This is a genomic window from Streptomyces sp. NPDC090088 (genome assembly GCF_044747345.1).
In the GTDB taxonomy this organism is placed as follows: Bacteria; Actinomycetota; Actinomycetes; order Streptomycetales; family Streptomycetaceae; genus Streptomyces.
On the sequence record NZ_JBIVDZ010000008.1, the window covers coordinates 156274 to 270639 of the forward strand.

The 114366-nt window shown below is 71.6% G+C and carries 91 protein-coding genes and 4 pseudogenes (1 of these 95 only partly in view); 42 read left to right on the plus strand and 53 right to left on the minus strand.

Annotation, left to right across the window (positions count from 1 at the left end; translation table 11 throughout):
- Positions 1-288 precede the first annotated feature (288 nt).
- Positions 289-1272: a sporulation protein gene (locus ACIPSJ_RS34765; protein WP_401351747.1), complete on the plus strand. Its 984-nt coding sequence runs from the start codon at positions 289-291 to the stop codon at positions 1270-1272.
- A gap of 25 nt (positions 1273-1297) precedes the next feature.
- On the opposite strand, the gene tatA is transcribed toward ACIPSJ_RS34765, so the two are convergent.
- The 3 genes from tatA to ACIPSJ_RS34780 form a co-directional block, all read right to left on the minus strand.
- Entirely contained in the window at positions 1298-1561 is a 264-nt protein-coding gene (tatA, locus tag ACIPSJ_RS34770) for a Sec-independent protein translocase subunit TatA (RefSeq protein ID WP_355707744.1), read from the minus strand.
- 153 nt (positions 1562-1714) lie between these two features.
- A complete protein-coding gene (gene mgtA / locus ACIPSJ_RS34775; protein WP_401351749.1) occupies positions 1715-4213 on the minus strand; it encodes a magnesium-translocating P-type ATPase in 2499 nt (832 codons plus the stop codon).
- Entirely contained in the window at positions 4203-4565 is a 363-nt protein-coding gene (locus ACIPSJ_RS34780; RefSeq protein WP_359216975.1) for a metalloregulator ArsR/SmtB family transcription factor, read from the minus strand. Before ACIPSJ_RS34780 ends, mgtA begins: the two co-directional genes overlap by 11 nt.
- Positions 4566-4716: 151 nt before the next feature.
- On the opposite strand from ACIPSJ_RS34780, the gene ACIPSJ_RS34785 reads away from it, so the two are divergent.
- Positions 4717-5172 (plus strand): tellurite resistance TerB family protein, encoded by a 456-nt coding sequence (locus ACIPSJ_RS34785; RefSeq protein WP_132890095.1) that lies wholly within the window; start codon positions 4717-4719, stop codon positions 5170-5172.
- 24 nt (positions 5173-5196) lie between these two features.
- Here ACIPSJ_RS34785 and ACIPSJ_RS34790 read toward each other — a convergent pair whose 3' ends face one another.
- The 5 genes and pseudogenes from ACIPSJ_RS34790 to ACIPSJ_RS34810 all read right to left on the minus strand — a co-directional run bounded on the left by ACIPSJ_RS34790 (position 5197) and on the right by ACIPSJ_RS34810 (position 10433).
- Positions 5197-6558 carry an MFS transporter gene (locus tag ACIPSJ_RS34790; RefSeq protein WP_401351753.1) on the minus strand — a complete coding sequence of 454 codons (1362 nt, stop codon included), beginning with the start codon at positions 6556-6558 and terminating at the stop codon, positions 5197-5199.
- Between the two features lie 165 nt (positions 6559-6723).
- On the minus strand, positions 6724-7671 hold the full coding sequence (locus ACIPSJ_RS34795) for an ABC transporter ATP-binding protein (RefSeq protein ID WP_401351756.1): 948 nt from the start codon (positions 7669-7671) through the stop codon (positions 6724-6726).
- A pseudogene (locus ACIPSJ_RS34800) lies at positions 7668-7865 on the minus strand (branched-chain amino acid ABC transporter permease); the annotation flags it as partial. The pseudogene ACIPSJ_RS34800 and the gene ACIPSJ_RS34795, both read right to left, overlap by 4 nt.
- 103 nt (positions 7866-7968) lie before the next feature.
- On the minus strand, positions 7969-9456 hold the full coding sequence (locus ACIPSJ_RS34805; protein ID WP_401351759.1) for an aromatic amino acid ammonia-lyase: 1488 nt from the start codon (positions 9454-9456) through the stop codon (positions 7969-7971).
- 17 nt (positions 9457-9473) lie between these two features.
- Positions 9474-10433, minus strand: a complete 960-nt coding sequence (locus tag ACIPSJ_RS34810; protein WP_359216986.1) for an ABC transporter substrate-binding protein — start codon at positions 10431-10433, stop codon at positions 9474-9476.
- Between the two features lie 319 nt (positions 10434-10752).
- Between ACIPSJ_RS34810 and ACIPSJ_RS34815 the strand changes: the two genes are divergently transcribed.
- From ACIPSJ_RS34815 to ACIPSJ_RS34830, 4 genes are read left to right on the plus strand one after another with little or no spacing between them, the layout of a single operon-like run.
- Positions 10753-13263, plus strand: a complete 2511-nt coding sequence (locus ACIPSJ_RS34815) for an ATP-binding protein (protein WP_401351762.1) — start codon at positions 10753-10755, stop codon at positions 13261-13263.
- Entirely contained in the window at positions 13260-13736 is a 477-nt protein-coding gene (locus tag ACIPSJ_RS34820; protein ID WP_355707758.1) for a roadblock/LC7 domain-containing protein, read from the plus strand. Before ACIPSJ_RS34815 ends, ACIPSJ_RS34820 begins: the two co-directional genes overlap by 4 nt.
- A 34-nt stretch (positions 13737-13770) precedes the next feature.
- Positions 13771-14187, plus strand: a complete 417-nt coding sequence (locus ACIPSJ_RS34825) for a DUF742 domain-containing protein (protein ID WP_355707760.1) — start codon at positions 13771-13773, stop codon at positions 14185-14187.
- Complete coding sequence (locus ACIPSJ_RS34830) at positions 14174-14770, plus strand: ATP/GTP-binding protein (RefSeq protein ID WP_355707762.1); 597 nt, start codon at positions 14174-14176, stop codon at positions 14768-14770. Before ACIPSJ_RS34825 ends, ACIPSJ_RS34830 begins: the two co-directional genes overlap by 14 nt.
- A gap of 62 nt (positions 14771-14832) precedes the next feature.
- Here ACIPSJ_RS34830 and ACIPSJ_RS34835 read toward each other — a convergent pair whose 3' ends face one another.
- Genes ACIPSJ_RS34835 through ACIPSJ_RS34845 form a run of 3 tightly spaced genes read right to left on the minus strand, consistent with a single transcriptional unit; the run spans position 14833 to position 17275 of the window.
- Complete coding sequence (locus tag ACIPSJ_RS34835; protein ID WP_401351766.1) at positions 14833-15501, minus strand: ABC transporter permease; 669 nt, start codon at positions 15499-15501, stop codon at positions 14833-14835.
- Positions 15498-16148: an ABC transporter permease subunit gene (locus ACIPSJ_RS34840; protein ID WP_355707765.1), complete on the minus strand. Its 651-nt coding sequence runs from the start codon at positions 16146-16148 to the stop codon at positions 15498-15500. Before ACIPSJ_RS34840 ends, ACIPSJ_RS34835 begins: the two co-directional genes overlap by 4 nt.
- Complete coding sequence (locus ACIPSJ_RS34845; protein ID WP_401351769.1) at positions 16145-17275, minus strand: ABC transporter ATP-binding protein; 1131 nt, start codon at positions 17273-17275, stop codon at positions 16145-16147. The genes ACIPSJ_RS34840 and ACIPSJ_RS34845 overlap by 4 nt, the downstream gene beginning before the upstream one ends.
- A gap of 242 nt (positions 17276-17517) precedes the next feature.
- Here ACIPSJ_RS34845 and ACIPSJ_RS34850 point away from each other — a divergent pair, with 242 nt between their 5' ends.
- Complete coding sequence (locus tag ACIPSJ_RS34850) at positions 17518-18363, plus strand: dolichyl-phosphate beta-glucosyltransferase (protein ID WP_401351772.1); 846 nt, start codon at positions 17518-17520, stop codon at positions 18361-18363.
- Complete coding sequence (locus ACIPSJ_RS34855; RefSeq protein ID WP_401351774.1) at positions 18360-20444, plus strand: ArnT family glycosyltransferase; 2085 nt, start codon at positions 18360-18362, stop codon at positions 20442-20444. The genes ACIPSJ_RS34850 and ACIPSJ_RS34855 overlap by 4 nt, the downstream gene beginning before the upstream one ends.
- 64 nt (positions 20445-20508) lie before the next feature.
- Here ACIPSJ_RS34855 and ACIPSJ_RS34860 read toward each other — a convergent pair whose 3' ends face one another.
- From ACIPSJ_RS34860 to ACIPSJ_RS34870, 3 genes are read right to left on the minus strand one after another with little or no spacing between them, the layout of a single operon-like run.
- Complete coding sequence (locus ACIPSJ_RS34860; protein ID WP_401351777.1) at positions 20509-21231, minus strand: FAD:protein FMN transferase; 723 nt, start codon at positions 21229-21231, stop codon at positions 20509-20511.
- Positions 21232-21233: 2 nt separating this feature from the next.
- Positions 21234-21629, minus strand: a complete 396-nt coding sequence (locus ACIPSJ_RS34865) for an FMN-binding protein (protein WP_401351780.1) — start codon at positions 21627-21629, stop codon at positions 21234-21236.
- A gap of 10 nt (positions 21630-21639) precedes the next feature.
- On the minus strand, positions 21640-22977 hold the full coding sequence (locus ACIPSJ_RS34870; RefSeq protein WP_401351783.1) for a ferric reductase-like transmembrane domain-containing protein: 1338 nt from the start codon (positions 22975-22977) through the stop codon (positions 21640-21642).
- 151 nt (positions 22978-23128) lie between these two features.
- Here ACIPSJ_RS34870 and ACIPSJ_RS34875 point away from each other — a divergent pair, with 151 nt between their 5' ends.
- On the plus strand, positions 23129-23824 hold the full coding sequence (locus ACIPSJ_RS34875; protein ID WP_359217014.1) for a response regulator transcription factor: 696 nt from the start codon (positions 23129-23131) through the stop codon (positions 23822-23824).
- The gene (locus tag ACIPSJ_RS34880) at positions 23821-25269 is read left to right on the plus strand and encodes a sensor histidine kinase (RefSeq protein ID WP_401351786.1); all 1449 of its coding nucleotides are present in this window, start codon (positions 23821-23823) and stop codon (positions 25267-25269) included. The genes ACIPSJ_RS34875 and ACIPSJ_RS34880 overlap by 4 nt, the downstream gene beginning before the upstream one ends.
- A gap of 190 nt (positions 25270-25459) precedes the next feature.
- Here the strand turns inward: ACIPSJ_RS34880 and ACIPSJ_RS34885 are convergent, their stop codons facing one another.
- Together ACIPSJ_RS34885 and ACIPSJ_RS34890 are read right to left on the minus strand one after the other, a co-directional pair.
- Positions 25460-26788 (minus strand): PP2C family protein-serine/threonine phosphatase, encoded by a 1329-nt coding sequence (locus tag ACIPSJ_RS34885; protein WP_401351789.1) that lies wholly within the window; start codon positions 26786-26788, stop codon positions 25460-25462.
- Between the two features lie 146 nt (positions 26789-26934).
- A pseudogene (locus tag ACIPSJ_RS34890) lies at positions 26935-27075 on the minus strand (ArsR family transcriptional regulator); the annotation flags it as partial.
- Here ACIPSJ_RS34890 and ACIPSJ_RS34895 point away from each other — a divergent pair.
- Positions 27072-27209: pseudogene (locus tag ACIPSJ_RS34895) on the plus strand (MFS transporter); the annotation flags it as partial. The pseudogenes ACIPSJ_RS34890 and ACIPSJ_RS34895 overlap by 4 nt on opposite strands.
- A 207-nt stretch (positions 27210-27416) precedes the next feature.
- Here ACIPSJ_RS34895 and msrB read toward each other — a convergent pair.
- The 4 genes from msrB to ACIPSJ_RS34915 form a co-directional block, all read right to left on the minus strand.
- Positions 27417-27824: a peptide-methionine (R)-S-oxide reductase MsrB gene (msrB, locus tag ACIPSJ_RS34900; RefSeq protein WP_365684104.1), complete on the minus strand. Its 408-nt coding sequence runs from the start codon at positions 27822-27824 to the stop codon at positions 27417-27419.
- Between the two features lie 13 nt (positions 27825-27837).
- Positions 27838-29226, minus strand: a complete 1389-nt coding sequence (gene murC, locus ACIPSJ_RS34905; protein WP_359217033.1) for a UDP-N-acetylmuramate--L-alanine ligase — start codon at positions 29224-29226, stop codon at positions 27838-27840.
- Between the two features lie 171 nt (positions 29227-29397).
- A complete protein-coding gene (locus tag ACIPSJ_RS34910) occupies positions 29398-29871 on the minus strand; it encodes an indole-3-glycerol phosphate synthase (protein WP_355707801.1) in 474 nt (157 codons plus the stop codon).
- A 154-nt stretch (positions 29872-30025) separates the two neighbouring features.
- The gene (locus tag ACIPSJ_RS34915; protein ID WP_401352506.1) at positions 30026-30790 is read right to left on the minus strand and encodes a pyrimidine reductase family protein; all 765 of its coding nucleotides are present in this window, start codon (positions 30788-30790) and stop codon (positions 30026-30028) included.
- 334 nt (positions 30791-31124) lie between these two features.
- Here ACIPSJ_RS34915 and zapE point away from each other — a divergent pair, with 334 nt between their 5' ends.
- From zapE to ACIPSJ_RS34945, 6 genes are all read left to right on the plus strand, one after another.
- The gene (zapE, locus tag ACIPSJ_RS34920) at positions 31125-32234 is read left to right on the plus strand and encodes a cell division protein ZapE (protein ID WP_359217037.1); all 1110 of its coding nucleotides are present in this window, start codon (positions 31125-31127) and stop codon (positions 32232-32234) included.
- Positions 32235-32437: 203 nt separating this feature from the next.
- Positions 32438-32833, plus strand: coding sequence for a hypothetical protein (locus tag ACIPSJ_RS34925; RefSeq protein ID WP_401351792.1), 396 nt, complete (start codon positions 32438-32440; stop codon positions 32831-32833).
- Between the two features lie 91 nt (positions 32834-32924).
- The gene (locus ACIPSJ_RS34930) at positions 32925-33503 is read left to right on the plus strand and encodes a carbonic anhydrase (RefSeq protein WP_359217043.1); all 579 of its coding nucleotides are present in this window, start codon (positions 32925-32927) and stop codon (positions 33501-33503) included.
- An 8-nt stretch (positions 33504-33511) separates the two neighbouring features.
- The gene (locus ACIPSJ_RS34935) at positions 33512-35011 is read left to right on the plus strand and encodes a SulP family inorganic anion transporter (RefSeq protein ID WP_359217046.1); all 1500 of its coding nucleotides are present in this window, start codon (positions 33512-33514) and stop codon (positions 35009-35011) included.
- Positions 35012-35171: 160 nt separating this feature from the next.
- Positions 35172-36002 carry a slipin family protein gene (locus ACIPSJ_RS34940; protein WP_401352509.1) on the plus strand — a complete coding sequence of 277 codons (831 nt, stop codon included), beginning with the start codon at positions 35172-35174 and terminating at the stop codon, positions 36000-36002.
- Between the two features lie 52 nt (positions 36003-36054).
- Positions 36055-36906 (plus strand): polysaccharide deacetylase family protein, encoded by an 852-nt coding sequence (locus tag ACIPSJ_RS34945; RefSeq protein ID WP_359217049.1) that lies wholly within the window; start codon positions 36055-36057, stop codon positions 36904-36906.
- Positions 36907-36922: 16 nt separating this feature from the next.
- On the opposite strand, the gene ACIPSJ_RS34950 is transcribed toward ACIPSJ_RS34945, so the two are convergent.
- Positions 36923-37906 carry an ester cyclase gene (locus ACIPSJ_RS34950; protein WP_401351796.1) on the minus strand — a complete coding sequence of 328 codons (984 nt, stop codon included), beginning with the start codon at positions 37904-37906 and terminating at the stop codon, positions 36923-36925.
- A gap of 90 nt (positions 37907-37996) precedes the next feature.
- Here ACIPSJ_RS34950 and ACIPSJ_RS34955 point away from each other — a divergent pair, with 90 nt between their 5' ends.
- On the plus strand, positions 37997-39517 hold the full coding sequence (locus ACIPSJ_RS34955) for a DUF488 family protein (protein ID WP_401351798.1): 1521 nt from the start codon (positions 37997-37999) through the stop codon (positions 39515-39517).
- A gap of 39 nt (positions 39518-39556) precedes the next feature.
- On the opposite strand, the gene ACIPSJ_RS34960 is transcribed toward ACIPSJ_RS34955, so the two are convergent.
- A complete protein-coding gene (locus ACIPSJ_RS34960) occupies positions 39557-40684 on the minus strand; it encodes a TDT family transporter (protein ID WP_401351800.1) in 1128 nt (375 codons plus the stop codon).
- A 269-nt stretch (positions 40685-40953) separates the two neighbouring features.
- On the opposite strand from ACIPSJ_RS34960, the gene ACIPSJ_RS34965 reads away from it, so the two are divergent.
- Entirely contained in the window at positions 40954-41955 is a 1002-nt protein-coding gene (locus ACIPSJ_RS34965) for a GlxA family transcriptional regulator (protein WP_401351802.1), read from the plus strand.
- A gap of 56 nt (positions 41956-42011) precedes the next feature.
- Positions 42012-42230, plus strand: a pseudogene (locus tag ACIPSJ_RS34970) (hypothetical protein).
- On the opposite strand, the gene ACIPSJ_RS34975 reads toward ACIPSJ_RS34970, so the two are convergent.
- Positions 42222-42893: an ABC transporter gene (locus ACIPSJ_RS34975; RefSeq protein ID WP_359217067.1), complete on the minus strand. Its 672-nt coding sequence runs from the start codon at positions 42891-42893 to the stop codon at positions 42222-42224. The pseudogene ACIPSJ_RS34970 and the gene ACIPSJ_RS34975 overlap by 9 nt on opposite strands.
- On the minus strand, positions 42890-43780 hold the full coding sequence (locus ACIPSJ_RS34980; protein ID WP_401351806.1) for an ATP-binding cassette domain-containing protein: 891 nt from the start codon (positions 43778-43780) through the stop codon (positions 42890-42892). Before ACIPSJ_RS34980 ends, ACIPSJ_RS34975 begins: the two co-directional genes overlap by 4 nt.
- Before the next feature lie 132 nt (positions 43781-43912).
- On the opposite strand from ACIPSJ_RS34980, the gene ACIPSJ_RS34985 reads away from it, so the two are divergent.
- The 6 genes from ACIPSJ_RS34985 (at position 43913) to ACIPSJ_RS35010 (ending at position 50622) form a co-directional block, all read left to right on the plus strand.
- Positions 43913-44605: a peptidyl-tRNA hydrolase gene (locus ACIPSJ_RS34985; RefSeq protein WP_401351808.1), complete on the plus strand. Its 693-nt coding sequence runs from the start codon at positions 43913-43915 to the stop codon at positions 44603-44605.
- A 106-nt stretch (positions 44606-44711) separates the two neighbouring features.
- Entirely contained in the window at positions 44712-45506 is a 795-nt protein-coding gene (locus tag ACIPSJ_RS34990; RefSeq protein ID WP_359217076.1) for a DUF4142 domain-containing protein, read from the plus strand.
- 146 nt (positions 45507-45652) lie between these two features.
- Positions 45653-46942, plus strand: coding sequence for a DUF692 domain-containing protein (locus ACIPSJ_RS34995; RefSeq protein ID WP_401351810.1), 1290 nt, complete (start codon positions 45653-45655; stop codon positions 46940-46942).
- A gap of 198 nt (positions 46943-47140) precedes the next feature.
- A complete protein-coding gene (locus tag ACIPSJ_RS35000; protein WP_359217082.1) occupies positions 47141-47944 on the plus strand; it encodes a DUF4142 domain-containing protein in 804 nt (267 codons plus the stop codon).
- A gap of 96 nt (positions 47945-48040) precedes the next feature.
- The gene (locus ACIPSJ_RS35005) at positions 48041-48820 is read left to right on the plus strand and encodes a TIGR04222 domain-containing membrane protein (RefSeq protein WP_401351813.1); all 780 of its coding nucleotides are present in this window, start codon (positions 48041-48043) and stop codon (positions 48818-48820) included.
- Positions 48821-48975: 155 nt separating this feature from the next.
- Positions 48976-50622, plus strand: a complete 1647-nt coding sequence (locus ACIPSJ_RS35010) for an alpha/beta hydrolase (protein WP_359217088.1) — start codon at positions 48976-48978, stop codon at positions 50620-50622.
- A 7-nt stretch (positions 50623-50629) separates the two neighbouring features.
- Here ACIPSJ_RS35010 and hemQ read toward each other — a convergent pair whose 3' ends face one another.
- Both hemQ and hemG read right to left on the minus strand, forming a co-directional pair.
- The gene (hemQ, locus tag ACIPSJ_RS35015) at positions 50630-51361 is read right to left on the minus strand and encodes a hydrogen peroxide-dependent heme synthase (RefSeq protein WP_355727558.1); all 732 of its coding nucleotides are present in this window, start codon (positions 51359-51361) and stop codon (positions 50630-50632) included.
- A 5-nt stretch (positions 51362-51366) separates the two neighbouring features.
- Positions 51367-52818: a protoporphyrinogen oxidase gene (gene hemG / locus ACIPSJ_RS35020; protein ID WP_359217094.1), complete on the minus strand. Its 1452-nt coding sequence runs from the start codon at positions 52816-52818 to the stop codon at positions 51367-51369.
- 156 nt (positions 52819-52974) lie between these two features.
- Here hemG and ACIPSJ_RS35025 point away from each other — a divergent pair, with 156 nt between their 5' ends.
- The gene (locus tag ACIPSJ_RS35025; RefSeq protein WP_401351817.1) at positions 52975-53868 is read left to right on the plus strand and encodes a DUF4349 domain-containing protein; all 894 of its coding nucleotides are present in this window, start codon (positions 52975-52977) and stop codon (positions 53866-53868) included.
- Between the two features lie 79 nt (positions 53869-53947).
- Positions 53948-55336, plus strand: a complete 1389-nt coding sequence (locus ACIPSJ_RS35030) for an FAD-dependent oxidoreductase (protein ID WP_401351820.1) — start codon at positions 53948-53950, stop codon at positions 55334-55336.
- 94 nt (positions 55337-55430) lie between these two features.
- Here the strand turns inward: ACIPSJ_RS35030 and ACIPSJ_RS35035 are convergent, their stop codons facing one another.
- A complete protein-coding gene (locus tag ACIPSJ_RS35035; RefSeq protein WP_355727551.1) occupies positions 55431-55733 on the minus strand; it encodes a hypothetical protein in 303 nt (100 codons plus the stop codon).
- Positions 55734-55853: 120 nt separating this feature from the next.
- Here ACIPSJ_RS35035 and ACIPSJ_RS35040 point away from each other — a divergent pair, with 120 nt between their 5' ends.
- Complete coding sequence (locus tag ACIPSJ_RS35040) at positions 55854-56678, plus strand: rhomboid family intramembrane serine protease (protein ID WP_359217104.1); 825 nt, start codon at positions 55854-55856, stop codon at positions 56676-56678.
- Between the two features lie 30 nt (positions 56679-56708).
- On the opposite strand, the gene hemE is transcribed toward ACIPSJ_RS35040, so the two are convergent.
- Positions 56709-57776, minus strand: coding sequence for a uroporphyrinogen decarboxylase (gene hemE / locus ACIPSJ_RS35045; RefSeq protein WP_401351823.1), 1068 nt, complete (start codon positions 57774-57776; stop codon positions 56709-56711).
- Between the two features lie 120 nt (positions 57777-57896).
- On the opposite strand from hemE, the gene ACIPSJ_RS35050 reads away from it, so the two are divergent.
- The 3 genes from ACIPSJ_RS35050 to ACIPSJ_RS35060 all read left to right on the plus strand — a co-directional run bounded on the left by ACIPSJ_RS35050 (position 57897) and on the right by ACIPSJ_RS35060 (position 61053).
- Entirely contained in the window at positions 57897-58574 is a 678-nt protein-coding gene (locus tag ACIPSJ_RS35050) for a DUF3000 domain-containing protein (RefSeq protein WP_355727547.1), read from the plus strand.
- A gap of 296 nt (positions 58575-58870) precedes the next feature.
- On the plus strand, positions 58871-59533 hold the full coding sequence (locus ACIPSJ_RS35055; protein ID WP_123973178.1) for a response regulator transcription factor: 663 nt from the start codon (positions 58871-58873) through the stop codon (positions 59531-59533).
- Positions 59534-59772: 239 nt separating this feature from the next.
- Positions 59773-61053, plus strand: coding sequence for an HRDC domain-containing protein (locus ACIPSJ_RS35060; protein WP_401351826.1), 1281 nt, complete (start codon positions 59773-59775; stop codon positions 61051-61053).
- 13 nt (positions 61054-61066) lie between these two features.
- Here ACIPSJ_RS35060 and ACIPSJ_RS35065 read toward each other — a convergent pair whose 3' ends face one another.
- Positions 61067-61753 (minus strand): TetR family transcriptional regulator, encoded by a 687-nt coding sequence (locus tag ACIPSJ_RS35065; protein ID WP_401351829.1) that lies wholly within the window; start codon positions 61751-61753, stop codon positions 61067-61069.
- Positions 61754-62061: 308 nt separating this feature from the next.
- Here ACIPSJ_RS35065 and ACIPSJ_RS35070 point away from each other — a divergent pair, with 308 nt between their 5' ends.
- Positions 62062-63303: a hypothetical protein gene (locus ACIPSJ_RS35070; protein WP_401351831.1), complete on the plus strand. Its 1242-nt coding sequence runs from the start codon at positions 62062-62064 to the stop codon at positions 63301-63303.
- On the opposite strand, the gene ACIPSJ_RS35075 is transcribed toward ACIPSJ_RS35070, so the two are convergent.
- From ACIPSJ_RS35075 to ACIPSJ_RS35085, 3 genes are read right to left on the minus strand one after another with little or no spacing between them, the layout of a single operon-like run.
- Positions 63281-64111 carry a carbohydrate ABC transporter permease gene (locus ACIPSJ_RS35075; protein WP_359217120.1) on the minus strand — a complete coding sequence of 277 codons (831 nt, stop codon included), beginning with the start codon at positions 64109-64111 and terminating at the stop codon, positions 63281-63283. The two genes, ACIPSJ_RS35070 and ACIPSJ_RS35075, sit on opposite strands and share 23 nt — an antisense overlap.
- On the minus strand, positions 64108-64974 hold the full coding sequence (locus ACIPSJ_RS35080) for a carbohydrate ABC transporter permease (protein ID WP_401351834.1): 867 nt from the start codon (positions 64972-64974) through the stop codon (positions 64108-64110). The genes ACIPSJ_RS35075 and ACIPSJ_RS35080 overlap by 4 nt, the downstream gene beginning before the upstream one ends.
- Positions 64971-66287: an ABC transporter substrate-binding protein gene (locus ACIPSJ_RS35085; protein ID WP_401351837.1), complete on the minus strand. Its 1317-nt coding sequence runs from the start codon at positions 66285-66287 to the stop codon at positions 64971-64973. The genes ACIPSJ_RS35080 and ACIPSJ_RS35085 overlap by 4 nt, the downstream gene beginning before the upstream one ends.
- Before the next feature lie 155 nt (positions 66288-66442).
- Between ACIPSJ_RS35085 and ACIPSJ_RS35090 the strand changes: the two genes are divergently transcribed.
- The 4 genes from ACIPSJ_RS35090 to ACIPSJ_RS35105 all read left to right on the plus strand — a co-directional run bounded on the left by ACIPSJ_RS35090 (position 66443) and on the right by ACIPSJ_RS35105 (position 73362).
- Complete coding sequence (locus ACIPSJ_RS35090) at positions 66443-68812, plus strand: glycoside hydrolase family 2 protein (protein ID WP_401351840.1); 2370 nt, start codon at positions 66443-66445, stop codon at positions 68810-68812.
- Entirely contained in the window at positions 68809-69819 is a 1011-nt protein-coding gene (locus tag ACIPSJ_RS35095) for a LacI family DNA-binding transcriptional regulator (RefSeq protein ID WP_401351843.1), read from the plus strand. The genes ACIPSJ_RS35090 and ACIPSJ_RS35095 overlap by 4 nt, the downstream gene beginning before the upstream one ends.
- Positions 69820-70018: 199 nt before the next feature.
- Positions 70019-71236 carry a thiolase family protein gene (locus ACIPSJ_RS35100; RefSeq protein ID WP_401351846.1) on the plus strand — a complete coding sequence of 406 codons (1218 nt, stop codon included), beginning with the start codon at positions 70019-70021 and terminating at the stop codon, positions 71234-71236.
- Positions 71233-73362: a 3-hydroxyacyl-CoA dehydrogenase NAD-binding domain-containing protein gene (locus ACIPSJ_RS35105; protein ID WP_401351849.1), complete on the plus strand. Its 2130-nt coding sequence runs from the start codon at positions 71233-71235 to the stop codon at positions 73360-73362. Before ACIPSJ_RS35100 ends, ACIPSJ_RS35105 begins: the two co-directional genes overlap by 4 nt.
- Positions 73363-73457: 95 nt before the next feature.
- On the opposite strand, the gene ACIPSJ_RS35110 is transcribed toward ACIPSJ_RS35105, so the two are convergent.
- The 6 genes from ACIPSJ_RS35110 to galE form a co-directional block, all read right to left on the minus strand.
- Positions 73458-75167 carry an FG-GAP-like repeat-containing protein gene (locus ACIPSJ_RS35110; protein ID WP_401351852.1) on the minus strand — a complete coding sequence of 570 codons (1710 nt, stop codon included), beginning with the start codon at positions 75165-75167 and terminating at the stop codon, positions 73458-73460.
- A 52-nt stretch (positions 75168-75219) separates the two neighbouring features.
- Complete coding sequence (locus tag ACIPSJ_RS35115) at positions 75220-79707, minus strand: glycosyltransferase (protein WP_401351855.1); 4488 nt, start codon at positions 79705-79707, stop codon at positions 75220-75222.
- Entirely contained in the window at positions 79707-80876 is a 1170-nt protein-coding gene (locus tag ACIPSJ_RS35120; RefSeq protein WP_401351858.1) for a CDP-alcohol phosphatidyltransferase family protein, read from the minus strand. The genes ACIPSJ_RS35115 and ACIPSJ_RS35120 overlap by 1 nt, the downstream gene beginning before the upstream one ends.
- A gap of 287 nt (positions 80877-81163) precedes the next feature.
- Complete coding sequence (locus ACIPSJ_RS35125; protein ID WP_401351860.1) at positions 81164-82690, minus strand: hypothetical protein; 1527 nt, start codon at positions 82688-82690, stop codon at positions 81164-81166.
- Positions 82691-83051: 361 nt separating this feature from the next.
- Positions 83052-84152 carry a hypothetical protein gene (locus tag ACIPSJ_RS35130; protein WP_401351863.1) on the minus strand — a complete coding sequence of 367 codons (1101 nt, stop codon included), beginning with the start codon at positions 84150-84152 and terminating at the stop codon, positions 83052-83054.
- The gene (galE, locus tag ACIPSJ_RS35135) at positions 84152-85138 is read right to left on the minus strand and encodes a UDP-glucose 4-epimerase GalE (RefSeq protein ID WP_401351866.1); all 987 of its coding nucleotides are present in this window, start codon (positions 85136-85138) and stop codon (positions 84152-84154) included. The genes ACIPSJ_RS35130 and galE overlap by 1 nt, the downstream gene beginning before the upstream one ends.
- Before the next feature lie 197 nt (positions 85139-85335).
- On the opposite strand from galE, the gene ACIPSJ_RS35140 reads away from it, so the two are divergent.
- Entirely contained in the window at positions 85336-86388 is a 1053-nt protein-coding gene (locus ACIPSJ_RS35140; protein WP_401351868.1) for an LCP family protein, read from the plus strand.
- A 58-nt stretch (positions 86389-86446) separates the two neighbouring features.
- Here the strand turns inward: ACIPSJ_RS35140 and ACIPSJ_RS35145 are convergent, their stop codons facing one another.
- Complete coding sequence (locus ACIPSJ_RS35145; protein ID WP_359217160.1) at positions 86447-87463, minus strand: hypothetical protein; 1017 nt, start codon at positions 87461-87463, stop codon at positions 86447-86449.
- 64 nt (positions 87464-87527) lie between these two features.
- On the opposite strand from ACIPSJ_RS35145, the gene ACIPSJ_RS35150 reads away from it, so the two are divergent.
- Positions 87528-87899, plus strand: a complete 372-nt coding sequence (locus ACIPSJ_RS35150; RefSeq protein ID WP_355724014.1) for an NTP pyrophosphohydrolase — start codon at positions 87528-87530, stop codon at positions 87897-87899.
- Positions 87900-87926: 27 nt separating this feature from the next.
- Here ACIPSJ_RS35150 and ACIPSJ_RS35155 read toward each other — a convergent pair whose 3' ends face one another.
- The 10 genes from ACIPSJ_RS35155 to ngcE all read right to left on the minus strand — a co-directional run bounded on the left by ACIPSJ_RS35155 (position 87927) and on the right by ngcE (position 101757).
- On the minus strand, positions 87927-89369 hold the full coding sequence (locus tag ACIPSJ_RS35155; RefSeq protein WP_359217166.1) for a glycosyltransferase family 39 protein: 1443 nt from the start codon (positions 89367-89369) through the stop codon (positions 87927-87929).
- Positions 89370-89441: 72 nt separating this feature from the next.
- Positions 89442-90938 carry an amino acid permease gene (locus ACIPSJ_RS35160; protein ID WP_401351872.1) on the minus strand — a complete coding sequence of 499 codons (1497 nt, stop codon included), beginning with the start codon at positions 90936-90938 and terminating at the stop codon, positions 89442-89444.
- A 203-nt stretch (positions 90939-91141) separates the two neighbouring features.
- The gene (gene dxs, locus ACIPSJ_RS35165) at positions 91142-93058 is read right to left on the minus strand and encodes a 1-deoxy-D-xylulose-5-phosphate synthase (RefSeq protein WP_401351875.1); all 1917 of its coding nucleotides are present in this window, start codon (positions 93056-93058) and stop codon (positions 91142-91144) included.
- A gap of 195 nt (positions 93059-93253) precedes the next feature.
- Entirely contained in the window at positions 93254-94603 is a 1350-nt protein-coding gene (locus ACIPSJ_RS35170; protein WP_401351878.1) for a sugar ABC transporter permease, read from the minus strand.
- Positions 94600-95391 (minus strand): ATP-binding cassette domain-containing protein, encoded by a 792-nt coding sequence (locus ACIPSJ_RS35175; RefSeq protein WP_355724003.1) that lies wholly within the window; start codon positions 95389-95391, stop codon positions 94600-94602. Before ACIPSJ_RS35175 ends, ACIPSJ_RS35170 begins: the two co-directional genes overlap by 4 nt.
- Positions 95392-95716: 325 nt before the next feature.
- Positions 95717-96808 carry a substrate-binding domain-containing protein gene (locus ACIPSJ_RS35180; protein ID WP_359217176.1) on the minus strand — a complete coding sequence of 364 codons (1092 nt, stop codon included), beginning with the start codon at positions 96806-96808 and terminating at the stop codon, positions 95717-95719.
- Positions 96809-96941: 133 nt separating this feature from the next.
- Positions 96942-98141, minus strand: coding sequence for an ROK family transcriptional regulator (locus ACIPSJ_RS35185; protein WP_401351882.1), 1200 nt, complete (start codon positions 98139-98141; stop codon positions 96942-96944).
- Between the two features lie 305 nt (positions 98142-98446).
- Positions 98447-99346: a carbohydrate ABC transporter permease gene (locus ACIPSJ_RS35190; protein ID WP_359217182.1), complete on the minus strand. Its 900-nt coding sequence runs from the start codon at positions 99344-99346 to the stop codon at positions 98447-98449.
- A 4-nt stretch (positions 99347-99350) separates the two neighbouring features.
- Positions 99351-100277, minus strand: a complete 927-nt coding sequence (locus tag ACIPSJ_RS35195) for a sugar ABC transporter permease (RefSeq protein ID WP_359217185.1) — start codon at positions 100275-100277, stop codon at positions 99351-99353.
- 28 nt (positions 100278-100305) lie between these two features.
- Entirely contained in the window at positions 100306-101757 is a 1452-nt protein-coding gene (ngcE, locus tag ACIPSJ_RS35200) for an N-acetylglucosamine/diacetylchitobiose ABC transporter substrate-binding protein (RefSeq protein WP_401351886.1), read from the minus strand.
- A gap of 424 nt (positions 101758-102181) precedes the next feature.
- On the opposite strand from ngcE, the gene ACIPSJ_RS35205 reads away from it, so the two are divergent.
- A complete protein-coding gene (locus ACIPSJ_RS35205) occupies positions 102182-105925 on the plus strand; it encodes a GH92 family glycosyl hydrolase (protein ID WP_401351889.1) in 3744 nt (1247 codons plus the stop codon).
- Positions 105926-106187: 262 nt separating this feature from the next.
- On the opposite strand, the gene ACIPSJ_RS35210 is transcribed toward ACIPSJ_RS35205, so the two are convergent.
- Together ACIPSJ_RS35210 and ACIPSJ_RS35215 are read right to left on the minus strand one after the other, a co-directional pair.
- Positions 106188-109460, minus strand: coding sequence for a GH92 family glycosyl hydrolase (locus tag ACIPSJ_RS35210; RefSeq protein ID WP_401351892.1), 3273 nt, complete (start codon positions 109458-109460; stop codon positions 106188-106190).
- 344 nt (positions 109461-109804) lie between these two features.
- Positions 109805-110872: a lytic polysaccharide monooxygenase gene (locus ACIPSJ_RS35215; RefSeq protein WP_401352511.1), complete on the minus strand. Its 1068-nt coding sequence runs from the start codon at positions 110870-110872 to the stop codon at positions 109805-109807.
- 259 nt (positions 110873-111131) lie between these two features.
- Here ACIPSJ_RS35215 and ACIPSJ_RS35220 point away from each other — a divergent pair, with 259 nt between their 5' ends.
- Entirely contained in the window at positions 111132-111746 is a 615-nt protein-coding gene (locus tag ACIPSJ_RS35220; protein ID WP_401351894.1) for a Uma2 family endonuclease, read from the plus strand.
- A 26-nt stretch (positions 111747-111772) separates the two neighbouring features.
- On the opposite strand, the gene ACIPSJ_RS35225 is transcribed toward ACIPSJ_RS35220, so the two are convergent.
- Together ACIPSJ_RS35225 and ACIPSJ_RS35230 are read right to left on the minus strand one after the other, a co-directional pair.
- A complete protein-coding gene (locus ACIPSJ_RS35225) occupies positions 111773-113284 on the minus strand; it encodes an ATP-binding protein (protein ID WP_401351897.1) in 1512 nt (503 codons plus the stop codon).
- On the minus strand, positions 113281-114006 hold the full coding sequence (locus tag ACIPSJ_RS35230; protein ID WP_359217202.1) for a response regulator transcription factor: 726 nt from the start codon (positions 114004-114006) through the stop codon (positions 113281-113283). The genes ACIPSJ_RS35225 and ACIPSJ_RS35230 overlap by 4 nt, the downstream gene beginning before the upstream one ends.
- 289 nt (positions 114007-114295) lie before the next feature.
- On the opposite strand from ACIPSJ_RS35230, the gene ACIPSJ_RS35235 reads away from it, so the two are divergent.
- Positions 114296-114366, plus strand: partial view of a S8 family serine peptidase gene (locus ACIPSJ_RS35235; RefSeq protein WP_401351900.1) — the beginning only. The gene runs 3616 nt beyond the window's last position; only the first 71 of its 3687 coding nucleotides appear in the window; the start codon lies at positions 114296-114298; the stop codon falls past the right edge of the window.

Sequence of the window (114366 nt, forward strand, 5' to 3'; positions counted from 1 at the left end):
TTGACCCCATCTCTGCCCTGTCTCGCAAGGTTTGTGGTGTGGTGGTCTTCGGTGCTCATGATTGTTAGTATCAGCTGTAGGGCTCGTCTGCGCCCCCCCCCCCCCCCCCCCCCCCCCCCCCCCCCCCCTTCCTCTCTGTACGGATCCGTACGGAGCCCTGGCACGCGCTTCCCTCGAACGGGTGACTTGGGAACTTCTTTGCCGTTCTGGCGAGTTCATCGGGCAGTCGGGTGGCGTGTGGTCCGCCCGGGTGTGCGTGACGAGTGCGGCGAAGGAGCGGCGGGCTTCATGGTGTTCAAACGGCTGCTGGGAGCGATCGGGGTCGGTGGGCCCTCGGTGGACACGGTTCTCGACAGCGGAGTGGTGGTGCCCGGCGGAGCGGTGTCGGGGCGGGTGTGGCTGAAGGGCGGCTCGGCGGCGGTGGAGATCGAGCACATCGGGCTCGAACTGCTCGCCCGGGTGGAGGCGGAGCACGAGGACGGGGAGAGCGAGGGCGCCGTCGTCTTCGAGCGGTTCACCGTGGGCGGCGGGTTCCGGCTCTGCGAGGAGGAGGAGCGGGAGGTGCCGTTCAGTGTGCCGGTGCCGTGGGAGACCCCGGTCACCGAACTGTACGGCCAGCCGCTGGGCATCGTGCTCGGGGTGCGCACCGAGGTCGGGGTGGCCGGCGCCCGGGACAAGGGCGATCTGGACCCGCTCACCGTCGGGCCGCTGCCCGTCCAAGAAGCGGTGCTGGAGGCCCTGGGACAGCTGGGGTTCGGCTTCCGCTCGGCGGATCTGGAGTACGGCCGGATCGGCGGCACGGGCCAGCGGCTGCCGTTCTACCAGGAGATCGAGCTGACCCCGGCACCGCGGTACGCGCACGCGGTGAACGAGATCGAGCTGACCTTCCTGGCCTCCCCCGCGGGTCTGGAGGTCGTCCTGGAGGCGGACAAGCGCGGCGGCCCGTTCTCCTCCGGGCACGACGCGCTGACCCGGTTCACAGTGCGCCACGAGGACGTGCCCGCGCTCGACTGGAACGGCGAGGTCGACGGCTGGATCCGCCGGCTGATCGCGCACCGCGAGTCCTACGCCGCCCATGCGACGTACGGCCACGTCGAGCACCACGGCCACAGCGAGCACCACGGCCACGACGACCGCCACCACTCCGGACCGGGCCTGGGCACGGCGGTCGCCGCGGGTGCGGCGGGCCTCGCGGTGGGCGTGGTCGGCGGAATGGTGGCGGCCGAGGTGGTCGACGAGATCGGCGACTTCTTCGAGGGGGACGAGGACTAGGACCCGTCCGGGCGCCGGGGAGGCGTCAGCTCGGGGAGACGGTCGGTTCGCCGGCCGTCCTGGGCTCCGGCTGGGCGGCGGCCGGGGCCGGCTCCGCCGCCATCTGCACCGACGTCGGTTCCACCGGGGGCGCGTCGTCCGCCTTCATCGCCTTCGCCTCGCTCTTGAGGATGCGCATCGACTTGCCCAGGGCCCGGGCGGTGTCGGGCAGCTTCCGGGAGCCGAAGAGCACGATGAAGACGATCGCGACGATCAGCAGATGCCAGGGTTCGAGTCCGTTGCGGAGCATGGCCGCCCCCTCCCTTTCTCACGTTTTCTCGTGCCGACGGAGAGGGCTTCACGCACCTCGGCCGGGCAGCGACGGTTGCTACATTGCGCAACTGTACAACCCGGCCGGGAAACGGTGGACAAACGTGGCCCCACGACTGTCACCGCTCGCGGGTCATCGCCCACGCCGGTCGTGACGTGCCCGCACGGCCCGCAGCGCCAGGGCGTACAGCCCGAGGACGGCGGCGAGCAGCAGGTGGTAGGCGGGCGGCAGGCCGGTCATGCCCAGGGCCGCACCCAGCGGGCTCGGCGGAAGCAGCAGGCCGACGGCGGCCAGGGCGGCGGCGGCCCGGCCGACCGGCCCCGGGCGGACACCGCCGCGCAGCAGGAACATCACCAGGGCCTGGGTGAGCAGGTTCTCTGTGAACCAGGCCGAGTGGAAGACGGCCTGGTCGTCGAGGGCGTCGGGGCCGCGCAGGGCGAGCGCGAGGACGCCGAAGGTGGCGAGGTCGGCGATCGCGTTGAGCACGCCGAAGCCGGTGATGAACCGCAGGAAGGCCCGTGACCGCAGCACGGTCGGGCGGCGCAGTGCCGCCGGGCCGGGGCGGTCGTGGGCGAAGGCGAGCTGGGCGGCGTCGAAGCAGAGGTTCTGGGCGAGCACCTGGGCCGGGAGCATCGGCAGGAAGGGGAGGAGCAGGCCCGCGGAGAGCATGGCGATGACGTTGCCGAGGTTGGAGGAGAGCGTGACGCGCAGATAGGCGGCGATGTTGGCGCTGCTGTGCCGGCCCGCGGTGACGGCGTGCCCGATGGCGCCGAGGTCCTTCTCGGCGAGCACGACGTCGGCGGTCTCGCGGGCGAGGTCCACGGCGGTGCGGGGCGCGACACCGACGTCGGCCGCGCGCAGGGCGGGGATGTCGTTGACCCCGTCCCCGAGGAACCCGACGGTGTGCCCGGCGGCCCGCAGTCCGGCCACGATCCGGGCCTTGTCCTCGGGGGTGCAGCGGGCGACGACGGTGGCGTCGAGGTCGCGGGGGTCGCCGGCCACGGCCGTCCGCGCGGTGTCGAGGCCGAGGTCCCGGCAGGCGCGGGCCGCCGTCGCCGGGTGGTCGCCGGTCAGGATCCGGACCGTGATGCCCAGGTCGGTCAGGCCGCGCAGCGCCTCGGCGGCGCCGGGGGCGAGGGCGTCGCGGAAGGTGACCAGGCCCCGGAAGGTGAGTCCGCGTTCGTCGGCGGAGGTGTAGGCGCGGGTGCGGGCGGGGACCTCGGCGGTGGCGACGGCGAGTACGCGCAGCCCGCTACCGGCCTCGCGGGCGGCGAGGGCGAGCAGGCGCTCGCGTTCGGCGGGGTCCAGGGCGCAGCGGTCCAGGACGTCCTCGGCGGCGCCCTTGGTGACCAGGAGACGGGAGCCGAGGGCGGCACCGGCGACGATCGCGGTCGCCGTGCGCCGCTCGGGGTCGAAGGGGACGGCGCCCAGGCCGTCGTACTCCTCCCCCACCGGTCCGGCCGCCGTGAGCAGGGCCTCGTCGAGGGCGTCGGGGGCGGGGAGTTCGGCGAGCTGGAGGGTCCACCAGGTGCCGACGGCGGCCCAGCGCAGCACCTCGGGGTCGTCGTCCCCGTCCGGTCCCAGCGCGCGTTCGACCACCGGCCGGTCCTGGGTGAGGGTGCCGGTCTTGTCGAGGCAGAGCACGTCGACCGCGCCCAGGTCGTGCAGGGCGGGCAGCCGTCGTACGACGACCCGGTGGGCGCGGGCGAGCAGGGCGGCGCCCCGGGCCAGGCAGGTGGTGACGATCACCGGCAGCATCTCGGGGGTGAGCCCGACGGCGACCGCGACCGCGAAGGGCAGCGTCTCCAGGCCCCGGCCGCGCAGGGCGGCGTTGGCCATGAGGACCAGCGGCGGGGTCAGCAGCATGAACCGGATGAGCACCCAGGAGATGCCGTGCACGGAACGGTCGAAGGCGCTGGGCTCCCGGCGGCCGCCCGCCGCGCTCTGCGCCACGGCGAACCGGGTCCGCTCCCCCGTCTCCACGACCACCGCCGTGGCGCTGCCCGAGGCGACCCCGCTGCCCTGGAAACAGAGAGAGGGATCCTGGAAGGGGCCTTCGGCCGCCGGGTCGGGGACGTCGACGGCGGCCTTGGCGACGGGCGCCGACTCCCCGGTGAGCACGGCCTGGTGCACGGTCAGTCCGCGGGCGCGCAGCAGTCGTACGTCGGCCGGGACCAGGTCGCCGGGGCCGAGCCGGACGACGTCGCCCGGGACCAGTTCCGCGACCGGGACCTCCCGGGCCCGCGGTCCGGTGTCCTCCCCGGTGCGGCGGAGCACGGTGGCGGTGCCGGCGACGAGTTCGCGCAGGGCGGCCAGCGAGCGGTCGGCGCGGTGTTCGCCGGCGGCCCGCAGACCGGCGCTCACCGCGACCAGGGCGAGGATCACGACGGCCGTGCCCCAGGAGGCGACGAGGGCGGAGACCAGGCCGAGGGTGAGGAGGACGGCGGTGAAGGGGTCGCGCAGGGCCCGGACGCAGAGCAGCGGCCAGGAGGCGGTGTGCGGGAGGCGCGGGGTGTTCTCGCCGACGTCGGCGAGCCGGGCCGCGGCCTCGGCCTCGGTCAGCCCGCGCGGTCCCGTGTCCAGCCCGCGCAGCACCTGCAGCGCGGTGGCGGCCTCGCCCTCAGAGACCACGGAGGCGGCGGGGGGCCGGGAGTTCGGCACCGGTGGTGCGGGCGGTGAGCCGGCCGACGAGGAGGCCTACGACCTCGACGACGTCCGGGTCGTCCAGGAGGTATACCTGGCGGCGGCCCTCCCGGCGGGAGCGGACGAGACCGGCGAGCTTCAGCTTGGTGAGGTGCTGGCTGACCGCGGGCAGCGCGCCGCCGACCCGCTCGGCGAGGCCGGTGACATCGCTCTCGCCCTGCGCGAGGGCCCAGACGATGTGCAGCCGGGCGGGCGAGGCGAGCAGCCCGAAGGCCGCGGCGGCCTCCGTGAGCACGTCCGCGGAGGGGTCCTCGATACCGCTGCCGGGCGCTGTCGCCACCGTCGTACTCCTCCTGTCCGCCGCACGGGAGGCACCAGTCTAGGACGCGGGAACTTCTCGGCCGCCGGGGCAGTTTCTACGTTGTTGTAGAAGTAAGTTCTTGGCAAGCGACGTTCTTGGCAAGCACATACCGACCGAGGAGTGAGTGCGCATGGCTCTGTGGGACCGCATCAAGGATTCCGCGACGCAGATGCAGACCCAGCTCGTGGCGAAGAAGAACGACCTGAAGAGCGGTGCGTTCCGCGACGCGAGCATGGCGATGTGTGCGCTGGTGGCGGCGGCCGACGGCACCATCGACCCGGCGGAGCGGCAGCGGGTCGCGCAGCTCATCGCCACCAACGAGGTGCTGCAGAACTTCCCCGCGGACGACCTGCGTCGCCGTTTCGAGGAGAACCTGAACAAGCTGACCACCGACTTCGCGTTCGGCAAGGTGAGCGTGCTCCAGGAGGTCGCCAAGGCGAAGAAGAAGCCGGCCGAGGCGCGTGCCGTCATCCAGATCGGCATCGTGATCGGCGGCGCGGACGGCGACTTCGACAAGACCGAGCAGGCCGTGGTCCGCGAGGCCTGCTACACGCTGGACCTGCCGCCGCACGAGTTCGACCTCTGACCGGCACGCCCGGACGGGGGCGGCTCACATCCGTCGGCTCGTGGCCCAGCAGAGCGCGGTGAGGGCCATGGCCACGGCACAGGCCGCCTCCGCCGAGCCGTCCAGGTAGGTACTGCCCAGGACTGCCACGCCCAGGGTCGCCCCCAGTTGCTGTACCGCGTTCAGCGCACCCGCCGCCGAACCGACCTCCTGGGGGCGCAGCGGCTTCAGCGCCAGCGTGAAGAAGGCGGGGGTGAACAGCCCCGCGCCGAGGCCCACCAGGGCCAGCGCGGGCAGCAGCGGCCAGGGGTAGTGGGTGGACCCGGTGGCGGTGTACCCGGCCGCGGCGGCGGCCAGCCCCAGGAGCACCAGGGCCAGGCCGTACGGCATCATGCGGCGCCGGGCGCCGTGTCGGCCCGACAGCCAGGACGACACGGCGAGGCCGGTCGACCACGGGGTGAGGCTGAGACCGGCCGCCAGTACGCCCTTGCCCGCCTCCAGTTGGAGTTGCAGGACCGCCGCCGTCAGCAGCCCGTTCGTCACCGCGAAGAACGTCGTCGAGGTGGCGAGGGCGGGCAGGAACCCCCGGTGGGTGAAGAGGGTGGGTTCGAGGAGCGGGGCGGTCGCGCGGCGCTGGTGCAGCGCGAACGCGGCCAGTGCCAGCAGGCCCGCCACCAGCGACGCCCAGCTGTGCGGGGGCAGTTCGGTGAGGTCGGCGCCGATCAGGGGGTAGACGAGCAGGCCCGTGCCGGTCGCGGCGAGTGCCGTGCCCGGCCAGTCGAGGGTGGGGCGGCGTGGCGCGCGGTTCTCCAGGAGCTTCGGGGACAGCACCAGGACGACCAGGGCGAGCGGCACGTTCACCAGGAACGTGGCACGCCAGGAGGAGCCGAACAGGTCGGCGTGGGTGAGGACGCCGCCGAGGATCGGGCCGCAGACGGCCGCGAGGCCCATCACCGGGCCGATGCTGCCCAGCGCCCGGGACATCTCGTCGCCCGTGAACATCGCCCTGATCAGTCCGATGGTCTGCGGGATGATCACGGCCGCCGCGGCGCCCTGGACGGCGCGGAAGGCGATCAGCAGGGCCGGGGACGGCGCCAGGGCGCAGGCGGCCGAGGCCACGGTGAAGAGGGCGACGCCGAGGACGAAGAGCCTGCGGCGGCCCGCGATGTCGCCGAGGCGTCCGCCGGTGATCAGCAGGACGGCGAAGGGGAGGGTGTACGCCGTGCTGAACCACTGGACGCCGGAGACCGGGCCGCCGAGGTCGGCGTGCACGACGGGGGCGGCGACCTGGACGATCGTCGCGTCCAGGAGGTTCATCGCCTCGGCGAGGAGCAGGGCGAAGAGGGCAGGCCACCGCCACCGGTAGGGGGTGGCGGTGGCCGGCGGACGGACGGTCGCGGATGTCATGGGGTGGCGGTCCTCTCACGCTCGGGGTGCCTGGCGTGGGACAGCCTGCGAGCGACGAGGAGCGGCGCACCGGACCCGGCCGGACAATCGCGGTTTTCCTCCGTCGCCCCGGCCGTCGGTGACGGAATCCGACACCGACGGCACCGGACGAACGGCCGGCGGTGGTCAGTCCTCGCCCAGGTACGCCTTCCGTACGCTCTCGTCGTGGGTGAGTTCCGCGCCCGTGCCCGCCAGGACGATCCGGCCGGTCTCCATGACGTAGGCGCGGTCCGCCGGCGCGAGGGCGGCGCGGGCGTTCTGCTCGACAAGGAGGATCGTGGTGCCGGTGGCCCTCAGTTCGGCGACCGTGTCCATGATCTTCCGCATCATGATCGGCGAGAGGCCCATGGACGGCTCGTCGAGCATCAGCAGCGTCGGCCGGCGCATCAGGGCGCGGCCCATGGCGAGCATCTGCTGCTCGCCGCCGGAGAGGGTGCCGGCCGCCTGGGTACGGCGTTCCCGGAGCCGTTCGAAGAGGGTGCAGGCCCGTTCGGCGTCGTCGGCGATGCCCTGCGTGTCCTTGCGGAGGTGGGCCCCGAGCAGCAGGTTCTCCTCGACGGTCAGGCGCGGGAAGATGTGCCGGCCCTCCGGGGAGTGGGCGAGGCCGAGGGCCACCACCAGGTTGCGGGCCGTCACGGCCGCCTGCCGGCCGAGGCCGACGAAGTCGAGCAACTCCCCTGCGACGGGCCGCGACTCGCGTTCGGTGCGCCGGTGGCGGGGGCCGCGTCCGATGGCGGAGAGCAGGCCCTCCCTGGTGCGGGTGTGGCGGCCGACCAGGACGTTCTCCAGGACGGTCATCCCCGCGAACAGGCGGATGTTCTGGAAGGTGCGGGCGATGCCCGCGCGGGTCACCCTGGCCGGCCGGGGCGGCAACAGCTCGCCACGGAACCGGACTTCGCCCTCGGTGGGGACGTAGAGACCGGTCAGGCGGTTGAAGAAGGTGGTCTTCCCGGCGACGTTGGGGCCGATGAGGCCGACGATCTCGCCGGTGCCGACGGTCAGGTCGACGCCGTCGACCGCGGTGAGGCCGCCGAAGCGCATGGTGACGCCGTCGGCCCTCAGGAGGGTGCTCATGGCGCGACCGCCTCCTCGTGGCACTCTTCGTGGCACTCGTCGTGGAACTCCGACTGCCGTTTGCGGTCGGGGATCAGGCCCTCGGGGCGGTAGATCATCATCACCACCAGGGCGAGGCCGAAGAGCAGCATCTGGTACTTGCTGAAGAAGGCGAACTTGGCGGGGATCAGGTAGAGCAGCGCGGTGCCGAGGAGGTCGGCCACGCGGCCCAGCGGGGCGGGCACGGGGGTGCCGAGGTCGTGAGGCATGCGGGCACATCAGGGGACGGGCCTTTGCGGGTCGGGGCGCGTGCGCCCCTCACAGGTCCGCCAGGACCCTCAGCAGTTCCATGGCCGCGCTCACGTCTCCCGACAGGTCCCGGTCCGTCATGTCCGCCGACAGCGCGGCCGCCGCCACCTCGAACGCCGGGATCCCCGGTGGCACCGGGGCCAGCCGCAACGCCCGTACCGCCGTGACCAGTTCGCAGGCCAGCACCACCGCGTACGCCTCGGTCGCCCGTTCCGCCTGTTTCACCGCCTGGCCCGCGAAGCCGGCCGTCTCCTCCAGGCCGTGGGAGAGGACGGCGTGGCCGGCCGATGCCGGGGCCGCGCTGGCGCGGATCTCCGCCAGGGCCGCGTGGGCCGTGTACTCCAGGATCATCGTGCCGGAGCTGCTCGCCGGGCCCGTGGTCAGGAAGGCGGGGAGGCCGGTGAGGTCGGCGCGGGTGAGGGCCTGGAGGCGGGCCGCGGAGAACTGGGCGGTCTGCAGGAGGGCGAGGTCGAGGCCGTCCAGGGCCAGGGCGAGCGGGGCCGCGAAGAAGCCGCCGTGGTGGTAGACCTCGCCGTCGGGGGCCAGGACCGGGTTCTCCGAAGGGCAGTTGATCTCCGTCTCGATGACATCCCGGAGCCGGTCGGCGGCCTCCAGCGCCGCGCCGTGCGCCTGGGGGAAGGCCCGGAAGCCGTACGGGTCCTGGACGCGGCGGCCGCTGGTGAGGGGGCGGTCGGGGATCGCGAGCAGACGTCGTATCTCCGCGGCGACGCGGGCCGGGCCGGGGTACGGGCGCAGGGCGTGCACCTCGGCCGCGTAGGCCTCCGCCGAGCCGGAGACGGCGGCCAGCGAGAGGGCGGCCACCACGTGCGTGGCGCGCAGGAGGACGTCCAGGTCGTGGCAGACCAGGGCGGCCCGGCCCAGGGCCAGGGCGTTGCTGCTGAGCAGGGCCAGCGAGTCGCCGGGGCGGAGGGTGACGGGGGCGGGCAGTTCCGCGTCGGGTTCCGTGGTGAGCCAGGGGCGTTCGCCGATCAGGGTGAGGCCGGTCTGGGCCAGGGCCGTCAGGTCGCCGGTGCCCACACCGCCGTACTCGTTGATCGCGGGGTGGACACCGAGGCGCAGCGCCTCGGTCAGTGCCGTCACGAAGGACGGGTGGATGCCGGAACCGGCGGCCAGCAGCTGGTTGGCGCGGACGGCGAGTAACGCGCGGGCCCGGCGGGGCGGCAGCAGGGGGCCGGCGCCGCCGGCGTGGCTGCGCAGCAGGCGCAGGGTGTGGCCGGCCGCGTCGGACGGGTCGACGGCGACGGAGCGCAGGGCGCCGACGCCGGTGCCGCGCCCGTACCAACGGCCTTGCGCGGCGAGGTCGTCGGCGGTCCGGTGGGCGCGGCGGACCCGGTCGAGCGCCTCGGGCGGTACGACCGGGTCGGCGACGGCGTCGGCGAGCCGGACGAGTCCGGACAGGCCGAGGCCGTCGCCGTCGAGCACGACACGGGAGCGCGGGGGCACCCGTCTCGGTACGTCGGTGGTGCCGTTGTCCAAGGGGGTTCGGCGACAGGTCAGCTGAGGCCGACCTTCTTCAGCCAGGCCTGGGCGACGTCCAGCGGGTCCTTGTTGTCCGACTGCACCTGGGTGTCCAGGTCCAGCAGGGTCGCCGTGTCCAGCTTGGCGGAGACGGCGTTGAGGGCGTCGATGGCCGTCTGGTTCAGGGCGCTCTTGTATACGAGAGGCTGGACGTTCTCGAAGCCGAAGAGGTTCTTCGGGTCCTGGAGGACGACGAACTTCTCCTTGGTGATGGTCGGGTCCGTGCTGAAGATGTCGCCGGCCTGCACCGCGTTCTTCTTCAGGGCCGCCTCGGTGAGCGCGCCGCCCGCGTCGAGCGCCTTGAAGGACTTGAACTCCAGGCCGTAGACGTCCTTCAGGCCGACCAGGCCCTGCTGGCGGGTCTGGAACTCCGGCGAGGCGCCGATGACCAGGTCCTTGGCGATGTTCTTGAGGTCGGCTATGGAGGACTTCTCGGTGAGGTTGTACTTGGCGGCGGTGGTCGCGTTGAGCGTCACCGTGTCCTTGTCCTGCGCGTCCGCCGGGTCGAGCAGCGTCAGCTTGGAGTCCAGCTTCGCCTCGATCGCCGAGGTCGTCTCCTCGACGGTCTTCGGGGCGGCCTTGGGGTCGAGGTAGGCGAGCAGCGCGCCGTTGTACTCGGGCAGGACCGAGATCGAACCGTTCTTGAGCAGACCGTAGGTCGTCTCACGGCTGCCGATGTTCGGCTTGTAGGTGACCTTGACGCCCTTGGCCTTGAGCGCCTCCCCGTAGATGTCGGCGATCAGGTTGCTCTCGGCGAAGTTGTTGGCGCCGACGACAACGGTGTCCCCGCTCGCCTTGCTGTCCGACAGCGGGTCGGACTTGCTGTCGTCGGAGGAGGAACAGCCCGCCAGCAGGGCCGTCGTCGCGGCGAGCGCGACGGCCGCCACGCCTCGGTATGTCCGGATTGACCTGCTGGGAAGGGTGTTGGAAGTCACGGTTGCCGTTCCGGGAGCTGTGGGAAGGGTGGGGGTGCTGCGAACCACTCCGGACGATCCAATCCATCACGTTCTCAGTCAGTCAAGTGTCTCCGGGTCACCGATTGGCTTCGATCCGTGGCCAGTTGTGGACGGAGCGCGGTCTCTTTGTAACGGATTCTTGATAAAGAGCAAGCGGAACGGCCCTTCAGGAACGCTGTAGTCTCACCGCAGTTGATATCGGTCACAGCGGTGCACGGGGCCCGCTACTCGGTGTCGTTCCGCAGCAGCTCGGGGTGAAGACGCCCCCCAGACCAGACACCCTCATGAAGGAGGCCCGGTGTCCACGAACCAGGTGGACGCGCCCGTCCGGCCCGCCCAGGAGCGGGGCGGGATACGGGGATTCGCCGACCGTTGGCCCTTCCGGCGCAAGCTCAACCTGCTGGTCGGTCTACCGCTCGCCGTCATCGCCGTACTGCTGGCGTATGTCTTCACCGACCTGGTGCAGCAGTCCACCAGCGCGGACTCCGCGGCGCAGATGGTCCGGGACAGCGCCCAGGTGGCACGTCTCGTGGACAAGGTCGAGGCGGAGCACCAGCAGGCGATCCTGCTGTCCGTGCGTTACGAGTCCGGTGCCTCCAGTCCCTCGCAGAAGGCCTACCGGGCGGCGCAGGAGGCGGTGGACGCCCAGGTGGAGACGGTCCGTCACACCTTCGGCGACCGGCTGCCGGACACCGAGGCGGCCGCGCTCCGGCAGGTCGAGGGCCTGAGCAGCCTGCGCGACTCCGTCGAGCAGTCCTATCTGCCGGCCGACAACATCGACCCGGCGTACGCCAACGCGGCCAACGACCTGATCGACGGCCTCGGCCTGGACCGCAACACCAACCTCGCCTCCACCTTCACCGGCAACCTGCTGGACTCGCTGCTGCGCGCGGACGCCGCCCACGGCGCCTTCGAGACCAACGTGCTCGCGGCGACCACCGGTGACACCAACGCGCTGATCGAGTTCACCAACGCGGTCGGCGCCTACGACCTCTACCAGCACCAGGCCGACCGCTTCAGCCGGTTCGCCACCGAGGGCCAGGCCCGGCAGCTCGCCGACGTCGAGCACACCAAGGCACAGAGCACCATCGCCGAGTCCTACGCCGAGCTGCAGATCGACCCGACCAAGCTGCAGTCCGGCAGCCAGGAGCAGATCCGGCAGGCCGTCAAGGACGCGCTGACCGACTACCCGGCCTATCACGACCAGGCCACCGCCCGGCTGACCATCACCACCTCGCTCATCGGCCAGATCGCCGACCGGGCGGACTCGGCCGCCGACTCCGCGCGGTGGCGCGCGATCTGGCTGCTGAACGGCTCGCTGCTCGGCTTCGTCCTCTGGTTCGCCCTGTCGGTGCTGGTGCGCCGCTCCGTGATCCGCCCGGTGCAGGCCCTGACCGGGGTCGCGCACGAGGTCGCCGAGGTCGCGAACCGCGAACTCGCCCGGGTCGCCGACGACGACGCCGAGGACTCCGGTCCGCCCCGGCTGCGGGACATGCCGGTCACCGCCCGCGACGAGATCGGCGACCTGGCCGAGGCGTTCAACCAGGTGCAGACCACGGCCGCGGCCCTGCTCGAACGCCAGGTGCTCAGCCGCCGCAACACCGCCGAGATGTTCGGCAACGTCGGCCGCCGCGTCAGCAACCTGACCACCCGCCAGCTCGCGTTCATCGACGCGGTGGAGCGCGCCGAGACCGATCCGGCGCTGCTGGAACGCCTCTACTCCATCGACCACATCGCCGTCCGTCTGCGCCGCAACGCCGACAGCCTGATGCTGCTGGCCGGCATCCGCGAGACCGTCCTCGCGGCCGGCCCGACCCCGGTGTCCAACGTGGTCCGGGCCGCGCTCGGCCAGATCGAGGGCTATCAGCGGGTACGGCTGTACGCCGGCACGGACGCCATGATCGAGCCGGACATCATCGGCGACCTCACGCTGATGGTGGCCGAACTCCTGGAGAACGCGGTGTCGTTCTCCCCGGCGGGCAGCCCCGTCGAGGTGACCGTCCGCTCCAGCGACCAGGGCGCGCACATCGTTGTCACCGACCACGGCCTCGGCATGAGCGCCGAGCGGCTGGCCGAGGAGAACCAGCGGCTGATCCGCCGTGAGCGCCTCGACCTGGTGCCGACCAAGGTGCTCGGCCTCTTCGTGGTCGGTGCGCTGGCCCGGCGCTGGGAGATCGGCGTCGAGCTGACCCGGACCCCGGGCGGCGGTGTGACCGCCGAAGTGACCCTGCCCACCACGCTGTTGCTGACGATGAGCGCGGTGGCCGACACCGCCGGCACCCCGCTCGCCGCGGAGCCGACGGCACCGGAGGTCACGGCGCCGGCGGCATCCGCCGAGCAGGTCGGCCGGACCGGACCGACCTGGGCCACCTCGGTGCAGGCCGCCGACGAGCCCGAAGGTCCGCTCCCCCGCAGGCTGCCGCGCCGCGAGCCGGCCGCCGAGACCGCGCCCGCGTCCGGGACCGCGCCCGAGGCGGCGGCCCCGCTGATCCCGGCCGCCCGCTCGGGCGAGCCGCCGGTCGCCCCGGACGCCGACTCCGCCGACTCCGCCGACGGGAACCGGCCGCTGCGCCGCCGGGTACGCGGTGCGACCCTCCGCACCACCGTCGGCGCCGCCCAGACGCTCTCCCAGCCGGCCCGCACCCGCGACGCCGAGGCCGAACGGGACGCGCTGGACGAGTTCGAGGCGGCGGTGGAGCGCGCCCGGCGCGACAGCGAGACCGGAAGCCACGAACGGCCCAGGCCGCACATCGACCCCCCGAACCCCCCGCAGGACCAGAACCACCTTCCGGAAGGAGCCGAGCAGTGAGCACGTCGACAGGTGACACCCCGACGGGCGGCGTCACGCCGACCGACCTGCAGGCGGCCGCAGCCGACTTCACCTGGCTGCTGAACCGCTTCGCCACCGAGACCGCAGGCGTGGTCGACGCGATCGCCGTGTCCTCCGACGGTCTGCTGATCGCCGTCTCGGAGCTGCGCGAACGCGCCCACTCCGAGCGACTGGCCGCGATCGTCTCCGGCATCACCAGCCTGGCCGCCGGAGCCTCCGGCAACTACGGCCTGGGCGGCCTCAACAAGGTCATCATCGACCTGGAGGGCGGCCATGTCATCGTCTCCGCGATCGGCAGCGGAGCCGTGCTCGGCGTGGTCGCCGACAACGAGGCCAAGCTCGGCAACATCGCCTACGAGATGACGCTGTTCGCCAACCGTGCCGGTTCCGCACTCAGCCCGCAGCTCGTGCTGGAACTGAAGAACAGCGTCGGCGTCCCACAGACGCGCTGACCGGGACCGCCGGTCGAGAGAGGAAGACACAGCCATGGCGGACGGCACCCCGCCCCCGGGCCCGGACCCGGTCGGCCCCGCCCCCGCCGTACGGCCGTTCCTGGTCACCGCCGGCCGGGTGGCGGACAGCGCCTCCGGACCGGCGATGCCCGTCGAGACCCAGGTGGTGGCCACCACCGCCGGGCTCGCCGCGCTCGCCCGGCTCTCCTTCGAGCAGCACGACATCGTCGCCGCGTGCCGGATTCCGCAGTCGCTCGCGGAACTGGCGGCGCGGCTGCGGCTGCACCTGAACGTGGTCCGGGTGCTGGCCGAAGACCTGCGCGAGGCCGGGCAGCTGTCCGTGCATGTGCCCGACTTCGAGGCCACCCACGACTCGTCCGTCCTGCGCAGGGTTATCGACGGCCTGCGGGCCATCCCAGACTCCCGAGGGGTACTCCGTGACACCGACTGACTCGCTGACCCGGGGCGCCGGGCGTACGGCCGTACGGCCGCCGCTGCCGGTGAAGATGGTCATCGCGGGCGGTTTCGGCGTGGGCAAGACCACCGCCGTCGGCTCGATCTCGGAGATCGAGCCACTGACCACCGAGGCGTCGATCACCGAGGTCGCCGCGGGTGTGGACGACCTCTCGCTCACTCCGCGCAAGACGACCACGACCGTGGCGATGGACTTCGGCTGCATCACCATCGACCCGACGCTGAAGCTGTACCTGTTCGGCACGCCGGGGCAGGAACGCTTCGGCTTCATGTGGGACGACATCGTCGAGGGCGCGCTCGGCGGTCTGGTGATCGTTGACACGCGTCGCCTGGACGACTGCTACGCCGCGGTCGACTACTTCGAGCACAAGGGCATCCCGTTCGCCGTCGCCATCAACGCGTTCGACGGGAAGGTCGAGCACACGCTGGACGAGGTGCGGTGGGCGCTGGATGTCGCCGAGGCGACGCCGCTGGTCGTCTTCGACGCGCGGGACCGGGGTTCGGTGCGGGACGCGCTGCTTGTTGTGCTGGAACTGGCGTTGGCGCGTAGTGGGGGGTAGGGCGGTGGGTGGGGAACTGCGGGCCGTATGTGGCTGGTCGCGCAGTTCCCCGCGCCCCTGAGTCAGTTGCTCCGACGCACTCCGGGAGAGACCGTCAGTCTCGCCACCGCCCAGAAGATCCCCAGCGTCACCAGGGCCATGGCCGCCACCAGGGTGGCGCCCCCGACGACCTTCTCGTAGTTCTTCTGGTAGAGGCCGTCGATGATGTACCGGCCGAGACCGCCCAGGCTGACGTAGGCCGCGATCGTCGCGGTGGAGACGATCTGGATGGCCGCGGAGCGCAGGCCGCTGAGGATCAGCGGGAGGGCGACCGGGAGTTCGACCTGGAAGAGGACGCGTGCCTCCGGCATGCCCATGCCCCGGGCCGCGTCCACCGGGGACGGGTCGACCGAGCGCATCGCCTCGTACGTCGTGACCAGGATCGGCGGTACGGCGAGGATCACCAGCGGGATCATCACCGGCAGCATGCCGAAGCCGAGCCAGATGAACATGAGGACCAGCAGACCGAAGCTGGGCAGGGCCCGGCCGGCCGTGGCGATCAGGGCGAGGGTGTTGCCGCCCCGGCCGTAGTGGCCGGTGACCAGGCCGACGGGCAGGCCGATGGCGGTCGCGTAGGCGAGGGCCTCCAGGGAGTACTGGATGTGCTCCCAGAGCCGGGCGGGGATGCCGTCGTAGCCGTGCCAGTGGGAGCTGTCGCTGAAGAAGGCGTGGACGAAGTTGAGGACGTTCACCGGGTGCTCTCCTTCGGCATCCAGGGCGTCAGCACACGGCGTACGAGGACGAGCAGGGCGTCGGCCAGGATCGCCAGCACGGCCGTGGTGACGACCGAGTTGATGGCCAGCTCGGGCCGGTGGTAGATGTTCGCGTCGTTGAGCAGGTTGCCGAGGGCGCCCTGGTTGCCGATCAGCATGCCGACGCTGACCAGGGAGATGCTGGAGACGGTGGCGACGCGCAGGCCCGCGATGATCGCGGGGACGGCGATCGGCAACTGGACCTGGAAGTAACGGCGTACGGGGCCGAGGCCCATCGCGGTCGCGGCGGCGAGGGTCTCCGCCGGGACCGAGCGGACGCCGTCCACGATGGCCGGGACCAGGACCACCAGGCTGTAGACCGCGAGCGGGATCATCACCGTCGTCTCGGTCTGGCCCGTGTAGTCGATGAGGACGACGAAGAAGGCCAGGGAGGGGATGGCGTAGAGGATCGTGGTCACGCCGAGGACCGGCGGGTACAGCCAGCGGAAGCGGACGCAGAGCTGGGCGATGGGCAGGGACACCAGCAGACCGGCCAGCACCGGGATGAGGGCCTCGCGCAGGTGGAGGCCGATCAGTCCGAAGTAGGTGTTCTGGAGGTCGCTGGGAATGTCGAAGAAGCCGCTCATCCCCCGACCTTCGCGTTGTCGTGGCCCTCGGCGTGGGCGGTGCGGATCGCGGCGCCGATGACCTGCTGCGAGACGACGCCGACCGCGCGGCCCTCGCCGTCCACCGCCACCGCCCAGCCGGTCGGCGAGAGCACCGAGCCGTCGAGGGCGGCGCGCAGCGAGTCCTTGCCGGGCACGAAGGGCCGTCCGTACGGGAGCAGTTGTGCCGGGTCGATCGCACCGGCGGTAAGCGCGCGCGGCTCGCCCCAGCCGAGCGGCCTGCCGTCCAGGTCGGTGACGAGGAGGTAGGGGGCGTCCGCGGTGGTGCGGGCGTCGAGCTTCGTGGCGTCGGCGTCGATCGGGACGATCGGGGCCCGCTGCAACTCCAGCCCCGCGGACGGGAAGAAGGAGAGCCGCCGGATGCCCCGGTCGGCGCCGAGGAAGTCCTCGACGAAGGCGTCGGCGGGGTCCGTGAGCAGTTCGGCGGGCGGAGCGAACTGGGCGAGGTGGCCGCCGGTGCGCATCACGGCGACCATCGTGCCGAGCTTGATCGCCTCGTCGATGTCATGCGTGACGAAGACGATCGTCTTGCCCAACTCGTCCTGGATGCGCAGGAGTTCGTCCTGGAGTCCCTTGCGGACGACGGGGTCGACGGCGGAGAACGGCTCGTCCATCAGGAGCACCGGCGGGTCGGCGGCGAGCGCCCGGGCCACGCCGACGCGCTGCTGCTGGCCGCCGGAGAGCTGGTAGGGGTAGCGCTTGGCGAGCGCGGAGTCGAGCCCGACCCGTTCCATCAGCTCGGCCGCCCGGGTGCGCGCCTTCTGCTTGGTCCAGCCGAGCAGCCGGGGCACGGTGGCGATGTTGTCGATGATGGTGCGGTGCTGGAAGAGCCCGGCGTTCTGGATGACGTAACCCATGGACCGGCGCAGGGTGTTGACCGGCTGTGCCTGGATGTCGGCGCCGTCGAGCAGGATGCGGCCCTCGCTGGGCTCGACCATCCGGTTGATCATCCGCAGGGTCGTCGTCTTGCCGCAGCCCGAGGGGCCGACGAAGACGGTGATCGAGCGATCCGGTATCTCCAGGGAGAGTCGGTCGACGGCGACCGTACCGTCCGGGTACCGCTTGGTGACTGAATCTATCCGTATCAAAACGCCGAATACCCTTCGGGTTTGGCAGAGAGTGCCCAGTTTTCGACCACGGTCGCCGTGGTGCAGGCCGTTTCGGACAGAGTTTAAACCGCAAGTGTTTCAGTACTTTGGCGACTGACTGGTCGTCTTCAGTCTGTGACCTGCCGGTGTCCACTGTGCGGTACCTGTGAGTTCCCTGATTCTCATTGTTCGCTCAGTGAAGCCTCAGGACCGCCCCAGACGACGCCCCGATCGTCATGGTCATGAACGAAACGAACGCGGGAGGCGTCCGGCGCCGGTCGGTCGAGATCGTGGTGCCGGTCCACAACGAGGCCCATGTCCTCGCCGACAGCATCGGCCGTCTCCACGCATACCTCGAAGAGTCCTTCCCGTTCCCGTTCCGCATCACGATCGCGGACAACGCGAGCACGGACGCCACCTGGACGGTGGCGACCAACCTGACCCTGCGCCTGCCGCACGTCCACGCCCGGCGCCTGGAGCAGAAGGGCCGGGGCCGCGCCCTGAAGCACGTGTGGAGCCGGTCCACGGCCGATGTGGTCGCCTACATGGACGTCGACCTCTCCACGGCTCTTGAGGGCTTCCTGCCACTCGTCGCGCCGCTCCTGTCCGGACACAGCGACCTCGCCATCGGCAGCCGGCTGCACCGGCAGTCGGCCGTCGTACGCGGCCCGAAGCGGGAGTTCATCTCGCGCTCCTACAACCTGCTGCTCAAGGCCGGGCTCGGGGCCCGCTTCTCGGACGCGCAGTGCGGCTTCAAGGCCGTCCGCACCGACGTCTTCCGCGCCCTCGCCCCGCACATCGAGGACACCGCCTGGTTCTTCGACACCGAACTTCTCGTGCTCGCGCAGCGCAACAGGCTGCGCGTCCACGAGGTCCCGGTCGACTGGGTCGACGACCCCGACAGCCGGGTCGACATCGTCCGCACCGCCGTCGACGACCTCTTGGGCATGGGCCGCATGTTCCGGGCCACCGTCACCGGCCGCACCCGCATCCAGGCCGTACCCCGCCGCACCACCGTCCCCCAGAACGTCACGGCCCTGCCCACCCCGGCAGCCACCGCCGTCGAGCCCATGGAGTACGCGTCATGACGACCCTCGCCCCGCCGCCCACCCCGGTCCAGGACGGCCGCCACCGGGCCGCCACCCCGCCGGTCTCCCGCGCCAGAAGGCTCTTCATGGGCGCCCCCGAGGACCCGCGCTGGGCCCGCCCGGCCCTCTGGGCGATCCTGCTCCTGGCCACCGCCCTGTACGCCTGGAACCTCTCCTCGATCACCGGCAACACCTTCTACGACGCGGCGGTCTACTCCGGCACCAAGAGCTGGAAGGCGTTCTTCTTCGGCGCCCTGGACTCGGGCAGCTTCATCACCGTCGACAAACCCCCCTTCGCCCTGTGGGTGATGGGCCTGTCCGCCCGCGCCTTCGGCTACGGCACCTGGCAGTTGATGCTGCCGATGGTGGCGGTGGGGGTCGGCTCGGTCGGCCTGCTGTACCGCCTGGTCAAGCGGGACTTCGGAGTCGTGGCCGGCACGATCGCCGCCCTCGTCCTGACGCTCACGCCGATCACCGTCGCCATCAACCGGGACACCAACCCGGACCCGATCCTGGTCTTCCTGATGCTGCTCGGCGCGGCCGCCCTGCTGAAGGCCGTGCGCACCGGCAAGTTGATGCCGCTGGTCTGGTCGGCCGTCGCCATCGGCTTCGCGTTCAACACCAAGATGATGCAGGCCTACGTCGTACTGCCCGCGTTCTTCCTGGTCTATCTGTGGGCCACGAACCTGTCGCTGGGCAGGCGCGTCCGCAACCTGGCCGTCGGCACGGTCGCCCTCGTCGTGAGCAGTGCCTGGTGGATGGTGGTCGTCGACCTGATCCCGGCCTCCTCGCGGCCCTACATCGGCGGCTCCACCGACAACACGGTCTGGGACCTGGTCATCGGCTACAACGGCTTCGGCCGGATCTTCGGGGCCAGCTCCTCGGTGGGCTCGGCCGGCAACGGCGCCAGCTTCGGCGGCAGTTCGGGTCTGTACCGGATGTTCAACGACATCATGGGCGGCCAGATCTCCTGGCTGATCCCGTTCGCCGCGATCGCCCTCGTCGGCGGCCTGGTCCTGCGCGGCCGGGCGCCGCGCACCGACGCCAGGCGTGCGGCGCTGATGCTCTGGGGCGGCTGGTTCGTCCTGCACTTCCTGACCTTCTCCCTCGCCGAGGGCACCTTCCACCCCTACTACGTCACCGCCATGGCGCCGGGGATCGCCGCCCTGGCCGGCGCGGGCGGGGTCATGCTGTACAAGGCCTTCCGGGACGACTCCGCGGCCCGGTGGGGCTGGGTGCTCCCGGTGGCCGTCGCCGCCAGCACGGTCTGGGCGGTCGTCCTGCTCCAGCGGGTCTCCGGCTCCGGCACGGTGTACACGGTCGCCGAGGTGGTGGCCGCGCTGGGCGGTGCGCTCGCGGTGACCGGGCTGCTGGTCGGGCGGTTCATGAAGCGGCAGAAGCTGATCGGCTTCGCGGCACTGGCGGCGATCGTCGCCCTGCTGGCCGGACCGGCCGCGTACTCCGTCTCGGCGGCCACGACCGCGAGCACCAACGGCACCAACCCGACGGCCGGGCCCAGCACCGGCGGCGGCATGGGCGGGATGGGCGGCGGCGGTGGCCAGCGCCCGAGCGGAAGCGCCCCGAGCGGCACCGGAAGCTCCGCAAGCTCCGGCGGGCAGTCCATGGGGCAGCCGCCGACCGGGACGGGAAGCACCGGCACCGGAAGCACGGGCACCGAGTCCGGCTCCAGCTCCGGCTCCAGCAGCGAGTCGCAGTCCGGCCGTACCGCCGGAGGCATGGGCGGCGGCCAGGTCAGCTCGGCGATGATCACGTACCTGAAGAAGCACCAGGACGGCGCCACCTGGCTGGTGGCGGTGGCCACCGACCAGACGGCCTCCTCGATCATCCTGGAGTCCGGTCAGCCCGTCATCTCCATGGGCGGCTGGTCCGGCAGCGACAACGCGATGACCCTCGCCAAGCTCAAGAGCCTGGTGAAGTCCGGCAAGCTGCACTACATCGTGGTCAGCAGCGACGGCGGCCAGGGCACCAACACCGAGATCGCGACCTGGGTGAAGAAGCACGGCACGGCCGTGAGCGCCTACAGCGGCCTGTACCGCCTGGACGCCTCCGACGTCAGCTGATCCCCACCCCGAAACAGAAGGCGGGCCGCCAGGAGCGGCCCGCCTTCTCGTCTCGTGCCCGGGGTCACGCGGCGACCGGCAGCCCCGGCGTCCGCAGCACGGCCCGGTCCGTGTCCACCACGAACACCTCGCAGCCCGGGCGGCCCGCCGCCCACGCGGCGCCGTCCGTGCCCATCGCGAAGGCGGCCGTCGCCGCGGAGTCGGCCTCCGTCAGCGTGGGGGCGACCACGGTGACGCTGAGCAGACCGGTGGCCGGACGGCCCGTGCGGCCGTCGACGATGTGGTCGCCGCGCTCGTAGCGCCCGGAGGTGGCCACCGCCCCGTCCGTGATCTCCAGCACCAGGCACAGCTGATCGGCGTGTTCGGGGTGGCGCACCCCCACCCGCCAGGGCCCGCCGGCCGCGACCACGTCTCCCCCGGCGTTCAGGCAGAACCGCTTCGCCCCGGCCGCCGCCAGCAGCTCCGCCGCCCGCTGCACCGACCAGCCCTTGACCACCGCGCACGGGTCGAGACCCCGCCCCGGCAGCCGTACGTCGAACGCGCCGCCGGTCGCCAGCCGGTACTCCTCGCACAGCGCGAGCACCTCGGCGAGGTCCGGGCTCACCTCGGACACGGAGAGTTCGCCCCGGTCAAGCCGGGAGACCTCGCTGTCCGCCCGAAAGGGGCTGAACCGCGCGTCGACCTCCCGCAGCCAGCCGAAGACGGCGTCCCCGGCCGCCGCGAAGTCCCCCTCGTCGTCCACCCGCAGCGACACCGGGAACCCCATGACGTGTTCGACTCGGTGCATGGTCAGCCCTTCGCGTCGATCGCGGCCTGGAGGGACTCCTTGTAGCCGTCGCTGGTGATCGTCGCCCCGGAGACCGTGTCGATGTCCGCGCTCTGTGCCTTCAACGTCTCCGAGATCAGCACCGGCACCGCGGCCGTCGTCTGTGGATGGTTCGGCTGCTGCAGCATCTTCACGGCGGTGATCTTGTTGCCGGCGAAGGTCACCTGGACCTGGACCGGGCCCTTGTCGGTGTCGATGGTCGTGCCCTTGACGACCGTGCCGGACGTGGCGGCGGAGGAGGAGGCCGAGGGAGTCGGCTCGGCGGCGGAGGTGGTCGTACCACCGATGGACGGCTCGTAGCGCCAGACGGGGATGAGGCCCGCGATGCTCAGGGCGACGACAGGTATGGCTCGCTTCACGGTGTCTCTCTCATCCCGCCAGGCTGAAACGCTCGAAGTGGATCTGCGGCTTGGGCACGCCCAGGTCTCCCAGGGTGCGCAGGACCGCGTTCATCATCGGGGGCGGCCCGCAGAGGAAGACGTCCCGGTCGGCGATGTCCGGCACCAGGCGGACCAGCTCGCGCGGGGCCAGCTTGTCCGGGACCGGCGGGCCGGTGACGAGGTGCAGCTCGGCGCCCTTGGCGACGGCGAGGTCGCGCAGCTCGTCGTAGAGGACGGCGTCCCGGTCGGCGGCGACGCGGTAGATGACGATCGCGTGGCCCTCAAGGTCCTCCAGGAGGGCGCGGATCGGGGTGACGCCGACCCCGCCCGCGATGAGCAGGGACTCGGGCTTCTGCCGGTGCAGGGTGGTGAAGGCGCCGTAGGGGCCCTCGGCGAAGACGCGGGTGCCGGCCTTCAGGTGCCGCAGGCCGGCGCTGCCGTCGCCGGCCGCCTTGGCGGTCAGGCGCAGGGTGCGGCCGTCGGGGGCGGCGGAGAGGGAGAAGGGGTTCGCCTGCCACCAGCGGTCCTTGGTCAGGAACCGCCACAGGAAGAACTGCCCGGCCTGGGCGCCGAGCCGGTCCAGGTCACGGCCGGTGACGTAGACCGAGACCACGTTGTCCGACTCGGGGACGACGGCGGAGACCCGGAACTGGTGGCGGTGGTTGCGCCACAACGGCAGCACCAGACGGCCGAGGGCGACCGAGCCGAGCGCGACGCCCCACACGGCGTACCAGTACGCCGTCGCGGCGGACGACACCGTGAAGGTCGTACCGACCGCGACCTGGTGGCTGAAGGCGAGCACCACGGCCACGTAGGTGTACAGGTGGATGAAGTGCCAGGTCTCGTAGGCGAGCCGGCGGCGGGCGTAGCGGGCCGACACGGCGCCGATCACGAGGATGATGCCGAGCGCGACCACGGCCCGGAGCACGCCCTCCGTGGTCTCCGCGAGGTCGACGATCTCGGTGACCGGGCCGACGCCCGCGCCGTCCGCGTAGCCGAAGCTGATGAAGACGGCGTGCGCGAGCAGCGTCCACAGCAGGGCGAAGCCGGTCCAGCGGTGCCAGGAGGTCAGCCGGTCCATGCCGATCCGGCGGTCGAGCCAGGGCAGCCGGGCCACCAGCACCAGCTGGAAGGCCATGACGAGGGCGCCGTACAGGCCGAAGAGGCGGCCGATGACGATCAGCGCGTTGGAGGCGAAACCGGCCTGGGCGAAGAACCAGGCGACCACGGCCGCGTTCACGGCGAGCACAGCGTACAGGCCCGTGCGGGCCACCACCCTGGGGCGTACCGCCGTGGGGGGCGCAGGGGGTGATTGGACGGTCGTCACGGGTCGGCAGCTCCTTGATCGGGTCCTGGGAGTCGAGCTTCACCCGTGGCTGCTGTCATTTTCCTGTCGGTGTGCTTTCAACTGGTTATCGATGTGTTTTCTGTGTGAGCAGAGGTCTGGCGTCCACGGCCGGGTGGCGCAATATGAGCGGGTGGAAAAAGTACGACTCCTCGTCGTGGACGACGACCCGCCGATCGCCGACCTGGTCGCGACGGTCGCGCGGTACGAGGGCTGGAACGCGGTCACCGCGTACACCGGTGAGGACGCGCTCGCCCGGGCCGCCGAGTTCAAGCCCGACATCGTCGTGCTCGACCTGATGCTGCCGGACCTGGACGGCTTCGGGGTGCTCGACCGGCTGCGGCACTCCGGGACGATGGTGCCGGTGGTGTTCCTCACGGCCCGCGACGGGGTCGCCGACCGGGTCGCGGGGCTGACCCGGGGCGGGGACGACTACCTGGTCAAGCCGTTCGCCGTGGAGGAGCTGATGGCCCGGCTGCGGACCGTGCTGCGGCGCAGCGCCGGTCCCGGCTTCCAGCGCTCGGTGCTCCGGGTCGCCGATCTGACGATGGACGAGGACACCCGCGAGGTCCGTCGCGCCGACCGGATGCTCTCCCTGACCCCCACCGAGTTCGAGGTGCTGCGCTATCTGATGCGCAAGTCGCCGACCGTGCTCACCAAGGCGCAGATCCTCGACCATGTGTGGGAGTACGGCTTCGGCGGCCGTTCGAACGTCGTGGAGCTGGTGGTCAGCCGGCTGCGCCGCAAGATGGACGAGGCCGGCGGGGAGCCGCTGATCCACACCGTGCGCGGCTTCGGGTACGTCATACGGCGGCAGGCCGCGGAGTGATCGGCCGGCTGCTGCGCTCGTACCGGAGCATGCGCCTGGGCACCCGCCTCGCGCTCGGACTGGGGGCGCTGGCCCTGGTGGTGTTCGCGGTCGTCGGCACGGCCCTGACCACCTACATGCGGGACTACCTCTCGGCCCAGCTCGACGACCAGCTGGGGCTCGCCCAGACCGCCCAGTCGAAGAGCATCGTGCAGAACGGCACCCTCCAGGGCAAGAAGTACTACCACTGGTACTACGCCGTGTACGACGTCTCGCACGGCACCCCGGTGCTGCGCAAGCCCGAGGAGAGCAGTGACCTGCCCTCGGACATCGCCCCGCTCACCTCGGTGGCGGAGGCGCAGATCGCCGCGGGCACCGAGGTGCTGCGCACCAAGGACCTGACCGGCCAGGGCGAGTACCGGCTGCGCGGCTGCGAGGTGGAGCCGGGGGTGGTGCTGGTCAGCGGCGCGCCGACGGGCACCATCGACGACACGGTACGACAGCTGGTCACCGTCCAGGTGGTGGCGTTCGGGCTGGCCCTGCTGGCGCTGGTGGTGTTCGGCCGCCGGCTGCTGCGCAGCGGCCTGGAGCCGCTGAGCGACATGGCGCACACCGCGCACGGCATCGCCTCGCACAACCTGACCGAGTCGGCGGCCCGGCTGCCGCTGCGCGCGGCCAAGCGGGGCGGCGGCCCCGAGGTCGAGGAGCTGCGCACCGCGTTCAACACGATGCTCGAACACATCGACCACTCCCTCGCCGTCCGCGCCGAGGCCGAGCAGCGGCTGCGCCGGTTCGTCGCGGACGCCTCGCACGAGCTGCGCACCCCGCTGATGTCGGTACGCGGCTACGCCGACCTCTTCCAGTACGCGGCCGCCAACGCCCCCGAGGAACGCGACAAGCACCTGGCCCGGCTGCGCGCGGAGGCCGCGCGGATGGGCATCCTCCTCGACGACCTGCTGCTGCTCGCCCGGCTGGACGCGGCCGAGGTGGAGGCCCCGCTGCGGCTGGAGGACACCGACCTGACCGAGCTGGTGCGGGAGGCCGCCGACGCCTTCCGCGCGGCCCACACCGGCCACCCCCTGACGGTGACCACCGGCCCGGACCCGGTCCCGCTCCGCCTCGACCCGGTCCGTATCCGTCAGGTCCTGGACAACCTCCTCACCAACGCGGCGGTGCACACCCCCACGGGCACACCGGTCTCCGTCACCGTCACCGTCACGCCCGGGTCGGCCTCCGTGAGCGTCGGCGACCGGGGCCCCGGCATCCCGCCCGCCGACCGGGCCCAGGTCTTCGACCGCTTCTACCGCGTCGACAAGGCCCGCAGCCGCGACCGCGGCGGCAGCGGCCTCGGCCTCTCGGTGGCACGCGCCCTGCTCCAGGCACACGGCGGCACCATCACCCTGACCGACGCCCCGGAGAACACCACCGTGTTCACCCTGACCCTGCCCCGGCCCACCGGCCGGTGAGCACGGACACGCTCCCGAAGGCGGGCACGCGGGCCGGGCCGTCGAACGCCGTGATGCCGCCGGCCCGGGCGCCGATCGGGGTCGGCACCCGCACACCTCGTACCTGACGAGCGGTCGTCACCAGCGCGTGGAGGAGTGTCCGGCGAAAGCCCCTCGGTGAAGGCGAAAGCCCCTCGGTGAAGCGGAGAAGTCAGGCCACTCCCATACCCGCCTCGCCCTCCTCCGGTCCGACCGGGTCCTGCCGGGGATGCGGGCGGGCCGCGAGGACGGCGACGTCGTCCTCGGCGTTGCGGGCGTCGAGGCGGGTGAGGATGGATTCGAGGAGGGCGTCGACCCCGACGGCCGGGCTGAAGTGGAGGGCGGCCAGGCGGTGCAGGGAGCGGTCGATGTCCTCGCCGCGGTGTTCGACGAGGCCGTCGGTGAAGAGGATCAGGGCCTGGTCGGGTTCGATCCGGTGGGTGGCGGACTCGTAGCCGCCGAAGCCGGTGCCCAGGGGCGGGCCCACGGGGACCGGCAGGAGTGAGGTCCGGCCGGCCCGGGTGATCAGCGCGGGCGGGAGATGGCCGGCGCTGGCCAGGGTGACCTGGCCGCGGCTGGGGTCGACGCGCACCAGCAGGCAGGTCGCGGGTCTGCGGTCGGCCTCGGTGGCGGCGATGTCGTCGAGCTGGCGCAGCACCCGGTGCGGAGGCAGCTCGGAGGAGGCGATGTAGCGGAGGGAGGAGCGGTAGGCGTTCATGTCGACGGCGGCCTCCAGGCCGTGGCCCATCACATCGCCGACGACCAGCAGGGTGCGCCCGAAGTGCAGCCGTACGGTCTCGCACCAGTCGCCGCCGACCAGCACCCGCCCGCCGGCCGGGAGGTAGCGGATCGCCACGTCGAGGTTCGGGTGCGGGCGGCCCGGCTCGGACAGCAGGGCGCGCTGCAGGTCGCCCGCGGTGCGGTTGACCTGCGCGTACTCCCGGGCGTGCCGGATGTGGGAGGCGGCGCGTTCGGCGAGGAGGGCCAGCAGCTCGGCCTCCGCACGGGTGAAGGCGATGCCCTCTCGGGCGCACACCAGGACGCCGTACTGGTCGGACCCGCTGGTCAGGGGCGCGCACAGAGCCGGACGGATCCGGCCGGCGACCGGGCGGGACAGCCAGGGGTCCGCCCAGCGGTCGGCCGCCGGGGTCCCCGCGTCCCGGGCCACCGCCGTCGCCCAGCGGGCGTCGGGCAGCAGGTCGGGGTCGCCGGTGATCGACTCGTAGCCGGAGACGGTGTCCCCGGTCCGCCGCATCACGGCCGCGCCGCCGCCGACGGTCCGTACCGCCGCCCGGGTCAGTTCCGTGCAGGTCGTGGGCTCGTCGAGGCTCGTGCCGATGCCCGCCGCGACCGTCCGCAGCAGCCGCAGCGGCGCGGCCGGGTCGCCGCCCGCGGTGAGTCCGTCCGGGCCGCCCGGTCGGGCCGGCCGGCCCGACCGGCCCGGGCCGTCGGCGGACGCGGCTCCCCTGCGGGACTGGAACCATCGCGCGACACCCGACACCCTCACAGAGTCTCAAACAGCACCACAGCGGGCACCAGCCACTCACGCCTCAGGGCTGTCGTAGGTGGTTCGCCGGTCCGGCGGGCGCCCGGCTGCCGTGGCCCGCGGCCGTGCGCCTGCGCCCCCAGGGGTCCGTCTTGCCCGTCCGGTGTCCAGGCCGCGACCAGCTCCAGCAGGCCGGGGAACCGGGCCTCGACGTCGTCGACGCGGCCATGGCTGCGGCGCTCCGGGCCGTACTGGCGCTGCCGGGTGACGCCCGCCTCGCGCAGGGCCTTGAAGTGATGTGACGGCCGTCTTCATCCTGTCCAACGCGGCGACGCCGCTGTACGTGCTGTGGCAGCGGGAGATCGGGTTCTCCAAGGGGACCCTGATCGTGATCTTCGCCTTCTACATCGTCGGCCTGCTCGGATCGCTGCTCGTCCATCCGCGGGCGCGGCCCGCTCCAGCAGGCGGGCGGCGGTGCCGAGCGGACCGTGCCCCTCGGTCACGGCCCGCGGCCTTCGCGGTCCGCTTCGGGGACCGGGCCTTCGGCCGTGTCGCACGCGACGCGCCCGGCGACGTCCGGTGGACGCCGGTACCGGCCCGGGCACTGCTGCCCAGCCCGGTCCGGCTCTCCTGAGCCCTGCCCTCAGCTCTCGTCCTCGGCCAGCCGCAGCGAGATCGAGTTGATGCAGTACCGCTGGTCGGTCGGGGTCGCGTACCCCTCGCCCTCGAAGACGTGGCCGAGGTGCGAGCCGCAGCGGGCGCAGCGCACCTCGGTGCGGACCATGCCGTGGGTGCGGTCCTCGATCAGTTCGACGGCGTCGGTGTCCTTCGGGTCGTAGAAGGACGGCCAGCCGCAGTGCGACTCGAACTTCGTGGTGGAGGTGAACAGCTCGGCACCGCAGGCGCGACAGGAGTAGACGCCCTTGGCCTTGGTGTCGGTGTACTCACCGGTGAAGGCCGGCTCGGTCGCCGCCTGACGCAGCACGGCGTACTCGGCCGGGGTCAGCTCCGCCCGCCACTGCTCGTCCGGCTTCTCTACGTCGTACGACATGACTCTCAGCCCCTCACTTCGCCAGGCGTTCCAGGATCCTCGGGCCCAGGTCGGTCACATCGCCCGCGCCCATGGTGAGAACCAGATCACCGGGCTTGGACATTCCCGCGATCACGGCGGGCACCTCGTCCTTGTCGTGCACGGCGGTGACGTCGGCACCGGCGGCCCGCGCCGCCTCGATGATCAGCTCGCTGGTGATGCCGGGGATCGGGTCCTCGCGGGCCGGGTAGATGTCGAGGACGACCGAGGCGTCCGCGAGGGCCAGCGCGTCGCCCATCTCCTTGCCCAGCTCCTGGGTGCGGGAGAACAGGTGCGGCTGGAAGACGACCAGGATGCGGCTGTCACCGGCGGCGCCGCGCATCGCCTCCAGGTCGGCGGTCATCTCGGTCGGGTGGTGGGCGTAGGAGTCGATCACCTGGACGCCGGCCGCCTCGCCCTTGAGCTGGAGGCGCCGCTTGACGCCGGTGTACGCGGCCAGGGCGGGCGCGAGTTCGGTGGCCGGGACGCCCAGGGCCACGCCCGCGGCGAGCGCGGCGACCGCGTTGTGCGCGTAGTGGCGGCCGGGGACGGACACCGCGAAGGTCAGCTCGGCCCCGTCCAGCAGGACGGTGACCTCGCTCTTGAGGCCCTGCGGTACGACGGACAGCACCCGTACGTCGGCGTCCGCGGCCTCGCCGTAGGTCACCGTGCGCACCTTCCCGGCCACCCGCCGGGTCAGCTCGCGCGCGCCCTCGTGATCGGCGTTGATCACCAGTGTGCCGCCGGGCACGATCCGGTCCGCGAAGGTCTCGAAGGACTCGTAGATCTCGTCCATCGAGGCGTAGTTGGCGTGGTGGTCCAGCTCCACGTTGAGGACGATCGCGACCTCGGGCGCGTACTTGTGGAAGCTGCGGTCCGATTCGTCCGCCTCGGCGACGAAGATCTCGCCCTCGCCGTGCAGGGCGTTCGAGCCGGGCGCGTCCAGGTCGCCGCCGATGGCGTACGACGGCTCGCGGCCCAGTGCGGTCAGCGACACGGCCAGCATCGAGGTGGTCGTGGTCTTGCCGTGGGTGCCCGCGACCGCGATCGGCCGCAGCCCGTCCATCAGCGCGGCCAGCGCGTCCGAGCGGTGCACCACCGGGATGCCCAGCTCGGCCGCGCGCGCCAGCTCGGGGTTGTCCTTCCGGATCGCCGAGGACACGACGACACAGCTGGCGTCGTCGGCGAGGTGCGCCGCCGCGTGCCCGATGTGCACGGTGGCGCCCAGCGCCCGCAGCGCCCCGGCTGTCGCCGACTCCTTGGCGTCACTCCCCGCCACCGCGGCACCGCGCTGGGCGAGGATCTTCGCGATCCCCGACATCCCGGCGCCGCCGATCCCGACGAAGTGCGGTCGCTCCATGGCGGAAGGAAGGCCGGGTGCCATGTGTTTCTCCCAGAGACGGTGACGTGCGAAAGCGTCCTTAGCCTATGTGCTCGGACACCGGGTGCCTTGCGAGGGGCGCGAGCATCAGCGCCCCGAAAGGGGCGCGGGGAACTGCGCGACCAGCCACAGCGCACCCGCAGTCGCAAACGCACCGCACCACCCCTACGGCGCCTACGCCTTGCTGTGCGAGAACAACTTCAGCACCGGCACCCCCACCTTGTGCCGCGCCCGGGACGCCCAGTCCCGGTGGAAGAACTCCTCCACATAGTGCGGATCGGTCAGCACGATCACCTCGTCCGCGCCCACCTCTTCCACCAGCTTCCGCAGCGCGTCCAGCGGGTGGTCCTCGACCATCCGCCCCTCCGCACTGCTCCCGGCCGCCCGCAGGGCCGTCAGGGACACGTCCAGCGCCTGCTCGGCCGGGCCCTTCGCCGCGTCCCCCTCCGGGGTCTCCCGCTCACGCGCGGCCTCGTCGAGTTCGCCGAGTGCGATGTCGTCGATGGCCCGCAGCAGACGGTCCGCCTGGTCGCCGCGCGGCTGGAGGAGCACATGGAAGACGACCGGCTCGTCCCCGTGCAAGGTGGTGACGAACTCCACGTCGGCGGACGTCAGGGCCTTCTCGATCATCAGAACGCTTGTGAACACCAGGCGCCTCTTCTCCTTGGAGGACCGCTTCGGCCCTCTGTCCTCCGTGGGGCCGAGCACCCCTGCGGAAACCATCCTGCCCCGTGATCGCACGGGTACTGCCGGATTCAGTGTGCCCGCCGGAAGCTAAGCGGAACGGTAGATTCCGCTGATTTCAGGACCGACGGTAACGACCGAACAGGAATCCGGCCTCCTCAAGCAGGGACACTAGTTCGAAGCGCTGGGGTACCGCGACACCGGGGCCCCCGGCGATGCGCTGCGCGGCGCCCGCCGTGAGCATCGGCGAGACCGTCAGGCACAGCTCGTCGAGGACGCCGGCGGCGATGAACTGCCCGAGCAGCCGGGGGCCGCCCTCGGTGAGCAGCCGGGTGTGGCCGAGACCGGCGAGGGCGCGTACCGCGCGGCCGGGGTCGACGCCGGCGCCGTCGCCCGCGGTCACCACCCGGGCGCCGGCCTTCTCGGCGGCGGCCACCCTGTCGGGGGCGGCCGCCGCGCCGGTCAGGACCAGCGTGGGCACCAGCGGCGAGGTGAACAGCGGCAGCGAGAAGTCGAGGTCCAGGCTCGCGCTGACGACGGCGACGGCGGCGACCGTCGCCTGCCCCGCCGCGGTCCGGGCGCCCGCGAACTCCGCCCGCTCGCGTACCGGCCGGTACTCCTCCTGCCGTACCGTTTCCGCACCTACGACGACCACATCGGCGAGCCCCCGCAGAGTGCCGAAGATCCGCATGTCGGCCGCACCGGAGATGGGCTGCGAACGCCCGTCGTGCTGACCGGCCCCGTCGAGCGTGGACACCATGTTGGCCCGCAGCCACGGCTCCCGCCCGGCCTGCTCCGGATAGGCATAGGCGAGAGCCAGCTCGGCGAGACTCCACTCCCGGTCACCACCCGCCCCCTCGCCCGGACCACCGGCCCCGCCCACCTTGCCGCCACCGAGCCGCCCCTCCCCCGAAGCCACCCGCCCGCCGGCACCCCCGCCGGAGCCCCCGACACCCCCGGGCCGCTCCCCCGGACCCCGAGCGCCATGGCCGGGCCGCCCCTTCCCCGAAGCCACCCGCCCGTCCGCACTCCCATCGGAGCCCGCCACACCCCCGGGCCGCTCCCCCTCGCCGCCGGAGGCCGTCCCGGAGGCCGTCCCGGGGGCCGCCCCCTCGTCCGAATCGCCGGGGGCCTCGGCCCGGGCTGCTGTTTGTTCGGTCACAGGGAACAGGCGTCGCATGTCGTGCAGTGTGGCACGGCAACTAGCATGGGTAACCGTGTCGTCTTCTCCCGCCGCATCCGAGGTCAGTCCCATAGCCGACGCGGGCCCGCTGTCGCTGTGCGCCCGTTCGCCGCACGTTCCCGCGGACCGGCTGGTCGCCGAGATGGTGCCGCCGCCGCGCTTCGACACGGTGCGCTTCGCCACCTACCTCCCGGACCCGAAGCAGCCGAGCCAGACCGAGGCCGTCGGGGTCCTCGAAGGCTTCGCGGCCGGTCTCGGCGGGGCGCACGCGGTGGCCGGCGGCGCGAGGCGCGGCTTCTTCGGCTTCGGGAAGGCCAAGGCGGCGAAGACGCCCGCCGGGCCCCGCGGGGTCTACCTCGACGGCGGGTACGGCGTCGGCAAGACCCACCTGCTCGCCTCCCTCTGGCACGCCACCCCGGCCGAGCCCGCGCTGAAGGCGTTCGGCACCTTCGTGGAGCTGACCAACCTGGTCGGCGCCCTCGGCTTCCAGCAGACCGTGCAGACCCTCTCCGGCCACCGCCTGCTGTGCATCGACGAGTTCGAGCTGGACGACCCCGGCGACACGGTCCTGGTGTCGAGCCTGCTCGGCCGGCTGGTCGAGGCCGGGGTCGCGCTCGCCGCCACCTCCAACACCCTGCCGGGCAAGCTCGGCGAGGGCCGGTTCGCGGCCGTCGACTTCCTGCGCGAGATCCAGGGCCTGTCCGCCCACTTCCGCACCCTGCGCATCGACGGCGAGGACTACCGCCACCGCGGCCTGCCCGAGGCGCCGGCGCCGTACTCCGACGAACAGGTGACCAAGGCGGCGTACGCCACCCCGGGCGCCTCGCTCGACGACTTCCCGCACCTCCTGGACCACCTGGCCAAGGTGCACCCCAGCCGCTACGGCGCGCTGGCCGACGGCCTGACGGCGGTCTGCCTGACGGATGTGCGGCCGGTGCCGGACCAGTCGACCGCGCTGCGGCTGGTGGTCCTCGCGGACCGGCTCTACGACCGCGAGGTGCCGGTGCTGGCCTCCGGGCTGCCCTTCGACAGGCTGTTCAGCGAGGAGATGCTGAACGGCGGCTACCGCAAGAAGTACTTCCGCGCGATATCCCGGCTCACCGCGCTGGCCCGGGACGCCAAGGGGTTCGTGGACGCCGCGTAGTCGGCCCGGTCGGCCGCTATTCGATCAAGCCCTCCAGGTCAAGAGCCTGATCGAGCCACCCCACCGGCATTTTTCACGCTCTCTTGGGCTCGCAACACCGATTTAACCCTGCAAACAACTTTGCAGGGTTAACGTGTTTCTTGACCAACCATTGACCTGTGCTTGGTGCACACGAGAGGCGTGAACTGCCGCGAGGGGGGCTCATGTTCCGAGGTACGACGGCCCGGACCGTGTTCTCGCTCCTGGCCGCCGCCCTGCTCGCCGTCCAGTTCTTCGCGCCCGCCGCAACCTTCGCAGCCGCGCATACCCTCAGTCATGTCGAGGCCAAGGCTCAGCCCGGACCGAAGTCCTCGGCGAAGACCGTACGGGACGGCTCGCACACCCTCCGCAACCACGGCCTCTGCGGGGAGCCCCCCAGCCCCCCGCCGACCGCGGACCGCCATCGCACCCCCACCGCCGGCTGGGCCGACGACCGTCAGCCCGCCGCCCGGCCCACCGAGGCCATACACGCCTCGACGCCCGGCCAGGCCAGGCACCACCGCACGACAAGAGCCTCCAGAGCCCACTCACCGGCCGCGCTCCAGGTCTTCCGCTGCTGACGGGCGGGTTCCGCCCCGGCTCTTCAACCCCCCACGCCCGTCGTGCAAGCCCGACGCGCCGCTGTGGCGCGCCAGGAGGAGTCCACAGACCATGCAGCCCCTCATCGACAACGCCCGTACGTTCGGACAGCGCCCTGAGGAGTTCGCCAGACTCGCCGAAGGCCAGTCCCCGCAGGTGCTCTTCATCACCTGCTCCGATTCCCGAGTCGTCCCGGCCCTGATCACCGGCGCCCGCCCGGGCGAGCTCTTCGAGCTGCGCACCGCGGGCAACATCGTCCCGCCGTACGCCTCGGAACACCCCACCAGCGAGGCGGCCACCATCGAGTACGCCGTGGAGGTGCTCGGCGTCCGCGACATCGTCGTCTGCGGACACTCGCACTGCGGCGCCGTCGGCGCGCTGGTGCGCGGCGACGACCTGACCGCCGTACCCGCCGTACGGGACTGGCTGGCCAGCGCCGAGCCGCGCCCGAGCGGGGCGGTGGAGGACCCGGCCGTGGCCGAGGGCGTGCAGAACCATGTGCTCGCCCAGCTGCTGCGGCTGCGCTCGTACCCCTTCATCGACAGGAAGCTCGCGGAGGGCGGACTGACCCTGCGCGGCTGGTACTACGAGGTCCACACCGGTGCCGTGCGCGAACACCGCGCCGCCACCGACTCCTTCGAGGCCCTGTGAGCGCCACGATGACCAAGTTCCCTTACATACGTCAGGACTTCGCCGCCTCTCTCGTCGTCTTCCTGGTCGCGCTCCCGCTGTGCGTGGGCGTGGCCGTAGCCTCCGGTGTCCCGGCCGAACTGGGCCTGGTCACCGGCATCGTGGGCGGTCTCGTCACCGGGCTGCTGCGCGGCAGCAGCCTTCAGGTGTCGGGACCGGCCGCCGGCCTGACCGTGCTCGTCTTCGAGGCGGTGCGGGAGTTCGGGCTGCCGGTGCTCGGGGTGATCGTGCTCGTCACCGGCCTCCTCCAGATCACCATGGGCGCCCTGAAGCTGGGGCGGTACTTCCGGGCCATCTCGGTCTCGGTCGTCGAGGGCATGCTGGCCGGAATCGGTCTGGTCCTGATCGCCGGCCAGCTGTATCCGGCGCTCGCCGCCAAGGCCCCCGAGTCCGGCCCCGGCAAGATCGCCGGACTGCCGGGGGCGTTCCTGGACGCCCTCGGGGACGGGAAGGCCCTGGCCTCCCTCGCCCTCGGCGCGGGCACCGTCGCGGTGCTGGTGCTGTGGAAGTACGTCCCCGCGCGGGTGCGTACGGTCCCCGGGCCGCTGGCCGCCGTCGGTCTCGCCACCCTGGCCGCGCTCTTCCTGGGCCTGCCGGTCGCCACCGTCGAGGTGCACGGGCTGCTGGGCTCCGTCCAGCCGCCGCCTCTGAGCGCCTTCGGCGAACTGGCGAGCCTCGGGGTGATCGGCACGATCGTCGCGTTCACGCTGATCGCCTCCGCCGAGTCGCTGTTCAGCGCGGCGGCCGTGGACCGGCTGCACAGCGGTCCCCGGACCAGGTACAACCAGGAGCTGATCGCCCAGGGCGCGGGCAACGCCCTGTGCGGAGTGCTCGGCGCGCTGCCGATGACCGCGGTGATCGTGCGCAGCGCGGCCAATGTGCAGGCCGGCGCCCGGACGAAGGCGTCCCGGGTGCTGCACGGTGTCTGGCTGCTGCTGTTCGCGGCCCTGCTGCCGGGAGTGCTGGGCTACATACCGATCCCGGCGCTCGCCGGAATCCTGGTCTACTCGGGCGCCAAGCTGATCCCGGTGCGCGCGCTGGCCGCGCTGTGGCGGGAGCACCGGGGTGAGGCGCTGATCCTGGTCGTCACGGCGGTGTCGATCGTCGCGGTGAGCATGTTCGAGGGGGTCCTCATCGGGCTCGCCCTGTCGATCGTCAAGACCGCCTGGGAGGCCTCGCACCTCAAGCTGGAGGTCGTCGACAAGGGCGCGGGCCCGATCGACGCCCATCTCTCGGGCAACGCGACCTTCCTGCGGCTGCCCAAGATCCTCGACAGTCTGGAGGCGCTGCCCCAGGACCGCCCGATCCGGGTGGACCTGTCGGGGCTGCACCACCTCGACCACGCCTGCCGGACCGCCCTGGAGAGCTGGGCCGAGCGGCACAGCGACGCCGGCACCGAGCCGGTGAAGGTCACGGCCGCAGCGGCCCCGGCCGCCGAAGCCACGACCACCGGGGTCGCGGCGACCTGAGACACGGCCGCCTGGACCGGCGGCCGCACCCGGGCCGGGATGCCGACGCCCCTCGGCATCCCGGCCCGGACCCGCTTCCGGGCGACCGTGGCCCCGAGCCTCCCACCGGGCATATCGTTGCAGCATCAGATAAATCGGACCTCTTTACCTGGGGGTCGTGATGGTTCAGGAGCTGCTGGTCGCGGTGGTGGCGGCGCTGAGCGCCGGCGCGCTGTACCTGGCCGCCGGGGCGCGGGTCGTCAAGCAGTACGAACAGGGTGTGCTGTTCCGGCTCGGCCGGGTCACCGGTGACGTCCGGAAGCCCGGCTTCAACCTGGTGATCCCGTTCGTGGACCGGCTCTACAAGGTCAACCTGCAGATCGTGACGTTGCCGGTGCCCGCCCAGGAGGGCATCACCCGCGACAACGTCACCGTGCGCGTGGACGCGGTCGTCTACTTCCGGGTGGTCGACGCGGTGAGCGCGCTGGTCAAGGTCGAGGACTACAAGTTCGCCGTCTCGCAGATGGCCCAGACCTCGCTGCGGTCCATCATCGGCAAGAGCGACCTGGACGATCTGCTCTCCAACCGCGAGAAGCTCAACCAGGGGCTGGAGCTGATGATCGACAGCCCGGCCGTGGGCTGGGGGGTGCAGGTGGACCGGGTCGAGATCAAGGACGTGTCGCTGCCGGACACGATGAAGCGCTCGATGGCCCGCCAGGCCGAGGCCGACCGGGAGCGCCGGGCCCGGATCATCAACGCCGACGCCGAGTTGCAGGCCTCGAAGAAACTGGCCGAGGCGGCCCAGCAGATGGCGGCCACCCCGTCGGCCCTGCAACTTCGCCTGCTGCAGACGATCGTGGCGGTGGCGGCCGAGAAGAACTCCACTCTGGTCCTGCCCTTCCCGGTGGAGCTGCTGCGCTTCCTGGAGCGCGCCCAGCAGCCGGCACCGAACGGCGGCACCCCGGCGGAGATCCGCGAGAGCGCGGTGAGGCAAGGCCCGCCGCCCGGGTGACCCGGCGCCGCGCCACCCCAGAAAATCAGACATTCCACCCTACGTTCATACGGTGATCCGACTAGCACGCCGTCTTACCGGTACGACCGCCGTCTGCGTCGCCCTAGGCGCCGCGCTCGCCGCCTGCGGCACCGCCCAGGCGCCGCACGCCGGACCTCCGGCCCCCGCGAAGCCCGCCCCCGCCGCCAAGCCGCCCACGCTCGCGGCGGGCCCGGGCGGTACGGCCGCCGTCTTCATGAACGGCCCGCGGACCCTGGGCAAGACCGTCGCCCTGACCTTCGACGCCGACATGACCGCCGACCAGGGCCCGCGCGCGGCAGCGGGCGAACACTTCGACAACCCCGCGCTGATCGCGACCCTGCGCCGCCTGAAGGTGCCGGCCACGGTCTTCATGACCGGCCGCTGGGCCGACCAGTACCCGGACCAGGCCCGCTCCCTCGGCCACGACCCGCAGTTCGAGGTCGCCAACCACTCCTACAGCCACTACGCCTTCACCGGCGACTGCTACGGCCTGCCGACCGTCTCCGCCGCGAACATGAAGTCGGACGTCGAGCGTGCCTACGCCGCCCTGCTCCGGGCCGGGGTACCGCACCCGATGCCGTACTTCCGCTTCCCCGGCGGCTGTTACGACAACCAGGCACTCCGCGCGGTCGGCGCCCTCGGGGTCACCGCGGTCCAGTGGGACGTGGTCAGCGGCGACGCCTTCGCCACGGACGCCGACGCCGTGACCCAGCAGGTCCTGGACGGTGTGAAGCCCGGCTCCGTGGTCGTCATGCACTGCACCCGCAGCGCCGCCCCCACCACCGAGCAGGTGGTCCGCACCGTCGTACCGGAACTGCGAAAGCGCGGCTTCCGCTTCGTGAAGGTGTCCGAGCTGATCGGGGAGACACCGGGTCACCGGTGACCGCCGCCACGACCGGCTAGCGGGGTGGGCGCACGCCGAGGCCGAGCTGACGCAGCATGCCGAGTTCGTCGCTGCTGCCCCAGCGTTCGACGAGCTTGCCGTCGCCGTCGAAGCGGCTGATCTGCATGCCTCGGTAGCTCACCTTCCTGCCGGTCGGGGGCTGCCCCATGAGCGGTCCCAGATGGGTCCCGCTGATCGTGTAGGCGAAGGCCAGTTCGTCATCCGTGGCCAGCAGGTGCTCGACCTCGACGTGCAGGTCGGGAAAGGCCGCACGCAACGCGCCGAACATGGCCTTGTACCCCTCGGGACCCCGCGCCTGCCCCGGGGCGGGATCGTGGTCGACCGAGTCGGGGGCGACGATTCCGTCGAGGGCCTCCAGGTCGCCGGAGACGACGGCCTCTCCGAAGGCGGTCTGCGCGGCGATGTTCGCTTGCTGGGCCATGAGCACTCCCGGGCGCGTCTCCGGCACCGGCCTGTCGTCGGCTGAGCAGTCCGCATCAACGCCGTGCACCGACCGTACCCCGGCCGCCGGCTCCCAGCACGTCAGGCGCCGGGACGCCGGGACAGCCGCGCGCGCCGTCCGCTCCGCGTCGGCGGACCTGGCCCGCCCCGCGTCGGTCAGGGTGACCTCGACCGTCCTGCGGTCCCCGGCCCGCCGGTCGCGTTCGATCAGCCCGGCGGCCTGCAGGCCCTTCAGGAGAAAGGTCATCCGGCTCCCCGACTCTCCCAGGACAGCGGTCAGCCGGGCCACGGGCACCGGCACGGGCCCGCCCCCGGCCTCGGCCTCGGCCTCGGCGAGGACAGCGAGCACCAGGTGGTCGTGGAGCGCCAGGCCGTGCCGCGCCCGCAACTCGCCGTGCAGGAGACCCAGGTTCCACAGGATGGACGGAGGCGGCGGCGCGGTGTCCGACGGTTCGCGGTCGATCATGTTCGTCACAACCAGGCTCCGTACGAGGCCGATGGCGGGCCGGGCGGACCTGATGCCCTCGGATCGGGACACGGTGTCGTCCGTACACTCCGCTGACAAAAGCCAATGAAATGCGCATTCCACTAATATGGATTCGCTGCCGCGGCGGCCGGAGGACGCGTCATGGCCAAGCAGATCACCTGCCGCAGGATCCACGAGCCGGCCCCTTCGGGGGTCGGCGAGGCCGGCGCACGGGTGCTGGTCGACCGGGACCGGCCGGAGAGCACCGACCGGCAAGGGGCTCCGTACGACGAGTGGCTGCGGGATGTCGCCCCGTCGGCCGAGCTGCAGCGCTGGTACCGCCAGGACCCGCTGCGATTCGGCGAGTTCCGCCGCCGCTACCTCGCCGAACTGGGCGACCCGGGGCACCGGCAGGCGGCCTCCCGGCTAAGAGAGCTGGCCGAACGCGGCGACCTCGTCCTGCTGACCGCCGCCCAGGACACGGACCGCAGCCATGCCGCGGTCCTCGCGGAATGGCTCGCCGCTCCCGGCCGCCGCGAGCCCGGACCGAGTGATTCCGGACCGAGTGATTCCGGACCGAGTGATTCCGGACCGAGTGATCCCGGACCGAGTGATCCCGGACCGAGTGATCCCGGTCCCCGACCGTCCCGGTACCGCGCGGCCGTGTCCGCCTCGGTCGCCGAACTCAACGCGGGGGCACTCGCGTTCGTGATGGGTACCGGCATCGTCTCCACGGCCCTGTACGTCAACGGCGCCGGCCGCGCCTCCCTCGCACTGCTCTGGGTGGCCCTGGCCGGTTTCGCGGTACTGGTGCCCGCCTACGGCTGGCGACTGCTGCGCATGCGGCGGCGGTTCGTCGCGGACCTTCTCGGGCCGCGCGCCTTCGCCTTCCTCACCCTCGCCATCTCCTCCAACGTGCTGGCCGCGCGCCTCGTCCCGGACGGCCACACCGCCGCGGCGGAGGGGTTCCTGGCGTTCGGCACGTTGGGGTGGTTGGTGCTGGACTACGGCGTTCCGCTCGCGCTCATCACCACCATGAGGCGGGGCCCGTCGCTCGACCAGGTGAACGGCACCTGGTTCCTGTGGGCGGTGGGATCGGAGTCGGTGGCGGTCGCGGCGGCATCGCTGGCCAGGGTGACGCCGGGACACGTGCTGCCCGTGCTGGCGGTGGTGTGCTGGGGCGTGGGTCTGATGCAGTACCTGCTGACCGCCGCGATCGTGCTGGCCCGGCTGCTGGCCCGGCCGGTGCGCCCGGAAGGCCTCATGACATCCGTCTGGATCTTCATGGGCGCGGCGGCGATCACCGTGCTCGCCGGCGTGCGGCTGGCCGCGCTGCCCCCGGGCAGCACACCGCTGTCCCGTGCGGTCGTCATCGGGCCGTCCGTCGTTCTGTGGTCGTTCTCCAGCTGGCTGATCCCGCTCCTGCTGCTCCTGGGGCTGTGGCGGCACGCGGTGCGCGGGGTTCCGCTGCGCTACGAGCTCGGCTGGTGGAACCTCGTCTTCCCGATCGGTATGTACGCGGTCGCCACGCACGAACTGGGACGCACGACGGGAACACCGTGGATGACGAGCCTGGGCCGCTGGGAGGTCTGGGTCGCCGCGGCGGTCTGGGCCGTCGTGTTCGCCGCCATGGTGGCCGCCTGGCTCCGGCGCCGCCCCACGGCCGCCCGGACCCCGGCGTAGCCACGCCCCGTGTTCACGCCGGGCGGCGTACCGGCACGGTCATCGACGGCCGGCGGCGTGCCGCAGGGAGTGCCAGGCGACCACCGCCCAGGCGGCGACCAGCAGCGCGTACAGGACGACGGCGCTCCAGACGAAAAGCTGCGAGCCGGTACGGGCGGCGAGCGCGCTGGTCGCGGTGACGCAGGCGCCTAGGGGAAAGATGAAGGACCACCACGTGGGTGCGAAGGGCAGCCCGCCGCGGATCTCCCGCACCGTCAGCGCCGTGGCCAGCACCAGCCACAGCGAAGCGAAGCCCCATATCCCGAGGCCGCCGAGGAGCGCCGCGACCGCGCTGCCGCGCGCGTACGGGGCGGGCAGCGCGCTCGGCGCCGCCGTGGCCAGCCCGCCCAGCGCCGTCACCGCCTGGTCCAGCGCTCCCACGCCGATCCACACCGTGGGCACCAGCACACCCGCGGGCGCGTCGTGATGCACGAGGCGGCTGTACACCATGGCCAGCACCAGCAGGACCGCGACCAGCCCGAGTCCCAGCATCGCCCAGCAGCCCAGCAGCATGGCCAGCCGCACCTGCCCGGCCCGCGCCCGCGGAACGAGCAGCGCGCCCGTCGCGGCGGAGACCAGCGGCGGCACCACCGGCAGCAGCCAGCCCCCGAAGGCCGCGTCCGGCGTGAAGCGGTGCCGCGTGACCATCAGGTACGGAACCGCGCAGGCGGTGGCGAGACCGAGCACCGTACCGGCGGACCACAGCACCCAGTCCACGTCCAGCGCCGCGCGCTCCCCGACCAGCCGCCGGCCGAGCAGCAGCGTCCCGGCCCCGACGGTGAGCAGCGCCACCGGCGGTGCCCCGAGGAACTGGGCCAGGACCGGATCACCGGCATGCGCCCGCAGCGTCCGCTGACGCAGGTAACCGGCGGCCAGCGCGATCAGCAGCAGCGCGGTCCCGGCCCAGACGACCGTGGCGGCCGTGCCGAGCCCGGGGAAGGTGCGCGGCAGGGTGGCGGCCGCGACGGCGACGATCCCGCTGCCCATGACGGCGGCGAACCAGCCGGGGCCGAGCCGCGCCCGCTCCCCGCCGTTCGCCGCCGGGCTGCCGTGGGCCGGTACGGGGCCTCTCGGAACCGGGCCGTTCCGGGACGGGACCGTTCGGCTGGTGCTGGGGTGGGGTGCCACGGCGTGGAGCGCCTCTCTCTTCTCTCGCGTCTTCTCGCGTATTTCCGCGTCTTTCCGCGTCTTCTCGTGCCGGGCGGGGCTCGGGCAACGCCGTCGGCCCGTCGGCGGTTCCGAAACTAGGAGGCGGCACGGCTCCCGCCACAGGCCTGCGCGGGCCAGGACACCCTCACTCCAGGACACCGAGAGAAGACGGGGGCCGCGGTAGCGAGTTTGATGGGCAAACCCACAGCACCTACCCTGAACGGATGCACCGGGCCGGGAGGCGCACGATGAAGCAGACGTCGTCAGGGAGTGAGCCGCTGCTGGTGACCGTGCTGGTCTTCCCCGGCGTACGCCTTCTCGACGTGACCGGCCCGATCGAGGTCTTCGCGTCGGCCAACGAGTTCGGCGGGCGTTACCGCGTGCGCACGGTCTCCCCGGACGGCGCCGGCGTGGTCACCGCGGCCGGCACCGCGCTGGGCGTCGACCTCGCCGCCGCGCAGGCCCGGGACGTCAGCGACGTGGTCGTCGTCCCCGGCGGTCCCGAGTGGCCCTCGCTGATCAAGGACGACGCCCTGCTGGACACCGTCCGGGCGCTCGACGCCCGCGCCCGGCACACCGCGTCCGTCTGCACCGGGGCCTTCCTGCTCGCCGCGGCCGGGCTGCTCGACGGGCGCGAGGCGACCACGCACTGGCGCTTCGCCGACCAGCTGGCCCTGCGCTACCCCCGGGTGACCGTGGCGGCCGACGCCCTGTTCGTGCGCGACGGCCACATCACGACCTCCGCGGGGGTCAGCTCGGGCATCGACCTGTCGCTCGCGCTGGTCGAGGAGCAGTCCGGCGCCGATGTCGCCCGGGCGGTGGCCAAGGACATGGTCGTGTTCATGCAGCGGCCGGGAGGCCAGTCACAGTTCAGCGTCCGCACCCACGTCCCGCGCGCCAGGCAGGAGATGCTGCGCCGGGTCCTGGACGCGGTCGCCGAGGACCCGGCCGCGCCGCACACCCTGACGGCCATGGCACGCCGGGCGGGGGTGAGCACCCGCCACATGACGCGCCTGTTCCACGACGAGATGACCACGACCCCCGCCCGCTACGTCGAGCAGGTCCGCGTGGAAGCCGCCCGGGCGCTGCTGGAAGGCGGTGACGACCCCATGGCCACGGTGGCCCGGCGCACCGGCTTCGGCTCACCGGAGTCGATGCGCCGGGCCTTCACCCGCAGCCTGGGCATCACACCGGGGGCCTACCGGGCCCGCTTCCGCAGCACCCGGGAGCCGGCGCTCAAGCCTTGGTGACATGGCGTCCCCGGCGCCGGGGACGCCATGTCACGCGCGGTGTCTACGCTGGAGACATGAGCGACGAGGGCTACTGCACGATCACCGATGCGCCGAAGCCGCCGAAGGCGGACGGGCCGCCGTATGCCATGGGGGTCCCCCCGCTCGAACGAAGTTGAGAGTGGGGGAGTGTGCTGTGCCGGGAGCCGACGGAGTACCCGGAGCCGTACAAGGGCATCACGATGTGTCCCAGGTGCGAGTGGCAGGAGGCGCAGCGGAGCGCCTGTTCAGGGTGAGCGGCGGCCGTTGAGGGCGCAGGCGATGGCGAAGGCCGCGGTGGTGAGCAGGGCCGCAGCGGCCGGCGGCAGCGGGGAGACCGGGATCCGGCCGGACTCCGAGCCGGTGACCAGGCCGCTGACCGCCGCGTGTGCCGGGGAGCCGGCGACCACCGTGGAGAGCAGCGCGGCCAGCAGCATCGCGGGCACCGCGCGGCCCGGCGAGCGCAGCAGCGGCCGGTTGGTGAGCGCGCCGACGGCGGTGCCGAGCAGCGCGCAGACAAGGGTCGCGAGCAGGCCGGCGGCCCCGGCCCGCAGGGGTGACACGGGGAGCCGGTGGTCGTTGGTGGCGTGCCGGCTGATCACCGTCACGAGCAGGGTGGCCGCCGTGCCGAGCAGCGCGGCGGCGAAGAGCGCGGTGAGCAGGGCGGCTAGATGGGCCCTGGCCGGGCCGCTCGCGGCGGTGACACAGGCGCGGGCGGCCGGCGGTTCGCCGGTGACGCAGATCCGTACCAGCCAGGCGGCCACCGGCAGCAGCGCGGCGGCCGTGTAGCCGAGCGAGTCCAGCACCGGCTGGCCGCTCTGCACGCCCACGCCGAGGAACACGGCGTACAGGATCACCGGCGGCAGCCAGCGCTGGGAGCGCAGGAGGAGTGCGGTCTGGTAGCGGAGGAGTGCGGTCATGGGCGGTCTTTCTCGTCCGGTGGGACGGCTGGGGCAGCTGGGGCGGTTGCGAGACCCACGGTGACCACGTGCCAGGGCGGGTCGGTCGTGAGGAGGGCACGCAGGACCACGTCCGAGTGGGACGCGGGAACCGTAAGACGGTAGGTGCCGGGGGTCGGTTCCTCGGCCGAGGACGCCGTGCGGGTCGCGTCGGCGGGGAGACGGCCGCCGGCCGGGCCCCGCACGGTCACCACGGTGTGCGGGCCGACGGGTGGGGTCACCGGTACGGCACCGGGTGCGAGGGTGCCGTCGACCACCCGGTAGATCGCGTCGGGCGCGCCCGCGAGCCGCCGCGGATCGTGATCCACGAACACGACGGCGCCCCCGGCGGCGGTGCGTTCGGCCACCGCCCGCTCCAGCTCCGCGCGCGCCTCGGCGTCCAGGCCGGTCCAGGCCTCGTCGAGGACGAGGAGCCGGGGGTCGGCGAGCAGGGCCTGGGCGACCGCGACCTTCTGGCTGGTGCCCTTGGAGAGCTGGGCCATGGGGGTGGCCGCGTAGGCGGCGGCGCCGAACCGCTCCAGCCAGTCCGCGGCGCGGGCGGTGGCCGTGCGGCGGGAGAGGCCGTGGACCGTGCCGAGGTGGGTGAGGTAGCCGGAGGGGGTGAAGGGGAGCGCCGAGGGGAAGCGCTCGGGGACGTAGGCGGTGCGGGGGCGGCCGGTGATCCGTCCCTCGGTGGGGCTGTCTATGCCGGCGACCAGGCGGAGCAGGGTGGACTTGCCGGTGCCGTTCGTTCCCTCGACGCGGGTGAGGGAGCCGGGGGTGATGGTGAGGTCGACGCCTCTTAACACCCAGGGGCCGCGTATGCCGTAGCGGCGGCCTACGCGGGCCAGTTCAAGATCACGGTGCATGGGGACATTGTCGTGCGGGACGGGGGTGCGTGGTGCCCAACGCGGCGGGGTGCGGGTACGTGGGTGGCTGGTCGCGCCCCCGCGGCGGAGCCGCAAAACGGGCACAGCCCCGCGCCCCTTAAGGTTGGTGCGGTGAGCGCACCCTTCCAGGTCTCGGCCAATAGTCGTGACGAAGCACCCCAGTTCGTCCTGCCCCTCGTCGTACGGATAGAGAAGTCGGCCCCTCCTGCCCGTACCGACGCCCTGGAGACGGCCGCGCGGGCTGTACTGACGCTGCTCAGTGATCCGCGCGCCCTCGGGGACGGGGAGTGGGCGCAGGCCGTTCGGGACTGGGAGGACGCGCGGATCCGGAAGGTGGTGCGGCGGGCGCGGGGGGCCGAGTGGCGGCGGGCCGAGGGGCTGCCCGGGATCACCCTCACGGGGAAGGCGGCCGAGGTACGGGTGTTTCCGCCGGTTCCCCTGGACGGGTGGCCGAAGGATCTGGCCAAGCTGCAGGTGTCGGGGACCGAGCTGGAGGACCCGGAGCCGCCCGTCGGCGCCGACCGGTCCGCGCCGGTGCTGTGGCTGAACCCCGAGTTGGAGATGTCCGCGGGGAAGGCGATGGCGCAGGCCGGGCACGGGGCCCAACTGGCGTGGTGGGCGCTGTCGGAGGAGGAGCGGGAGGCTTGGCGGGACGCCGGGTTCCCGCTCGCCGTACGGACCGCCGATCCGGCCGAGTGGCCTGAACTGACGGGCGGCGGGCTGCCGTTGGTGCGGGACGCCGGGTTCACCGAGATCGCACCGGGCAGCTGCACGGTGGTCGCGGACCATCCGGCGCTTCGCTGACCAGCACTTTTTTAACTTCCCTGGAAAACTTTACCGTTTGTTTGAGCACCCTCGCCGCCCCGGCCGTACGTCCTGGCACTGAACCAGCGACACGGGGAGGCACCCCTTGCGGCGTTTGAACGGAACGGCCCTCATTCTGGCGACCCTCGCCGGTACGGTCGGCGCGCTCGTGTACCCCGTGTGGTCGTACGCCGACCGCTCCGGCACCGGGCAGGCCAACGTGGCGGCGGGGACCGTGATGACCGAGTGGGGACCGTTGACGGCCTCCGACCGCGATCTGATCGTGCGGGTCCGGCTGGCCGGGCTGTGGGAGCTGCCGGCCGGGCAGCAGGCGATCCAGCGGGCGCCGAGCGCCGCGATCAAGGAGGCCGGCGACCATCTGATCGTCGGCCACACCGACCTGGACCGGCGGGTGCGGATCGTCGCGGCGCAACTGGGCGTCGAGCTGCCCAACGTGCCCAACGAGCAGCAGCAGGGCTGGCTCCAGGAGATGTCGGCGGCGACCGGCGAGGAGTACGAGTACAAGTTCGTGAACCTGCTGCGGGCCGCCCACGGCAAGATCTTCCCGGCGATCGGGACGGTACGGAACACCACCCGCAACAGCCTGGTGCGGCAGCTGGCCTCCGACACCAACCAGACCGTGCTCGACCACATCACGATCCTGGAGAAGACCGGCAAGGTCGACTTCGAGGCCATCGCCAACGAGATCGCCAACGGGACCACGGCCAGCCCGACCGGTCCGGCCGTGCCGGCGCCCGGGGTGGTGGCGCCCTCCGCGCCGGCCGCGCAGGCCAGCGGCAATGTGCGCACCACGTCCAAGCCGTCCCCCGCCGCGCCGGGCACGGTGAACACCGGGCGCCCCGACCCGGAGGCCTCCGAGGGCGGCGTGCTCAGCCGGTAGCCGAAGAGCTCCCCGGAGCGCGGTCCCGAACCTCAAATGTTGCTCTGAAGCGGCAGGCAACACGGTTCGTGGGCGCGCTCCGGGGCCATACCCCCCTCACTCGGGGCAGCACTCGGAGCGGCACTCGGGGCAGGAGGGGGAGGACCATGACCTTGCAGCGGCTGGGCACGGGCATCGGCTGGCGGCCGGAGATCGCGGACGCCGTGGAGCGGATGCCGGGCATCGACTGGGTCGAGGTCGTGGCCGAGAACACCTGCCCGGGCCATCTCCCCGAGTCGCTGCGGCGGCTGCGCGAGCGCGGGGTGACCGTCGTCCCGCACGGCGTCTCGCTCGGCCTCGGCGGCGCGGACCGTCCCGACGAGGAGCGGCTCGCCGCCCTCGCCGAGCGGGTGGCGGCGCTCGGCGCCCCGCTGGTCACCGAGCACATCGCGTTCGTCCGCGCGGGCGGCCCGCTCACCGCCTCCCCGGTGCTGGAGGCGGGCCACCTCCTCCCCGTCCCGCGCACCCGGGACGCCCTCGACGTCCTCTGCGCGAACATCCGGATCGCCCAGGCCGCGCTGCCGGTGCCGCTCGCCGTCGAGAACATCGCCGCGCTGATCGCCTGGCCGGGCGAGGAGATGACCGAGGGGCAGTTCCTGTACGACCTCGTCGACCGCACCGGGGTCCGGCTGCTGATCGACGTGGCGAACCTGCACACCAACCACGTCAACCGGGGCGAGGACCCGGCCAAGGCGCTCGCCGAACTGCCCGTCGAGGCCATCGCCTACGTCCATGTCGCGGGCGGCGTCGAGCGCGACGGCGTCTGGCACGACAGCCACGCCCACCCGGTGCCCCCGGCGGTCCTGGACATCCTCACCGACCTCGCGTCCCGGGTCGCGCCGCCCGGGGTCCTGCTGGAGCGGGACGATCTCTTCCCGGAACCGGCCGAGCTGGAGCGGGAGTTGGGGGCGATCCGGGCGGCGGTCGCAGCGGGTGGCGGAGGCGCCGACGGGCCGTGGGAACCCCCGGCACCACCGGCCGCCGCCGAGATCCCCGGGGTCGCCGAGATCGCCGACGCCACCCGGCAGCGGGTCGGGCTGGCCCAGGCCGCTGTGCTCTCCTCGCTGGTCGCCGGGACACCGGTACCGGAGGGGTTCGACCGGGTGCGGATGGGCGTGCAGGCGCGGGCGCTGGCGGCGAAGCGGGCGGATGTGGTGGCGAAGGTGGCGCCGGAGCTGCCGGAGATCCTGGGGGCGGCGTACCGGGGGGCGTTCCTGGCGTACGCCCAGGAGCGGCCGATGACCGGGGGTTATCGGCGGGACGCCCTGGACTTCGCGGCACAGCTGCTGCGGGAGGGGCGGACCGGGGGCGGCGGTACGCATCGGCGACTGCGGGCGTGGTGGCTGCAACGGTCCGGGTCGGCGCCCCGGCGAAGGGCCTTGCTGCGGAGGGCGTGACCGGCTGGGGAAGGCGGTTGGCGCGGCGCCCGCGGCTAAGGAGAAGCGGCTGGACAGCGTCCCTTCAGGGGCGCGGGGAACTGCGCGACCAGCCACACTCCACCCGCACACGACATCCGCCCCAAGCCCCCACACACCCACCTGGGTACTATGCCAAGCCCGCACGGCGAAGCCCCACCGTGCGGTGCTGGAGGCATCATGCGCGCGCGACCCCGACCCCCCGTCCAAGGGCGAGGCATACTCAGCGGGACCGGACTGATCATCGCCTGTCTGGCGGCGACCCTCGCCGCCCTGGTGTTCCCGATCTGGTCGTACGCCGACCGTTCGGACCCGACCGGCTCGGTGAACGTGCTCAGTGCGCAAACCGTGTCGACGGCGTACGGGCCGCTGTCCGCGCAGGACCGGGACTTCGTCGTCAAGGTCCGGCTGGCCGGGCTCTGGGAGCTGCCCGCCGGGGAGATGGCGGAGCAGAAGGGCACCACGGCGGCCGTACGGACGGCCGGGCAGCACCTCGTCGACGGGCACATCTCCCTGGACGCCCATGTCCGCAGCGTCGCGACCCAGCTGAACGTGCCGATCCCGAACCAGCCCAACGTCCAGCAGCAGCAGTGGCTCGCCACGCTGACCGCGGCGCAGGGGCAGGACTTCGACCGGGAGTTCGCGAACATCGTGCGGCTGGCCCACGGCCGGGTCTTCTCCGTCGTCGCGCAGGTCCGCGCCGCCACCCAGAACACGCTGGTCCGCGCTCTCGCCGACGACGCCAACACCACCGTCCTGGACCACATCAAGGTCCTGGAGGCCACGGGGTACGTCGACTTCTCCACGCTGGCGCAGCAGTTGGCGGTCACGCCCTCCCCCGCCGCCTCGCCGCCGGTCTTCGCGCCGAGCGACGCGATCCCGGTCGCACCGTCGGCGGCAACGGCGGCGACCCCGTCGCCGTCCGCGCCGTACGCGCTGCCGCCCGCCACCACCAGTCCGCCGCCGTCCTCCGACAGCCCCTGACCTGCGCGGCAAACGGAACGTCACAGACCGACAACACTCGGTCCGGAATGTGAACAGGGCATGGCGGTTCGCAAGCCCCTGGCATAGAAACGTGTCATGTTCTGGGTCCTTCTCCTGCTCCTGGCCTGGGCCGTCGCCGGCACCGCCTGCACCCGGCTGTGCCTGGCCGCCGTACGGACGGCGGCCTTCGACGCGGACGCGGGCCGAGGGCACGATCTGACGCTGTACGAGGCCGCGTTCCTGTCCGGCGGACCCGCGCGGGTCGCCGATCTGACGCTGGTGTCGATGGCCCGGGAGCGGCGGCTGCTGCTCGCCCACACCGGCTGGGCGACCGTCGTCGACCCGAAGGGGCGGGACGAGATGGAACGGTCGGTGATAGGGGCCATCGGGCCCGAGGGGCAGTCCCGGATAGCGCCGGTGCGGTCGGCGGCGGCCGACGCGGACGCCGTACGCAGTCTCGGCGAGGGGCTGGTGCGGGCCGGGCTCGCGGTGCCCGACGCGGCGGCGCGGACGACGGTCGCGTCCGGCGTACGGCAGGTGCGGGCCGCCGCCGTCGCCGTGTTCGCCCTGGGGGTGGCGGCACTGCTGCTGCCCGCCCCGACCGACATGCCGCGCGACCTGGTCGCCGTCTGGTTCGCGCTGCCGTTCACCCTGACGCTGAGCTGTCTGGGCATCGCCCGGGTCGAGGTGCACCCGTACTCGCGCTGGGCCTCCCCGGCCGGGCAGCGGCTCCTCGGCACCCTGCACCGGCGGGTGAACCGCACGGTCGACGACCACGCGCTGCTGACCTCCGTCGCCGTGCGCGGTATTCGCGCCGTCGGCGAACCGGAGCTGCGTGCGGCCTTCGCACACCGGGACCAGCCGCCGCGGGAGTGAGCGGGGGCGCATAGGGGGCATTGGCGCCGACACCGGCCCGATGGTGCTTGCCTTCACCGACAACCGGTCGAAATATCCCTTTTATTGCTGCCGTGCAGTCGCTGCGGTGCCGTTGCCGCCACGCCACCGCAGCCGTGCACCGAAAGGGATACGCCATGAGAGCCCCCGCCCTGTACTCGGCAGCCGGGTCCCTGATCCTGACCACCCTGGCCGCCGCTCCGGCCGGGAGCGCCACCGGCGCCCCGGCCGGAGCGGCGGCCGAACTGCGCGGTACCGCCGTGGCCGCCGCGCGGGCCCGCGCGGAAGGCATCGACTTCGGCAAGTGCGCCATCGGCCTGGAGCTGCCCGACGCCTTCCGGTGCGGCACGCTGAGCGTCCCGCTGGACTACGCGCACCCGGACGGCAAGCAGATCAGACTGACCGTCAGCCGGGTGCGGGCCACCCACAAGGACCCGCACAACAGCAAGCGCAAGGTGCCCCGGCAGGGCACCCTGGTCTACAACCCGGGCGGCCCCGGCGCCTCCGGCATGGCCTTCCCCATGGTCGGCGTGCTGCCCGAGTGGAAGCGCATCGCCGCCGCCTACGACCTGGTCGGCTACGCCCCGCGCGGGGTGGACCGTTCGGCGCCGCTGTCCTGTGTCGACCCCAAGCACTTCTTCAAGGCGCCCTCGCAGTCGCCGACGCACCCCTCCGAGTCGTACAAGAAGGCGCGGATCAAGGAGGCCAAGGCGTACGCGCAGGGCTGCCTGAAGCGGTCCGGGAGCAGGCTCCGCTTCTACAACTCCCTCAACAACGCCCGTGACCTGGACGTGCTGCGCGCCGCGCTCGGCGAGGACCGGCTGACCTTCATGGGCGCCTCGTACGGCACCTACTTCGGCGCGCTGTACGCGACCCTGTTCCCCTCGCACGTACGGCGGATGGTGCTGGACTCGGCGGTGAACCCGGACCCGGCGCAGATCTGGTACCGCGACAACCTGGAGCAGTCCGCCGCGTTCGAGAGCCGCTGGGCGGACTACCGGGAGTGGATCGCCCGGCACGACGACGTGTACGGGCTCGGCGACACGGCCGCGAAGGTGCAGGCGAGTTACGACAAGGCGAGCCGGCGGCTGGCGAAGAAGGCGGCCGGCGGCAAGGTCGGGCCGGGGCAGCTGCAGGGCGCGTTCCTGTCGGCCGGGTACTACGACGACTACTGGCCGAGCCGGGCGGAGGCGCTGTCGAAGTTCCTGAAGGGGGACTCCAAGCCGCTGGTCCGGCTGGCGGCGCCCGCGCCGGAGGCGGCCGCCGAGGCGGAGAACGGCAACGCGGTCTACACGGCCGTCGAGTGCAACGACGCTCCCTGGCCCACGAAGTGGCGGACCTGGGACCGGGACAACACCCGGCTCGCGCGGACGGCGCCCTTCGAGACCTGGGACAACGCGTTCATGAACCTGCCGTGCGCCTACTGGCCGGTGTCCCGGCAGAAGGCCCTGGACGTGCAGACGGGCCCCGGTGAGCTGCCCCCGACGCTGATCCTGCAGGCCGAGCGGGACGCGGCCACGCCGTACTCGGGCGCGCTGGAGATGAACCGGCGGCTGGCCGACTCGGTGCTGGTGACCGAGCGGGACGCGGGCACGCACGGCATCGGCGGCGGACCCAACAAGTGCGTCAACGGGTACCTGGACGCCTACCTGCTGGAGGGGCGGCTGCCGAACCGGCGCGCGGCCTGCGCGGGGCACCCGGAGCCGAAGCCGGCGGCGCCGGCCGACCGGCCCGGGCACAAGGAGCTGCGGGAGTCCCTGAAGGGCAAGGCCGACCAGCGCTGAGCGGCGGCTACGCGAGGCCCGCGACCAGCTCCGCGACATCCTTGCGGCGGCCCGTGAAGAACGGGACCTCCTCGCGGACGTGCATCCGGGCCTCGGAAGCACGCAGATGACGCATGAGGTCGACGATGCGGTACAGCTCGTCGGCCTCGAAGGCCAGCAGCCACTCGTAGTCGCCGAGCGAGAACGAGGCGACCGTGTTGGCGCGCACGTCGGGGTAGCCGCGGGCCATCTTGCCGTGGTCGGCGAGCATCCGGCGGCGGTCCTCGTCGGGCAGCAGGTACCAGTCGTACGAGCGCACGAACGGGTACACGCTGACGTAGTCGCGCGGGGTCTCGTCGGCGAGGAAGGCCGGGATGTGCGAGCGGTTGAACTCGGCGGGGCGGTGCAGCGCCATGTTCGACCAGACCGGCTTGAGGGCGCGGCCCAGCCGGGTGCGGCGGAAGAGGTTGTACGCCTCCTGGAGCTGGTCGCTGGTCTCGGCGTGCCACCAGATCATCAGATCGGCGTCGGCGCGCAGACCGGAGAGGTCGTAGGTGCCGCGGACGGTCACGTCCTTGGCGGCGAGCTGGTCGAACAGCTCCTGGACCTCGTCGGCGTAGCCCGTGCGGTCCTCGGGGAGCACGTCCTTCAGCTGGAAGACGGACCACAGCGTGTAGCGGATGACCTCGTTGAGGTCCTTGGCCAGCTTGCCCTTGTTCGGGATCCTGCCGGACTCGGTGGTGGGGGCGTCGTCACTCATGGTCCCTATTCTCCCGCTCCGCCGTGCAGACTCTGCACCGGGTCGGCCGTCAGCTCCCGAACCCCGGCGAGGTCCCCCGCCAGCTGGTCCACGGCCGCGTACGCGCTCGCGATGCAGGCGGGGATGCCCACCCCGTCGTACTGCGCCCCGCAGACCGCGAGGCCCGGGAGCTTGGCGACGTGCTCGCGGATCCGGGCCACGCGCGCGTGGTGGCCGACCGGGTACTGGGGCAGGCCGTCGGTCCAGCGGGTGACGCGGGTGGCGACCGGGGTGGCGTCGAGGCCGGTGGCGGCGCGCAGGTCCTGCCGGGAGAGGTCCACGAGTTCGGCGTCCTCGCGGCCGAGGATCGCGGTCTCGCGGTACCGGCCGACCGAGGTGCGCAGCACCAGGACGTCCGGGTCCTCGTCGGCGATCCAGCCCCACTTCTGGGAGGCGAAGGTCGACGCCTTGATGGTGCGGCCGTCGACGGGCGGCACCAGGAAGCCGCTGCCGGCCGGGAGACCGAGGCCGGTGCGGCGGTAGGCGAGGGTGATCAGCGCCATGGAGGCGTACTCGATCGCGGTCAGCTCGGCCGCGGCGGCGGGCGCCTCGGCATCGAGCAGGGCGGCGGCGACGGGCGCCGGAGCGGCCATCACCACGGCGTCGGCGGGCAGCACCCGGTCGCCGGCGACGATCCGCCAGCCCTCCGGCTCCCGGCGCAGGCCGGTCACCGGTGTCCCGGTCAGGATCTCGCCGCCGCGCGCCCTGACGGACTCCGCGACGGCGAGCGGCAGGGTGCCGACCCCGCCCTCGATGCCCATGAACACCGGCCCGGTCTGCTGCTGGGCGACCGCCCTGGCCTGGATCTCGCGGACGGCCTCGGTGAGCGAGTCGTGGGTGAGCGCGGCCTGGTAGAGCTGGGGGACCGCCGAGCGCATCGAGATGCGGTACGCGTCGCCCGCGTAGACCCCGCCGAGCAGGGGCTCCACCAGCCGGTCGACGACCTCCCGGCCCAGCCGGTCCGCCACGTACTCGCCCACCGCCACGTCGTCGCCGACCTCCGTGCGGGGCAGGTCGGCGTCGCGCTCGATCCGGGCGAGGCCCTCGTCGGAGAGCACACCGGAGAGCGCGGCGGCGGTGCCGGGGACGCCCATGACATGGCCCTTGGGCATGGGGCGCAGCGCGCCCCGGGTCCAGATCGAGGCGGTGGCGGTGGCCGGTGGCCGGAGCCGCTCGCCGAGGCCCACCTCGCGGGCGAGGGCGACCGCCTCGGGCCGGCGGGCCAGCATCGACTCGGCGCCCAGGTCGACCCGCACGCCCGCGATCTCGCCGGGCAGCAGCTTGCCGCCGACTCTCTCCGAGGCCTCCAGCACGGTCACGCGCGCGCCGCGCTCCAGCAGCCGGTGGGCCGCGGCCAGCCCGGCGATCCCGCCTCCGATGACGACGACCTGCCCCGTGCCCGTACCCGTTGCGCTCATGCCCCCCACTCTGTCAGACCCCTCCGGCACCGCCGCCCCGGCCCGGTGACCGGCGCGCGTCCGGACCGTGACCGCATCGGGACCGTCGCCGGCCAAACGTCCCGCCCCGCTCGGGCGTCGAAGAAGCGTCAGGCACCACGTCCCTCGGGGGGAACCATGCGACATCCCGTACGACCCGCCTTCGCCGGCCTCCTGCTCGCCGCCGCGCTCGTCCTCACCGGCTGCGGCGGCAGCGACAGCTCCGGTGGCGACACCGCCAGCGCCGGCAAGGCCGACGTGAACAGCGCGGCCCAGGACGCGGCGGGCTCCGCCGGCGTGAAGGAGAGCAGCGGCCGGGGCACCGACAAGGCCCCGACCCTCACGGTGAACCACATCATCCGCACCGCCTCCCTGACCGTGCAGGTCAAGGACGTGCCCAAGGCCCTCGACGAGGCCCGCACGACGGCCGAGAACGCCGGAGGTTATGTCGGCAACGAGTCCACCAGCCGCGACTCCCGGGGCCACGAGCGCACCCGGGTGGTCCTGCGCGTGCCCACCGACCGGTACGACGAGGTGCTCTCCGACCTCCAGGGCGCGGGCAAGCTGCTCGACCGCACCGCGAAGGCGCAGGACGTCACCGACCAGGTGGTGGACGTCGAGAGCCGGATCAAGTCGCAGCGGGCCAGCGTGGCCCGGGTCCGCGAACTGATGGAGCGGGCGAACAAACTCAGTGACGTGGTCACCCTGGAAGGGGAGTTGAGCACCCGGGAGTCCGACCTGGAGGCGCTGCTCGCCCAGCAGGCCTCCCTCAAGGACCGCACCAGCCTGGCCACCATCACCCTGTCCCTCACCCAGACACCGGTGAAGAAGGCGGCCGCGAAGGACGACTCCCCGGGGTTCGTGGACGCCCTGTCCGGCGGCTGGCACGTCTTCGTCACCATGCTGCGCTGGATCGCCCTGGCCCTGGGCGCGGCCCTGCCGTTCGCGGCGCTCGCGGCCCTGCTGGCGGCGCTGTGGTGGAAGCTGGTCCGCAGGCGCCGTACCCCCGCGCAGCCCGGCAGCGAGACCTGAGCGAGCCTTCACCAGCCCTGGGCGAGCCTCCACCAGCCCTGGGCGAGCCCGAAATGCCCGCGCCCCGTAGCGTGTTCGCATGAGCATGAACGGTGGGCGGGAACGGCTGGTCGTGATCGGCGGGGACGCCGCGGGCATGTCCGCGGCGTCCCAGGCGCGTCGGCTGCGGGGACCGGACGAGCTGGAGATCGTGGCCTTCGAGCGCGGCCACTTCAGCTCGTACTCGGCGTGCGGCATCCCGTACTGGGTCGGCGGTGACGTCGGGGAACGGGACCAGCTGATCGCCCGGTCGCCCGAGGAGCACCGGGCGCGCGACATCGACCTGCGGATGCGCACCGAGGTCACGGAGATCGACGTGGCCGGGAAGCGGGTACGCGCGCGTGACGTCGATTCCGGGGCCGAGTCCTGGACGTCCTACGACAAACTCGTCATCGGGACCGGTGCGCACCCGATCCGGCCCGACATGCCGGGCGCGGACGCGCCGGGCGTGCACGGCGTGCAGACCCTCGACGACGGCCAGGCCCTCCTGGACACGCTGGCGGGCACCCGTGGCCGCCGGGCCGTGGTGGTCGGCGCCGGATACATCGGCGTCGAGATGGCCGAGGCGATGATCAACCGGGGCTACGAGGTGACGGTCGTCAACCGCGGCCGCGAGCCCATGTCCACCCTCGACCCGGACATGGGCCGCCTGGTCCACAAGGCCATGGCGGGCCTCGGCATCACCATGGTCGACGACACCGAGGTCACCGAGGTGCGCACCGGCCCGGACGGCCGGGTGCGCGCGGTGGCCACGGCGGACGCCGAGTACCCGGCGGACGTGGTGGTCCTCGGCATCGGCGTCCGTCCCGAGACCGGCCTCGCCCGCGCGGCGGGCCTGCCCCTCGGCCGCCGCGGCGGCCTGCTGACCGACCTCGCGATGCGGGTGCGCGGCCATGAGGACATCTGGGCGGGCGGCGACTGCGTGGAGGTCCTGAACCTGGTCTCCGGCCAGGAGCAGTACGTCCCGCTCGGCACCCACGCCAACAAGCACGGCCAGGTCATCGGCACCAACGTGGGCGGCGGTTACGCCACCTTCCCGGGCGTCGTCGGCACGGCCGTGAGCAAGGTCTGCGACCTGGAGATCGCCCGCACCGGCCTGCGCGAGAAGGACGCCCTGCGCGTGGGCCTGCAGTTCGAGACCGTCACCATCGAGTCCACGAGCCGCGCCGGCTACTACCCCGGCGCGGACCTCATGACGGTCAAGATGCTCGCGGAACGCCGTACCGGCCGCCTCCTCGGCGTCCAGATCGTCGGCCGCGAGGGCGCCGCGAAGCGCGTCGACATCGCGGCGGTCGCCCTCACCGCCAACATGACGGTGGAACAGATGACAGCCCTGGACCTGGGCTACGCACCGCCGTTCTCACCGGTCTGGGACCCCGTACTGGTGGCGGCGAGAAAGGCGGCTACCAAAGTGCGCAACGGTCACTGAAGCGCCCCGTCAGGGGCGCGGGGCTGTGTCTGATATGCGGCTACCGCCGCGTGGGCGCGACCAGCCCCCACGCACCCGCACTCCGCAATGTGTCCTAAGCAGTCCCACTGATCCGCGGCAACGAAGTGACCCCCGCCCCACCCGGCGCAGCCGCGGCAACGGGCTGCTCCGTCCCGGGACGGGCATGCGCCGCCGCCGGCCGGGTCGACCGCAACCGGTTGCTGACCGCCTCGTCCAGCGTCACCGGCCGCTGCATCTGCGCGGCCAGCCGCCCCGCCTCCTGACCGAGCCGCGCCACGTCCTCCCAGGGAAGCCGCACGACCAGGGAGATCTCCGCCTCGCCGTCGGGCAGGGCCTGCATGGGAGGGAGTGCCTGAGGGGTAACCCGCTCGTTCATCGCCTGTTCCTCACGTCGCCTGAACCTCAGTCGGTCGCAGAGACATACGCACCCAACCGGACCGACGTTCACATGAACGCCACCCGCTTCGGCCGGTGATTCCCTGGGCACTACTTCCCTGTGGTCATCCCCGTCCATGACGTGAACCCGGTGCGACGCACGCCGTACGTGACGTACGCGCTGATCGCCGCGAACATCCTCGTGTTCCTCTTCACGCCCGGCATAGCCGGCTCCGTGGCGGGCGGCAGCGACCTGTCACAGCTGTGCCATCTGCAGGCCTTCCTGGACCACTACGCGGCGGTCCCCAAGGAGCTGATCCACCATCAGCTGCCCCAGGTGGTCCCCACGGGCCAGGTGGGCATCGGCCGCGGCGGCCCCGGCTGCGTGGTCGGCCCGCCGGCCTACGACAAGTCGCCGCCGCTGTCCGTCTTCACGGCGATGTTCCTGCACGGCAGCTGGCTGCACCTGCTGGGCAACATGCTGTTCCTGCTGATCTTCGGCAACAACGTCGAGGACCGGATGGGCCACGTCCGGTTCTTCCTCTTCTACGTCGTCTGCGGTTACGCGGCCGGCTACGGCTTCGCGCTCGTCAACGACACCTCGGGCGACCCGCTGATCGGCGCGTCCGGCGCGATCGCCGGCGTCCTGGGCGCCTATCTCGTCCTCTACCCGAGGGCCAGGGTCTGGGTGCTGGTCCCGTTCCTGATCTTCCTGCCGCTGCGGCTGCCTGCCTGGCTGGTGCTGGGGTTCTGGTTCGTGCTGCAGGCGGTGTACTCGTCGGGCGAGGGCGTCTCCGACGCCGGCACCGTGGCGTACGCGGCGCATGTCGTCGGCTTCCTCGCGGGCATGCTGCTCGCCTGGCCGCTCAAGGCCGGCACGCCCCCGCCGCCGGAACCGCGCGGCCTGCTGTTCGGCAGGCGGGCCCGGCCCCGGCACAGTTGGTGAGGACTGCTCGCAGGTTGCTCGGAGAACTGCTCAGCGGGCGGACTCCGTGTGGACGAACTCGACCAGCCGGGTCAGCGTGTCCGGGTCGGTGGACGGCATGACGCCGTGCCCGAGGTTGAAGACGTGGCCCTCAAGGCCCGCGGCCGCGTCGAGCACCTCGCGCGCCTTGGTCTCCACCACGTCCTTGCCGGCGAACAGGACCGTCGGGTCGAGGTTGCCCTGCAGCGCCTTGCCGGGGCCGATCCGGCGGACGGCCTCGTCGAGCGGGACGCGCCAGTCGACGCCGACGACGTCCGCGCCGGCCTCGCCCATGAGCTGGAGGAGTTCGCCGGTGCCGACACCGAAGTGGATGCGCGGGACGCCGTACCCGGAGACCGCGTCGAAGACCTTCGCGGAGGCGGGCAGCACCGAGCGGCGGTAGTCGGCCGGGGCCAGCGCGCCGGCCCAGGAGTCGAAGAGCTGGACGGCGGAGGCGCCGGCCTCGATCTGCACCTTGAGGAAGGCGGCCGTGATGTCGGCGAGACGGTCGAGGAGGTCGGCCCACAGCTCGGGGTCGCCGTACATCATCGACTTGGCGTTCTCGTACGTGCGCGAGGGGCCGCCCTCGACGAGGTAGCTCGCGAGGGTGAACGGGGCGCCGGCGAAGCCGATCAGCGGGGTCGGGCCGAGCTCGGCGGTGAGCAGGCCGATCGCCTCGGTGACGTAGGAGACGTCCTCGGGGGTGAGGTCACGGAGCTGGGCCAGGTCGGCGCGGGTGCGGATCGGGTGCGCGACGACCGGGCCGACGCCGGGCTTGATGTCGAGGTCGACGCCGATGGCCTTGAGCGGGACGACGATGTCGCTGTAGTAGATCGCCGCGTCCACGTTGTGCCGGCGGACCGGCTGGAGTGTGATCTCGGTGACCAGCTCGGGCCGCGTGCAGGACTCCAGCATCGGGATGCCCTCGCGCACCTTGAGGTACTCCGGCAGCGAGCGCCCGGCCTGCCGCATGAACCACACGGGGGTGTGCGGCACGGGTTCACGCCTGCACGCCTTGAGGAAAGCGCTGTCGTACGTCGCTGTCGGCTGCTGGCCCGCGGGGCTTCCGTTCGCACTCACGACGGCAAGTCTCGCACGCCCCCGGAGCACGCGTGGCCGCGCCCTGTGTGCCGCCCCAGGTGCGGCCTTAGGTGGTGTCTCTCCCTGCGCGAAGGCGTCGTTCCCCTTACTCTTCCCCGCATGGCTGCGGCTCAGGGACGACTGTCGGACGGCGCTGGCGGGACGGGCGAAGGGAAGGAGAACGGGGACGAGGAGGGGCATACGGGGAGTACGGCGCCGCCGGCCTTCCGCGCGGCGGTGGACGCACTGCGCGGGGCGCGGCTGCGGCCGCAGGTCGAGGTGGAGCCGACGCCCGCACCGCAGCGGCTCGCCCCGTTCGCGTACGCCGTGGAGGCCGCGGTGGTCGACGGCGACCAGGATCTCGCCGACGGGCGTCTGGTGCTGCTGCACGACCCGGCCGGGCACGACGCCTGGCGCGGCACGTTCCGGCTGGTGACGCTGGTCCGTGCGGAGCTGGAGCCGGAGATGGCGGCCGACCCGCTGCTGCCGGAGGTCTGCTGGTCGTGGCTGACCGGGGCGTTCCAGGCGCGCGGTCTGTCGTACGGGGAGCCGAGCGGGACCGTCACGCGCGCGAGTTCGCACTACTTCGGCGGGCTGTCCGAGCGCCCCGCCGCCTCGCAGATCGAGATCCGGGCCTCCTGGACGCCCCGGGAGGGGCGCACCGGCGTCCCGGACACGGCGGCACACCTCGCCTCCTGGTGCGACCTGCTGGCACAGGTCGCGGGCCTGCCGCCGGCCGCCCCCGGCGACGCCTCGGTGGTCACGCTGCCCCAGCGCCGCGACCCGCAGGCTCGCTGACCCCGCACCACCATGTCATCGGGACCCGTCCACCCGGGTCCCGTCGACTCACCCTTCATTGACCATCTCTTTGTCGATACGGCCACTTTCTGTCCCGTACGGCAACGGCCCGAACCGATTCGATCTTCGGATGATCGATCGCGTGTCCGAATTGCACGTATTGTTACTCACCAGATCGTGATCATTCTCTAAAGGAGGACGGGTTTGGTGCCGAAGACGACTGTGACCTTGAAAGCACGGTTCGTCCCGGCTTCATCCCCACAAGCCGGCCCCCGTCCCCCACCCCAGGAGGCCTGGTGTCCGTTCTCCTCGAGCAGCCCGCAAGCCTGGTCGCCTACCGCCCGAACAAGCCCACCGCCATGGTGGTCGTGGCCGATCCGCGCGTCCGCTCCACCGTCACCCGTCACCTGTGGGCGCTCGGCGTGCGCGATGTCATCGAAGCCTCGTCCATCGCGGAGGCTCGTCCCCGCATCGGCAACCCCCGCGACATCTGCGTCGCCGACGTCCACCTCCCCGACGGCTCCGGCCTGACCCTCCTGTCCGAGACCAGGGCGGCGGGCTGGCCCAACGGCCTGGCGCTGTCCGCCGCCGACGACATCGGCGCCGTACGCAACGCCCTGGCCGGCGGGGTCAAGGGCTATGTGGTCACCGGCACCCGCACCAACATCGGGCTCCCAACCCGACCGGGTGCAGCCCCCATCGGTTCCGCCGCCGCCCGTATGCACCGCCGCCCCCCGGGTGCCCCGAGCCACCCGGGCGGCTACCGCGAGCTCTCCGGCCGTGAGGTCGAGGTGCTCCGACTGGTCGCGGAGGGCCAGTCGAACAAGGCGATCGGCGTCTCGATGGGCCTGTCCGCCCTCACCGTCAAGAGCCACCTCGCCCGCATCGCCCGCAAGCTCGGCACGGGCGACCGTGCCGGGATGGTCGCCGTGGCCCTGCGCACCGGCATCATCCACTGACCCACCGCATCCGGACCCGCCGCACCCTGGCCCGCCGCACACCGACCCACGCACACCGACCCGTCGAACGTTCATTGACGTGAACAGGATCGGCCGCTGGTCCTCCTTCACGTCACAGCCCACTGTCCCCCGTTCGTGGACCTGATCTTTCACCGAGCTGACTGGTTTACGACCCTCCGGTGCCCGTCGACGGAACGTTCCGTCGACGGGCGCCGTCCACACACGGATACCCTTGACATGTGACCGACGCCCAAGACACCGCAGCAGACAGTTCACTGCGCACCACCGGGGGTACCCCTCCGGACGACGCCGGGTCTTCTGTGACGGAGGCGCCGATCCCCTTGCTGGAGCCCCGCGAGGGCATTCCGCCCGTGGTCGCCGACGAGGCCGCGCTCGCCCGCGTGATCGCCGCGTTCGCCGCCGGCTCCGGTCCCGTCGCCGTCGACGCCGAGCGCGCGTCCGGCTACCGCTACGGACAGCGCGCCTACCTCGTCCAGCTGCGCCGCGAGGGCGCCGGGACCGCGCTGATCGACCCCGTCGCCTGCCCCGATCTCTCCGGCCTCGGCGAGGCCCTGGCCGGCGTCGAGTGGGTGCTGCACGCGGCCACCCAGGACCTGCCCTGTCTGCGCGAGATAGGCATGGTCCCCAGCAGCCTCTTCGACACCGAGCTGGCCGGCCGGCTCGCCGGGTTCCCCCGGGTCGGGCTCGGCGCGATGGTCGAGGGCGTCCTCGGGTTCGTCCTGGAGAAGGGCCACTCCGCCGTCGACTGGTCGACCCGGCCGCTGCCCGAGCCCTGGCTGCGCTACGCGGCCCTGGACGTCGAGCTCCTCGTCGACCTGCGGGACGCCCTGGAGAAGGAGCTGGACCGGCAGGGCAAGCTGGAGTGGGCGCGGCAGGAGTTCGACGCGATCGCGGCCGCGCCGCCGGCCGAGCCGCGAAAGGACCCCTGGCGCCGGACGTCGGGCATGCACAAGGTGCGGCGGCGCCGCCAGCTGGGCGTGGTGCGGGAGCTGTGGGAGACCCGGGACCGGATCGCGCAGAAGCGGGACGTGTCGCCGGGCAAGGTGCTCAGCGACGCGGCGATCGTGGAGGCCGCGCTGGCCCTGCCGGCGAACGTGCACGCCCTCGCCGCGCTGAACGGGTACGGCCACCGGATGGGGCGCCGGCAGCTGGAGCAGTGGCAGGCGGCCGTGGACCGGGCCAAGGCGCTGCCGGACGCCGCGCTGCCGCAGCCGGGGCAGCCGGTGACGGGTCCGCCGCCGCCGCGGGCCTGGGCCGACAAGGATCCGGCCGCCGCGGCCCGGCTGTCCGCGGCGCGGGCCGCGGTGTCGGCGCTGGCCGAGCAGCTCACCATGCCGCAGGAGAACCTGATCACCCCGGACACCGTGCGACGGCTCTGCTGGGAGCCGCCGAAGACGGTGGACGCGGACAGCGTGGGGGCCGCACTGGTGGGGTACGGCGCCCGGCCGTGGCAGGTCGAGCAGGTGACGCCGGTGCTGGTGACGGCGTTGTCCGCCTAGCGTCGGCGGTTTCTCACTCCGGCGCCTCCGGATCGGGGGCGCCTTCGAGGTACGCGGTGTACAGGTGCTCGCCGCGCCGCACCGAGAAGTCGATCTCCGGCAGCAGTTCCGGGACCGCGATCGCGGTCAGCAGATTGCGGTACATGCGCGACACCCGGGTCTCGACGTTCCCCAGGTGCCGGTCGACGGTCTGGGAGATGAGCACCACCCCGGCCCAGTCCCCCGCGAGTTGGTAGGCCTGCTCCTCGGGGTCGACGAAGGACCTGAGCTCGCCCCGCTGCCGGGCCTGCGTCAACTGCCCGGTGTTGAAGGCGATCCAGTCCGGCCAGGGAGTGCCGTAGGTCTCCGGCGCGTTGCTGTGGAACGACAGCATCAGCGCGGCCTGCAGGGCCTTCTCCCGGGAGATCCGGTGGGCCAGGATCATGCCGATGTCGACCACTTCCTGGAGCATCAGCCGCTGCTCGCGCAGCCCGTCCATGGTCAGCGTGTCTTCCATGATGGCCGACGCCACGTCGACCTTCCCCCCCGGGAAGTGCCGGTAGAAGGCCCCCTTGCTGGTCCGCGCGGCCGTGATGAGGTCGCTGACCGAGGTCCCCTCGTAGCTGTCCGACACGAAGAGCGCGCCCGCGGTGTCGAGGATGCGCTGCCGGGTGTTGATGGCGCGCTGCTGCTGACGTCGCGGCCTGCGCGGGTTGCTCATTCGCTCTCGCCTTCGAGGCCGCGTACACGGTGATCGGGTCGTCGATCCTACCGGCCCCCGCGACCCACCATAGGTAAGTCCCACACCTTACTATCAGTCGTTACCTGCCTCATTTCGGAGCGCGCTGCGAAGTGGGATCACTTGACGTCCCACGGTCAGGGTTCCAGACTTGGCGCCGTCAGAACAGACTGATCAGTCCCTTCTGTCGCAGAGGGCCACCCGTACGGCTACCGCGCGCTCGGGGGAGGTGCGGTCGCCGCAGGGTACGGCAGAAGAGACTGATCGGTCCCAACAAGCTGGGGTGGCACATGACCTGTCCCTGCGCCGCCGGCATCGCGGCGGTGGTCGCCCCGTACGACGGCGAGAGCCCCTATCCGCGGGTGTTCGCCCGGCACGGCTGGCGGACCGTGGCGGTCGTCCCGGAGCGCCGTCAGCGGCCATGGGCGTACCCGGCCGCGGCGGTGCCCGCCGGGCACACCGGCGCGGTCGTGCACCGGGGCGTTCGGCAGACCGTCAAGGCGCTGCGGGCGCTCGGGGTTTCGGCCGTCGTAGCGGGCAGCGCCGGCGGCATCGAGACGGCCGAGCGGATCGCCTGGCAGCTCGGGCTCCCCGGAGCCGATCCGGCGTCCTCGCCGCTGCGGTACGACCGGGGGGCTCAGGCGGCCCGGCTGTCCCGGGTGGGGATCCCCGCCCTGCGGAGCATCCGTACGACGAGTCTGGCCGATGCCCTGGCCTGGGCGCGGGCCCTCCCCCGGCCCGGCTACCTGCTCGCCCCGGCGGCCGCCGGGACCCCGGTCGCCCCGGTGGAGTGCGCGGACGAAGTCCAGATCGGCGCCGCCTGGCCCGCGATGCGGAGCGCGGCGGCACGGCAGTGCGGCAGCCCGCACCTGGTCCTGAGCGAGCGGCCCTCCCGCCGCCAGTACACGGTCAACTCCGCCACCCGTCCGGGCCCGCGCGGGCGGCCCGAGCATGTCGTCACCGACCTCTGGGCGGACGTCCGCACCCGGCACGGCCTGCTGGACCGCGCCGACCTGCTCGCTCCCGGCAGCGTGCTGTCCCGGACGCTCTCGGCCGCGACGGCACGGGTGCTCGACGCGCTCGGCGTGGTGTGCGGACCGGTCACCACCCGGTTCGTGTACGGCGACGACGGCCGGGCCGAGGACGGACCGCTGCTGATGTGGGCGCTCGCGGCACCCGTCGTGACGCCCGCCGACGAGGCACTGCGGACGGCGACCGGCCACGACCGCGCCGCCGAGGCACTGGAGACCTGGATTCCCGCCGCGGCCCCCCGGCGGCTGCCCGCTCCGGGCGGACAGCACCTCGTCCGGGTGCGGATGTGTCCGCGGCCCGCGAGCGCGCCGTGGGCGGACGCCGTCCTGCGGTCCCTGCCCACCGTGGTCGCGGTGGGCGAGGTCCGTACGCCCGCCGGCCGGGTGCCCGCCGAGGCCGTGCTCTGCGGCGGCGAACTGTCGGCCGTCGAACGGGACTACCGGGTGATCCGTGCCCTGGAGCGCGACAACAGCTCCCTCACCTCGTCGCTCCGCGCATGAAACCGTTGTAGATGAAGCGCTGCAGGCAGAGGAAGACGATCAGGGTCGGCAGGATGACCAGGATCGCTCCCGCCGAGATGATCTCCCAGTGCGCTCCGTACGGGCCCCTGAACCGGAACAGCGACGTCGAGATCACGCCAAGATCTTGTGAAGGCATGTAGAGGAACGGGATGTAGAAGTCGTTGTAGACGGCTATGCCTTTCACGATGACGACGGTCGCGATCGCCGGTTTCAGGAGCGGGAGAATGATTCTGAGGTAGATCGTGAACGCGTTGGCGCCGTCCAGGCGGGCCGATTCGTCCAGGGAGATCGGGATCGAGCGGACGAACTGCAGGAAGATGTAGATCGAGACGATGTCGGTGCCCAGGTAGAGGGCGATCGGCGCCCAGCGGGTGTCGAAGAGGCCGAAGCTGTTGACGATCTGGAAGGTGGCCACCTGGGTGGTCACTCCCGGGACCAGCGCGGCCAGCAGGAACAGCCCGATCACCGGCCTTTTGAAGCGGAACGTGAAACGGTCGATCGCGTAGGCCGTCATCGAGCCGATCAGCACCGTCCCGCCGATCGAGAAGACGACGATGAAGAGCGTGTTGCCGAAGGCGCGCAGCATTCCGCCGTCGTGGAACGCGGTCACGTAGTTGTGGAGGTTCAGCGGGTCCTCGGGGAGGGTCAACGCCCCGCTGCCGTCGGCCATCTCGCGCGAGGACTTCAGTGACGTCAGCAGGACCACGGTGAGCGGGAGCAGCACGACCAGCGCCGCTGTGACGAGGGAGAGGTAGACCAGGGCGCGTACCACCCGTCGCCGCGTCATACGAGGTCCACCCTGTCGTCGGGGACCAGCCGCCGTTGCAGCCAGGTCACCGCCAGGACGATCAGCAGCAGGACGACCGCGGCCGCCGAGGCGAGGCCCGTCTTGTTGTACTGGAAGGCGAGTTTCACGGTCTGGGTCACGAAGGTCTCCGTGCCGGTCGCCCCGCCGGTCATGATGTACGGCACCTCGAAGACCGACAGCGAGCCCGAGACGGAGAGGATCACCGTCAGCGTCACCACCGGTCTGATGCCCGGCGCGATGATGTGGCGGAACTGCTGCCAGCGGTTCGCCCCGTCCAGCTCGGCCGCCTCGTACAACTCCCCGGGTATCGACTGGATCGCGCCCAGGAAGAGGACGAAGTTCAGGCCCATGTAGCGCCAGACCGAGACCCCGGCCAGCGAGGTGTTCGCCGAGACCGGGGTGCCGAGCCAGGCGTGGTCGGTGTGGACGCCGAGGAGTGCCAGGACCGAGTCGAGGGTGCCGCCGTCCTGGAAGAAGTAGAGGAAGACGAAACCGATCGCCACCCCGTTGATCAGGGACGGGAAGAACAGCACGCCCTTGAAGAAGTTCCGGAAGCGGATGTCGAAGCTCAGGATCGTCGCGAAGTACAGCGCCGCGACGATCTGGACCGCGGAGGCCGCCAGGTAGTACGCGCTCACCAGGAAGACCTCGAAGAGGTCGGGGCGGGTGAAGATCTCCGCGTAGTTGTGGGCGCCGGTGTAGTGGAGCTCGGGGCTGACGCCGTCCCAGTCGGTGAAGCTGTACGCCAGCATGTTCACGATCGGCGCGTAGGTGAAGGTGACCAGGAGGGCGAGCGGGGCCAGCAGGAAGAGCCAGGGGGTGAGGCGCCGCGAGAAGGTCATGACGTCCCCGCCGTCTTCTCCGCCGCGGTCCACTTCTTGCCGAGGTCGTCCAGGAAGCCGTCCAGGGTGCCGCCGCGGGCGCCCCGGGCCAGGTCGACCAGGCGCTGGCGGTAGTCGGGGGCGTAGATGCCGACCTCGGACTCGGAGTCGATCAGTTTGACCCTGGCGCCGGCCGTGTCGTCCAGCTCGATCAGCTTCACCCCGGCGTCCTCGTACGGCTTGAGGACGGCGGGCAGCGGCGCGTTCTTCAGCGGGGAGATCGCCAGGTTGTCCGTGTCGTAGCCGGACTTGTCGGTGAACCAGTCGATCCAGGCGCGGGCGGCCGCCTTGTGCTTCGAGTGGACGTTGACCGCCTGGTTGTAGTCGGGGCCGACGGTCCCGCAGAACTTCCCGTCCGTCTGGGCCGGGAAGGGCATGAAGCCGATGTCGTCGGGGTTCACGCCGGCCTGTTTCGCGGCGTCCTGGAACTGGACGATGGCCCACGTGCCGAGCCACTGGGTGGCGATCCTCCCCTTGGCGAGCTGGGCCTTGGAGGCCTCCCAGTTGGTGGTGGTCGGGTCGTTCTCGGCCAGGCCGTCGTGCACGATGTCATACAGCACCGTGTCCCCCACCCGCAGATCGGCGCCCTGCGCCCACGGGTCCCCCTCCGCCAGCTTCGTCGTGGCCCCCGGATCGCAGTGGACCGAGCCGTTGACGAACGTCCAGGAGGACAGCGGCCACTGGGCGGCGTAGTTCGTGTAGTACGGGGTCGCGTCGGTCTTCGACTTGATCGCCTGAAGGTCGGCGAGGAACTCGGCTGGGCTGGTGGGCCATTGAGTGACCCCGGCCGCCTTCCAGACGCGTTTGTTGTAGACGAAGCCCGGCATCACGCCGATCGGGCTCTGGCCGTAGACCTTGCCGTCGACGGTGGTGAAGCCGGTGAACCGGTACTTCTTCGAGAGGTCGGCCCGGGTGCCGAGGGAGGCGAAGAACTTCGGGTAGTCGCTCTTCTTGATGACCCCGGGGATCATCAGGACGTCGCCGTAGTTCTCCGTGTTCATCCGGATCTTGACTTCGGTCTCGTAGTCGGTCAGCGCCTGGAACTCGACCTTCACCTTCGGATAGACCTTGTTGAACTCGGCCGCGTACCGGTCCAGCGTGCCGTCCTGCTTGAGGTCGGTCCGCTGGGTGAGGACGGTGATGGTCCCGGTCACCTTCGAGGGATCGTCCGGCGCCTTGGCGTCCGCGCCCTTCGTCGCGCCGCCGGTACCGGTACAGGCGGCGAGGAGGAGCGCGGTTCCGGTGGCCAGGGCGGCGAGCGTACGTCCGTTCATGTGCGTCCACTCCGTTCGGCAGAGACGGAAGAGCACTTGCGGGGTTGGCTGATTCGGCACTCTGACAGCGCTTTCCTAGACCGGTAAAGTCCCAATCCCGCCAAGGATGCGGACGGTACGCCCAGTGCTGGAGTAGACCGGTTTAGGGAGTGCGCATGCTGGAGGTCACGCCGTTCGGCGAGGGATGGGTCCTGGAGTACGAGGGGGGCGGGCTGCCGGCGGCGGTGCCGGGCTGCGTGCACACCGACCTGCTCGCCGCGGGGGTGATCCCGGACCCCTTCCTCGGGCGGAACGAGACCGGGGTGGCCTGGGTCGGGCGGCGGGAGTGGACGTACACGACCGGGCTGAGCGCGCCGTCCGGGCACGAGCGGACCGACCTCGTCTTCGACGGGCTCGACACCGCCGCGGAGATCACCCTGGACGGCCGGCTCCTGGGCCGGACCAGGAACATGCACCGGTCCTACCGCTTCGGCGTGACCGGACTGGAGGGCCGCCTCGCGGTCCGGTTCGCCTCCGCGTACACCGAGGCGGCCGCGGTGCGCGACCGGCTGGGCGAGCGGCCCGCCGCCTACGCCGAGCCGTACCAGTACGTCCGCAAGATGGCCTGTTCCTTCGGCTGGGACTGGGGCCCGACGCTGGTGACCGCCGGGATCTGGCGGCCGGTGCGGCTCGAACACTGGTCGACGGCCCGGATCGCCCGGGTCCGGCCGGTGGTGACGGTTCGACAGTCCCTGGGCGTGGTGGAGCTGCGGGTCGACGTCGAGCGCACCCGGGCCGGGGCGGGGCTCGCGGTGGCGGTGCGGGTGGGCGGGCAGGAGGCGCGGGCCCCGGTCGAGGGGACGGGCGCGGTCGTACGGGTGGAGGTGCCGGACGTCCGGCTGTGGTGGCCGCGCGGCTACGGCGAACAGCCGCTGTACGACGTCGAGTTGACGCTCCTCCACGGGGACGGGGTGCTCGACTCCTGGCACCGGCGGATCGGCTTCAGGACCGTGGAGCTGGACCGGCGGCCCGATGGGCACGGCACCGGGTTCACCCTCGCGGTGAACGGGGAGCGGCTGTTCGCGCGCGGGGTCAACTGGATCCCGGACGACGTGTTCCCTTCGCGGGTGACCCGCGACCGGTACCGGGAGCGGCTCGGCCGGGCCGCGGAGGCGGGGGTGGATCTCGTACGGGTCTGGGGCGGGGGCCTCTACGAGAGCGAGGACTTCTACGACGCCTGCGACGAACTGGGGCTGCTGGTCTGGCAGGACTTCCCGTTCGCGTGCGCGGCCTACCCGGAGGAGCAGCCGCTGCGCGGCGAGGTGGAGGCGGAGGCCCGGGAGAACGTCGTACGGCTGATGCCGCATCCCTCGCTGGCGCTGTGGAACGGCAACAACGAGAACCTGTGGGGGTTCCGGGACTGGGGGTGGGAGGAGCGGCTGGGCGGGGAGTCCTGGGGTGAGGGGTATTACCTGGGGCTCTTGCCGCGGGTGGTGGCCGAGCTGGATCCGACCCGGCCGTACACGGCGGGCAGCCCCTGGTCCGGGTCGTGGGAGCGGCACCCGAACGATCCGGCGCACGGCACGCACCACTCCTGGGAGGTGTGGAACCGGGCGGACTACGCGGAGTACCGCTCCGAAGTGCCGCGTTTCGTGGCCGAGTTCGGGTGGCAGGCGCCGCCCGCGTACGCCACGCTGCGGCGGGCGCTGCCGGGCGAGGAGCTCGCGGCGGACTCCCCCGGGATGCTGCACCACCAGAAGGCCGACGACGGCAACGGGAAGCTGCGTCGCGGGCTGGAACCCCATTTCGCCGTCCCCGACGGGGACTTCGACCGCTGGCACTACCTCACGCAGGTCAACCAGGCGCGTGCGGTGGCCGCCGGGATCGAGCACTGGCGCGCGCACTGGCCGGTGTGCGCGGGCACGGTGGTCTGGCAGCTCAACGACTGCTGGCCGGTGACCTCCTGGGCGGCGATCGACGGCGACGGCCGGGAGAAGCCGCTCTGGCACGAGCTGCGGCGGCTGTACGCGGACCGGTTGCTGACGCTGCGGACGCGGGAGCGGGGACTGGTGCTGACCGCCGTCAACCAGGCCGCGCGGGCGTGGAGCGGTGATCTGGCGCTGCGCCGGATGACCGTGGACGGGGTGCTGGTCGGGCGGGCGTTGCTGCCGCTGGCGGCGGGGGCGCGGGCGGTCGCGGTCGTCGACGTGCCGCGGGGGCTGCGGCCCGAGGGGCCGGACGAGTTCCTGGTGGCCGACGCGGACGGGCTGCGGGCCCTGTATTTCCCCGTGCCGGACCGGGAAATCCCTTATCCCAAGCCCGAGTTCGAGGTGACCGTCGCGCCGGGCGCGGTGACGGTGACGGCCCGCACCCTCGTACGGGATCTGCTGCTGCAGGCCGACCGGCTGGACCCGGCCGCGCGCGCCGACCGGGGACTGGTCACGCTGCTTCCCGGGGAACGGGTCACGATCGGCGTGAGCGGCTGGGAGACTCCCGACGTGGCCGCCGCCCGGGCCGCCCTGTACTGCGTGGAGCCCGCCCGATGACAGCACCCCGCGTCACCATCAAGGACGTCGCCGCGCGCGCGGGCGTGTCCAAGGGGGCCGTGTCGCTCGCCTTCAACCACAAGCCGGGGCTCGCGGAGGCGACCCGGGACCGGATCTTCGCGGCGGCGCGGGAGCTGGGCTGGGCGCCGGACACCACGGCCCGCTCGCTGGCCGGGGCGCGGGTGGACGTGGTCGGCCTGGCGATCTGCCGGCCGGCCCGGATGCTCGGGCTCGAACCCTTCTACATGGAGTTCGTCTCGGGGGTGGAGAGCGTGCTGACCGAGCACTCCTGTTCGTTGCTGCTCCGGCTGGTGCGCAGCGCGGAGGAGGAGGCCGGGCTGCTGGACTCCTGGTGGAAGGGGCGGCACATCGGCGGGGCGATCCTCGTCGACTTCCGGGCGGACGACCCGCGGGTGGCGGCGGCGCGGCGGCTGGGACTGCCGGTGGTGGCCGTGGGGCATCCCTCGCTGACGGGCGGGCTGACGTCCGTGTGGACGGAGGACGGCGATGCCGTCAAGGAGGCCGTGCGGTATCTCGCGGCGCTGGGGCACCGGCGGATCGCCCGGGTGGGGGGCGCGGCGGCGCTGGCGCATACGGCCATGAGGGGGGCGGCGTTTGCCGAAGCCGCGCGGGAGTTGGAGCTGGGCGGGGTGTGGCAGGTGACGACCGACTACTCGGGGGAGGCGGGGGCGCGGGCGACTCGGTCGTTGTTGAGTGCGGCGCCGGATGACCGGCCTACGGCGATCATGTACGACAACGACATCATGGCGGTGGCGGGGCTTTCGGTTGCCGCGGAGATGGGGTTGGGGGTGCCGGGGGATGTTTCCTTGCTGGCGTGGGACGACTCGCAGTTGTGCCGGTTGACTCATCCGACGTTGTCGGCGATGAGTCACGATGTGTACGGGTTTGGGGTGGATGTGGCTCGGACGTTGTTCGGGGAGGGTGGGTCGCATGCGGTGGCTACGCCGGTTTTGACGCCGAGGGGGTCCACTGCGCCGCCGCGGTAAAGCGCCGTAGGGGTCTGCGGGTCCGATGTGGCTGGTCGCGCAGTTCCCCGCGCCCCTTACGGGGCGCCGCAGCACATGTGACCTTCGCCGCTCCCGCCGTCAGGGGTGGGCAGTCACGTTACTCATAAGTAGCATGGGGCCTGAGCGCGCGCTCAGCGCATGCAGCAGTGCCATCCCGCACCCTGGAGGAGAGCCAATCGTGCCTCGTACCGTCAGGGATGTCGTCTTCGTCGACGGCGTCCGTACCCCGTTCGGCAAGGCGGGCCCGAAGGGCATCTACCAGGAGACCCGTGCCGACGACCTCGTCGTGAAGGCGATCCGGGAGCTGCTGCGCCGCAACCCCGGTCTGGACACCAAGAAGATCGACGAGGTCGCCATCGCCGCGACCACGCAGATCGGTGACCAGGGTCTGACCATCGGCCGCACCGCGGGGATCCTCGCGGGTCTGCCGCAGTCCGTGCCGGGCTACTCCATCGACCGGATGTGCGCGGGCGCCCTGACCGCCGTCACCACGGTCGCCGGTTCCGTCGCGTTCGGCGCGTACGACGTCGCCATCGCCGGCGGTGTCGAGCACATGGGCCGCCACCCGATGGGCGAGGGCGTGGACCCGAACCCGCGGTTCGTCAGCGAGAAGCTGGTCGACGAGTCGGCGCTGTTCATGGGCATGACCGCGGAGAACCTGCACGACCGCTACCCGACGATCACCAAGCAGCGCGCGGACGAGTACGCGGTCCGCTCCCAGGAGAAGGCCGCCAAGGCGTACGCCAACGGCAAGATCCAGGCCGACCTGGTGCCGATCTCGGTGCGCCGGACCAACCCGGAGGGCGGCGAGACCGGTTGGGGTCTCGTGACCGCCGACGAGCCGATGCGGCCGGGGACCACCCTGGAGAACCTGTCGGGTCTGAAGACGCCGTTCCGTGTGCACGGGCGGGTCACCGCCGGTAACGCGGCCGGCCTGAACGACGGTGCGACCGCCTCGCTGATCGCCTCCGAGGACTTCGCCCGCGAGAACAACCTGCCGGTGAAGATGCGTCTCGTGGCGTACTCCTTCGCGGGTGTGGAGCCGGAGGTCATGGGTTACGGCCCGATCCCGGCGACGGAGAAGGCGCTCGCCCAGGCTGGGCTCAGCATCTCCGACATCGGTCTCTTCGAGATCAACGAGGCCTTCGCCGTGCAGGTGCTGGCCTTCCTGGAGCACTACGGCATCGCGGACGACGACGAGCGCGTCAACCAGTACGGCGGCGCGATCGCCTTCGGTCACCCGCTGGCCTCCTCGGGTGTGCGTCTGATGACGCAGCTGGCCCGTCAGTTCGAGGAGCAGCCGAACGTCCGCTACGGCCTGACCACCATGTGCGTCGGCTTCGGCATGGGCGCGACGGTCATCTGGGAGAACCCGCACTTCGAGGGGGACAAGTGAGCACCACCGCCGAGCTTCTGAAGCAGGCCTCGGACCTGTTCCCCGACGAGGTCGTGACGTCGGCGCACGTGCGCCACTTCGACCTGCCGTCCGGGGCCGGCCGCTTCGCGCTGATCACCCTGGACAACGGCCTGGACCACACCAAGCCGACCACCTTCGGCCCGGCCTCGCTGGCGAACCTCAACACCGCCATCGACCAGGTGGAGAAGGAGGCGGCCGACGGCACGATCGTCGGTGTCGGCATCACCGGCAAGCCGTTCATCTTCGCGGTCGGCGCCGACCTCAAGGGCGTCGAGCTGCTCAAGGAGCACGAGCACGCGCTGGCCATCGGCAAGGGCGGCCACGAGGTCTTCAAGCGCCTCGCGGGCATCGCGGTGCCGACCTTCGCGTACTACAACGGTGCCGCCATGGGCGGTGGCGTCGAGGTCGGTCTGCACTGCACGTACCGGACCGTCTCGAAGGCCATCCCGGCGTTCTCGCTGCCCGAGGTCTTCCTCGGCCTGGTTCCCGGCTGGGGCGGTTGCGCCCTCCTCCCGAACCTGATCGGCGCCGACAAGGCCGTCTCGGTGATCATCGAGAACAGCCTCAACCAGAACAAGCAGCTCAAGGGCCAGCAGGTCTTCGACCTGGGCATCGCCGACGCTCTCTTCGAGGGCGCCGACTTCCTGGAGCAGTCGCTGATCTGGACCGCCCAGGTGCTGAAGGGCGAGATCGAGGTCGAGCGCCCGGTGATCGACCGCGGCGAGGCCTGGGACCAGGCCGTCGCCAAGGGCCGGTTCATCGCGGACTCCAAGGTGCACGGCGCCGCCCCGGCCGCCTACCGCGCCCTGGACATCATCGCCGCCGCCAAGAACGGCGACCTCCAGCAGGGCTACGACGCCGAGGACCTGGCCCTTGCGGACCTGATCATGGGCGGCGAACTGCGCGCCGGCATCTACGCGTTCAACCTGGTGCAGAAGCGCGGCAAGCGCCCCGCCGGTGCCCCGGACAAGAACCTGGCGCGCCCGGTCACCAAGGTGGGCGTCGTGGGCGCGGGCCTCATGGCCTCGCAGCTCGCGCTGCTCTTCCTGCGCCGCCTGGAGGTGCCGGTCGTGCTGACCGACATCGACCAGGAGCGGGTCGACAAGGGTGTGGGCTACGTCCACGCCGAGATCGACAAGCTGCTCGGCAAGGGCCGGATCAACCAGGACAAGGCCAACCGCCTCAAGGCCCTGGTCACCGGTGTGCTGGACAAGGCCGAGGGCTTCTCCGACGCGGACTTCATCATCGAGGCCGTGTTCGAGGAGATCGGCGTCAAGCAGACGGTCTTCGCCGAGGTCGAGGCGGTCGCCCCGGCGCACGCGATCCTCGCCACCAACACCTCCTCCCTCTCGGTGACGGAGATGGCGTCGAAGCTCAAGAACCCCGAGCGGGTCGTGGGCTTCCACTTCTTCAACCCGGTCGCGATCCTCCCGCTCCTGGAGATCGTGCGCGGCGAGCAGACCGACGACGCGTCGCTGGCCACCGCGTTCGCCGTCGCCAAGAAGCTGAAGAAGACCGCGGTCCTGGTGAAGGACGCCCCGGCGTTCGTCGTGAACCGCATCCTCACCCGCTTCATGGGCGAGATCCAGAACGTCATCGACGAGGGCACCCCGGTCGAGGTCGCGGAGAAGGCGGTGGAGCCCCTGGGCCTGCCGATGTCCCCGCTGGTCCTCCTCGAACTGGTCGGTCCCGCCATCGGCCTGCACGTCTCGGAGACCCTCAACCGGGCCTTCCCGGACCGCTTCACGGTCTCCCCGAACCTCGCCGCCGTCGTCAAGGCGGGCAAGCGCGGCTTCTACGTGTACGACAGCGGGAAGCCGGAGCTGGACCCCGAGGTCGCCGCGCTGCTGAAGCAGGGTGACATGGTCCTCTCCGAGGAGCAGGTCCGGGACCGCGTCCTGGACGCCGTCGCCCAGGAGATCGGGCTCATGCTCGACGAGGGTGTCGTCGCCGAGGCGCAGGACATCGACCTCTGCCTGATCACGGGCGCCGGCTGGCCCTTCCACCTGGGCGGCATCACGCCGTACCTGGACCGCGAGGGCGTCTCGGAGCGCGTGAACGGCAAGAAGTTCCTGGCCCCGGGCGTGGCTTCGGTCCCGGCGTAACGGCCACACGGTGAAGGGGCCTTCCGCGGATCGCGGAGGGCCCCTTTTCCCATGCCTTCGGTGTGCTCAGGCCGTGCCGTGCCGAACTCCTCGTCTCATGAGATGAGCACGATGGAGTTCCAGCCGCTCAGGCCGACGGTGGTGCGGGCGCCGTCCACCGGGTTGCCGGCGGCGTCGGTGGCGCCTGCGTAGAACATCAGGGTCCCGGTGCCGGAGTCGGTGGTGGTCCACAGGTCGGCCGCCCCGTTGCCGTCGGCGTCGGCGGCTCCCGCGAGGAGCGGACGATTGCCGGTGCCATAGCTGTGGCCGTACTCAGTGCGGGCGTCGAAGGTGCCGTCCGGCATGCCCCGGTAGAGCCAGAGCCGGCTGTCGCCCGTGTCGCGGGCGAGGAGGTCGGGGCGGCCGTCGCCGTCGGCGTCGCCGGGCGCGGTGAGGGTCATGGCGTCCCAGCCGCTCGCGCCGAGCCGGACCGGGGGCAGCACGGTGGGCAGGGCCTCGGGGTCGGCCGCGTACAGCCACAGCTTGTCGTCGTAGGCGGCGAGGAGATCCGGATGTCCGTCGCCCGTCACGTCCCCGGCTCCGACGACGCGGGCGTCCGAGGGCAGACCGGTGCCGATCACGGTCGGCGAACCCAGGCTGCCGTCGCCCTTGTTGGGGTAGACGCGCAGTTCGGTGCCGACTCGGGCCACGACGTCCTCGCGTCCGTCGCCGGTGAAGTCGCCGCGGTGGGTGACCGAGGCGGTGCGCCAGCCGCCGTTGCCGATGACCGTGTGGCCGCCGGTGACCGCGCCGGTGCCGAGGCCGCCGTAGAGCCGCAGCTTGCCGTCGGTGTCGACGGCGACGAGGTCGGGCCGGCCGTCACCGGTCAGATCGCCGGCCACGGGAGCACCGCGGAAGGTACCGATGATCGGTGCGTGGTCGGAGTAGCCGTCGGGATCACCGCTGTCGGCCTCGTTGGGTGTGGTGTCCATGCGGCTGGTGTCGACGTCGCAGGCGATGGCACGGGTGCCGTAGGAGGGGAGGGTGACGAAGAAGTGGTCCAGCCGGTGCCAGGTGTGCTGCTGGGTGGCGCTGTCCCAGCCGTGGTAGCTGGTCGCGTCGACGCAGCGCTCCATGCCGGAGGTCAGCGGGGACAGGGCGGGGGCGTCGGTGTTGCGGTTGAAGTCGCCGCCGAGGACGACGTCACCGGGGACGTGCCCGGCCAGGAACTCCTGGGTGTTGCGGACCTGCCCGGCCGCGCGGTCCTCGTCACCGGGCAGCAGATGGGTGGTGCACGGGGTGGTGGCCCAGCCCGCGACCGTGACGCAGAGGACGGGCAGGGTGCGGGCGTCGTCGGGGCTGTCGGGCAGGGTGTTCTCGGCGACCGAGGAGGTGATCGTGCCCTTGACGGCGATCAGGACGCCCAGGTCGCCGGTGAGGACCCCCCGGCAGTCGGTGCGGCCGTCGGGGCGGGCGGCGGTCGCGTGCCGGATGGACCAGGCGGGGCCCAGCGCCTGCTGGAGCAGGTCCATGTGGCTGCCGGGCTCGTCGCCGCCGCAGACCTCCTGGAGCATGACCACGTCGGCGTCGCGCTCCGCCACGACCTGCGCCACCTGCTCGATCTTCTTCTCCGGCGCGTTCCGGTACGGGCAGTACCCGTCCTGGCCGCGCAGCCCGCCGGCCTCACCGCAGATGTTCCAGGAGACGACCGTCAGATCGGGCACGGCGAGCGCCGGTTCGGCGGCGTGCGCGGTGGGGGCCGCCCACAGGGCGGTCGTCGCGAGGACGGGCAGCAGGGCGGCGGCGAACCGGGTGGGGACTCGCAAGTCTTCTACTCCTGTCGGCAGAGGGGGTGACGCCGGCCGGGGCTGTCTGCGGTCAGGCCGCGTCGGCCCACTCCGGGCCGGCGGGTCGGGCGGCCGGGAGGGCGCCGACCGGGCCGGGCGGGGCGAGTTCGGCGGCGGAGGCGGTGCCCAGGGCGTCGATGGCGTCGAAGACGCGTTCGCAGTTGCCGCCGCCGCGGTGGACGAAGAACTCCTCCACCCGGGCGCGGTGTTCGGGCTGGACGGTGAAGTCGCGGCCGATGGCGGCGATGATCTCGTCGACGGCCTGGTCGACGGTGCGGCAGACCGGGCCGAAGCCGTCCTCGGCGAGGTTGAAGTAGCCGCGCTTGTAGTGCCGCCCGTAGAAGTCCTCCTCGTCGAAGGGGACGTAGACCAGCGGGATGCCCATGTAGGCCACGTCGAAGAACACCGACGAGTAGTCGGTGACCATCAGCGAGCACTCCTTCATCGCCTGCTGCACATTGCGGGTGTGCGGGTCGGCGACCTGGATGGACGGCGAGGAGAACTGGAAGGTGTGCAGGTAGGGGCGGATCTCGTAGTGCGGGAAGAACTCCAGGTCCACGCCGAAGTGGTCGAGGGCGCGGCCGAGCCGGGGATCGGAGAGGAGGGACTTGTAGAAGCGGTAGTACTCGGACTGGGTGAAGCTCGTCCTCGCCGGTCCGGCGGACTTCTTGTAGGAGGCGGTGACGATCCACTGCCGCCAGGTCGGCATCAGCAGGATGCGCGGCTTGTCGCGGCGTTCGCGCTGGAGGGCGTCGAAGCGCGGGAAACCGACCGGTCGGGCGCGGTCGCCGTAACCGGCCTCCAGGGCCATGAAGTCGCGCTCCTGGCGGCCCGCGGTGACCAGCAGGTCGTAGCTCGCGATGCGCTGGTCGGCGCCGGAGGTCACGTCGTTGTAGGTGACGCCGTGCTGGAGGAAGACCCGCTGGTAGCGGACCAGTTCGCCGAAGCGGTGCAGGAAGAGCGCCTTCTTGTAGCCCTCGGGGACCAGGTAGGACTCGGAGTCGTAGGAGCCGATGAGCTTGGTCGCGTGCAGCAGGTACACGCGGTGTTTGAAGGAGCCGAGCTTCAGGATGTTCCCGAACGGCGCGACCTTGGCGTGGTCGGGGCTGGCCGCGTCGATCACGTAGTACACGTTGCGGCGCCTGCGGTGCAGCCGGGCCCACTTGAAGAAGTGGTACGAGTTGTCCTGCGCGGTGTCGGAGCGCTCGCCGACCAGCCAGATCTCCTTGCCGTGCAGGAAGGGATGGGTCAGCCAGTAGGCGAGGCGCATCCGCCAGCCGGGGTTGCGGGTGCGCAGGATGCGCAGTTCGCGGCCGGTCCGCCACAGCGCGTGGCGCAGGCGGGCGGTGCGGCCGGGTGCGACCAGGCGCAGGTGCAGGGCGTCCTGGGCGCCGATGGTCAGCATGTACGGGTAGCGGCCGACCTTGCCGGGGCCCTTGAGGCGGTGCAGGGCGAGGCGGGCCTTCATGACGACGTTGCGGTGCCGGGTGCCGTCCGCGCGGTGCACCCGCAGCCGGAAGTCACCGACGCCGAACCCGGTCCCGGCGAGCTTCGCGGCGGGGATCTCCGCGTACCAGCCGGCGTACAGGTCGCGGTTGCCCCGGGCGTTGTACAGGTCGCGGCGGTAGACCTGGGTCAGCGGGACGGTCACCTTGGTGTCGCGGACCTGGTAAACGAGTTCGAGGCGGTTCGCCGTCGGGCCGGCGAGGTCCAGGCCGGGGAAGGCCATACAGCCTTCCAGGACCAGTACGTCGTCGCGGGTGCGGACGCTCTCCACGACCACGTTGGGGTCCTTGACCCGGGCCGCCGCGCTGTGCAGCCGGCCGCCGGGGAAGGTGCGGTAGAAGCCGTCGTCGTCGATCTCCACCGCGGGCGGGGCCTCGGCCAGGGCCGGTTCGGGGTCGGCGAACAGCGCGAAGTTGCCGGTCCGGGCCGCGTAGTGGTCGAGCTGCTGGGCGGGGCTGGTGACGAACTCGGTGATGACGTCGTCGGGGATCTGCGCGTAGTGCCGGTGCAGGTCCGGGAACATCTCGGCGAGCTGGGTACGGCCCATCACGTTGCGGGCGTTGCAGAGGAAGCCCTTGTAGGTGCGGGTGGCGTAGCGCTGGAACATCCGGCGGATCTCGGGGCGTTCCTCGCCGCTGTAGTGCAGCAGGAAGTGGTTGAGCCGCAGGTGGTCGCGGTAGTTGGCGGGCTTGCTCCACAGCGAGTCCATGATGGACGAGCCGTCGGGGCGGCCCCGGTACCAGTAGACGGGCCGGTCGACCAGGCTCAGGGTGCGGGCGCGGAGCATCGCGGGCAGGGTCAGCCAGGCGTCCTCGAAGTGCACGCCCTCGCCGAAGCGCAGACCGAGGCGGCGCAGCAGGTCGGTGGAGAAGAGCTTGTTGCAGGCCGAGCCGCTGAAGATCATGTCGGGGATCTCGGCGAAGTCCGTGATCAGCCGGTCGCCCCGGCCGAAGTAGTCCTTCCAGGGGCCGTAGGGCCGGTCGGGGAAGTTGACCAGGTCGCCCATGACGACCTCGGAGCCGTCGCGGCGGGCGGCTTCCAGCAGGGCGGCGAGGGCGTCCTCGCCGAGGATGTCGTCGGAGTCGAGGAAGGTGACGTACGGGGCGGCGACCCGGTCGAGGCCGGTGTTGCGGGCGTTGCCGAGGCCGCCGTTGCGCTGGTGGACGACGGTGACGTTGGCGTAGTGGGCGGCGAACCGCTCCAGCATCCGGGGCGTCTCGTCGGTGGCGCCGTCGTCGACCAGGATCACCTGGGTGGTGGCGAAACCGCGCTGGGCGGCGAGGGAGGCCAGGCAGTCGTCGAGGTACTTGGCCACGTTGTAGCAGGGGACGACGACGGCGAGGTCGAAGGGACCGCTCAGCCGCCGGACGGGCGGGTGGATCCGGTCGCGCCACCACATCCAGGGGGCGTCCGGGTCGTTCTGCTCGGTCTCGAAGGTGCGCCGGCCCGCGGTGGCGGAGCGCAGGGCGAGGTTGCCGCTGACGGTGCGGTAGCCCTCGTACTCCTCGCCGTCCCGGTCGAAGGTGAGGCCGTCCAGGGTGATGTCGCGGACGCTCAGCGCGGAGCGGGAGCGGCTGCGCTTCCACTCCACGACGACCGAGACGTTCCAGACGGTGGCGTCGGCGAGGTCGTCGCCGAGCAGCTTCACCAGGTCGACGCTGCCCGCGAAGGTCAGCAGGCGTTCGTCGACCTCGACCTCGGGGATCGGGACGACCACGTCCTTCTTGGTGTGCCGGTTGCGCACGGCCAGCGAGAGGGAGACCGGGTCGCCGGCGCCGATCCGGCCGAAGCGGTTGACGAGTTCACCGGTGTACGACAGCTCGGTGCGCTCCACGCGCCAGGAGTTGAGCTGGGCGAAGAGCGGGAGCTGGGTGACCGGGGCGGCGGCCAGGCCCAGCTCGGTGACGTCCAGCATGCGGCGGGCGTCCGGGAGGTGCAGGTGGTCGGCCGACCAGTAGACCCGGCCGTCCTCCTCGATCAGGTGGGAGGAGAAGACGCTCTTGCGCTGGGTGTAGTCCAGCGTGGTGAGGGCGGCCTCGATCTCCTCGTACATCAGGAAGTAGGCGCGCACCCGGTCCACCGGGCCGCACAGCTCGAAGGCGTCCTCGCTCAGCGAGAACAGGTACGAGCTGACGATGTCGGCGAAGCGCTGCTGGAACCCGGCGTCGCCCTCGGCGAGGGCGCGCATGTACAGCCGCAGGTCGTGGGCGAGGAACTTGGCGTCCTTGCGCACCTTCAGCTGCCACAGCCCGCGCTCCAGCAGGAACCGGTCGGTGGCCCGGTGCACCGCGATCCGGTCGGTGATGCTGCGCAGTTCGCCGGTGCGGCCGGTGATGGAGGTGCCGTCCGGCTCCCACATCCAGCGGTAGACGGGCTCGGTGAGGACCGTGATGCCCCGGGCCAGGCAGCCGGCGACGGTGGAGAAGTAGGTGTCCTCGTAGAAGACGCCCTCGGGGAACCAGACGCCGCACGAGCGCAGGAACTCCACGCTGTAGAGCTTGGCGGCGGCGATCGGGTCGGAGAGCAGCAGCGGGAACTCCTCCAGGGAGGAGACGGTACGGCCCATCGCGTAGACCTCGGAGGCCCAGGGCTCGGCGTCGCCGGTGGCCCGGTTGACGCGGACGGCCTTGCCGGCGGTGATGTCGCTGCCGGTCTCCAGGGCGCTCGCGACCAGCCGTTCGCAGGCGCGGGGCGGGAGTTCGTCGTCCGCGTCCAGGAACATCACCCAGCGGCCCTCGGCCTGGGCGATGCCCCAGTTGCGCGGGGCGCCCACCCCGCCGCTGTTCTCCCTGCGGCGCAGGACGCGGACCCGGGGGTCGGTGCCGGCGAAGTTGGCGACGACCTCGACGGTGCCGTCGGTGGAGGCGTCGTCGACGACGATCACCTCGACCAGCTCGTAGGTCTGGTTCAGCGCCGACTGGAGTGCCTTGCCGATCGTGGTGGCCGCGTTGTGGGCCGGGATGACCACGCTGACCCAGGAGTTGCCGCCGTCGTACGCCTCATGGGATCTCATCAGTGGTTCTCCCGGCCCGCCGGGGCCTTGTGTGCGGTCCGCACCTGTCCGACCTGGGTGAGCGGCATGGTGTCGCCGTGCAGCACGGGGATGTGCGGGAGTCCCCCGGCCACGGGGTTCGGCTGCGGGTACGGCCGGAAGAAGGGGTCCTCCTCCGGCTCCGGGGCCTGGTAGCGCTCGTCGGCGAGCAGGGCGTCGGCCGCCGCACGGCGGTGGCGGCCCCGGTGCAGCTGCGGGGCGATGGTGCCGCCCGCCGGGCCGGAGTCGGGGTTCAGCGCCTCCATGACCCTGGTGAAGTCACGGGTGGAGAGCCAGAACTTGTACATGATGACGAGTTCGAAGAGCACCAGCACACCCGCCGAGATCGCGGTGGTCCACAGGATCTGGCCGATCAGCGGGCCCACGATGAAGACGAACATCTGGAACTCGATGCCGCTGAACAGGTGCGGGCGGATCCGGGTGCGCAGCATGGCCCGGCGGATCCGGGTGTACCAGGGGAACTGGTCGCGGAACTGCTCGTGCAGGTCGACGACGTTGCCGGCGCCGGACTCGGCGCGGAGGGTCTCGGCGGGGGTGTGGGGGTTGTCGCGGAGCAGGTCCTCCATGAAGACGACCGGTGCGCCCTCCATGGAGGAACGTTTCGCCTCCACATCGGCCCGGGTGACCTTCTCGATCTTCGTCCGCATCGCCATGCGCATCTTGTAGATCTGGAGCGCGTCGACGTAGCGGAGCATGTCGAGGAAGACCACGACCAGGGCGGCCACCAGGTAGCGCTCGTCGTCGTGCGGCAGGAACTGGCCGCCCATCAGGGCGAGGGCGCAGAACAGCACGCGGATGCGGTCGAAGACGTAGTCGAGCCAGCCGCCGAAGACGGTGCCGTTGCCCTTGAGACGGGCCAGCTTGCCGTCGATGCAGTCGAGGATGAAGCTCACGTGGTAGAGCAGGGCGCCGATGATCAGGGACTGCCGGTCGCCCTCCAGGAAGAAGCCGCCCGCGGCCAGCCCGACGAACAGCGCGGCCCAGGTGACCCGGTTCGGCGTGATGAAACGGAACCGGGCGACGACCAGCAGCAGTCGGGTGGCGACGGGGTCGACGAGGAAGACCGTCCACCAGGCGTCTCGCTTCTTGCAGGTCAGTTTCTGGACAGCCCGCAACGAAAGCCTGGCCATAACCCCCCAGTCACCCCTCAAACAGGACACATCGCCCGTTGCGTTCACAGGCCAATCACATCAGCGACCCGAACTTTAACAATCCTTCACTTAAGTGTCGACACGCATTGACCTGCGATTGACCGCGATGTGGATCACAGCCCTCCCGTACAACCCTTTGCGATCTTCACAATGGGAAACCGTGACGAACCCTTGGGGCTTGCTTGGCTCATGCCTTGCGATCGGGCGCCAAGGGCGTGTCGAGGGTAGGAATCCAGCCATCCGCTTGGCAGTTCGGCAGACCGGGCTCAGCCGCCCACCGCGCGCCAGCCGTCGAGCACGAGCCCGTCCCCGCTCTCGTCCCGGCGGGCCACCAGCAGCCGGCCGCCGGGCAGCCGGGTCGCCACGGCGAGTCGGCCGCTCCGGCCGACGGCGGCGGCCGGAGCGCCGAACGAGCGGGCACCGGCCTCCTGCCACCACACGCCCGTGTCGGGCCGGCCGGCCGGATGCGCGCCGAGCGCACAGGTCCCGTCGGTCCCCCGGCCGACCAGCACGGAGTAGCCCCAGCCCGCGAGTTCGACACCCCGGGCCGCGGACGGCGCGCCGGACCCGCTCTCCGGGTCGTCGAGCGGATAGGGGCCGGGGGCGCCCGGCCGCCAGAAGCAGGTCCGGCCGGTACGGGCGTCGCGGAACAGGACCGCGCCCGGCTCGGCGGCCGGGGCCAGGCTGCCCGGGCGGGCGGCGAACGGAAGACCGCGGTCCTCGCGCCAGGTGCCGTCCGGGCCCTGGCACCAGCGCAGCACCGCCGAGGTGTCCCGGGCCCGGGCGAACAGTTCGACCCCGCCGTGCTCGGCGGTGACCGCGACCAGGTCGTCGGCGACCCGCAGCCCGCTCAGGTGCTGCCACGGCGTCCACCCGCCGTCGGCCGACCGGCGGCGGTGGCTCACGCTGTGCCCGAAGTTGCGCACGAAGACCCAGAGGTCCCCGGCGGCGTCGAACGCGGCCGCGGGAAAGCCGACTTCGCGTCCCTTGCGCCAGGCGGCGGCGTTCGGGCCGCCGAGGGTGGACCAGGGGGCGAGCGGCCGCCCGGTGCGGTACTGGGCCGTGTGCACCACCTCGACGTCCACCCCGCCGTCGCCGCGCGCGGTCCGGCGCAGCCCGAGCAGATGCGGCAGCCCGTGCGGATCGCGGACCACGAGCAGGCCGGGCAGCAGCCCCGGTCCCTCCAGCAGTTCCGGGCCGCGCCACCGGCCGCCGGGCAGTTCCTCGTGCCAGCGCACCACACCGGCGGCCGTGGGCCAGAACGCGGTGAGCCGGCCGTCGAAGCCGGCCGAGAGCCAGTTCACCGGCGCCGGGTGGCGCACGGCGGCGGTGCCCCCGGGGCCCTGTTCGGCGCGCAGGCAGTCCACGTACAACGGCCGCCCGGTCTCGGTCTGGTGGGCCCGGGCCGCGGCGAGCGCCACGGCGGCGGTCTCGGTGTGCGCGTCCGGCACCCCGTAGGAGGGCACTCCGCTCGCCTCGTCCATCCCGGTGTGCACGGGGTCCGGGTCAAGGGTGTGCAGCCGTTCCGGATCGAGCGCGCGCAGTTCCTCCCGCAGGGCCGGCAGCGCGTCCGCGGGGTCGACGCCGAGCACCCGGGGACCGCCGTGCGCACGGCAGCCGCGGCTCTCGGCCGCCGCGAGCGCCCGGTCCAGGGCCGCCCGGCCGTCCTTGGCACCGGCCCGCAGGCAGACCACCGCGATCTCACTGCCGGACACCGCCCCTTCCACCACCGCCACCGCGTCCCGCGGCTCCGGCACGACGACGGCGACCAGGTGTCCCCGCCCGTCCGGCACCCCACCGGAACCGACGGGACCGGTAGACCTGGCGGACCCGGCAGACCCGGCGGACCCGGCGGACCCGGCGGACCCGGTGAACCCGGCGGAGCCAGCAGACCCGGCGGACCCGGCAGACCCGGCGGACCCGGCAGACCCGGCGGACCCGGTGAACCCGGCGGAGCCAGCAGACCCGGCGGACCCGGCTGGCCCTGTAGAGCCGGTAGACCTGGCGGACCCAGCGGACCCGATGGGCCCGGCAGACCCTGTAGAGCCGGCAGACCCGGCGGACCCATCGGATCCGGTGAACCCGGCGGAGCCGGGTGACCCTCTGCGGCCGGACCTGCGTGTCATGCCCTCACGTCCTTCGGCCGGTGGCTGCTCACAGCAGGCTCCAGTCGCCCAGGGTCAGCCCCGGGCCGTCGTCCTGGCGGGCCAGTGCGAGCCCGCCGTCCTCGGTCTGGGCCATGAGGACGACCCGGCCGAGGCCGTCGTGGGCCAGCACCGGATCGCCCTGGCAGACGGCGCCGGTGTCGGTCCACCACACCCCGTGGTGCTCCGCCTCGGCCCCGCAGGCGCCCAGCACGAGGCGGCCCTCGGTGTCCCGGTGGGCCAGCACCGTGCAGGGGTGGCCGTCGAGGGTGGTGGCGAGGGCCGCGTGCCGTCCGTCGCCCGGGTTCCCGCCGAGCGGCACCGGCCAGTTGCCGGGGCGGACGGCGACGGCGCCGCCGCCGACCGCGTCGGTCAGGTAGAAGGTGGCCCGGCCGGGCGAGGTCTCCAGACCGCACGCCGAGCCGGGCAGCGGTACGACGCCCGGCTCGGGGCCCCGCTCCGGGACGGCGCCCGGCCTCGGCTGACACCAGGTCAGGGCTCCGGTGCCGGTGGGGGCGAGGAGATGCGTCTGCCCGGTGGAGGTGGCCACGGCGGCCGGTGCGTCCAGGACGGCCGCGACCTTGAGGTCGAGCCAGGGCTCCCAGCGACCCCGGGCGTCCTCGCGGCGCAGGGCCAGCCGTCCCTCGGCCGTGGCGACCAGGATGTGCAGGGCGCCCGAGGTGTCGACGACGGCCGTCGGGGCGCCCATCTGCGCGGTGCGTTCCCGCTTGGCGTGCGGGTTGCCCGCGGACCGCCACTCGCTCAGCGGGCGGCCCGCCTGGTACTGGATCGCGTAGACCAGGTCCACGGCGGGCGCCGCCTCCCCGGTGCCGCGCACTCGGCGGCCGACCAGGTGGGCGTAGCGGTTGCGGCCCTGGGCGACGGTGAGTTCGGACACTCCCTCGACCGGCAGCACGTCCGGGCCGAGCCAGTCGGGGCCGCCCGGGCGGGTCTCGGTCCAGCGCAGCACGGCGCCGTCGACGTGCGCGTAGGCGAGGAGCCGGCCGTCGTGCCCGGTGAGGAGCCAGGGCCCGGACCGCACGGTGCGGCCCGCCGGGGTCCCGCCGACCGGCCGCGCCGCGGCGACCCGGTCGCGCACGGAACCGGCCATCAGCGGCGGGCCTCCGGGTGGCGGCGGCACCAGCCGGCCCAGGCCGAGGTGACCATGGCACGGGCGTCGTGGCGGGCCGTCCAGCCCAGTTCCGCGCGGACGCGGTCGGCCGAGGCGACGACCCGCGCGGGGTCGCCGGCGCGGCGCGGGGCCGCGACCGGGGCGGCCGCCGGGCCGTAGCCGGTGACCTCGCCGATCAGGGTGATCATCTCGCGGACGGAGACCCCCTCGCCGCGGCCGATGTTGACCGTCAGGTCGCTGCCCGGTTCCCGGCCGGGCAGCGCTCGCGCGGCGGCGAGATGGGCGGAGGCGATGTCCTCGACGTGGATGAAGTCCCGTACGCAGGTGCCGTCCGGGGTGGCGTAGTCGTCGCCGAAGATCACCGGGGCGCTGCCCTCGGTGAGCTTCTCGAAGACCATCGGGACGAGGTTGGAGACGCCGGTGTCCGCGAGGTGTCCGGCGGCCGCCCCGGCGACGTTGAAGTACCGCAGGCAGGCGGTGGTCATCCCGTGCGCGCGGCCGGTGGCGCGCACCAGCCACTCCCCCGCCAGCTTGGTCTCGCCGTACGGGTTGAGCGGGACGCAGGGGGTGTCCTCGGTCACCAGGTCCACGTCGGGCATGCCGTAGACGGCCGCGGAGGACGAGAACAGGAAGTGGCGTACGCCGGTCCCGGCGGCGGCCTCCAGCAGGGTCCGCAGGCCCTGGACGTTCTCGTGGTAGTAGTGCAGCGGCCGTTCGACCGACTCGCCGACCTGCTTCTTGGCCGCGAGGTGGACCACGCCGTCGATCCGGAGGTCGGTCAGGGTGCGCCGCAGGAGGGTGCCGTCGAGCACCGAGCCCTTGACGAAGGTCACATCGTCGGGGACCCGGGCGGGGTCGCCCGTCGAGAGGTCGTCGTACACCGCGACCCGCTCGCCGGCGGCGAGCATCGCGCGTACGACATGGGCGCCGATGAAGCCGGCACCGCCTGTTATCAGCCACGTCATGGCGCGCATACTATTTCTTTGGCTGCTGTTTACAAATACATCACCGGTTGGGCATGATCGTGCGGTCGTCTGCCCCTTGTACGGTTTGCCCGTACGGTTTCGACCGGGCAGCACCACCGGGACCGGCCACCCCCCACCCGAGTCCTCACCCACCGCACCGCCCCGCCGGGGCACGACCTTTGAGGATTCGAAGCAGGATGAGCCATGTCCCGACGCCCAAGCGCGAGCGCACCGGCAAGCGCCGGACCGGCCGCTGGATCCTGCTCGCCCTGGCCGTTCTGGTCATCGCCGGAGCCGGTACCGGTTACTGGCTGTACAGCGACATCGACGGCAACATCAAGGGCGTCGACATCGACCGGGCGATCGGCGACGACCGCCCCGAGAAGCTGCCCACCTCGGGCCAGAACGTCCTGATCCTGGGCTCGGACTCACGGGCCGGCGCCAACGCGAAGCTGGACGACACCAAGGTCTCCGGCGCCCGTTCGGACACCGCGCTGGTGATGCACATACCCGAGGGCCGCAAGAAGGCCGTCGCGATCAGCATCCCCCGCGACACCCTGGTGACCCGCCCGAAGTGCACCAAGGCGGACGGCACCGAGGTCGCCTCGGCGAAGCGTGTGATGTTCAACTCCATCTACTCCCAGGTCGGCCCGGCCTGTGTCGTCAAGACCGTGGAGCAGATCTCCGGGGTCCGCATGGACCACTACGTCGAGGTGGACTTCGCCGGCTTCAAGGACCTGGTGGACGCGATCGGCGGGGTGACGATCACCGTCGACCAGGACATCCACGACTCCTCCAGCGGTCTGAACATCACCAAGGGCACCCACAAGCTGAACGGCACCCAGTCCCTGCAGTTCGTCCGTACCCGGCACGGCATCGGCGACGGCAGCGACCTCGGCCGGATAGGCCTCCAGCAGCAGTTCCTGATCGCCCTGCTCGCGGAGATCCAGCAGCAGGACCTGCTGGGCAGCCCGGTCAAGGCGTACAAGATCGCCGACAAGCTCACCGCGGCCCTCACCACCGACTCCGAACTCGCCTCGCTCACCAAGCTCGCCGAGTTCGGCCGCAGCCTGAACGGCGTCAACCCGTCCACCATGGAGACGATCATGCTCCCGGTGGCGTACGACAAGGTCGACCCGAACCGCGTGGTGGCCGCCGAACCGCAGGCGTCGACGCTCTGGAAGGCGATCCGCACCGACTCCACGATCCCCGAGTCGGCCAAGAAGTCCCCGGCCACGGGCGGCAGCTGACGGCACATCCGGCCGGTCCTTCAGACCGGTCCTTCGGGCCGGGCCCCAGCCGGGCGCGTCAGGCCTCGCGCCAGGCCTCCAGCGCCAGCCCCGGCTCGTCCTTGCGGCGGGCCAGCAGGATCTGCCCGGTGGACGGCGACCGGGTCGCCGCGGTCACCCGGCCGTCCCCGTCCGTGGTCAGGGCGACCGTCGCGTCCGCCGGGAGCTGCGGTCCGGACTCGGTCCACCAGGCGCCGGCCCGCTCGTCCTGTGTCGGATACGCGGCGAACGCCACCCGGCCGCTCGCCGAGCGCTGGGCGAGCAGGGTGCAGTCGTACCCGTCGAGTTCGCAGCGGACCGCCGCGACCGGGCCGGGCCCGGCGGAGGGCAGCAGGGTGTACGGCTTGCCGCCCGGCCGCCAGGCGCACAGGTCGCCGGACTCGTCGGTGTAGTAGACGGTCGTGCTCTCGGCCGAGGTGGCGAGGGCGGCGAGGGTGCCCGGGCGGACCGGGGATTCGAGCGCCTCCTGCAGCACCGGCGGCTTGCCCGCCGTCTCCTGGCGCCAGTGCAGGATCCCGCCGGGGACGGCCGCGTACAGCTCCACCCGCCCGGACTCGCCCGTCACCGCCGCCAGCCCGTCCTCGACCAGCCGGCCCTTGAGATCCCGCCAGGGGTCCCAGCCGCCCTTCTCCTTCTGCGCGACCATGCCCACCCCGCGCCCCCGGTTGCGGACGAAGACATGGGCCCGGCCCTGCGCGTCCACCGCGACGGCCGGGGCGCCGGTGACCTGGCCCTTCTTGCTCGGGTGGCCGATCGGCTTCCAGTCCAGGGCGGCCAGGTCCGGCCGGAAGTGCGTGGAGTGGACGAGCCCCGACTCGCCGTCCACGGTGGGCCGCCAGGCGACCAGGTGGGCGTACCCGTCGGCCCCCTGTCCCACCGCGAAGCCGGGGAGCAGCCGCTGCTCGCCGCCCACTTGCCGGGGAGTGCCCCAGGGGCTGCCGGGGCCGCGCTCGGCCCGGCACAGCACGGTGTCGCCCGACGGCAGATAGACACTGAGCCGGCCGTCACGGCCGCGGAGGAGCCAGTCGCCGTTCACCGCTTCACTCTAAGCGGGGCCGTTCGCGGCAGTGGCCCGGCCCCGGGCATGCGAGGCTGGAGGCATGGAAGACGAAGCTCCCCTGCTGGTCATCGTCGACGGCGCGAACGTCGTCGGGTCCCGGCCGGACGGCTGGTGGCGGGACCGCAAGGGAGCCGCGGAGCGGCTGCGCGACCGGCTGGCCGAGCAGGGGCTGCCCGGGCATCCGACCCCGGTGGAACTGGTGCTCGTCGTGGAAGGCGCGGCCCGTGGAGTGGAGTCGGTGCCCGGGGTACGGGTGGAGTCGGCGCCCGGCAGCGGCGACGACCGCATCGTGGAGCTGGCCGCCGACGACCCCGGCCGCCCCCGCCTCGTCGTCACCGCCGACCGCGAACTGCGGCGCCGGGTGACGGAACTGGGCGCGGAGGTGGTCGGGCCGCGCTCGGTGCTGGGCTAGGACCCGCCGCCGGACGGCCGCCGACGTTCAGGGCACCCGTGCGTACAGCACCGCCCCGTCGACCTCGCCCACCTGCTCGTACCGTGCCGCGAGGAAGCGGCGCAGGCTGGGGACGCGGTCGGGGCCGTAGCGCTTGCCCCGGGAGTCGTCGATCACCAGGGCCGGGGCCCGGTCGGCCAGTTCCGCGCGGAAGACCGGCCAGCTGCCCTCGACGGCGTACTTCTCGCCGACCTGGGGGCCGTCCCGGCCGCCGCTGAAGTTGGTGAGGAGACCGGCGGTGAGGTAGCGGGTGGCGGGGGTGCGGTCGGCGAGCCAGTACGTCTCCGGGTGTATGCCCCACACCAGGACCGGGTCGCCGGGCGCGGTACGGCGGTCGAGGGTGACCGCGAGCCGCTGGGCGTGCGCGAGTTCGGGCCGGGGGGCGAGGAAGCCCCAGGTCAGGAAGAGGACGCAGGCGCAGGCCGAGGTGAGGACGGCGGCCGAGGTCCGTTCCCGGGGCAGGATCTGCAGCGCGGCCGTGGCCAACAGGGCGACGGGCGGGGTGAGTTGCAGGAAGTAGTGGCCGAAGAAGTGGAAGCCGAGGGTGACGGCGATCCCCGACGCGGCCAGCCACAGCCACAGGTCGGCGGCGCCGGTGCGGGCGATCCGCAGGGCGCGCGCGATCGGCCGCAGCAGTCCGGCGCAGGCCGCGGCGAGGATCGCGGTGTTGGTCAACGCCCGGGCCAGGACGTGGAGTTCGGAGCCGGTGAAGGAGGCGTAGGCGCCGGAGCCGGTGACCGTCCAGAAGGCGAAACCGGCCGGGTCGGTGACCAGAGCCGCGCCGAGCACGGGCAGGACGACACCGGCGGCCAGCCGCGGCAGCGCTCGGCCGGGGGTGCCGTACCGGTGCAGCAGGAAGAGCACCGGCAGCAGCACCGCGCCGCCGGTCTGCTTGGTGAGGAAGGCGCAGGCGACGGCGGCTCCGGCCGCGCCCCAGCGGCGGCGGTCGGCGCACCACATCGCGGCGGCCGTGCACGGCAGTATGAACACCTCGAAGGTGGCCGCCTGCGCGTCCTCCGGGTTGAGCCCCACCGAGACCAGCAGATACAGCACCCCGGCGCTGCGGCCCGCGCGGCCGCCCCAGCGGCGCCGGGCGATCGAGGCCAGCAGCACCGCCGTGGCCAGCTGGGCGAGCACCGCGAGCACCCGGACCGGGGTGAGCGACCCGGACCCGAAGACCGCGAACACCCCCTCGTACAGCCAGGGCAGCAGCGGCGGCTTGCGGTCCACCACCGTCTCGTACAGCTGTCCGCCCCGCGCCAGTATGCGGGCCTGTACGGCGAGATAGCCCTCGTCCGGGTTCCACAGCGGGCGCAGGAAGGACGGCACCCGGGTCACACAGGCCAGCAGCGCGAGCAGCGGCAGCAGCCGCGCCCAGTACCCCTTCCCTGCGACTACGGACCGTGGCGGGACGAGGGGTGCGACAAGCATGGAGAGCACGCTATCCGGCCCCGCAGTCCCACCCGGACGGGACATACGGGGCCGGAGTGGCGAGCCTGGTGTTCACGGAGCGTCCACCGGTGTCCGCTCCTGTCCGGCGAGACGGCTGTGCGAGCGGCCGTAGAGGAAGTAGACGACGAAGCCGATGACCATCCAGATGGCGAACCGCAGCCAGGTCTCGGCGGGCAGGTTGAGCATCAGCCACAGCGAGGCCAGCACGGACACGATCGGCAGCACCGGCACCCACGGGGTGCGGAAGGAGCGCTCCAGGTCGGGGCGGGTGTTGCGCAGGATGATCACGCTGATCGCGACGACGATGAAGGCGAAGAGGGTGCCGATGTTCACCAGTTCGGCGAGTTCGCTGAGACTGGTGAAGCCGGCGACGATCGCGATGACGACACCCAGCAGGATGGTCGGCCGGTACGGGGTGCGGAACCTCGGGTGGGTGTGCGAGAAGAACCGGGGCAGCAGCCCGTCCCGGCTCATCGCGAAGAACACCCGGGACTGGCCGAGGAGCAGGATCATGCAGACCGTGGTCAGGCCGATGGCGGCGCCGAAGCTGATCAGGCCCGCGAACCAGGGGTGCCCGGTGGCCTTGAAGGCGTCGGCGAGCGGGGCGTCCACGGACAGCTCGGTGTACTTCTGCATGCCGGTCACCACGATGGCCACGGCGACGTACAGCAGGGTGCAGATGATCAGGGAGCCGATGATGCCGCGCGGCACGTCCCGCTGGGGGTTGCGGGTCTCCTCGGCGGCGGTGGCGACCACGTCGAAGCCGATGAAGGCGAAGAAGACGACGGAGGCGGCGGTGAAGATGCCCATCACGCCGAAGTTGGAGGGGGCCCAGCCGAACATCAGCTGGATCAGCGGCGCCTTGAGGTTGCCGCCGGCCGCGACGGGCTCCTTGGGCGGGACGAAGGGGCTGTAGTTGCCGCTGTGGATGAAGAAGGCGCCCGCGATGATGACGACCAGCACGACGGCGACCTTGATGGCGACGACGACCGAGGTGACCCGGGCGGAGAGCTTCATGCCGACGACCAGGATCGCGGTGAGGACGAGGACCAGGGCGGCGGCGAGGATGTCGAAGCCGAAGCCGTGGGCGCCGTCGCGTCCGCTGAGGTACGCGGGCAGATGCCAGCCGGCGTTGTCGAGGAGCGAGTGGATGTACCCCGACCAGCCGACGGCGACCACCGCCGTGCCGAGCGCCAGCTCCAGCACCAGGTCCCAGCCGATGATCCACGCGGGGAACTCGCCGAGCGAGGCGTACGAGAAGGTGTACGCCGAACCGGCGACCGGGACGGTGGAGGCGAACTCGGCGTAGCAGAGTGCGGCGAGGCCGCAGACGACGCCGGCGACGACGAAGGAGAGCGCGACGGCGGGGCCCGCGGTGTTCTTCGCGGCGGTGCCGGTCAGGACGAAGATGCCGGTGCCGATGATGACGCCGACGCCGAAGACCGTGAGGTCCAGGGCCGACAGCGACTTCCTGAGCGCGTGTTCCGGTTCCTCGGTGTCCTTGATGGACTGTTCGACGTTCTTGGTCCTGAAGAGCGTGCTGCTCACGTGCCTACCTCCCGAGAGGGCCGGGTGTGCGTATGCCCGGCAAAGGCAGGTTCACGCAGATGGGCCGGTCTCGCCACCGGAGGGGAAGCGGGACCGACCCATCGGGGTGGTTCGGGTTTGGTCGGGGGCTGCGGGTGGGTGGGGGCTGGTCGCGCAGTTCCCCGCGCCCCTTCGGGGCACGCCCCAGCTAGGGACGCCTCAGATCAATCCCTCGCCGGTTCCACCGAGCTGACGTCCGTCGGCTGGCCGTCCAGCTTCGCGACCAGGCCGGTGACCTGGCGGGCGATGTCCGGGGCCGTGAGGCCGATCTCCGCCATCACCTCGGCCCTCGACGCGTGGTCGAGGAAGCGGGGCGGGATGCCGAAGTCGCGGAGGGGGACGTCGACGCCGGCGTCGCGCAGGGCCTGGGCGACGGCGGAGCCTACGCCGCCGACGCGGCTGTTGTCCTCGACGGTGACGACCACCCGGTGGCGCTCGGCGAGCGGGGCCATGGCCTCGTCGACCGGCTTGACCCAGCGCGGGTCGACGACGGTCGTGGAGATGCCCTGCCTGTCGAGGAGGCCGGCGATCTCCAGGCACATGGGGGCGAGGGCGCCCACGGAGACGAGGAGCACGTCCGGGGTGTCGGTGCCGGGCTCGCGCAGGACGTCCATGCCGCCGACCTTGCCGACGGCGGGGACGGCGGGGCCGACCGCGCCCTTGGAGAAGCGGACGACCGTGGGGGCGTCGTCGACCTCGACGGCCTCGCGGAGCTGGGCGCGGACCTGCTCGGCGTCGCGCGGGGCGGCGAGCCTGAGGCCGGGGACGACCTGGAGGATCGACATGTCCCACATGCCGTTGTGAGAGGCGCCGTCGGTGCCGGTGACGCCGGCCCGGTCCAGGACGAAGGTCACCCCGCACTTGTGCAGGGCCACGTCCATGAGGACCTGGTCGAAGGCGCGGTTGAGGAAAGTGGCGTACACGGCGAAGACCGGGTGCAGGCCCGCCGTGGCGAGGCCGGCGGCGGAGACCGCGCCGTGCTGCTCGGCGATGCCGACGTCGTAGATCCGGTCCGGGAAGGTGTCCGCGAACTTCTTCAGGCCGACCGGCTGGAGCATGGCCGCGGTGATCGCGACGATGTCCTTGCGCTCCTTGCCGAGCTCGACCATCTCGTCGCCGAAGACGGAGGTCCAGTCGGCGCCGGAGGCCTTGACCGGCAGGCCGGTGTCGGGGTGGATGGGGCCGATGCCGTGGAAGCGGTCGGCCTCGTCCTGGAGGGCGGGCTGGTAGCCGCGGCCCTTCTCGGTGAGGCAGTGCACGATCACCGGGCCGCCGAACCGTTTGGCCCGGGCCAGCGCCGACTCCAGGGCCTCCATGTCGTGGCCGTCGATCGGGCCGACGTACTTCAGGCCCAGGTCCTCGAACATGCCCTGCGGGGCGATGAAGTCCTTCAGCCCCTTCTTGGCGCCGTGCAGGGTGTCGTAGAGCGGCCTGCCGACGACCGGGGTGCGCTCCAGCAGGTCCTTTCCGCGGGCGAGGAACCGCTCGTAGCCGTCGGTGGTGCGCAGGGTCGCCAGGTGGTTGGCGAGGCCGCCGATGGTCGGGGCGTACGAGCGCTCGTTGTCGTTGACGACGATGACCAGGGGGCGGTCCTTGGCGTCGGCGATGTTGTTCAGCGCCTCCCAGGCCATGCCGCCGGTCAGGGCGCCGTCACCGATGACGGCGACGACGTGGGCGTCGCGTTCGAGCAGCTGGTTGCCCTTGGCGATGCCGTCGGCCCAGCCGAGGACGGTGGAGGCGTGGCTGTTCTCGATGACGTCGTGCTCGGACTCGGCCTGCGAGGGGTAGCCGGACAGGCCGCCCTTCTGCTTCAGCTTCGAGAAGTCCTGCCGGCCGGTGAGCAGCTTGTGCACGTAGGACTGGTGGCCGGTGTCCCAGAGCACCTTGTCCTTCGGGGAGTCGAAGACGCGGTGCAGGGCGATGGTGAGCTCGACCACGCCCAGGTTGGGACCGAGGTGTCCGCCGGTCTTGGAGACCGCTTCCACGAGGAAGCTCCGGATCTCCTCTGCCAGCTGGACCAGCTCCTCGGGGCTGAGCCGGTCCAGATCGCGCGGTCCCCTGATACGGGTCAGCAGCGGCACCCGTGCCTCCTTGCAGTAGAGCTGATCGAGCTGTTGCCGGGCTCGTCGAGTCTAATGTTCCGCCCGGGCGGGACGACGCCGGGCTGTACGTCATACGTCACGCGAACGGCCGTACCCATCGAAAGGGTTCCTGAGACACAGCTGTGCCCGGCGCCTTTTCGGACGCCGGGCACAGCTGGCTGGCTCTGGAGGCGCTTATCCGCGCCCCGCCGCCTTCTGGCTCTTGCGGGAGACCGAGTCGATGACGACGGCACCCAGCAGAACACCACCGGTGATCATGTACTGGATCGAGGTGTTCATGTTCAGCAGGTCGAGGCCGGTCTGGATCGACTGGATGACCAGCATGCCCAGGAGGGCCGACCACACCGTGCCGCGGCCGCCGAACAGCGACGTGCCACCGATGACCGCCGCCGCGATGGCGAGCATCAGCGTGTTGCCGCCACCGGCGTTGAGCGTGGCGCTCGCGGTCTGACCGGCGAAGAACATACCGCCGATCGCCGCGAAGCCGCCGGAGATGGCGAAGACCGTGATCCGGACCAGCGGCACGCTGATACCCGCACGGCGGGCCGCCTCGATGCCGCCGCCGACCGCGAAGACCTTGCGGCCGAAGGTCGTACGACGGAGCACGAAGTCGACGATGACCAGGGAGGCCAGGAAGATCACCAGCGCGTTGGAGACACCGGACGCGTTGTTGAGGACGGCCGCGGCCACGAAGGACGCGATCCCCAGCAGGGCGACGCGGATGACGATCTCGCTGGTGGGCCGGAACGGCACACCGGCGGCACGACGCCGGCGCTGCTCGTTGAACTGGCCCAGCGCCGAGAGGACGACACCGAGGCCGGCCAGCAGGTACGCGCCGATGATGGCCTGGTCCATGAAGAAGGAGGACTGGCCGAGGATGTGCACCGGGCCGCTGTCGGCCGGGATGTTGATCGTGCCGCTGTCGCCCAGCAGCCACAGCATCAGACCGTTCCAGCCGAGGAAGCCGGCCAGGGTGACCACGAATGCGGGTACGCCGATCTTGGCGAAGAACCAGCCGTGCAGCGCGCCGATGCCGATGCCCGTGATGATCGTGAGGATCAGGGCCAGCCACTGGTTCATTCCGTGGTTGACCACGAAGACCGCGAACACGGTGGAGGCGAGTCCGCTCACCGAGCCGACGGACAGGTCGATCTCGCCCAGCAGCAGCACGAACACCAGGCCGATGGCGAGCATGCCGGTGGCCGCGAGGAAGTAGCTGATGTTGGAGAGGTTGTCCGCGCTGAGGAACAGGCTGTTCTTCACCTGGAAGATGGTCCAGATGATGATCAGGCCGATGACCACCGGCAGCGAGCCCAGCTCACCGCCGCGCACCCGGCGCTTGAACTCCGTGAGGTAGCCCTTGAAGCCCTCCTCACGGACCAGCAGCCGCGGGTCGACGACCGTGACCGGCGCGGCCGTGGGGTCGTCGGCGGGGGCCACCGTGGTCGGGGCGGCCTCGGCCACCTCGGTCTTGCCGAGCTCGGGCGACTCTTCGCCCTTCACGGTCTTGGACGTCTCGCTCACTTTGCCGCCTCCGGAGTGCGACGATCCGCACGACGGGTCACGGCGTTGTCCGTGGCGCCCGTGATCGCGGCGATGATCTCTTCTTGGCTGGTGCTCTTCACGGGGAAGAACCCGTTGTTCCTGCCCAGGCGCAGCACGGCGACGGTGTCGGCGACCGCCTTGACGTCGGCCATGTTGTGGCTGATCAGGATGACGGCGAGGTTGCGCTCGCGCAGTCGCTCGACGAGGTCGAGGACCTGCGCGGTCTGCTCGACACCGAGGGCGGCGGTGGGCTCGTCGAGGATGACGACCTTGGGGTCGCCGATCAGGGCGCGGGCGATGGCCACGACCTGGCGCTGACCGCCGGAGAGGCTGGCGATCGGGATGCGCACGCTCGGGATGCGGATGGAGAGCGTGCTGAGCAGCTCGCGCGCCTGCTTCTCCATCGTCACCTCGTCGATGACGCCGCGGTGCAGCAGCTCACGACCGAGGAAGAGGTTGCCCACCACGTCGAGGTTGTCGCAGAGCGCGAGGTCCTGGTAGACCGTCGCGACGCCGAGCCCCTGGGCGTCGTGCGGCTTGTTGATGCTGACCGGGTTGCCCTCCCACTCGATGACGCCCTCATCGATGGGGTGCACACCCGCGATCGTCTTGACCAGGGTCGACTTTCCTGCGCCGTTGTCGCCCACCAGGGCGACCACTTCTCCGGCGTGGACCTCCAGGTCGACATCGGTGAGGGCCTGGACCGCACCGAATCGCTTGGAGGCTCCGCGCAACGCCAGCACGGGCGTAGCGGACACGTGAACCATCTCCTTCGCCGCCTGACCGGCGGGGATGCCGCGCTTGTTGATCAGGCGCGGAGGGTCGTGCGGTACCTCGGGGTGTCGTCGGTGTTCGCACGCGGTTTACAAGATGAACATGCGCGAATCCGTCGCGCTTGGCAACGGGTCCGTCCGACGCCCGCTCCGGCAGCGGGGTATGAAGGCCGGAGCGGGCGTCGGAGGGGTTTCGCGAGACCGCCGGACGGGGTGGGCACCTTGCGGAAGGGCCGGGCACGTCGGGCGGCCGGGGCCCGGGTGTCGTACTGCGATCACCCGGGCGCTGGCGGCCGGAGCCGTACGGCTCCGGTGCTGACTACTGCAGGCCGGCGGCCTTGCAGGCCTTGGCGAACTCGGCGGTGCAGATGTCCGCGACGGTGTACAGCTTGTCCTTGATCACCGTGTCGTTGATGTTGGCCTTGGTGACCGACACCGGGGTGAGGAGCTGCGAGGGCACCTTTTCGCCGGAACCGCTGGTCTGCGTGGTGGTCGCGAGCGAGGAGATGCTCTTGCCCTCCAGCAGGTCCACGGCGATCGTGGCGGCGGCGTCGGCCTCCGGCTTGAACGCCTTGTAGACGGTGGAGGACTGGGTGCCGGCGACGATGCGCTGGATACCCGCGAGCTCCGCGTCCTGACCGGTCAGCGGGATGCCGCTGATGCCGGCGCCCTTGAGGGTGGTGGCGATACCACCGGCCATGCCGTCGTTGGCGGAGTAGACGCCCGCGATGTTCTTGGCACCGAGCTGCGTGATGGCCGCCTTCACCTTCTGCGCGGCGACGGTGTCCTTCCACAGGCCGGACTGCTCGTAGGCGATGTCGACCTTGCCGTCCAGGGCCTTGTGGGCACCCGCCTTGAACTGGGCGGCGTTCGGGTCGGCGTCGTCACCGTTGATCATGACGATCTTCGACTTGGTGGTCGCCTTGGAGCCGAGGGCGGACAGCAGGGCCTCGCCCTGGAGCTGGCCGACCTTGACGTTGTCGAAGGAGACGTAGGCCGAGACCTTGCCCTGGGCGAGGCGGTCGTACGCGACGACCTTGATGCCCTTGGCGACGGCCGCGTCGATGGAGGACTTGATGGCCGCGGAGTCCTGGGCGGAGATCACGATGACCTTCACGCCCTTGGTGACCATGCTGCTGACCTGCTGGGCCTGCTTGGCCGCGTCACCGGCAGCGTTCGCGTACTCGACCTTGCAGTCGGCACACAGCGAGCTGACCTGCGCCTCGAAGTACGGCTTGTCGAACTTCTCGTAGCGCGCGGTCACGCTGTCGGGGAGCAGCAGGCCGATGGTCTTGCTACCGGAGGAGCTGCTGCTCGACGAGTCGCTCTTCTTGTCGTCGCCGGCCTTGCCACAGGCGGCGAGCGACAGCGCCATGGAAACCGCGGCGGTGCCGATCACGACTCTACGCATCGTTGCGTTCATTGGGGGTGCCTCCCTGACAGGGCCGCAACGCTGCGGCCGAGGTGGCTCGAAGTCAACTCGGCCGAAAGTTCGACGTCAAGAAGTAAATACTTAACGAGATGGCAACGGCGCCATTCGTTCTCTAAGTGAAGGCAGGTGCGACGGCCGGCAACGACCCGTCCAAAAGGGTCGAATCGCCCATCTCGCTGAGCGCGAGAGCGAGCGCCCCGAGCACCTCCGCACGGCCGCCGAGGGCCCCCGGGAGCACCGAGAGCTGCCGGGCCGCACTGGGGATCGCGTAACGGCTCACGGACTCCCTGATGGGCCCCAGGACCAGCTCTCCGGCCTCGGCCAGATCGCCGCCGAGGACCACCCGGCTGGGGTTCAGCAGGTTGCAGAGATTGGCCACACCGCTGCCGATGTGACGGCCGACGTCGGCGATCACCCGACGGCAGCCCGGGTCGCCGTCCCGGGCCAGCCGCACGACACCCTCCATGGTCAGGTCGGAGCCGTGACTTGGCTGGAGGAGCGGCAGTACGTAGCGGGCCGCCGCGAAGGTCTCCAGACAGCCGCGGTTGCCGCAGCGGCAGACCGGGCCGGACTCGTCGAGTGTAATATGCCCTATTTCGCCCGCCGTGCCGCCGGGACCCCGGTAGATCTTCCCGTTGATCACCAGACCGGCGCCGACACCGCTCGCGACCTTGATGTACGCGAGGTCACGCACGCCCTTGCCGCTGCCCCAGACCAGTTCGCCGAGGGCGCCGAGGTTGGCGTCGTTGTCGACGTGGACGGGGACGCCGAGGCGGAGCCTGAGCTCCTCGGCGGGTCTCGCGCCGATCCAGCCGGGCAGGATCGCGCTGGAGCCGAGGGTGCCGGACTCGACGTCGATCGGGCCGGGGACGCCGACACCCACGCCGGCGATCTTCGAACGGTCCACGCCGGTCGCCGCGATCAGGCGGTTGACCAGTTCCTCCGCGCGGTCGAAGCCCTGACTGGACGACGCGTCCACGTCGAGGGGCTCGGACTCCTCGGCCAGCACCTGGTGGGCGAGGTTGCCGATCGCGACGCGCAGGTGGGTGTGGCCGAAGTCGACCCCTATGACGATCCCGGCGTCTCCGCTGAGACTCACGCTGCGGGCCCTGCGGCCACCCGCCGACGTGGGCGTGACCTCGACGGTTCCGCCGTCCTTGAGCTCGCGCACGATGTTGGAGACCGTCGCCGCCGACAGGCCGGTCGTGCGCGCGATCTCCGCCTGCGTGAGCGATCCGGCCAGACGTACGGCCCGTACGACACGTTCCAGGTTGGCTCGGTGCAGCGACGACTGCGACCCCGGAGTCTCCATCGACCCATCCACTCCCGCCATCGGAGGCGGCCACGGTGCCGCCAACGTGACCCAGGCCACATCACTGGAACCGGGTCACTTACAAGTTATGAACTCCAAGCTCTGCTGAACGGGTTACCGCCGTCAAGACCTTGACAGAAATCGTTGGCGGTTCGGGGGTTGCCTGATGGCCACGTCAAGGACATGTCTAGGCCATTGCGGAGCAGGTCAGAAGGGGGCGAGCGGTGGCGGTCGGAGGGCGCGCGCGGGTGCATCGTGGCTGGTCGCGCAGTTCCCCGCGCCCCTTAGGTAGGGAAACGCAGCGCCTACTTCAAGGCGCCCGCGGTAAGTCCCGCCACCACCTGGCGCTGGAAGACGATGTAGGCGGCGAGCACCGGGAGCATCGCCATCACCAGGCCCGCGAAGAGGCCGGACCAGTCGCCCTTGTAGCCCTGGCTGACGGCCAGCTGGACCAGGCCCTGGGTGAGGACGTGCTTGTCGGGGTCGGTGTTGAGGACCGTGGGGAGCATGTACTGGTTCCACTGGCCGAGGAAGTTGAAGATCCCCACGCTGATCAGGCCGGGCTTGGCCATCGGGAGCATGATCTGGAAGAACGTGCGGGAGTGCGAGGCGCCGTCGACGAAGGCGGCCTCGGCCACGGAGGTGGGGAGCGTGCGGAAGAACGCCGTGAGGAAGAAGACCGTGAACGGCAGCGAGTACGCGATGTAGACCAGGATCAGGCCGTGGATCGTGTTCAGCAGGCCCAGGTTGTTCACGACGTAGAACAGCGGGACCAGGGCGAGCATGATCGGGAAGCTCATGCCGCCGACGAAGAGGTAGTAGATGAAGCGGTTGCCCGGGAAGTCGAAGCGGGCGAGGACGTAGGCCGCCATCGAGCCGAGGACCAGGGTGCCGATGAGCGAGCCGCCGACCACCAGGACGGTGTTCAGGAAGTAGTCGCTCATGTTGGCCTGGGTCCACGCCCGCGACCAGTTGTCGAAGTGCAGCTTGTCGGGCAGCGCCCAGGGCGAGCTGAAGATCGACTTGTCGTCCTTGAACGAGGTCATCACCGCCCACAGCAGCGGTGTGACCACCATCACGGCCCAGATGACCAGGACGCCGTGCGAGAAGACGTTGAGGACCCCGCCCTCACGCCCGGGCCGGGGCGGCTTCGACGCGGGGGGCTCGACCTTGGTGACAGTGACATCGGTCTCGGTCGTCGTCATCGCTTCAGTACTCCAGCCGCTCGCGACGGCCCAGCCGCATCACGATCGCCGCGAAGGCGAGGGTGACGACCAGCAGGGCGACGCCGATGGTGGTGGCGTAGGCGGCCTGACCGTCCCGGAACGCCTTCTGGTACACGTACAGGACCATCACGGTCGTCGAGTAGTCCGGGCCGCCCGGTCCGGTCGTCATGATCTGTACGACCGCGAACGACTCGGCGCCGAGCGCGAGGATGCCCATGTAGACCCAGCCGGACTGCACCGTGTCCCACAGCAGCGGCAGGGTGATGCGGAAGAAGGTGGCTGCGCGGCCGGCGCCGTCGAGCAGGGCGGCCTCGTAGAGGTCGGTGGGGATCGAGGCCATGCCCGCGGAGAAGAGGACGACGAAGAAGCCGACCGTCGACCAGACGAGGACGGCCATCACGCACCACAGGGCGAGGCTCGGGTCGCCCAGCCAGAGCGGCTGGATATTGTCCAGACCGATTCCGCGGAGCAGTGAATTGATCGCGCCGCTGTCCGGGTTGTAGGCGAAGGCGAACAGCAGCGAGACGATCGCGATCGAGAGCACCTGCGGGAAGAAATAGACGATCTTGTAGAAGGAGGAGCCCCGGACCCCGGAGATGACCGGGCCGCCCCTCCTTCTCCGGCCGCCGACATTGATCATGAAGGCGAAGAACAGCGCGAGACTGATCGTCACCAGCGGCAGCACGAGCGCGAACATCAAGCTGTGCTGCAAGGACTTCCAGAAGATGTCGTCGTGCAGCATCCTCCGGTAATTGTCCAGGCCGACCATCTTGAATTCGGGGCTCAGGCCGGTCCAGTCCGTGAACGAGTAGTAGATGGACTGGATGAACGGCCACACCACGAAGAGCGCGTACAGTCCGAGGGGCAGCGCCAGAAACCCCACAATGAACCGGTACTTGCCGTGCTGCATCGCCACTCCGGTGCCGTCGGGTTTCTGGTTACTGGTGCTTGTAGTGCTTGATCGAGCTGTCCTTGGCGGCCTCGTCGGCGAAGCCCTGGATCTTCTTGATGGCCTCGGCCGGGGTGAGCCGGCCGGCCATCATCTCGCCGAGGCCGGAGACTCCGATCTTCTCCTTCTGGAGCTGCACGTACCAGTCCTGGAGCCGCGGGTTGACCACGTTCGAGCCGGCCAGTTTCAGCGCGGCGACACCCGAGGTGAGGCCGGGGGTGAGGGTGATGCCGTCGGTGCCGCCGTTGTACGCGGTCAGCGATTTCACCTTCGACGTGAAGTTCTTGGAGGAGGCCTCGCTGAGCATGATGCGCAGCTGCTCCATGCCGCCCTCGGCGTTCGCGGCCTTGGCCGGGACGACGAACGGCTCGCCGCCGGAGGCCCAGATGGTGCCGAAGGGCATCTTGTCGTTCTTGTCGATGCCGGTGGGCGCGGAGACGGCGAGGTTGAAGTCGGAGGGGATGACGTTCGCCGACTCGTTCTCCACCCAGGAGCCGTTCGGGATGAACAGCGCCTTGCCCTGCGCCCAGGCGGTCTGCGACTGGATGTGGTCCAGGCCCGGGGTCCCCTTGAGGATGTAGCCCTTCTTGTAGAGCTCGTAGTAGGCCTCGAAACACGCCTTGACGGCCGGGTGCCTCCAGGCGTTCGGCTCCAGGTTGTCGATCGCGTTCAGGACCTCGACGCCGCCGACCTTGCCGATCATCGGGTACAGCGAGAAGGGGAGGTAGTACGGGTACTTGCCGGCGTAGGTCCAGCCGGCCATGCCCTTCTTCTTGGCCTTCTCGCAGACGGCGATCATCTGGTCCCAGGTCTGCGGGTACTCCGCGTCCAGCGAGTCCAGGGCCTTCTGCGAGTACCAGACGCCATAGACCGTGTAGGCGTAGTACATGATCCAGACCGGGTCGCCGTCGAACTGGCCCATCTCGACGATCCCGGGCCGCAGCGTGTCGCGGACCTTCTTGTTCGGGTCGTCGTACGACGGCGCGTCGAGCAGCGGGGTCAGATCGGCCAGCTGGTTCTTGCCGACGAGGACGCCCATGTCCATCTGCTCGGCGCCGGAGTTGTCGATGAGGTCCGGCGGGGTGCCCTGGTTGAAGCGGGGCTGGAGGGTGGACTGGATCTTCTGGGTGGCGGAGAACTTGACCTTGGCCTTCGGGAAGTTCTTCTCGTAGATCTTGACCGCGTCCTCGGCGTACTCCTTGCCGAAACCGCCGTCGAAGAGGACGAATTCCATCTGCGCGGTGTCGTTGACGCCCAGCGGGTTCTTGGTCGTCTTCTTGCCGGCCTTGTCCTTGGACTGGCCGCCTCCGCCGCTGCTGGCGCAGGCGGAGAGGAATCCGACGGTGGGGACCGAAACCAGGCCGAGTGCGGCCGAACGCTTGATCAGATCGCGGCGGCCGACACCCTCGGAACCGTGGTTCGCTGCGGAAGTGGATCCCATGCTCAAGTCCTCGCCCTCTCCAGGACTCAGGCGGTGAACCGGATCCTCCCCGGCACCGCGGTCGGGTAGTGCTGGGTCGTGCAGGAAGTCATGCGGGAAACGCCGACAGGTATAGTCCACTTCCCGCCAGCGGGGCAAGATCGAATGCAAGGTTCGCCGTCGGTCTTTTCCTAGTTGAGACCTGTCGGAAATATGAGCGACCTGTGTACGCCTTGCCGGAAAAAGAGCCGACATAGCCCCCTGAATGCCGCAGCCAACACCCTTGACATCACGGGTCACTTGACCACCTACTGGTTCCTGCGCCACGCAGCTGACAACGTTGTCTCATGTGGCAGGGAGGGTACCCGTTGTGATGCAGCGGACAACGCAGCGAAGAACAGGACACAGATCTGGTACGGCGGTCGTGATCACGGCCGCCGTAGTCATGACCCTGGGCTCCCAGGGTGCCGCGGTCGCCCTGCCGGACCGGGCGCCGGCCGCCGCCACCCAGTTCGCCTCCTCGTTCGAGTCCGGCGATCCGTCACCCGACTGGACCGACACCGTCGACACCGACCCGGGCGGCGCCCCGCGCGCCTCGGGCGTGGACGGCGGCTACAGCACCGGCATCCCGGGCAACGTCACCGACCATGTGACCGACGAGCGGGCGAGCGGGGAGAACACCGGCGCGGGCGAGGTGAAGGAGAACCTCGTCGACGGGGAGCCGGGCACCAAGTGGCTGACCTTCGAGCCCACCGGCTGGGTCGAGTTCGACTTCGACAAGCCCGTCAAGCTGGTGACGTACGCCCTCACCTCGGCCAACGACTACGACGAGCGCGACCCCAAGGACTGGACCCTGCGGGGCTCCACGGACGGCAAGGACTGGAAGACCCTCGACACCCGGACCGACGAGACCTTCGCGGAGCGGTTCCAGACCAAGTCGTACGACCTCGCCACCCCCGCCGAGTACCAGCACTTCCGGCTCGACGTGACGCGGAACAACGGCGCCTCCGACATCCTGCAACTCGCCGACGTGCAGTTCTCCACGGGCGGCAGCGGCGGTCCCGTGCCCCAGGACATGCTCTCGCTGGTCGACCGGGGCCCGAGCGGCTCGCCGACGGCGAAGGCGCGGGCCGGGTTCAGCGGGACGCACGCGCTGCGCTACGCCGGACGGCACACGGCGAGCGGCCGGGCGTACTCGTACAACAAGGTCTTCGACGTGGACGTGAAGGTCGGCCGGGACACGCAGTTGTCGTACCGGATCTTCCCGTCCATGGCCGACGGCGACCTGGACTACGACGCCACCAACGTCTCCGTGGACCTGGCCTTCACCGACGGCACCTATCTGAGCGGCCTGGGCGCCACGGACCAGCACGGTTTCGCGCTGTCCCCGCGCGGTCAGGGCGCGTCGAAGGCGCTCTACGTCAACCAGTGGAACAACGTGTCGTCCGTGATCGGTTCGGTCGCGGCCGGCAAGACCGTCGACCGGATCCTGGTGGGCTACGACTCCCCCGCCGGGCCCGCCAAGTTCCGCGGCTGGATCGACGACGTGTCCCTGAAGCCGGTCGCCCCCGAGAAGCCCAAGGCGCACCTGTCCGACTACGCGCTGACCACCCGCGGCACCAACTCCAGCGGCAGCTTCTCGCGCGGCAACAACTTCCCGGCGACGGCCCTGCCGCACGGCTTCAACTTCTGGACGCCGGTGACCAACGCGTCCTCGGAGAGCTGGCTGTACGAATACGCCCGCGCCAACAACGACGACAACCTGCCGACGATCCAGGCGTTCAGCGCCAGCCATGAGCCGAGCCCCTGGATGGGCGACCGGCAGACCTTCCAGATGATGCCGTCCGCCGCCTCCGGCACCCCGGACACCGGCCGGGAGGCACGGGAACTGGCCTTCCGGCACGAGAACGAGACCGCGCGGCCCTACTACTACGGGGTGCGGTTCGAGAACGGGCTGAAGGCCGAGATAACGCCGACCGACCACGCGGCCGCGCTGCGCTTCACCTACCCGGGCGACGACGCGAGCGTGATCTTCGACAACGTGACCGAGCAGGCGGGCCTGACCCTCGACAAGGAGCACGGGATCGTCACCGGTTACTCCGACGTCAAGTCGGGCCTGTCGACGGGCGCCACCCGGCTCTTCGTCTACGGCGTCTTCGACAAGCCGGTGACGGGCGGGGACTCCGCCGGGGTCAAGGGCTACCTCCGCTTCGACGCGGGCTCCGACCACACCGTCACCCTGCGCCTGGCCACCTCCCTCATCAGCGTCGACCAGGCCAAGGACAACCTGCGCCAGGAGATCCCGGACGGCACCTCCTTCGACAAGGTGAAGGCGCAGGCGCGGAAGGTCTGGGACAAGCTGCTCGGCAAGGTGGAGGTGGAGGGCGCCACGGCCGACCAGCTGACCACCCTCTACTCCAGCATGTACCGGCTGTACCTGTACCCCAACTCCGGCTTCGAGAAGGTCGGTTCGACGTACCAGTACGCCTCCCCGTTCTCGCCGATGACCAGCCAGGACACCCCGACGCACACCGGCGCGAAGATCGTGGACGGCAAGGTGTACGTCAACAACGGCTTCTGGGACACCTACCGGACCACCTGGCCGGCCTACAGCCTGCTGACGCCCTCTCAGGCCGGTGAGATGGTCGACGGGTTCGTGCAGCAGTACAAGGACGGCGGCTGGACCTCGCGCTGGTCCTCCCCCGGCTACGCCGACCTGATGACCGGCACCTCCTCGGACGTGGCGTTCGCGGACGCGTACGTCAAGGGCGTGCACTTCGACGCCAAGGCGGCCTACGACGCGGCCGTGAAGAACGCGACCGTCGTACCGCCCTCCTCGGGCGTCGGCCGCAAGGGCATGTCGACCTCCCCCTTCCTCGGCTACACCAGCGACGACACCCGCGAGGGCCTGTCCTGGGCGATGGAGGGATACGTCAACGACTACGGCATCGCCCAGATGGGCAAGGCGCTGTACAAGAAGACGGGCGAGAAGCGCTACAAGGAGGAGTCGGACTACTTCCTCAACCGCGCCCAGGACTATGTGAACCTCTTCGACTCCAAGGCCGGCTTCTTCCAGGGCAAGGACGCCCGGGGCGACTGGCGGGTGGACTCGTCGTCGTACGACCCGCGTGTCTGGGGCTACGACTACACGGAGACCAACGGCTGGGGCTACGCCTTCACCGCCCCACAGGACAGCCGGGGCCTGGCCAACCTGTACGGCGGCCGGTCCGGCCTCGCGGACAAGCTCGACGAGTACTTCGCGACGCCCGAGACGGCCTCCCCCGACTTCGTCGGTTCCTACGGCGGGGTCATCCACGAGATGACCGAGGCCCGGGACGTCCGGATGGGCATGTACGGCCACTCCAACCAGGTCGCGCACCACGTCATCTACATGTACGACGCGGCGGGCGAGCCCTGGAAGGCGCAGGCGACCGTCCGTGAGGCGCTCTCCCGGCTCTACCTGGGCAGCGAGATCGGCCAGGGCTACCACGGCGACGAGGACAACGGCGAGCAGTCGGCCTGGTACCTCTTCTCCGCCCTCGGCTTCTACCCGCTGGTGATGGGCAGCGGCGACTACACGATCGGCTCCCCGCTGTTCAAGAAGGCGACCGTGCACCTGGAGAACGGCCGCGACCTGGTGATCCGGGCCCCGCAGAACAGCGCGCGGAACGTGTACGTCCAGGGCGTCCGGGTCAACGGCCGCATCTGGACGTCGACCTCGCTCCCCCACTCGCTCATCTCCCAGGGCGGTGTCATCGACTTCACGATGGGCCCGAAGCCGTCGACCTGGGGTACGGGCAAGAACGCCGGTCCGGTCTCCATCGCCCAGAACGACAAGGTCCCGGCCCCGCGCGCGGACGTCCTCAAGCCCGACGGCTCCCTCTTCGACAACACCTCGGCGACCCAGCAGACCCTGACGTCGGTGGACCTGCCGGTGACCAAGTCGGCCAAGGGCGTCCAGTACACGCTCACCTCACCGTCGGACCACACCAAGGCCCCGACGGGCTGGACCCTCCAGGCATCGGCGAACGGCACCGACTGGAAGACCGTGGACCGCCGCTCGGGCGAGGCCTTCGCCTGGAACCTCCAGACCCGGGCCTTCACCATCCAGAAGTCCGGCACGTACGCCCACTACCGGCTCGTCCTGGACAGTGAATCGACCCTGGCGGAGGTGGAGTTGCTGGCCTGACACACCGGCACGGAGGGGGGCGGGCCCGGAGGACACTCGGGCCCGCCCCGCTCGTCGTTCAGACCTCCGGGATCCCCCCGTCGATCAGCGGCAGCACGCGCCGCAGGGCCGCCGCGTGCCGGTGTACAGGTCCTCAAGCCAGACGTCCTTCTTCCGACCGGAACTCCTGCGGCAGGTCAGGTCGCTTGGCCATCCGGTGATGGTCCCAGGCAGGGTGGTGCCCCGGCCGGTCGGGAACCGGCCGGGGCACGTGGGGCGACGCTCAGCCCACCGCGAGGGTGAAGACGTGCAGGTCGCTGTTGTCGGGGAGCCGGACGCTCCTGACGGTCTTGCCGGCCGCTGCCTCGAAGGGCTTCGTGGCGAAGACGTACGTCGCCACCGGGTCCTTGTCCGCGCCCGCGACGTTGCGGTAGGCGCTCCTCGCCACGATCTGGTTGCCGTACTGGACGGTGCCGCCTCCGCCGCCGATGGTCCAGTCGGTGAAGGAGAGGTCGAGGGGGGCGGTGGTGCCGTCGGTGTAGGTGACGGTCGCGGTGGTGGACTGGTTGCCGTTGGTGGCGCTGCCGAGGAACGACACCTTGGTTGCGGGAGTGGGGAGTTCGATGGTCTGGGCGGCCGCCGTCGCGTTGTCGGGGCGGCCGGCGGGGGCGTTCGGCCAGGTGTAGGTCAGGCCGTCCACGGTGCCCCGGCCGCCCGCGGTGAGGCCGGCCGCCGCCAGGGCCTGGCGGGAGTAGCTCCAGCCGCCGCCGTCGAAGTCGGCCTCGTCGTGCTCGCCGGAGTCGTCCGAGACGCCCGTGTTGTCGTAGGCCGCGAGGAGGGTGCCGGGTGCGGCGACGGTGAGGGCGACCGGCTGGGAGTAGGCGGTGTGGGTGGAGGTCACCGTGATCTTGACGTCGTAGTAGCCCTGCGGGGTGCCGGAGGTGGTGGCGAGGGTGATCCGCTGGGCGCCGTCGGTCACCGTGCCCTCGGCGGGGGTGGCCTCGACGCCGTCCGGGGTCTCGACGTGGAAGCGGACCTCCGGGCCGGTGCCGCCGGTCAGGGACAGCGCCCGGACGTCGACCTCGGTGCTGTCACCGGGGGCCACCGTCGCGGTCGTCGGGCCGACGCCGATCTGGTACGGCTGCTCGCCGGTCCGGAAGGACGGCGGCGCGGAGGACGTGCCCCAGGTGCGGTTCGGGGTGGCGGAGAGGGTGTAGTCCAGGCGGCCGCCGTCGCGGACGAAGGAGCCGGCCAGCCAAGGGCGGTCGCCGGTACGGCCGTCGACCTTCAGGGACTGGACGTAGGGCGCGTCCGCCGCCGCTCCCGGCGCGTGGATCGAGATGTCGTTGCCGCCCGGGCGGTCGATCTCCACGCGCTCGAACAGGGGTGAGGCGAGGACGAGTTCGGCGCGGGACGGGACCTGGGGGTACATGCCGAGCGCCGAGAAGACGTACCAGGACGACATGGCGCCGAGGTCGTCGTTGCCGGGGATGCCGCCGGGCTGTGTCGACCAGAGCCGGGTCATCGCCGCGCGGACGGTCTCCTGCGTCTTGTAGGGGGCGCCGGCGTAGTCGTACAGGTAGGGCACGTTGAGCGAGGGCTCGTTGTCGAGTTCGGACTTGTCGCCGCCGCTGCCGGTGAAGGCCCAGCTGCCGTCGCTGTTGTGGAAGAAGGAGTCGAGGCGGGCCAGGGCCTTCTCGGTGCCGCCCATCGCGGCGAAGAGCCCGGCCGGGTCGTGCTGGACCATCCAGGTGTACTGGGCGGCCGTGCCCTCGACGAACCCGTTGCCGGTGGCCGGGGTGAAACCGGTGACCCAGCTGCCGTCCGCCTTGCGGTTGGCGATGTAGCCGCCGCTGGGGTCGGCGGCGATGTTGAAGTTGTTCTGCCACCACTGGGCGCGGTCCGCGAAGGCGGCCGCCGTGTCCTTCTCCCCTGCCGCCGCGGCGAGTTGGGAGAGGGAGAAGTCGGCCGTGGACATCTCCAGGGTCTCGGCGGCGCCGCCCCAGGCGTTGGACACGGACGGCATGTAGTGCTTGTCCAGGTACTTGTCGAGGGAGGGGCGCTGCCCGACGGAGAGCACCGGCTTGCCCGCGGCGGACAGGTCCTGGGCCGTCGGGACCGTCGCCGCCTTCACCAGTGAGTCCAGCGCGCCCTTCAGGTCGAAGCCGGTGCCGCCGAAGGCGCGGATGCCGGCGAGGGCGGTGGGCGCGGGGTCGCCGTTCATGACGTGGGTGCCGCTCGCGCCGTGCAGCCAGCGGTCCCAGACCCCGCCGTTCTGTCGGGCGAGTTCGTACAGCGACTGGGCGATGTCCGAGCCGGTGCGCGGGTCGAGCAGGGTGAGCAGCTGGACCTGGTCGCGGTAGACGTCCCAGCCGGAGAAGGTGCCGTACTGCGCCCGGTGACCGCGGGCGACCCGGTGCACCTTGTCGTCGCTGCCCCGGTAGCGGCCGTCGGCGTCGCTGATGACGTTCGGGTGGAAGAGCGCGTGGTAGAGGGCGGTGTAGAAGGTGGTGCGGTCGGTGTCCGTGCCGCCGCCGACCCGGATGGCGTCGAGGCGGTCGCGCCAGGCGCGGTGGGCCGCGTCCCGGACGGCGTCGAAGGAGCGGCCGGGCGGGTTCTCCGCCCTGAGGTTGGCCGCGGCGGCGGCCTGACTGACGTACGAGATGCCGACCTTGACGTTCACGGGCCCGGCGCCGGGCGCGAACTGGACGTACCCACCGGCTCCCTTGCCCGCCACCGGCCGTCCACCGGCCGAGAATCCGCCGGTGCCGCCGGAGGCGGTGGTCGAGCCCGGGCTCAGCCGGTCGTCCCGCCAGGTGCCGGTGGCGGTGAAGGCGCGGTCGAAGCGGGCGGTGAAGTAGAGGGTGTAGTAGGCGCGTTGGCCCTCGGGGTCGAGGTAGCCGCAGAAGTCGCCGGAGGTGACCGAGCCGGAGACCGTGCGGGTGTCGGGGTCGATGGTGACGGTCGAATCGGCCGAGCCCACCTCGGAGTTGGCGGTGCGGACGAGGAGCGAGGCGGGCTTGTCGGCGGGGTAGGTGAACCGGGCCGAGCCGGTGCGGGTGGTCGCGGTGAGGTCGGCGGTGACGCCGGAGGCGAGGCCCACCTTGTAGTGGCCGGGTTCGGCGGTCTCGTCGGCGTGGCTGAAGTCGGAGGCGTAGACGGCGTCCTTGGTGTCGCTCGCGGGCGACGAGGTCACCTCGCCCGCGTACGGGAAGAACGGGATGTCGCCGCTGCCGCCCGCGCAGCCGGTGCCGGACATGTGGGTCAGGCTGAAGCCGCGGATACGGGTGGCGTCGTACTGGTAACCGCCGGGCGCGGCCGTTCTGGTCGCGTCGCCTCTGGTGTTCTCCGGGCTCCAGGAGAGCATGCCGAAGGGCATGACGGCGCCCGGGAAGGTGTTGCCGCCGTTCCTGCTGCCGATCAGCGGATCGACGTACGCCGTGGGGTCCTTGACCAGTTCGGGGGGTGCGCTGGTGGTCGTCGCCGCGAGGGCGGGGGTGGCACCGCCGGCCGCGAGTACCGCGGCCAGCAGCAGGGACATGGGTCGGAAACGCATGACGCGGCCCTTCCTCCTCCGGACGGGTCGCGCACCACAGGTCGCACAAGCCGCAGGGACAGTAACGTGCGCCACCGGTAACACGGAAGACCGCGTGTGCCCGTGTGAGCCGGGGCAGGCACCGACGCGTTTCACCCGGTCGGGCTACCCCAAGTGGGTTGACATCGTTGTCGGTTGAGGCGGTAGAGTCATGTACAGACCATGAGACAACGTTGTCGCACGTCACAGCGTCGACACAAGCCGAACCACTTCCCCCCGGACAGGCCACCCATCCCCCCCTCGCCTGCCCGGCTCGCGGACCCGGTGTGCACCGACACCGGGTCCGCCCAGAGCGGTCACCCAGGTCAACCGACCTGACAGGGCAGGTCGGTCGCACTGTCCCCGCCGTCGCCCTGGACGACGTAGCCGAAGGTGGTGCTCTGCCCGGGACTGAGCGAGCCGTTCCAGTCGGCGTTGTGGACCATCACGCCCTGTCCGCTGTAGGTGGCGTTGCCGTTCCAGAGGCTGGCCACCGACTGGCCGGCCGGGAGCGTCCAGTCGACCATCCAGCCGAGCATCGCGACATCACCGCTGTTGGTGACGGTGACCTGGGACTGGTAGCCGCCGGGCCAGCTGTTGGTGGTGGTCCGGGTGGCGGTGCAGGTGCCGGGCGGGGGTTCGGTGGGGTTGCCCGGGTCGTGGATGCCGGTGACCTCCCCGTTGCCGCCGTCGAAGACCACGTCGGAGCAGGAGTAGAAGGTCTCCGTGCTGTCCGAGCGCTGCCACACCATGTAGATGATGTTGCGGCCGGTCTTGTTCGCCGGAAGCCGCCCGGTCCAGGAGTAGTTGGCCTCGACCGTGCCCGGGGTGCCGTTGAGCGGCGGGTGGTCGACGGTCAGGAACGGGGTGTCCTCCATGTCGTCCCAGGTGAGCGGCCGGGTCGGGTCGTAGCCGTCCTTGGTGACGTAGACGTAGAACCAACCTGGGTGTGCCGCCCAGGCGTTGTAGGAGAAGTCGACGGTCGCACCCGAGGTGAGGTGGGTGACCGGCCAGTCGTCGCGGGGCAGGTCGAAGCCGGTGAAGTTGGGGTTGCCGCCGCTGCACAGCGAGCCGTCCGGCACGAAGCCGCGGGTGCGCCCCGCGCCGTCCGAGCGCAGCACGGAGAACCAGTTGTAGAACGGCGTGGTCCCGCTGACCTGCTGGGCCGCCTTGCAGGCCGGGTTGACGGGCTTGATCTCACCGGTGTCGGTGAGCCCGTCCTGCCAGCACAGGAAGGTACGGCTGCCGGGCTTCATCGGGGTGCCGTGCGCCTGGGCCGGAGCACCGGCGGCCAGGATCAGGGCGAGGGCGGGGACCGTGGTGAGGAGGGCGAGGAGGGCGAGGAAGAGGGCTCGGCCTCGGGTGGGGAGGGGTAATCGGGGTTCTCTTGTCATAGCCATGACAGGCAACTCCCTCTGCGTGGGGTGAACGGTCGTGCGCGGGTCGGGGAGATGGACGCGGGGCGGGAGCGGACCCGGCACGCCGGGCGGGTTCCGGTCCGCCGAGGCTGATGGGAGCGCTCCCACCCCACTCTCCTGTGAAGCTAGCGCGGACGGGGGCGGGTGTAAACGGCGCGGCATGGCTTCACCGCTTCGGGTGGCGATACCTTCGTACAGAGGATCACGACGCGTCACCGCGTCCACACTCTCGCCCATGGGAGCAGTGATGACGACACGCCAGCAGGGACCGGCCAACGAGGACAACTGGATGTTCCCGCCTGCTGACGGCTGGACATTCGATCAGGTCAAAGACCTGGAACTGCCCTTCGACTGGGAACTCGTGGACGGAGTGATCGTGGCCCGTGGGCAGACCAACGTCTGGCACAACGCCGTACGGGACGGTATCGCCGATGCCCTCAGGACGGCCCTCGTGCAGCCCTACCGGGTCCTGAACGAACAATGCGTCATGCTGGACGACCGGAACGTCGTCAAACCCGACGTGATCGTCTTCGATCCCCGAAAGCTGAACTTCTTCGAGGCGGAGTGCATTCCAACGGCCCACCTCGCCCTCGTGGTCGAGGTCGTGTCCCCCGGCTCCCGCCGCGACGACCGCGTGAGCAAGCCCGCACAGTTCGCCGCCGCCAAGGTCCCGTGCTACTGGCGAGTCGAACTCGACAGGGACCAGAAACTGGCGGTGCACGAGTACTGGCTCAACGCGGACACCCTGACGTACATCCCGGCCCCCATGCACCCGGTGCACCACGGCAAGCTCCTCACCGAACTGCCGTTCCCGGTTGAGATCGACCTCGCCGCCCTCGTCGGATTCTGACCACGCTCCTTCCGGCACGGCGCTTCCTAGACCGATGCCGGGCGGGCCCGTACCGCCGTGTCCGTGGGCGGGAGTTCGGCGATGGGCAGCTCGATGGTGAACTCCGTACGGCCCGGCGCGCTCTGTACGTCGATGCGGCCGCCGTGGGCCGTCGTGATCGCGTCGACGATCGCGAGACCGAGGCCCGAACCGCCCTCCAGGACACCGGCACGGGTGCGGGAGGTGTCCGCCCGGGTGAAGCGTTCGAAGATGGTGGGGAGAAGGCCGGGCGGGATACCCGGTCCGTCGTCGCGGACGCGGATCACACAGGTGGTGGCGGTGGCCTCGACCGTGGCGGTCACCGTCGTGCCCTCGGGGGTGTGGATCCGCGCGTTGGCCAGCAGGTTGGCCACCACCTGGTGCAGACGGGCCTCGTCGCCCAGTACCAGCGCCGGTTCGCCCGGGCCGAGTTCGAGTTGCCAGTGGTGTCCGACGCCGGCGGCCCGAGCGTCCCACACCGCCTCCGCGACCAACGCGGTCATGTCCACCTCGGCGGACTGGAGCGGGCGGCCCTCGTCGAGGCGGGCCAGGAGCAGGAGGTCCTCGACGAGGCTGCGCATGCGGGCGGACTCGGCGTTGACCCGGCGCCAGGCGAGACCCGGTTCGATCCGGTCCGTGCCGCGGTTCATCAGCTCGGCGTATCCGGCGATCGAGGCCAGCGGGGTGCGCAGTTCGTGGCTGGCGTCGGCCAGGAAGCGGCGCATGCGCTCCTCGCTCCGGCGCACCTGCTCCTCGCTGCGCTGGCGCTCCGCCAGTGACGCCTCGACGTGGTCGATCATCCGGTTGAGGGCGGCGCCCACCTGGCCGGCCTCGCTGCCGGGGTCGGTGTCCTTTTCGGGCACTCTGGTCAGGCCGGTCACCTGGCCCCGTCCGAGGGGCGCGTGCGAGACCTCCACGGCGGTGGCGGCGACCCGGCCGAGGGGGCGCAGCTGCCGTCGTATCACCACGGCGCAGACACAGCCCGCGACCGTGAGTCCGACCGCCGCGACCACGGTCTCGACCGCCACCAGGCCGCCGATGGTGTCCAGCACGTCGTCCATGGGGAGGCCGGCCAGGACCCGGATGCCGCTCGCGTTCAGGGCGGTGACCCGGTAGGTGCCGAGGCCGGGGACCTGGCGGGTGTGGGTGGAGCCGTCCTGGGCCATGCCCTGGAGAGCGGCGGTCTGGGCGGTGGTGAGCGAGGTCGGGGGCGCGTCCTGGGTGACGACGGCCGCGCTCAGGATGTTGCCCTGGGCGTCGAGGCGGGCGGCGAGCATGCCGGCCGGCTGGCCGCTCTCGTGGATGAAGGTCAGATCGCGGGTGAGTTCGGGGTGCAGGGCGGCGCCGCCCACTCCGCGCTCGGCCGCGTCGCTCACCCGGTTGTCCAGGCTGCCCATCAGATAGGCGCGTTGGGCGAGGACGGTGGTCAGGGCCATCGCCGCGCAGACGCAGACCAGGACGGCGGTGATGAAGACGAGCAGTCGCGTACGCAGCGACCGGCTCCGCAACCGGGCGGTCATCTGCCGTCCTCCACGGGTCGTACGACGTATCCCATGCCGCGCACGGTGTGGATCATCGGGGCGCGGCCCCGGTCGAGCTTGCGGCGCAGGCTGGAGATGTAGACCTCGACGAGGTTGCCGCCGCCGTCGAAGGAGGTGCTCCAGACGTGTTCGAGGATCTGGGCCTTGCTGAGCACCTGGCGGGGATGGTCCAGCAACAGGCTGAGCAGGTCGAACTCCTTGGCGGTCAGCCTGATCGAGGTCCCGGCCCGCTGCACCTCGCGGGACTCCCCGGTCAGCACCAGGTCGCCCAGGACGCGTACGGAGTCCTCGACGGAAGTCCGTTCGGTGCCGGCCCGGCGCAGCAGTCCGCGCACCCGGAGCACGACCTCGGCCACGGAGAAGGGCTTGGTGACGTAGTCGTCGGCCCCCGCCTCCAGACCGTCGATACGGTGTTCGACGGCATCGCGGGCGGTGAGCATCAGGACGGGCAGCTTCGGCATCTCGTAACGGAGTCTGCGCAGCACCTGGAGGCCGTCGAGGTCGGGCAGCATCCCGTCGAGGACCACCGCGTGCGGGGCGCAGCCGCGGGCCAGCCGCAGGGCCGTCTGTCCGTCGAGCGCGGGGTAGGGGCGCCAGCCCGCGTCGGCGACGGCGGCCGAGAGCAGCTCGGTGAGAGCGGGCTCGTCGTCGACGATCAGGACGCGGACTCGGCCGGTTCGGGACGCGGAGGTGCCAGACATGTCTCGATACTGTCCCGGTCCGCTGAGGGAATCCTGTGTTCCGACTGGGCCACAGCCATGTGACCGGGCCGCGTTCCTGGACGGCGTTCCGCACCGGAACGTCCAGAACCGATCGCCGCTCCGGCCCGGGGCGCACCGTTCCCCACCAACCGCCGTGGCCGAAGCGGGCATTGGCACGCCTCGGCCACAGCGATCCCTTGAGCCGCTTTCCGTGCAGCGCTCACTCTGATCACTGGCTTCCGCCCACCGGGCCGGAAGCGTTTCAGCGTTCAGGGGAGGAAGTCCACACATGCGAAGACTCCACGCCCTCTGGGCCGCGGCAGGGGCGGCCGGACTGCTGGCGGGGGCTGTCGCTCCCGC

Excerpts from the sequence above, each read along its gene's own strand:
- ACIPSJ_RS34765 (WP_401351747.1), top strand. The coding sequence starts at position 289 with ATGGTGTTCAAACGGCTGCTGGGAGCGATCGGGGTCGGTGGGCCCTCG.
- tatA (WP_355707744.1), bottom strand. The coding sequence starts at position 1,561 with ATGCTCCGCAACGGACTCGAACCCTGGCATCTGCTGATCGTCGCGATC.
- ACIPSJ_RS34785 (WP_132890095.1), top strand. The coding sequence starts at position 4,717 with ATGGCTCTGTGGGACCGCATCAAGGATTCCGCGACGCAGATGCAGACC.
- ACIPSJ_RS34790 (WP_401351753.1), bottom strand. The coding sequence starts at position 6,558 with ATGACATCCGCGACCGTCCGTCCGCCGGCCACCGCCACCCCCTACCGG.
- ACIPSJ_RS34795 (WP_401351756.1), bottom strand. The coding sequence starts at position 7,671 with ATGAGCACCCTCCTGAGGGCCGACGGCGTCACCATGCGCTTCGGCGGC.
- ACIPSJ_RS34825 (WP_355707760.1), top strand. The coding sequence starts at position 13,771 with ATGGCGGACGGCACCCCGCCCCCGGGCCCGGACCCGGTCGGCCCCGCC.
- ACIPSJ_RS34840 (WP_355707765.1), bottom strand. The coding sequence starts at position 16,148 with ATGAGCGGCTTCTTCGACATTCCCAGCGACCTCCAGAACACCTACTTC.
- ACIPSJ_RS34850 (WP_401351772.1), top strand. The coding sequence starts at position 17,518 with ATGAACGAAACGAACGCGGGAGGCGTCCGGCGCCGGTCGGTCGAGATC.
- ACIPSJ_RS34855 (WP_401351774.1), top strand. The coding sequence starts at position 18,360 with ATGACGACCCTCGCCCCGCCGCCCACCCCGGTCCAGGACGGCCGCCAC.
- ACIPSJ_RS34860 (WP_401351777.1), bottom strand. The coding sequence starts at position 21,231 with ATGCACCGAGTCGAACACGTCATGGGGTTCCCGGTGTCGCTGCGGGTG.
- msrB (WP_365684104.1), bottom strand. The coding sequence starts at position 27,824 with ATGTCGTACGACGTAGAGAAGCCGGACGAGCAGTGGCGGGCGGAGCTG.
- murC (WP_359217033.1), bottom strand. The coding sequence starts at position 29,226 with ATGGCACCCGGCCTTCCTTCCGCCATGGAGCGACCGCACTTCGTCGGG.
- ACIPSJ_RS34925 (WP_401351792.1), top strand. The coding sequence starts at position 32,438 with ATGTTCCGAGGTACGACGGCCCGGACCGTGTTCTCGCTCCTGGCCGCC.
- ACIPSJ_RS34930 (WP_359217043.1), top strand. The coding sequence starts at position 32,925 with ATGCAGCCCCTCATCGACAACGCCCGTACGTTCGGACAGCGCCCTGAG.
- ACIPSJ_RS34935 (WP_359217046.1), top strand. The coding sequence starts at position 33,512 with ATGACCAAGTTCCCTTACATACGTCAGGACTTCGCCGCCTCTCTCGTC.
- ACIPSJ_RS34940 (WP_401352509.1), top strand. The coding sequence starts at position 35,172 with ATGGTTCAGGAGCTGCTGGTCGCGGTGGTGGCGGCGCTGAGCGCCGGC.
- ACIPSJ_RS34955 (WP_401351798.1), top strand. The coding sequence starts at position 37,997 with ATGGCCAAGCAGATCACCTGCCGCAGGATCCACGAGCCGGCCCCTTCG.
- ACIPSJ_RS34965 (WP_401351802.1), top strand. The coding sequence starts at position 40,954 with ATGAAGCAGACGTCGTCAGGGAGTGAGCCGCTGCTGGTGACCGTGCTG.
- ACIPSJ_RS34975 (WP_359217067.1), bottom strand. The coding sequence starts at position 42,893 with ATGACCGCACTCCTCCGCTACCAGACCGCACTCCTCCTGCGCTCCCAG.
- ACIPSJ_RS34980 (WP_401351806.1), bottom strand. The coding sequence starts at position 43,780 with ATGCACCGTGATCTTGAACTGGCCCGCGTAGGCCGCCGCTACGGCATA.
- ACIPSJ_RS34995 (WP_401351810.1), top strand. The coding sequence starts at position 45,653 with ATGACCTTGCAGCGGCTGGGCACGGGCATCGGCTGGCGGCCGGAGATC.
- ACIPSJ_RS35000 (WP_359217082.1), top strand. The coding sequence starts at position 47,141 with ATGCGCGCGCGACCCCGACCCCCCGTCCAAGGGCGAGGCATACTCAGC.
- ACIPSJ_RS35005 (WP_401351813.1), top strand. The coding sequence starts at position 48,041 with ATGTTCTGGGTCCTTCTCCTGCTCCTGGCCTGGGCCGTCGCCGGCACC.
- ACIPSJ_RS35010 (WP_359217088.1), top strand. The coding sequence starts at position 48,976 with ATGAGAGCCCCCGCCCTGTACTCGGCAGCCGGGTCCCTGATCCTGACC.
- hemQ (WP_355727558.1), bottom strand. The coding sequence starts at position 51,361 with ATGAGTGACGACGCCCCCACCACCGAGTCCGGCAGGATCCCGAACAAG.
- hemG (WP_359217094.1), bottom strand. The coding sequence starts at position 52,818 with ATGAGCGCAACGGGTACGGGCACGGGGCAGGTCGTCGTCATCGGAGGC.
- ACIPSJ_RS35025 (WP_401351817.1), top strand. The coding sequence starts at position 52,975 with ATGCGACATCCCGTACGACCCGCCTTCGCCGGCCTCCTGCTCGCCGCC.
- ACIPSJ_RS35030 (WP_401351820.1), top strand. The coding sequence starts at position 53,948 with ATGAGCATGAACGGTGGGCGGGAACGGCTGGTCGTGATCGGCGGGGAC.
- ACIPSJ_RS35035 (WP_355727551.1), bottom strand. The coding sequence starts at position 55,733 with ATGAACGAGCGGGTTACCCCTCAGGCACTCCCTCCCATGCAGGCCCTG.
- ACIPSJ_RS35050 (WP_355727547.1), top strand. The coding sequence starts at position 57,897 with ATGGCTGCGGCTCAGGGACGACTGTCGGACGGCGCTGGCGGGACGGGC.
- ACIPSJ_RS35065 (WP_401351829.1), bottom strand. The coding sequence starts at position 61,753 with ATGAGCAACCCGCGCAGGCCGCGACGTCAGCAGCAGCGCGCCATCAAC.
- ACIPSJ_RS35070 (WP_401351831.1), top strand. The coding sequence starts at position 62,062 with ATGACCTGTCCCTGCGCCGCCGGCATCGCGGCGGTGGTCGCCCCGTAC.
- ACIPSJ_RS35075 (WP_359217120.1), bottom strand. The coding sequence starts at position 64,111 with ATGACGCGGCGACGGGTGGTACGCGCCCTGGTCTACCTCTCCCTCGTC.
- ACIPSJ_RS35080 (WP_401351834.1), bottom strand. The coding sequence starts at position 64,974 with ATGACCTTCTCGCGGCGCCTCACCCCCTGGCTCTTCCTGCTGGCCCCG.
- ACIPSJ_RS35085 (WP_401351837.1), bottom strand. The coding sequence starts at position 66,287 with ATGAACGGACGTACGCTCGCCGCCCTGGCCACCGGAACCGCGCTCCTC.
- ACIPSJ_RS35090 (WP_401351840.1), top strand. The coding sequence starts at position 66,443 with ATGCTGGAGGTCACGCCGTTCGGCGAGGGATGGGTCCTGGAGTACGAG.
- ACIPSJ_RS35095 (WP_401351843.1), top strand. The coding sequence starts at position 68,809 with ATGACAGCACCCCGCGTCACCATCAAGGACGTCGCCGCGCGCGCGGGC.
- ACIPSJ_RS35115 (WP_401351855.1), bottom strand. The coding sequence starts at position 79,707 with ATGAGATCCCATGAGGCGTACGACGGCGGCAACTCCTGGGTCAGCGTG.
- ACIPSJ_RS35120 (WP_401351858.1), bottom strand. The coding sequence starts at position 80,876 with ATGGCCAGGCTTTCGTTGCGGGCTGTCCAGAAACTGACCTGCAAGAAG.
- ACIPSJ_RS35130 (WP_401351863.1), bottom strand. The coding sequence starts at position 84,152 with ATGGCCGGTTCCGTGCGCGACCGGGTCGCCGCGGCGCGGCCGGTCGGC.
- galE (WP_401351866.1), bottom strand. The coding sequence starts at position 85,138 with ATGACGTGGCTGATAACAGGCGGTGCCGGCTTCATCGGCGCCCATGTC.
- ACIPSJ_RS35140 (WP_401351868.1), top strand. The coding sequence starts at position 85,336 with ATGAGCCATGTCCCGACGCCCAAGCGCGAGCGCACCGGCAAGCGCCGG.
- ACIPSJ_RS35150 (WP_355724014.1), top strand. The coding sequence starts at position 87,528 with ATGGAAGACGAAGCTCCCCTGCTGGTCATCGTCGACGGCGCGAACGTC.
- ACIPSJ_RS35155 (WP_359217166.1), bottom strand. The coding sequence starts at position 89,369 with ATGCTTGTCGCACCCCTCGTCCCGCCACGGTCCGTAGTCGCAGGGAAG.
- ACIPSJ_RS35175 (WP_355724003.1), bottom strand. The coding sequence starts at position 95,391 with ATGGTTCACGTGTCCGCTACGCCCGTGCTGGCGTTGCGCGGAGCCTCC.
- ACIPSJ_RS35180 (WP_359217176.1), bottom strand. The coding sequence starts at position 96,808 with ATGCGTAGAGTCGTGATCGGCACCGCCGCGGTTTCCATGGCGCTGTCG.
- ACIPSJ_RS35185 (WP_401351882.1), bottom strand. The coding sequence starts at position 98,141 with ATGGAGACTCCGGGGTCGCAGTCGTCGCTGCACCGAGCCAACCTGGAA.
- ACIPSJ_RS35190 (WP_359217182.1), bottom strand. The coding sequence starts at position 99,346 with ATGACGACGACCGAGACCGATGTCACTGTCACCAAGGTCGAGCCCCCC.
- ACIPSJ_RS35195 (WP_359217185.1), bottom strand. The coding sequence starts at position 100,277 with ATGCAGCACGGCAAGTACCGGTTCATTGTGGGGTTTCTGGCGCTGCCC.
- ngcE (WP_401351886.1), bottom strand. The coding sequence starts at position 101,757 with ATGGGATCCACTTCCGCAGCGAACCACGGTTCCGAGGGTGTCGGCCGC.
- ACIPSJ_RS35205 (WP_401351889.1), top strand. The coding sequence starts at position 102,182 with ATGACCCTGGGCTCCCAGGGTGCCGCGGTCGCCCTGCCGGACCGGGCG.
- ACIPSJ_RS35210 (WP_401351892.1), bottom strand. The coding sequence starts at position 109,460 with ATGCGTTTCCGACCCATGTCCCTGCTGCTGGCCGCGGTACTCGCGGCC.
- ACIPSJ_RS35215 (WP_401352511.1), bottom strand. The coding sequence starts at position 110,872 with ATGACAAGAGAACCCCGATTACCCCTCCCCACCCGAGGCCGAGCCCTC.
- ACIPSJ_RS35220 (WP_401351894.1), top strand. The coding sequence starts at position 111,132 with ATGGGAGCAGTGATGACGACACGCCAGCAGGGACCGGCCAACGAGGAC.
- ACIPSJ_RS35225 (WP_401351897.1), bottom strand. The coding sequence starts at position 113,284 with ATGACCGCCCGGTTGCGGAGCCGGTCGCTGCGTACGCGACTGCTCGTC.
- ACIPSJ_RS35230 (WP_359217202.1), bottom strand. The coding sequence starts at position 114,006 with ATGTCTGGCACCTCCGCGTCCCGAACCGGCCGAGTCCGCGTCCTGATC.